84 protein-coding genes are annotated in these 95,368 nt (G+C 43.3%); 51 read left to right on the forward strand and 33 right to left on the reverse strand.

Going from position 1 to position 95,368, the window contains the following annotated elements:
* Positions 1 to 75: 75 nt before the first annotated feature.
* The 10 genes from ACHUFW_RS12780 to ACHUFW_RS12825 all read left to right on the forward strand — a co-directional run bounded on the left by ACHUFW_RS12780 (position 76) and on the right by ACHUFW_RS12825 (position 8,290).
* Positions 76 to 573, forward strand: coding sequence for a GNAT family N-acetyltransferase (locus ACHUFW_RS12780; RefSeq protein ID WP_394203591.1), 498 nt, complete (start codon positions 76 to 78; stop codon positions 571 to 573).
* A 52-nt stretch (positions 574 to 625) separates the two neighbouring features.
* Positions 626 to 1,222 (forward strand): GNAT family N-acetyltransferase, encoded by a 597-nt coding sequence (locus ACHUFW_RS12785; protein WP_394203593.1) that lies wholly within the window; start codon positions 626 to 628, stop codon positions 1,220 to 1,222.
* Between the two features lie 48 nt (positions 1,223 to 1,270).
* Entirely contained in the window at positions 1,271 to 1,726 is a 456-nt protein-coding gene (locus ACHUFW_RS12790; protein WP_394203595.1) for a GNAT family N-acetyltransferase, read from the forward strand.
* A gap of 115 nt (positions 1,727 to 1,841) precedes the next feature.
* Positions 1,842 to 2,222 (forward strand): hypothetical protein, encoded by a 381-nt coding sequence (locus tag ACHUFW_RS12795; RefSeq protein WP_394203733.1) that lies wholly within the window; start codon positions 1,842 to 1,844, stop codon positions 2,220 to 2,222.
* 128 nt (positions 2,223 to 2,350) lie between these two features.
* Complete coding sequence (locus ACHUFW_RS12800) at positions 2,351 to 2,737, forward strand: hypothetical protein (RefSeq protein WP_394203596.1); 387 nt, start codon at positions 2,351 to 2,353, stop codon at positions 2,735 to 2,737.
* Between the two features lie 264 nt (positions 2,738 to 3,001).
* Complete coding sequence (locus ACHUFW_RS12805) at positions 3,002 to 3,691, forward strand: ABC transporter ATP-binding protein (protein ID WP_394203598.1); 690 nt, start codon at positions 3,002 to 3,004, stop codon at positions 3,689 to 3,691.
* Positions 3,681 to 4,661 carry an HlyD family secretion protein gene (locus ACHUFW_RS12810; protein WP_394203600.1) on the forward strand — a complete coding sequence of 327 codons (981 nt, stop codon included), beginning with the start codon at positions 3,681 to 3,683 and terminating at the stop codon, positions 4,659 to 4,661. The genes ACHUFW_RS12805 and ACHUFW_RS12810 overlap by 11 nt, the downstream gene beginning before the upstream one ends.
* The gene (locus tag ACHUFW_RS12815; RefSeq protein ID WP_394203601.1) at positions 4,651 to 5,832 is read left to right on the forward strand and encodes an efflux RND transporter periplasmic adaptor subunit; all 1,182 of its coding nucleotides are present in this window, start codon (positions 4,651 to 4,653) and stop codon (positions 5,830 to 5,832) included. The genes ACHUFW_RS12810 and ACHUFW_RS12815 overlap by 11 nt, the downstream gene beginning before the upstream one ends.
* Positions 5,829 to 7,037: an efflux RND transporter periplasmic adaptor subunit gene (locus tag ACHUFW_RS12820; RefSeq protein ID WP_394203602.1), complete on the forward strand. Its 1,209-nt coding sequence runs from the start codon at positions 5,829 to 5,831 to the stop codon at positions 7,035 to 7,037. Before ACHUFW_RS12815 ends, ACHUFW_RS12820 begins: the two co-directional genes overlap by 4 nt.
* Complete coding sequence (locus ACHUFW_RS12825; RefSeq protein WP_394203604.1) at positions 7,034 to 8,290, forward strand: ABC transporter permease; 1,257 nt, start codon at positions 7,034 to 7,036, stop codon at positions 8,288 to 8,290. Before ACHUFW_RS12820 ends, ACHUFW_RS12825 begins: the two co-directional genes overlap by 4 nt.
* 281 nt (positions 8,291 to 8,571) lie before the next feature.
* Here ACHUFW_RS12825 and ACHUFW_RS12830 read toward each other — a convergent pair whose 3' ends face one another.
* Both ACHUFW_RS12830 and ACHUFW_RS12835 read right to left on the reverse strand, forming a co-directional pair.
* Positions 8,572 to 8,769, reverse strand: coding sequence for a hypothetical protein (locus tag ACHUFW_RS12830; protein ID WP_394203605.1), 198 nt, complete (start codon positions 8,767 to 8,769; stop codon positions 8,572 to 8,574).
* A 252-nt stretch (positions 8,770 to 9,021) separates the two neighbouring features.
* Positions 9,022 to 10,323, reverse strand: a complete 1,302-nt coding sequence (locus ACHUFW_RS12835; protein ID WP_394203607.1) for an anaerobic C4-dicarboxylate transporter — start codon at positions 10,321 to 10,323, stop codon at positions 9,022 to 9,024.
* 449 nt (positions 10,324 to 10,772) lie between these two features.
* Here ACHUFW_RS12835 and ACHUFW_RS12840 point away from each other — a divergent pair, with 449 nt between their 5' ends.
* A complete protein-coding gene (locus tag ACHUFW_RS12840; RefSeq protein ID WP_394203608.1) occupies positions 10,773 to 13,595 on the forward strand; it encodes an ExeM/NucH family extracellular endonuclease in 2,823 nt (940 codons plus the stop codon).
* A 129-nt stretch (positions 13,596 to 13,724) separates the two neighbouring features.
* On the opposite strand, the gene ACHUFW_RS12845 is transcribed toward ACHUFW_RS12840, so the two are convergent.
* A complete protein-coding gene (locus ACHUFW_RS12845) occupies positions 13,725 to 14,204 on the reverse strand; it encodes a hypothetical protein (protein WP_394203610.1) in 480 nt (159 codons plus the stop codon).
* 174 nt (positions 14,205 to 14,378) lie between these two features.
* Here ACHUFW_RS12845 and ACHUFW_RS12850 point away from each other — a divergent pair, with 174 nt between their 5' ends.
* A complete protein-coding gene (locus tag ACHUFW_RS12850) occupies positions 14,379 to 14,693 on the forward strand; it encodes a cupin domain-containing protein (protein ID WP_394203612.1) in 315 nt (104 codons plus the stop codon).
* Positions 14,694 to 14,750: 57 nt separating this feature from the next.
* Here ACHUFW_RS12850 and ACHUFW_RS12855 read toward each other — a convergent pair whose 3' ends face one another.
* The 7 genes from ACHUFW_RS12855 to ACHUFW_RS12885 form a co-directional block, all read right to left on the reverse strand.
* Entirely contained in the window at positions 14,751 to 15,350 is a 600-nt protein-coding gene (locus tag ACHUFW_RS12855; protein WP_394203614.1) for a hypothetical protein, read from the reverse strand.
* Between the two features lie 117 nt (positions 15,351 to 15,467).
* Positions 15,468 to 15,824, reverse strand: coding sequence for a hypothetical protein (locus ACHUFW_RS12860; RefSeq protein ID WP_394203616.1), 357 nt, complete (start codon positions 15,822 to 15,824; stop codon positions 15,468 to 15,470).
* Positions 15,825 to 15,883: 59 nt separating this feature from the next.
* Positions 15,884 to 16,540, reverse strand: coding sequence for a hypothetical protein (locus tag ACHUFW_RS12865; RefSeq protein WP_394203617.1), 657 nt, complete (start codon positions 16,538 to 16,540; stop codon positions 15,884 to 15,886).
* 245 nt (positions 16,541 to 16,785) lie between these two features.
* Positions 16,786 to 17,106, reverse strand: a complete 321-nt coding sequence (locus ACHUFW_RS12870) for a YdbL family probable chaperone protein (RefSeq protein ID WP_394203619.1) — start codon at positions 17,104 to 17,106, stop codon at positions 16,786 to 16,788.
* A gap of 24 nt (positions 17,107 to 17,130) precedes the next feature.
* Positions 17,131 to 17,313: a YnbE family lipoprotein gene (locus tag ACHUFW_RS12875; RefSeq protein WP_394203734.1), complete on the reverse strand. Its 183-nt coding sequence runs from the start codon at positions 17,311 to 17,313 to the stop codon at positions 17,131 to 17,133.
* A gap of 123 nt (positions 17,314 to 17,436) precedes the next feature.
* A complete protein-coding gene (locus ACHUFW_RS12880; RefSeq protein WP_394203621.1) occupies positions 17,437 to 20,892 on the reverse strand; it encodes an intermembrane phospholipid transport YdbH family protein in 3,456 nt (1,151 codons plus the stop codon).
* 151 nt (positions 20,893 to 21,043) lie between these two features.
* Positions 21,044 to 21,892: a D-hexose-6-phosphate mutarotase gene (locus tag ACHUFW_RS12885; protein ID WP_394203623.1), complete on the reverse strand. Its 849-nt coding sequence runs from the start codon at positions 21,890 to 21,892 to the stop codon at positions 21,044 to 21,046.
* A gap of 238 nt (positions 21,893 to 22,130) precedes the next feature.
* Between ACHUFW_RS12885 and ACHUFW_RS12890 the strand changes: the two genes are divergently transcribed.
* Entirely contained in the window at positions 22,131 to 23,921 is a 1,791-nt protein-coding gene (locus ACHUFW_RS12890) for an acyl-CoA dehydrogenase C-terminal domain-containing protein (protein ID WP_394203625.1), read from the forward strand.
* A 90-nt stretch (positions 23,922 to 24,011) separates the two neighbouring features.
* Entirely contained in the window at positions 24,012 to 25,970 is a 1,959-nt protein-coding gene (locus ACHUFW_RS12895; protein ID WP_394203627.1) for a methyl-accepting chemotaxis protein, read from the forward strand.
* A 10-nt stretch (positions 25,971 to 25,980) separates the two neighbouring features.
* Here the strand turns inward: ACHUFW_RS12895 and ACHUFW_RS12900 are convergent, their stop codons facing one another.
* Positions 25,981 to 26,583 (reverse strand): DUF938 domain-containing protein, encoded by a 603-nt coding sequence (locus tag ACHUFW_RS12900; RefSeq protein WP_394203629.1) that lies wholly within the window; start codon positions 26,581 to 26,583, stop codon positions 25,981 to 25,983.
* 143 nt (positions 26,584 to 26,726) lie between these two features.
* Here ACHUFW_RS12900 and ACHUFW_RS12905 point away from each other — a divergent pair, with 143 nt between their 5' ends.
* Complete coding sequence (locus ACHUFW_RS12905) at positions 26,727 to 27,200, forward strand: GNAT family N-acetyltransferase (RefSeq protein WP_394203631.1); 474 nt, start codon at positions 26,727 to 26,729, stop codon at positions 27,198 to 27,200.
* A gap of 68 nt (positions 27,201 to 27,268) precedes the next feature.
* Here ACHUFW_RS12905 and ACHUFW_RS12910 read toward each other — a convergent pair whose 3' ends face one another.
* Positions 27,269 to 29,455: a M3 family metallopeptidase gene (locus ACHUFW_RS12910; RefSeq protein WP_394203633.1), complete on the reverse strand. Its 2,187-nt coding sequence runs from the start codon at positions 29,453 to 29,455 to the stop codon at positions 27,269 to 27,271.
* 446 nt (positions 29,456 to 29,901) lie between these two features.
* Positions 29,902 to 31,632, reverse strand: coding sequence for a gamma-glutamyltransferase (gene ggt, locus ACHUFW_RS12915; protein WP_394203634.1), 1,731 nt, complete (start codon positions 31,630 to 31,632; stop codon positions 29,902 to 29,904).
* Between the two features lie 47 nt (positions 31,633 to 31,679).
* Between ggt and ACHUFW_RS12920 the strand changes: the two genes are divergently transcribed.
* Positions 31,680 to 32,906: a GNAT family N-acetyltransferase gene (locus ACHUFW_RS12920; RefSeq protein WP_394203635.1), complete on the forward strand. Its 1,227-nt coding sequence runs from the start codon at positions 31,680 to 31,682 to the stop codon at positions 32,904 to 32,906.
* Positions 32,907 to 32,922: 16 nt separating this feature from the next.
* Here the strand turns inward: ACHUFW_RS12920 and ACHUFW_RS12925 are convergent, their stop codons facing one another.
* Positions 32,923 to 33,546, reverse strand: a complete 624-nt coding sequence (locus tag ACHUFW_RS12925; protein WP_394203637.1) for a LysE family translocator — start codon at positions 33,544 to 33,546, stop codon at positions 32,923 to 32,925.
* Between the two features lie 154 nt (positions 33,547 to 33,700).
* A complete protein-coding gene (hppD, locus tag ACHUFW_RS12930; protein WP_394203639.1) occupies positions 33,701 to 34,738 on the reverse strand; it encodes a 4-hydroxyphenylpyruvate dioxygenase in 1,038 nt (345 codons plus the stop codon).
* Positions 34,739 to 34,986: 248 nt separating this feature from the next.
* Here hppD and ACHUFW_RS12935 point away from each other — a divergent pair, with 248 nt between their 5' ends.
* Together ACHUFW_RS12935 and ACHUFW_RS12940 are read left to right on the forward strand one after the other, a co-directional pair.
* A complete protein-coding gene (locus tag ACHUFW_RS12935) occupies positions 34,987 to 35,880 on the forward strand; it encodes a LysR family transcriptional regulator (RefSeq protein ID WP_394203641.1) in 894 nt (297 codons plus the stop codon).
* 329 nt (positions 35,881 to 36,209) lie between these two features.
* On the forward strand, positions 36,210 to 36,557 hold the full coding sequence (locus ACHUFW_RS12940) for a DUF6508 domain-containing protein (protein WP_394203643.1): 348 nt from the start codon (positions 36,210 to 36,212) through the stop codon (positions 36,555 to 36,557).
* A gap of 69 nt (positions 36,558 to 36,626) precedes the next feature.
* Here the strand turns inward: ACHUFW_RS12940 and ACHUFW_RS12945 are convergent, their stop codons facing one another.
* Together ACHUFW_RS12945 and ACHUFW_RS12950 are read right to left on the reverse strand one after the other, a co-directional pair.
* Positions 36,627 to 37,619 carry a cytochrome-c peroxidase gene (locus ACHUFW_RS12945; protein WP_394203645.1) on the reverse strand — a complete coding sequence of 331 codons (993 nt, stop codon included), beginning with the start codon at positions 37,617 to 37,619 and terminating at the stop codon, positions 36,627 to 36,629.
* Between the two features lie 240 nt (positions 37,620 to 37,859).
* Positions 37,860 to 38,081 carry a PGPGW domain-containing protein gene (locus tag ACHUFW_RS12950; protein ID WP_394203646.1) on the reverse strand — a complete coding sequence of 74 codons (222 nt, stop codon included), beginning with the start codon at positions 38,079 to 38,081 and terminating at the stop codon, positions 37,860 to 37,862.
* A gap of 171 nt (positions 38,082 to 38,252) precedes the next feature.
* Here ACHUFW_RS12950 and ACHUFW_RS12955 point away from each other — a divergent pair, with 171 nt between their 5' ends.
* The gene (locus ACHUFW_RS12955) at positions 38,253 to 39,008 is read left to right on the forward strand and encodes a substrate-binding periplasmic protein (RefSeq protein ID WP_394203647.1); all 756 of its coding nucleotides are present in this window, start codon (positions 38,253 to 38,255) and stop codon (positions 39,006 to 39,008) included.
* A gap of 52 nt (positions 39,009 to 39,060) precedes the next feature.
* Here ACHUFW_RS12955 and ACHUFW_RS12960 read toward each other — a convergent pair whose 3' ends face one another.
* Positions 39,061 to 39,468, reverse strand: coding sequence for a YccF domain-containing protein (locus ACHUFW_RS12960; RefSeq protein ID WP_394203649.1), 408 nt, complete (start codon positions 39,466 to 39,468; stop codon positions 39,061 to 39,063).
* Between the two features lie 242 nt (positions 39,469 to 39,710).
* Here ACHUFW_RS12960 and ACHUFW_RS12965 point away from each other — a divergent pair, with 242 nt between their 5' ends.
* On the forward strand, positions 39,711 to 40,628 hold the full coding sequence (locus tag ACHUFW_RS12965) for a pyridoxal-phosphate dependent enzyme (RefSeq protein ID WP_394203651.1): 918 nt from the start codon (positions 39,711 to 39,713) through the stop codon (positions 40,626 to 40,628).
* Between the two features lie 147 nt (positions 40,629 to 40,775).
* Here ACHUFW_RS12965 and ACHUFW_RS12970 read toward each other — a convergent pair whose 3' ends face one another.
* Positions 40,776 to 40,949 (reverse strand): hypothetical protein, encoded by a 174-nt coding sequence (locus tag ACHUFW_RS12970; RefSeq protein WP_394203653.1) that lies wholly within the window; start codon positions 40,947 to 40,949, stop codon positions 40,776 to 40,778.
* A 456-nt stretch (positions 40,950 to 41,405) separates the two neighbouring features.
* Between ACHUFW_RS12970 and ACHUFW_RS12975 the strand changes: the two genes are divergently transcribed.
* Positions 41,406 to 43,007, forward strand: coding sequence for a mechanosensitive ion channel family protein (locus tag ACHUFW_RS12975; protein WP_394203655.1), 1,602 nt, complete (start codon positions 41,406 to 41,408; stop codon positions 43,005 to 43,007).
* A 121-nt stretch (positions 43,008 to 43,128) separates the two neighbouring features.
* On the forward strand, positions 43,129 to 44,070 hold the full coding sequence (locus tag ACHUFW_RS12980) for a chemotaxis protein CheV (RefSeq protein WP_394203656.1): 942 nt from the start codon (positions 43,129 to 43,131) through the stop codon (positions 44,068 to 44,070).
* Here the strand turns inward: ACHUFW_RS12980 and ACHUFW_RS12985 are convergent.
* Together ACHUFW_RS12985 and ACHUFW_RS12990 are read right to left on the reverse strand one after the other, a co-directional pair.
* Positions 44,059 to 44,742: a hypothetical protein gene (locus ACHUFW_RS12985; protein WP_394203658.1), complete on the reverse strand. Its 684-nt coding sequence runs from the start codon at positions 44,740 to 44,742 to the stop codon at positions 44,059 to 44,061. The genes ACHUFW_RS12980 and ACHUFW_RS12985 overlap by 12 nt on opposite strands.
* A gap of 36 nt (positions 44,743 to 44,778) precedes the next feature.
* Entirely contained in the window at positions 44,779 to 45,138 is a 360-nt protein-coding gene (locus ACHUFW_RS12990; RefSeq protein WP_394203659.1) for a DUF2750 domain-containing protein, read from the reverse strand.
* A gap of 308 nt (positions 45,139 to 45,446) precedes the next feature.
* Here ACHUFW_RS12990 and ACHUFW_RS12995 point away from each other — a divergent pair, with 308 nt between their 5' ends.
* The 8 genes from ACHUFW_RS12995 (at position 45,447) to ACHUFW_RS13030 (ending at position 54,208) form a co-directional block, all read left to right on the forward strand.
* The gene (locus ACHUFW_RS12995; protein ID WP_394203736.1) at positions 45,447 to 46,589 is read left to right on the forward strand and encodes a lytic murein transglycosylase; all 1,143 of its coding nucleotides are present in this window, start codon (positions 45,447 to 45,449) and stop codon (positions 46,587 to 46,589) included.
* Positions 46,590 to 46,687: 98 nt separating this feature from the next.
* The gene (locus ACHUFW_RS13000) at positions 46,688 to 47,566 is read left to right on the forward strand and encodes a WYL domain-containing protein (protein WP_394203661.1); all 879 of its coding nucleotides are present in this window, start codon (positions 46,688 to 46,690) and stop codon (positions 47,564 to 47,566) included.
* An 85-nt stretch (positions 47,567 to 47,651) separates the two neighbouring features.
* Positions 47,652 to 48,134, forward strand: coding sequence for an FKBP-type peptidyl-prolyl cis-trans isomerase (locus ACHUFW_RS13005; protein WP_394203663.1), 483 nt, complete (start codon positions 47,652 to 47,654; stop codon positions 48,132 to 48,134).
* A 67-nt stretch (positions 48,135 to 48,201) separates the two neighbouring features.
* Positions 48,202 to 48,423 carry a DUF3389 family protein gene (locus ACHUFW_RS13010; RefSeq protein WP_394203664.1) on the forward strand — a complete coding sequence of 74 codons (222 nt, stop codon included), beginning with the start codon at positions 48,202 to 48,204 and terminating at the stop codon, positions 48,421 to 48,423.
* Positions 48,424 to 48,510: 87 nt separating this feature from the next.
* Positions 48,511 to 49,182 (forward strand): alpha/beta hydrolase, encoded by a 672-nt coding sequence (locus tag ACHUFW_RS13015; RefSeq protein WP_394203666.1) that lies wholly within the window; start codon positions 48,511 to 48,513, stop codon positions 49,180 to 49,182.
* Positions 49,183 to 49,533: 351 nt separating this feature from the next.
* Positions 49,534 to 51,258: a bifunctional UDP-sugar hydrolase/5'-nucleotidase UshA gene (gene ushA, locus ACHUFW_RS13020; RefSeq protein ID WP_394203668.1), complete on the forward strand. Its 1,725-nt coding sequence runs from the start codon at positions 49,534 to 49,536 to the stop codon at positions 51,256 to 51,258.
* Between the two features lie 484 nt (positions 51,259 to 51,742).
* Positions 51,743 to 53,446 (forward strand): bifunctional UDP-sugar hydrolase/5'-nucleotidase UshA, encoded by a 1,704-nt coding sequence (gene ushA / locus ACHUFW_RS13025; protein ID WP_394203670.1) that lies wholly within the window; start codon positions 51,743 to 51,745, stop codon positions 53,444 to 53,446.
* Between the two features lie 321 nt (positions 53,447 to 53,767).
* Positions 53,768 to 54,208, forward strand: a complete 441-nt coding sequence (locus ACHUFW_RS13030) for an Hsp20 family protein (RefSeq protein WP_394203672.1) — start codon at positions 53,768 to 53,770, stop codon at positions 54,206 to 54,208.
* 119 nt (positions 54,209 to 54,327) lie between these two features.
* On the opposite strand, the gene ilvN is transcribed toward ACHUFW_RS13030, so the two are convergent.
* The 3 genes from ilvN to ACHUFW_RS13045 all read right to left on the reverse strand — a co-directional run bounded on the left by ilvN (position 54,328) and on the right by ACHUFW_RS13045 (position 57,342).
* The gene (ilvN, locus tag ACHUFW_RS13035) at positions 54,328 to 54,822 is read right to left on the reverse strand and encodes an acetolactate synthase small subunit (protein ID WP_394203738.1); all 495 of its coding nucleotides are present in this window, start codon (positions 54,820 to 54,822) and stop codon (positions 54,328 to 54,330) included.
* A complete protein-coding gene (locus ACHUFW_RS13040; RefSeq protein ID WP_394203674.1) occupies positions 54,822 to 56,543 on the reverse strand; it encodes an acetolactate synthase 3 large subunit in 1,722 nt (573 codons plus the stop codon). The genes ilvN and ACHUFW_RS13040 overlap by 1 nt, the downstream gene beginning before the upstream one ends.
* Before the next feature lie 538 nt (positions 56,544 to 57,081).
* A complete protein-coding gene (locus ACHUFW_RS13045; protein ID WP_394203676.1) occupies positions 57,082 to 57,342 on the reverse strand; it encodes a phage integrase N-terminal SAM-like domain-containing protein in 261 nt (86 codons plus the stop codon).
* 737 nt (positions 57,343 to 58,079) lie between these two features.
* Between ACHUFW_RS13045 and ACHUFW_RS13050 the strand changes: the two genes are divergently transcribed.
* From ACHUFW_RS13050 to paeA, 15 genes are all read left to right on the forward strand, one after another.
* Entirely contained in the window at positions 58,080 to 60,461 is a 2,382-nt protein-coding gene (locus ACHUFW_RS13050) for a 3'-5' exonuclease (protein ID WP_394203678.1), read from the forward strand.
* A gap of 163 nt (positions 60,462 to 60,624) precedes the next feature.
* Positions 60,625 to 60,954 carry a hypothetical protein gene (locus ACHUFW_RS13055; RefSeq protein ID WP_394203680.1) on the forward strand — a complete coding sequence of 110 codons (330 nt, stop codon included), beginning with the start codon at positions 60,625 to 60,627 and terminating at the stop codon, positions 60,952 to 60,954.
* Positions 60,955 to 61,015: 61 nt separating this feature from the next.
* Positions 61,016 to 61,993: a transposase gene (locus ACHUFW_RS13060; RefSeq protein ID WP_394203681.1), complete on the forward strand. Its 978-nt coding sequence runs from the start codon at positions 61,016 to 61,018 to the stop codon at positions 61,991 to 61,993.
* Positions 61,994 to 63,950: 1,957 nt separating this feature from the next.
* On the forward strand, positions 63,951 to 64,682 hold the full coding sequence (locus tag ACHUFW_RS13065; protein WP_394203683.1) for a heparan-alpha-glucosaminide N-acetyltransferase: 732 nt from the start codon (positions 63,951 to 63,953) through the stop codon (positions 64,680 to 64,682).
* A 497-nt stretch (positions 64,683 to 65,179) separates the two neighbouring features.
* The gene (locus ACHUFW_RS13070) at positions 65,180 to 65,611 is read left to right on the forward strand and encodes a GFA family protein (protein ID WP_394203685.1); all 432 of its coding nucleotides are present in this window, start codon (positions 65,180 to 65,182) and stop codon (positions 65,609 to 65,611) included.
* Positions 65,612 to 65,780: 169 nt separating this feature from the next.
* Positions 65,781 to 66,242, forward strand: a complete 462-nt coding sequence (locus ACHUFW_RS13075; RefSeq protein ID WP_394203686.1) for a DUF3291 domain-containing protein — start codon at positions 65,781 to 65,783, stop codon at positions 66,240 to 66,242.
* 80 nt (positions 66,243 to 66,322) lie between these two features.
* Positions 66,323 to 66,778, forward strand: coding sequence for a GFA family protein (locus ACHUFW_RS13080; RefSeq protein WP_394203687.1), 456 nt, complete (start codon positions 66,323 to 66,325; stop codon positions 66,776 to 66,778).
* Positions 66,779 to 67,036: 258 nt separating this feature from the next.
* On the forward strand, positions 67,037 to 67,951 hold the full coding sequence (locus ACHUFW_RS13085; protein ID WP_394203689.1) for a TolB-like translocation protein: 915 nt from the start codon (positions 67,037 to 67,039) through the stop codon (positions 67,949 to 67,951).
* 93 nt (positions 67,952 to 68,044) lie between these two features.
* Complete coding sequence (locus tag ACHUFW_RS13090) at positions 68,045 to 68,473, forward strand: nucleotide triphosphate diphosphatase NUDT15 (RefSeq protein WP_394203691.1); 429 nt, start codon at positions 68,045 to 68,047, stop codon at positions 68,471 to 68,473.
* A 255-nt stretch (positions 68,474 to 68,728) separates the two neighbouring features.
* Complete coding sequence (locus ACHUFW_RS13095; protein ID WP_394203692.1) at positions 68,729 to 69,148, forward strand: GFA family protein; 420 nt, start codon at positions 68,729 to 68,731, stop codon at positions 69,146 to 69,148.
* A gap of 261 nt (positions 69,149 to 69,409) precedes the next feature.
* A complete protein-coding gene (locus tag ACHUFW_RS13100; protein ID WP_394203694.1) occupies positions 69,410 to 69,826 on the forward strand; it encodes a hypothetical protein in 417 nt (138 codons plus the stop codon).
* Between the two features lie 157 nt (positions 69,827 to 69,983).
* A complete protein-coding gene (locus tag ACHUFW_RS13105; RefSeq protein ID WP_394203696.1) occupies positions 69,984 to 70,379 on the forward strand; it encodes a DUF4019 domain-containing protein in 396 nt (131 codons plus the stop codon).
* Between the two features lie 208 nt (positions 70,380 to 70,587).
* Positions 70,588 to 70,989, forward strand: a complete 402-nt coding sequence (locus tag ACHUFW_RS13110) for a hypothetical protein (protein ID WP_394203697.1) — start codon at positions 70,588 to 70,590, stop codon at positions 70,987 to 70,989.
* A 38-nt stretch (positions 70,990 to 71,027) separates the two neighbouring features.
* Positions 71,028 to 71,492, forward strand: coding sequence for a GNAT family N-acetyltransferase (locus ACHUFW_RS13115; protein ID WP_394203699.1), 465 nt, complete (start codon positions 71,028 to 71,030; stop codon positions 71,490 to 71,492).
* A 253-nt stretch (positions 71,493 to 71,745) separates the two neighbouring features.
* Entirely contained in the window at positions 71,746 to 73,071 is a 1,326-nt protein-coding gene (gene paeA, locus ACHUFW_RS13120) for a polyamine export protein PaeA (protein WP_394203701.1), read from the forward strand.
* A gap of 131 nt (positions 73,072 to 73,202) precedes the next feature.
* Here the strand turns inward: paeA and ACHUFW_RS13125 are convergent, their stop codons facing one another.
* Entirely contained in the window at positions 73,203 to 75,131 is a 1,929-nt protein-coding gene (locus ACHUFW_RS13125) for a B12-binding domain-containing radical SAM protein (RefSeq protein ID WP_394203703.1), read from the reverse strand.
* A 286-nt stretch (positions 75,132 to 75,417) separates the two neighbouring features.
* Between ACHUFW_RS13125 and ACHUFW_RS13130 the strand changes: the two genes are divergently transcribed.
* Positions 75,418 to 75,810 carry a MerC domain-containing protein gene (locus tag ACHUFW_RS13130; RefSeq protein WP_394203704.1) on the forward strand — a complete coding sequence of 131 codons (393 nt, stop codon included), beginning with the start codon at positions 75,418 to 75,420 and terminating at the stop codon, positions 75,808 to 75,810.
* Between the two features lie 80 nt (positions 75,811 to 75,890).
* On the opposite strand, the gene ACHUFW_RS13135 is transcribed toward ACHUFW_RS13130, so the two are convergent.
* Both ACHUFW_RS13135 and ACHUFW_RS13140 read right to left on the reverse strand, forming a co-directional pair.
* Complete coding sequence (locus tag ACHUFW_RS13135; RefSeq protein ID WP_394203706.1) at positions 75,891 to 76,385, reverse strand: TlpA family protein disulfide reductase; 495 nt, start codon at positions 76,383 to 76,385, stop codon at positions 75,891 to 75,893.
* Positions 76,366 to 78,480, reverse strand: a complete 2,115-nt coding sequence (locus tag ACHUFW_RS13140; RefSeq protein WP_394203708.1) for a TonB-dependent receptor plug domain-containing protein — start codon at positions 78,478 to 78,480, stop codon at positions 76,366 to 76,368. Before ACHUFW_RS13140 ends, ACHUFW_RS13135 begins: the two co-directional genes overlap by 20 nt.
* A gap of 472 nt (positions 78,481 to 78,952) precedes the next feature.
* Between ACHUFW_RS13140 and ACHUFW_RS13145 the strand changes: the two genes are divergently transcribed.
* Positions 78,953 to 80,131 (forward strand): C45 family autoproteolytic acyltransferase/hydolase, encoded by a 1,179-nt coding sequence (locus ACHUFW_RS13145; RefSeq protein ID WP_394203709.1) that lies wholly within the window; start codon positions 78,953 to 78,955, stop codon positions 80,129 to 80,131.
* 163 nt (positions 80,132 to 80,294) lie between these two features.
* Here ACHUFW_RS13145 and ACHUFW_RS13150 read toward each other — a convergent pair whose 3' ends face one another.
* A complete protein-coding gene (locus ACHUFW_RS13150; protein WP_394203711.1) occupies positions 80,295 to 82,226 on the reverse strand; it encodes a hypothetical protein in 1,932 nt (643 codons plus the stop codon).
* Positions 82,227 to 82,660: 434 nt separating this feature from the next.
* Between ACHUFW_RS13150 and ACHUFW_RS13155 the strand changes: the two genes are divergently transcribed.
* Positions 82,661 to 84,613, forward strand: coding sequence for a BCCT family transporter (locus tag ACHUFW_RS13155; protein WP_394203713.1), 1,953 nt, complete (start codon positions 82,661 to 82,663; stop codon positions 84,611 to 84,613).
* A gap of 37 nt (positions 84,614 to 84,650) precedes the next feature.
* Here the strand turns inward: ACHUFW_RS13155 and ACHUFW_RS13160 are convergent, their stop codons facing one another.
* Together ACHUFW_RS13160 and ACHUFW_RS13165 are read right to left on the reverse strand one after the other, a co-directional pair.
* Positions 84,651 to 86,720, reverse strand: a complete 2,070-nt coding sequence (locus tag ACHUFW_RS13160; RefSeq protein WP_394203714.1) for an alkyl/aryl-sulfatase — start codon at positions 86,718 to 86,720, stop codon at positions 84,651 to 84,653.
* A gap of 100 nt (positions 86,721 to 86,820) precedes the next feature.
* Positions 86,821 to 87,846 (reverse strand): AraC family transcriptional regulator, encoded by a 1,026-nt coding sequence (locus ACHUFW_RS13165; RefSeq protein ID WP_394203715.1) that lies wholly within the window; start codon positions 87,844 to 87,846, stop codon positions 86,821 to 86,823.
* A gap of 177 nt (positions 87,847 to 88,023) precedes the next feature.
* Here ACHUFW_RS13165 and ACHUFW_RS13170 point away from each other — a divergent pair, with 177 nt between their 5' ends.
* Positions 88,024 to 88,584 carry a sugar O-acetyltransferase gene (locus ACHUFW_RS13170; protein ID WP_394203717.1) on the forward strand — a complete coding sequence of 187 codons (561 nt, stop codon included), beginning with the start codon at positions 88,024 to 88,026 and terminating at the stop codon, positions 88,582 to 88,584.
* A gap of 86 nt (positions 88,585 to 88,670) precedes the next feature.
* Here ACHUFW_RS13170 and ACHUFW_RS13175 read toward each other — a convergent pair whose 3' ends face one another.
* Both ACHUFW_RS13175 and ACHUFW_RS13180 read right to left on the reverse strand, forming a co-directional pair.
* A complete protein-coding gene (locus ACHUFW_RS13175; RefSeq protein WP_394203719.1) occupies positions 88,671 to 89,333 on the reverse strand; it encodes a 2OG-Fe(II) oxygenase in 663 nt (220 codons plus the stop codon).
* A gap of 486 nt (positions 89,334 to 89,819) precedes the next feature.
* The gene (locus ACHUFW_RS13180; protein ID WP_394203721.1) at positions 89,820 to 91,034 is read right to left on the reverse strand and encodes a multidrug effflux MFS transporter; all 1,215 of its coding nucleotides are present in this window, start codon (positions 91,032 to 91,034) and stop codon (positions 89,820 to 89,822) included.
* 290 nt (positions 91,035 to 91,324) lie between these two features.
* On the opposite strand from ACHUFW_RS13180, the gene ACHUFW_RS13185 reads away from it, so the two are divergent.
* Positions 91,325 to 93,217, forward strand: a complete 1,893-nt coding sequence (locus ACHUFW_RS13185; protein ID WP_394203723.1) for a choice-of-anchor I family protein — start codon at positions 91,325 to 91,327, stop codon at positions 93,215 to 93,217.
* A 154-nt stretch (positions 93,218 to 93,371) separates the two neighbouring features.
* Here the strand turns inward: ACHUFW_RS13185 and ACHUFW_RS13190 are convergent, their stop codons facing one another.
* Positions 93,372 to 94,040, reverse strand: coding sequence for a glutathione S-transferase (locus ACHUFW_RS13190; RefSeq protein ID WP_394203725.1), 669 nt, complete (start codon positions 94,038 to 94,040; stop codon positions 93,372 to 93,374).
* Between the two features lie 217 nt (positions 94,041 to 94,257).
* Between ACHUFW_RS13190 and trhO the strand changes: the two genes are divergently transcribed.
* Positions 94,258 to 95,235: an oxygen-dependent tRNA uridine(34) hydroxylase TrhO gene (gene trhO, locus ACHUFW_RS13195; RefSeq protein ID WP_394203727.1), complete on the forward strand. Its 978-nt coding sequence runs from the start codon at positions 94,258 to 94,260 to the stop codon at positions 95,233 to 95,235.
* Positions 95,236 to 95,368 lie beyond the last annotated feature (133 nt).

Raw genomic sequence — 95,368 nt, forward strand, 5'->3', positions numbered from 1 at the left:
CTATCTTATTGGTAACCTTGCTCGTATAGTGACAATTAATACGTGATGGTTAGGGCGTGATGATTAGGGATAGCAATGTTAGAGACGGAACGTTTTATAATACGGCGATTGACACTTGATGATGCAGAGCATGTTTTAGCGCTCGTTAATAGTCCTGGGTTTATTAAAAATATTGGTGATCGTGGCATTCGAGATCTGGCTCAAGCGACCATTTATCTACAGCAAGGGACTTTAGCCAGTTATCAGCAGCACGGTTACGGTATGTTTGCTGTAGAAGATAAGCATAATGGTGATTGGCTTGGTCAGGTTGGCTTGATAAAACGAGAGCATCTGCCGTACGCTGATTTAGGTTACGCTCTATTGCCACAATTTGTTGGTAAAGGCGTCGCGACTGAAGCAGCGAAAGCCGTTGTTGACTGGGCAAAAGCTCAAGGCATGCAACAGCTACTAGGGGTGATAACGCCAAGCAACCGCCAATCGGCTAATGTGCTAACAAAACTGGGTTTTCAGCCCGAGGGATTGATAGATTGGCCGGATGATGATCAGGTGATGCTATACAGAGCTCACTTGTGATTTCAGCAACATACGAATAATAAAAATAGTTAATAAGGTTAGGGAGCAGTGAATGGACGAGATTTCTCAAGTAGGCGGGTTAGTTGGCGAGCATGTAGTACTAGAACCGCTGAGTAAAGATCATATTCCTGCATTGAGTGTTGCAGTTAATGACGGTGAGTTATGGTCGCTGTGGTTCACCTCGGTCCCGCACCCAGATGAAATGAGCGAATATGTAGAGCTTGCTTTAGCGCAAGAGCAACGCGGTGAAGCATTAGCCTATGTGGTGAGGGATAAACATTCTGGCGGTGTTGTCGGCTGTACTCGTATTTTTAATTGGGATCAGCCAAACCGTCGATTAGAAATCGGCCATTCTTGGTATGCCAAATCCGTACAGCGAACCGCCGTTAACTCCGAGACTAAGTTGCTGATGCTCAGTTATGCGTTTGAAACGTTAGATGTTGTTGCAGTAGAGTTTCGAACTCACTGGAACAATGAACGCTCACGTCAAGCGATTGAACGCCTTGGGGCGAAACAAGATGGCGTGCTTCGAAATCATCGTATATTGAAGGATGGTACGCTTCGCGATACCGTGGTTTACTCGATAATTGATAGTGAATGGCCGGCGGTGAAACAAGGACTAAAACAAAGGATTGCAGAAAATTTATAGATTTCTACTGCGTATTCGCTAGTTCAGTAGCAGATCAGGGGGGCAAAAATGGATTTTATGATAGAGCAAGCCGGTGTAGATGATGTTCAACAGCTGGCTGAGCTATTTAATCAATATCGCCAGTTCTACCATCAAGCTGATGATATTAAAACTGCAAATGACTTCATCGCGCAACGTCTTGCACAACAGAGCGGAGCGATATTTATTGCAAGAGATCAACACAGAGTCGCAGTGGGGTTTTTGCAATTATATTGGGGGCTGTCATCAATTAGCGCCAGCCAAACCCTGATACTTAATGATTTGTTTGTTTTGCCGCAAGCACGAAAGCAAGGCGTCGCTCGTCAATTAATGCTGCGAGCGATTGAGTATGCTAAAAGTCAGCAAGTGCCCAACCTTAGTTTGGAAACTCATCGCGATAACCTCAAAGCACAGGCGTTATATCAACAACTTGGATTTACGCAACAACAAAGCTTTTTAACCTATACTCTTGATATTCAGCCATAGCTAAAGTAGAAATAGATAAAAATTAACGCATTAACATGGTTGCAACTAGGTTGGTGTAACAATGAAGGCATTCAAGGACAATAACATGATGTTGATAAGAAAAAGTGTCGTCGCGATGACGTTATCACTGGTAGCAGTCGGGGCGCACGCAAAGCAAGCATCGGATGCTGAAATAGCATTCAATAAAGAAGTGTTAGAGTGTGCGGCTTATTATGAGATAGCTTCTGATGCGATAGCTAATATGAATGCACCTCAAATGGCAGCTGTTGGGGACCGATTAAAACAGTCCTCACAGCAGGCTGTTAATTTAGCTAAACAGTATCAAGCTGATGAAGATGTACAGCAAGTGTTGGCAGCGCAAAAGCAAGCGCAGCTTGATAGTTTGCCAAATAATAAAGCCCTTGGCCGATTAATGGGTAAATATAAAGAGCCGTGTAAGACGTTGTTAGCCGAGCCTCAAAAACGTCTGGATTATTGGATTATGGCGACGATGTAATTGTTTCATTGCTGATAAACGCGCTTAGGCGCGTTTTTTATTTGCATGAAACTAAATCCTGAATTCTCAGGTCTGCTGTATAGCATTAACGTTTGTTAGTTTAGGCTCGCGCGTAAATTGAGGTCGATATGAATGTTTATTTTTTACTTGCATCAGTGGGTGCCGTTTTATTATTAGTTTGGCAGTTTACCGTGGGCCTAAAAAAAATCATTGCGCCACTTAAAGGAAGTGAGCTCGACCCTATAGCCAAAACATTGCTGCAATGTGGCTATCATTTTCAGTCTGTGATGTTGCTTTGTAGTGCCGCTGTTTTAGTGGCTTGTGGATTTGATGTGATTGCGTCTATGCAAGGCTTTGGTGTGGTTTTATTTATTGCAATGTTTTTTGGTATGTGCAGTATCTGGCAGCTTTATATTAGTTTTATTAGCGAAGTAAAGCAGCCATTTGTTAACGTCAATCATTGGCTACTATATGCCTTGATTTCGATATTCAGCCTTCTAGGCGCGCTGAATTAATATGCTAAATATTTGTTATGAAAATTAATTTTTGAATACAAATCGTCCAAAACTTATATTAAGCCTTGACTTATTCCCTCAGTTATTGAACTTTAGTACGGTTATTTTCTCCAATTCATTAAGTAGGTGAATGAGGATGATTGTGTCGCAATCATCCTTTGTTAAGTCATGCCTTCTCTTTAATGTCGTTAGCAAATAAATGGATTTTACCTCTGATTAAATCATCAGGCTTAATGGACTAATATTTTTGTAAAGCAAACTATTATGATCAATGTATCTCAGTTAACCAAAACCTATCAAATGGGTGACAATCAGGTGGCTGCCTTAACTGGCGTTGACTTTTCAATTTCCGCCAATGAATTTGTCGCGATTATGGGCCCGTCTGGCAGTGGCAAGTCAACCTTGATGAACATTATTGGTTGTTTAGACAAGCCAAGCAGCGGACAGTATCAATTGAATGGACAGGAAGTTGCCGATCTAGATGATGACGCTTTATCAGCGGTTCGCAATAAAGAGATTGGCTTTGTGTTTCAGAGTTTTCATTTATTGCCTAGATTGAGCGCCTTGCAAAATATATTGCTGCCTATGCGGTATAGCGATGCCCCGCAAAGCGCAGATGACTATGCACAATCTTTGTTAAAACGTGTTGGGTTGCATAGCCGGCAACATCATCGCCCCAACCAGTTATCAGGTGGTCAGCGTCAACGAGTAGCCATTGCCCGTTCACTCATTAACAAACCTGCTATTTTGTTGGCTGATGAGCCAACTGGTGCTTTAGACAGTAAAACCTCTGTTGAAATTATGGAGCTGTTTACCGAGCTTCATCAAGCAGGGCAAACCATTATCCTGGTTACCCATGAGGAAGAAGTCGCAGCTTACGCACAACGGGTTATTCGTATGCGTGATGGCGGCATTGTCGAAATTGAAACTCGAGGAGATAGCCATGCAGCTTAATTGGCGTACTTTGAGTTTTATGATGTTGTGCTGTTCAAATATGGTGTGGGCAGAAGCCAAACCTGAACCGTTATTGTTGACTGGTGCGATATCTTCCTCTGAATCTCAAACCTTTACGGTACCCAAAGCCGGCAATGCTTGGCGTTATCAAATTCAATGGATGTTGCCAGAGGGCGAAATTGCTGAGCAAGGACAACCTGTAGTTATTTTTGATAAAAGCCAGATAGCCAATCAAATTGAGCAACTAGAAGCCAGCTTATTAAGGGTGACAGCACAAGAGCAAAGTAACGCCATTGAGTTACGCTCAGCGGTATTGCAAGCAGAGTTTGATTTGAAGCAGCGCCGATTAGAAGTCGAGAAAGCTCAGCTTGACGCAGAAGTGCCTGCCGATTTCATCGCAGCAAAAGAGTATGCAGAAAACCAATTTAATTTGATGCAGGCAAACTCTGAATATGCCAAAGCCAAACAAGCTTTAGATGAAACGCTCGATAAGCAGCGTGCCACCGTTGCGCAATTGGCGATTGATAAAGACAAGGCGCAGCTAGAGTTAGATCAAGCGTTGGCCGGGCTAGAGCAATTGGAGCTTAAAGCTAATATCGAAGGGCCAGTGCTTTACGGCAGAGATCCATGGTCAAACAAAAAATATGGCGTGGGTGAAACTGTGCAAATAGGCCGGCAGATTGCCAGCATTCCAGCGCTACAACAATTGGAAGTGGTAGCTTGGGTCAATGAAGTTGATGTCGATAAAGTCAGCATTGAACAGGCGGTATCATTACGCTTAGATGCTCAAGCAGATCGGCAGTTTAATGGCGTGATCACCAATATTGGTCGTCAAGCTATCGCCCAACCCGCATGGGGCAAGAGCAAGTGGTTTAAGGTTGAAATAGATTTCTCATCGACTGAAGAGATCACTTTAATACCAGGGATGAGCGTAATGGTAGATACAGCGGGAGGCTTCAATGCCGAATAAACGTTATTTGCTTTCTGCCATACTGTTGACCGCACCTTTCTTTTTAGCTGGCTGTGATGGCCGTGCAGTCACCGAAGTGGAGCAGGGGATCCTTGCCCAGCAGATTGAAGTTACCGGCGAGTTAGTGTCGGCCGATACCGTTTCAATGATGCCGCCAGCTATGCGTCGTATGTGGCAGTATCAAGTAAAATATCTTGCCCCAGAGGGGAGTGAAGTCAAACAAGGCGATGTGGTTGCACGGCTTGATACTTCTGAGGTTAGCCAGCGCTTGTCGGTTAAATCTGCCAAGCTCGCGGCCACTAAGCAGGATATTGAAACCTCTAAATTGCGTAATGCTAAAAAGCTTGAAGAGTTGCGATTAGATCTCGCCGAAGCAAAGATGAACTTTGAAAAAGCGCAACGTAAGTTTGATTTGTCCGACGATACGGTTGCCGCTATTGAAAAGCAAAAGTATCAACGCGACGCTGAAATTGCAGCGGATAGAGTGAGGTTAACAGAGCAAAAGATAGAGTTAGAAATCAAAAGTGCTAAGCAAAGGCAAATGATGCTAAGTGGTGATCAGCAAAAGTTTGCCGCAGAAGTTGCCAATCTTGAACGCGGTATAGCATCATTGACCTTGAAGGCGCCACGGCCGGGAATGGTGGTGTATGGCAATGATTCGCAAGGTAATAAAATCAAAGAAGGCCAATCTGTTTATGTGGGGGATGCCGTTCTGAGCATTCCTGATTTATCGCACATGCAAGTGAATATGACGGTGCCGGAAGTGGAAGCAAAGCGCGTCAAGCTAGGTCAACGGATTAAAATCCGTCTGGATGCCAATCCAGAGCGAGTGTTCACTGGTGAAATTGTTGAACTAGGAGCCGTGTTTCGCCATAAAAATCAGGAAATTCCACTTGTCGTGTTCGATGCTGTTGCCAGTATCGACGAGCCTGATAGTGACTTAATGCGCCCTGGAATGACCGCCAAAATTGCTATCAATACTGCGAGTTCTGAAACAGTTAACCTGCTGCCGATTGAAGCAGTTCATTATGACGATGGGCGACCTTTTGTTTACACCGCAGGGTTGCTTTGGGGCCAAACTAAGCAGTCGATCACCTTAGGTGATGTGGGGATAGATCGAGTTGCCGTCTCATCTGGTCTGTCAGTTGGTGATGAGGTGTTATTACCATGATAAATAAGTTAAAAATATTGATTTTAGCTGCCGTTACTGTGTTAGTGAGCGCGTGCAGTGACAACAACTCAGACGGCGTATTGACTATGGTCGTTAACCGAGGGGATTTTAGTGTACAAATTCCTGCTCATGGCGAGCTAGAAGCGAGCAAAGCGACGGCAATTGTTGTGCCTGGTGGACTTCGTGGCCCTCAATCACTAGCGTGGATACAAGATAATTTTTCTCGGGTCAAAGCTGGTGATGTGGTCGCGCGGATGGACCCTACTCGCGAAAGTTATCGGTTACAAATGGAGCAGTTTGATTACGATCGTTTGGATCTTGATGGGTCAATGCAGACCCAAAAGGATAAAACGATCAGTAAAGAGCTATTAGCCGGTACTGAAGTGACCAGCCAAGAGCGTGATTTAGCAGAGCGGTTTTTTAGCGAAGATGAGCGGGTATATACCAAGATTGAAATCATCGAACAGATGCGTAATCAAGATTATCTTGACGCTAAATTGGACTTTTATGACTGGGGCTTAACGCAACATGGTTCTCAAGCTGCCGCGGAGTTAGAGTTGATCAAACTCAAGCAGCAAGGTTTGAATGCCAAAATTAGCCGATATCAAAACAATTTAAGTCAGATGGAAATTATCGCGCCGACTGATGGCTTGTTTGTTTACCAGGCGGGTTGGGACGGTACCTTTCCTGTGGTTGGTGACATGATGTTTTCTGGATTTACCATTGCCACACTGCCTGACACCCGACAAATGCAAGCTAAATTATTCGTATTGGAATCGGAAGCGGCAGGGTTGAGCCTCGGTAAAAAGGCAACTGTTTACTTAGATGCCTACCCGGATAAACCTTTTACTGGTGAAGTGGTACAGGTTGATGCCTTGGCTAAGCCACGGGAAAAGGATTCGCCGGTTAACTATTTTCAATTTACCGTACAGTTAGACGAAACGATAGAGTCATTGATGCAGCCAGGCAGACAAGTGAATGCGCAAGTGCATGCCTTGTCAAAGCAGGATGTGCTTACGATACCTAACCAAGCACTATTTCAAAAAGAAGGCCAGTATTGGGTCTATTTAAAAACCAGTAAAGGCTTTAGTAAACAACAAGTCACGCCAGGTAACCGCAGCCTCAATCGCACTGTTATCACACAGGGGTTAACGCAAGGTGATGTGATTGCTTTGACCACACCACCAAAAAGGAGCCGAGTATGAGCCGGCAAAACAAGTTCAATTTGTACTTTGATGGTGTAAAGCAAGCATTTGATGAAATGCGACATCATAAGTTACGTACAGCGCTAACTTTATTGGGGATGATTTTTGGTGTAGGTGCGGTAATTGCCATGCTCAGTGTGGGTGAGGGTGCTGAGCGTGAGGCCCTAAAGATGATTGAATCTATGGGGGTAAACAACCTAGTGGTGAATGCGCGCCCAGCGGATGGTGAAGTGTTAAAGTCTATTCGTGAGCACAGTGTTGGCCTCAGTTTGCGAGATGTACAAAGTGCCAACGAAACCTTGCCGTTTGTCACCAACTGGAGCGCAGAGAAGCAGGTTAATACCTTCTCGCTGTTTAGTACTGAAGGACGCAGTGATGCGGCAGTAAAAGGGGTTACGGCTAACTATTTTGCATTGAGCGCTTTCGCTTTAGATGATGGCCAAGCCTTTAGTGATGATGACAACGCCCATTTTCGCCAAGTCGCTGTGTTGGGTTCAGAAGCGGCCCGTAGTTTGTTTCCTCAAGGTAATGCTATAGGTAACACGATTAAGATCAATCATCAGTGGTTTACTGTAGTTGGGGTGTTATCGCAAGGCGAAGTCGGCAACTCAAAGATCCAAGGGGTTAAACTTGGTGGTGAACGCAATCAAGTCTTTATTCCTCTGGCGACGGCACTGAAAAAGATGAATTTCAAACCCCTAGAAGATGAGCTTGACGCATTTAAACTCGCGTTAGCTGAAGGGGTTGAACCTACATTGGCGGCTAAGAGTTTAAGGCACTTGCTGAATCGTCGACACGGTGGTGAAAAAGACTATGAAATCGTGGTGCCTGCTGATTTGCTGGCTCAACATCAAAAGACCCAGCAAATCTTTAATATTGTGATGGCGTGTGTTGCCGGCATCTCTTTATTAGTTGGGGGGATTGGTATCATGAACATTATGTTAGCCACCATTTTAGAGCGTACTGGCGAAATTGGTTTATTACGCGCATTAGGGGCAAGACGTAAAGACATTGCCAGACAGTTTCTGATAGAAAGCATCGCAATTTCTGCCACTGGTGGCCTGATTGGCATCCTAGTGGGATTATTACTGGCCGTTATCATCTCAACTGCGGCAGGTTGGCCAGTTGCATGGTCACCGTTTGCTATTGTATTAGCGCTAGCAGTTTGTATGACCATAGGGGTTGGTTTTGGTTTGTATCCTGCCAAGAAAGCTGCGCGACTTGATCCGATTGTGGCACTGCAACGGGATTAAGAGTGTAAAGCATCAGGTGTATAGCATCGGGCGTTTAGCAACACACTATACGCCCAATCTTCTTAGCCTGATATTATGCCGTAGTTGGAATAGAGTACATGGAATAGTTAGCTAGTTTTTTAGATTAAACTGGTATAAACGAAAAACCTTATCTAGCGCCAGTTTTGCTGGTTCTCGCCGCTAACTCTGCCTATCTAGCCTTAATTTATTGGCAATCTTCGATAATGCATAGGATAAGATGAATGCAAAGTAGCTGCATTTATTTCATCATCAAAAGCCACTTATTCATTTAGCAAAGCGGTTTCAATCACCACTGCTGGTAACTCATTTTGTGATTCTTGCTCGGTGTAAGTTGTTGTTTGATATGCTGACTCAACCTCTTCTGCCGGTTTTTCTTCGGCTTCAAAAAACGCGGAAACATCGGCAAAAGTTAGCCAAAAAGCGTAAGCGCAAATGGCATAGATGGTGAACCTAAACATTGTAGTGACTCTCAAAATATTAATCTGGGTAAGGCACTATATCGTGGTTTTTTCGGTTGCGATACTGCCAATATCTTGTCGAAACCCGCACTGTTAAAGGGTTTTTGACACTTAAGGCAATAGTCGTTGTTGTCAGCTAACTGCCAAATTTTTGAAAGGGTGAAAGTTGATGATGGTGCAGCCTGTTTGCTACGAAAAAGCGCCTTGAGTAGGCGCTTTTTCAATGAAGAGGTTAACTAGATTAATCGCGCTTTACAGTAGCAGTTCGCCGATAAAGAATCCTAATAAAACCGAGCTTGAGATGGTGACGATACCTGGTATGAAAAAGGGGTGATTAAATACCCAGCGGCCAATACGGGTTGAGCCAGTATCATCCATTTCAACCGCTGCTAATAGGGTTGGGTAGGTAGGGAGGACGAATAAGGCACTGACCGCCGCAAAAGAGGCAATCGCGGTTAATGGCGAAACGCCTATCGCAAGGGCGGCAGGCATTAACGCAGTGGTCGTTGCTCCTTGTGAATAGAGCAACATGGACGCGAAAAATAGCGTAACGGCTAATAGCCAAGGATATTGCGCTAATAAATCGCCACTAAACGCTTTAATTTCTTCTATGTGGTGAGAGACAAACGTATCACCTAACCATGCAACGCCCAACACGCAAACACAGGCGCTCATGCCTGAGCGAAAAGTGGCAGTATTGGTTATTTTTGAGGCATCAATCTTGGTGATGGTTACGATTAGACTTGCGGCAGCAAGCATGAATACCATGATCGCTTCATTGCGACTAAGACTTGGGTGTGCAATGAGCCCAACAGAGTCAGAAATGAGTGTTGCGTAGCCGATGACCGATAAAATGGCGGTGGCAAAGATCAGCGTGGCTGGTTTTGCGCTTGGTAAGATTTGTCTCGTTGTAGGGCCTTTAGTGGCGGTAAGTCCCTGAGACAGTCGTTGCTGATAGATGGGATCATCTTTGAGATCGCAACCGATAAAGTTAGCAACAAATGCACCTACCATACACGCGATAAAAGTTGCAGGGATACAGATAGCTAGTAAGGTTAAATAGCCGACTCCCATAGGCTCGAGCAAGCCTGAGAAAAATACTAGCGCTGCGGAAATGGGTGAAGCTGTGATGGCGACTTGAGAGGCTATCACCGCAATGCTTAATGGACGTGAAGGCCTGATGCCTTGCTCTTTTGCGACTTCAGCAATAACAGGTAGGGTGGAAAATGCTGTGTGGCCGGTACCTGCTAATAAGGTCATTAAGTAGGTCACAATAGGCGCATAGAAAGTAATACGCTTTGGATGCTTTCTTAAAAAACGTTCAGCGAGATCAACCAACCAGTCAAGTCCGCCTGCTAATTGCATTGCAGAAATTGCGGCAATCACAGACATGATGATTAGAATAACATCTACTGGAATATGTCCTGCATCAACCCCCAGTACCAAAGTCAGTACCAGCACTCCAGCACCACCAGCAAGACCAATGCCTATCCCGCCCATGCGCGCTCCTAAGTATATGAACGCTAAAACGATAAACAACTCAGCGACTAGCATGTCAGCCTCTTTACGGGTATCCCGCTAATAAATAGTTAAACAGTAGATGAAAGTGCTGCCTATTGCAGCGAACACTAATTTTACGCCTGTTTAGCGCACAATCGGCTTTGCTAATTCAGTTTTTGTGCAACTTGTGAGCTGTCGCGCATTGCTGCTAGTCGACCTGTGATCTAAAGCACGCCAGTTACCGAGCTTGAAACCTTAGTGGCACAATGATTATTAGGCCTATTTCGTGCAACTTTTGTAGGAGTTTTCTTCAAACAGGAAATCAACTAAATGACTGATGGATCAGTAAATTTAACTAGTCAAATGCACTATTTTGGATACAAGTGTAAGTAAAGTGTCACTTTGCTGGCTTATAGTCATGCTCAGCTTTGGATAGAAGCTTACGAAATTTGGGCATTTAGACCTAAATATCAAACAAAACTAGGATGTTATAAGGGGTTTCCATGTTATCTAAGTTGAGTGCTATTGCCGTCGCAATGGCGTCGATGACCCAAGCTTATGCTGGGGAGTTGTTAATTAGTGAGTATGTTGAAGGTAGCAGTAATAATAAGGCTGTCGAATTATACAATAACAGCGATCAAACACTGGATTTAAGTCAGTACCAATTAGCGTTTTACTTCAATGGTAGTGACCAAGCAGCAACAACCATTAATTTAATTGGCAATCTGGCGCCGCATGCTGTTTATGTGGTCGCTGATGATGACGCTAGTGCGGATATCAAAGCGCAAGCTGACCAACTCAGTGGTAGTAATTTCTTTAATGGCGATGATGCTATTGTGTTGTCGAAAGCGGGTACGGTTGTCGATAGCCTAGGTCAAGTTGGATTTGACCCAGGATCACAATGGGGGCAGGGAGAGCTATCGACGCGAGATAATACTTTACGTCGTCAAGTTGACCAATTAGTCGCAGATGTTAATCCTTCCGATGAAACCAACTTGTCCAATTGGCAGGGGTTTGCCCAAGATGATGTGGCAGATTTAGGCGCGTTTAATGCAGAAGAACCCACCGATCCGACAGACCCAACTGAACCCGCAGATATGGTATGTTCAACACCATTTACCGCCGTCAGTGCGATACAGGGCAGCGGCGCTTCAAGCCCGTTAGCTGGACAGCAGGTTGTTGTTGAAGGCATTGTTACTAGCAACAATGAAACCCACCTCAATGGCTTTTTTATACAAAGTGCTGACAATGAGACGGATGGTGATTCATCAACCTCAGAGGGTGTTTTTGTATATAGCCAAACGCCGTTAGCCTATCAAGTTGGTGATCGCATCAGACTGGCCACAACGGTAAAAGAATATAATGGACTGACAGAGCTTACAGATGTCACGGTACATCAACTATGTGAAGCCAATGTCACCCTACCAAGCCCTGCATCAGTGACTCTCCCTGTCGCTGAGCTTAGTGATTTTGAAGCCTTCGAAGGTATGTTGGTCAGCTTTACCCAGCCGCTTATCGTCAATGAGGTGTATAACTTAGGTCGTTATGGCGAACTATTACTGGGCAGTCAACGACATTACATCGGTACCCAAGTGGCGACACCTGGTGCAGATGCATTAGCGGTCACTGCGGCCAATGCCAAAGACAGCATCATTTTGGACGACGGATTAACTGCGCAAAATCCTGATCCTATTCGTTATCCAGCCCCAGAATTAAGTGCTAGCAATACTGTGCGCGTTGGTGATGCAGTGAGCAACTTCACCGCAGTGATGCACTATGGCTTTGATCAATATCGCTTAATGCCCATAGATACGGTCAATTTTGTACAAGCTAATCCTCGCAGTCTCACGCCTGAACTTGCTATGGGCGGCAACCTCAAAGTCGCTAGCTTCAATGTATTGAATTATTTCAACGGTGATGGGTTAGGCGGCGGCTTCCCAACCGACCGAGGCGCTGATACTGCAGCCGAGTTTGTTCGTCAACGCGACAAAATCATTAGTGCAATGGTGGCAATTGACGCTGACATTTATGGATTGATGGAAATAGAGAATGATGGATTTGACCAACTATCTGCAATCGCAGATTTAGTTAATGGGCTTAATCAAGCCTGGGGAGATAGTCGCTACAGCTTTGTTTCTGTTGATGGTAGCGGGATAGGTACAGATGCGATTGCTGTTGGGCTTATTTATCGAAGTGATAGATTGAGTGTAAATGGTGCTGCAAAGGTACTATCTAGTGCTAACTCACCAACAGATAACCTTGGCGCGCCATTGTTTAACGACAGTAAAAACCGTGCGATGTTGGCGCAGGCATTTACGCTAACCAATGAGCAGCAGGATGTAGTGGTAGCGGTTAATCACTTAAAATCTAAAGGCAGTGATTGTGATAGCTTAAATGATCCTAATTTGGGTGATGGTCAGGGTAACTGCAATGTAACCCGTACCCGCGCAGCACAAGCGATTGGTTTGTGGATGGCTGAGCACTACCCTGAGCAGGCGCAGTTAGTCTTAGGCGATCTCAATGCGTATGCGAAGGAAGATCCATTAGCTGCACTTGATAACGCAGGTTTTATTGAGCTAAATGGTTATTTGGCAAAACCTGCACCTTATAGTTATATCTTTAAAGGTGAAACGGGCCAGCTAGATTATGCTTTAGCGAATACGACCTTGCTGCCTAACGTGATTGATGTTGTGCAATGGCCAATTAACAGTGATGAGCCGAGAGTCCTTGACTATAACGAGGAATTTAAAACGCCAGCGCAGTTAACTGAGTTATATCAATCAGATGCTTACCGCTCGTCGGATCACGATCCGGTCATTGTTTCACTTCAGTTGCAAGCTCTGAATGTGCCACCTACAGCCGATTTTACCGCTGAGGTTCAAGGTTTATCGGTAACCTTGACGGCACAGGCCGATGATGTCGATGGACAAGTGGCGCAGATAACATGGCAGCTTGGTGATGGAAATACAGCGTCAGGTCAGATGGTGAACCACAGTTATTCTCAAGCCGGAAGTTATACCATTACCATGAGCGTCACCGATGATGATGGAGCGACGACGGTGACTGAACAGCTGGTGGTCGTGGAAGCGTCTACTGAACAGCCTCCAGTTGCGAGCTTCATGCACGTTAATTTCCGCTTTATGCAGTTGTTTTTGTCGACCAGTAGCGACCCTGATGGGGAAGTGGTACAGCAGTTATGGCAGCTTGATAACGGAAAAACTAGCCGTAATCGATTAATGATTAGTTACGGTCATAGTGCATCACAGGTAACATTAACGGTAACAGACAATGATGGTTTGCAAGATACGATAACCAAAGACCTGTAAGTTATCTGTTGTATTGTTAAAAAGGCCACTTAAAGTGGCCTTTTTAGTACCAATGACTAACATCTCTGCATCACCTCACCAATTGGCTATATGTAAGAGGCGACGTCAGAATTAATGGGATAGCTCAGACTAGCGCTTAGCCGTGGTTGATACAGACATTTCCGTTTCGTTTAGGTTACTTGACTGCGCTTGGCTTTGCTGTGAGTTAATATTTGCCTTGGTGAGATGTCTTACATCAATTGGGTCACCGTAAGGGTTAAAGGCAACTTCGACCGTGTCTCCTTCAGCGATGGATTCATTAATGTTAGGCAGTTTAATATTGATCACTCTGTTGTCTTCTAATCGAATCACCAATTCCGACACCATAGATAGTGTGCCTTCTTCAATGGCATCACCAATTAGACCACCAAAAATCCAGCCTGCTAACCTAACATCAGAATCAGCGGTAGCCAGGCCACTAAGATTACCGATAGCTTTACCTGTGCCAGTGTTATCGGCTTTGGTGATTTGGTTGGCTAGCACTTCACCTTTACGGTTTAAGGCTACGTCGCCGGACGCGCAGCCGACTAACGTCGTGATAGTTAATAAGACGGCAATAAAAGCTTTCATCGCTTCTCCTCAATGGTTATGTTGATGTTTTGGCTGAGGAGATTATCTATCTTATAGCTGCGATATATAAATTAAAAACTATTCGATTTTCGAATAGAATTGTTAGTTAATTGCAGGTAACAGTTTATTCAGAAAGGCCAATTATTTCAGGAAAACCGTTTTTTAAGGAAGAGGATGATGAATCTATTTGCAAATTTACCCACCGACCGAACGGTTGAACATTTTCAAGATATTGTCAGTCAAGGTAATGTCCGTATCGAGCGTATTGTCTCTTATGGTCAGCAGTCACCTGAGCAAGGTTGGTATGATCAAAGCCAACAAGAGTGGGTGATGGTGTTGCAAGGTCGGGGAATTGTAGTGTTTGACGATGGACGCGAGTTTGATTTAACTGCTGGCGATAGTCTGCTGGTGGCAGCGGGGCAGAAACACAAGGTCAGTTATACTGACCCTGCGCACGCAACTATCTGGTTAGCGGTGTTTTTTGATTGAGGCTAATTAACTTTTGATATTAAGGTTTTTAAAGGACGGCTTTGATATTTAAGTTGTTCAGTCTAGTAAAGGAGAGTTGGTCAATACAGTGTCTAAGTCATTTATTTGGGCTTCTAGCTGCACTTCATTCAGATGACCTTGTTGGTAGCTCACCTCTAATTGCAGAAGTTTAAAGGTGTTATCGAGTACTGTCAGGTACAGAGGCGCGTTGAAAGTGCGGCTTCGTTTTAGGTTAATTAAATTTTCATTAAGCTGATTCAAGCTAGTTCCAGATAAGTTTTTGCTAACAAGATTCTGCATTAAAAAAGTGTCTAGATACTCTGGATAAGGTGGCGGGTTTTTACTAAAGAAGTCAGGTCTTGCATCGTCATGTTTTGGCAGTTTATTGAAGTAGTCAATTAGTTTCTCACTGTAGTCATGACAGGTATCGATTGATGACATGGCTGATCGTAGCAGCTTGATGACATCCTGTTTTTCTTTTTGTTGCGCTTCGTAGTTGGTAATAGAGATGGCAATAAATACCCCAACAAGGGTCGCGATCAAGGTCAGGAAAAAATTAATACCAATACTATATCGCTCCATCGCTCCTTTTAATTGTGGGATAAAGGTCAAAGCGCCTACAGCACACAATGCAATAGTGATAATGGTATAGAACATGGCAATCCTTTAGCATGTTGAAAACGATGGGGCTTAAAATATTAAATTAGCTAAACCGAATTGGCAGGTAACATATCACCAACAATAAATAATTGCTCCTTTTAAGGTAACAATTGCTTATCTTTCAACCATATTGGCGTGAGGACAGCAGCGGTTGAGCTCGTTGACTAGCGGCCGAACTAGATGCGGTGAAACCCAAATATCCACCGCATTATTTGCTTGATTAAAAAGAGAGATGCAAGTTCCTCTGGCGGGGTTATTTGCAATTTGAATGCATTTGATATTGGCTGCGTTAATCGTTAGGCCGTTAAGTCGAAATAGTCGCTCAATTGTAAATCTACGTAGGGTTATTTGCGTGCCATTGACTTCTATGATTGCCTCGATATTTGATATGCGTAAAGCGATGAAACTGATAGCTGCGGGAACAACTATGCAAAGGCACAAGGTTAAACCAATAATGATAAAAACTTCCATATACAAATGTCTTTTAGTTAAATTTAGTCGCAGTTAGGACGTTGCAGTCTTGCATGTCGCTATACGGCGCTTTCGTTATCAGCTTGGGTTAAAAGAGATACCCCGAGCCAGATAAACCAAACAATTTGCGTGATACCAAAAATTTCGGTGAGGCTATCTTCAGGATATATGGTGGCAATACCTGCGAGCCCGACAATGACCCCGAGGTAATTTAGGCCTCGAGTAAACATTTTAGCTGTTAGCGCGGCTAAACTTATCAGCAGTACCCATAGGCCACCAACAAACTCATTTCCACCACCCAAGCTGTCGATAATGACAACAATCACCGTCCACATATCAAAGGCTTTTTCGGTAGACACACTCATAAGGTCAATGGCATGGGACAGTCCAATATGCGCTAACATACCACTGGCTATTACTAGCACCACCCAAACGGCACCGAAAAGGGAGCCCACTTTTACCATCGAACTATCTGTGACTTTGAGCTTTTCATATAAACCAACGACAAGAATCGCTAGCAGCACGCCAAATACGCCATACATCAGAAAGTATACAGATGAGAAAACCAGCTGATTCTCGGCTAAATAGGCCATTTTATCTGATGCTGTGCCTTCTGCGGGGTATGCCCAAAAAGCGCCAAAATACACAAAAGCGGCAATATAAATTAAGGCTTGAAAAATAGCTGAAATACCAGCACTTCTTTGAAGATTACTCATTATATCGGTTCCGATGTGTTGGAAATATCAATCCCTTGTTGGCGCAACAACCTAAGGTGCTTTATTGGGCTGATGCACTTAATTTAGCCAATGCTAACAAGCTAGCTTAAAAAGATCTTAGGTACAATAGCTTAGACAGACACTGAGACTATGGTGAGTTATCAAACCAAGTTTGATAGGTGTGTTAAGGCATACATGCAAAGCTTAGCCCCAGCAGCGCACTGGGGCACAAGTGCTAGTTTGGTTTACTTTTTAATCCACTTACCCGATGGGGTTTGAATATAGTGGCCTTTTTTCGATGCCTTGATGGCTTTTTCGGCAGCAAGCTTTGCTACATCTTGGGTTTTGATGCCGTTTTTGGTGGCGATTTTTTGGTATTGGGCTTTGCGTTTCGCATTAACACTTTTAATCAGTTGTTGTGCTTCAGGGCTCGACTTGACGATACCTAAATAACCATTGGTTTGTTCGCCAACAAAACCTTGGGTTTTGGCATCTTGTAGTGACATTGCCAATGCATTCGCACTAAACACCAAGCCAGCGATGAGTAATAAAAGGGTTCTATTCATTGCAATACTCCTATGGTGTGGTGGTTAGAATAGTTCGTCATTTGACAGTAAATCATCTAATTCTTTATCAACCTTGATTTTAATTTCATGTTCAATTTTGACGTTCAGGTTGATGACGATGGGTTTTTCAGGTGGCTCAATCTTAACTGTCGGTGTGCAGCCGCTGGATATTAACAGTGATGTTAATATGCCACCCAGTAAAGTTATTTTAGTTAGCTTATTCACAGCATTTTCCTTCTATTACGCAGTCTTGATTAGCTGCTTGCTGAGCTAGTTCGTCTCTTATATTAAGTCCAGTTTAACGATTTTAGATGACCATAAGCTGAACACTTAGTGTTGCATAGACTGTTCAATTTGAGTTTGCAGTTTATCGCCTATCTGTAAGCTTTTTAATAGTTGCAGCAGATTTTCTTGATGATGATAATTTAGATGTATAGGACGAGTTACGTCCGCAGCGCGACCTTTAACTGCTACATCCATGGTCGCATCACCGCTTGGTGCCATATCAAAACTGCTCGACAGCTCACTGTATTCTAGGTGAGTTAAGGTGGAAAACACAAAGTCCAAATAGGGTTGTGAACTGCGTAATTGCTCGACGGCCGGATTGTTGTTCAACATGATTAACCCACCTGGTGCCCGCGCAGCCAACTGTCCGCCTGTGACGGTAAACTTGCCGTCGATAATATCTACCGGCAGTACTCCATCAAAAATACCATCGGCGTAAAGCCCTGTAACGGGTTGCACCTCAAGGAGCTCTGATAACTGCAAACCTTGCAAGACCATGTAGGCATGGGAGTCTGTATTGTTATTGAGATTGAATCGAGGAATGAGTAATTGTCCACCAAGTAGCTCGCCAGAGGCCGTTAAATTAAGGCTGCTAGAACCAAGGATAGTGCGACGTTGGCCGTTATCAGTTAATAGAGGTTTATCGTTATCTAGTGGCATATTAATTAGCAAAGGGGATAAGTCAGCATCAATGTTTGCAATTAATTGCAGATCGCTTATCACGGTGCCAGGGTTAAACGCTAGGGCATTCAATTGAATGTCTTCGCAGTTTACCGTTGCGATGTTTTGTTGTTTCGCATAACGACTATTGCAGGTTAACTGCACTGACGCTTCTTCAAAGGGTAAATTAGCTAAGCTGCCATCAAGCTCTGAAAATGCCACCGTTAGCGCGGCATTGGCCTTTAATTCTGGCCCAAGTTGCAGCTGGTATTGACCATTTATGTAACTATTGCCGCTAATGATTAGTTGCGAGTCTAACTGCCACTGTGATGGTATCAGTGACATTAGCTGGGCTAACTGCGCATCATGGGACAAGGTACCTGATAGTTGCGTGCTAGTGTCTAGTTCTAGCTGGTGTTGGCTTGTAAATGCGAGAGAGTCGATTTGCCACTGCTCATAAGTGTCTATGTGCTTGGTGATAGCTTGACTATCTAGCCGCTGCGATAGATCAATCTCTTGTATATCAATTAAGGTTTGTCGTTTCGGCTTACGGGCTAGTAGGTCGGTTTTACCGACATTTAGTCCACCGACTTGGTAGTTAATTTGTTGATTGATGTGGTTGCGATCAAAATTTTTGATATCCCAACGTATTGGTTTTTCGCTGCTATTTTTAGCGTTTAGCCATTCAAGTGTTGCTTGATAGTGTACATCAGCTTGCTGCAGCTGAACCTCTGTTGCTAATACCTCAGTGTTTAACTCCCCAACAGTTAGAATCAAGGGTTCATTTTCGGTGGTTTGACTGAGACTTAAGGATTGTGAGCCAAGCATGACACGGCCGCTATTAATCGTCAGTTGGTGAGCTTGGCTGTGGGCTTGGCTTTTGTATTGGTTTTTGTACTGGATTTGGTCAGTGAGCAGCTGCGGGGCAAGTATCGATGTTTGCCACCCCTGTGGATTTGATTGCCATTTTAATTGCTCAATCAATAATTGGCTTTGCGCGCTGTTAAGCAGATTTGTGACAGCATCGACTTCTGCTTTTGCCTCAGCTTTAGCAAGTTGTGTGCTGTCAAAGGTAGCGCCGCTGATGTTAATTGATAGCGGCCCCCAAAGGGCTTGGTGATGTGGTTTGGCAATCATTGACTGCAAAACACCATAGTTTGCGCTGATTTCTTGCTCAGTGTCTGCAGCTTCAATGGACAAGGATGCCGCCTTAAAGAATGTTTGCGGTGAACGGCGCTGAGGCGACTGCATAGTTAACTGCGGCGCAGTAACAGATAATGACCAAGGCGTTTTTAGATGGGTAGTTAACTGCCTGTTTTGATGCTTATCTAATGATTTCGTGTTTGAGGTTGACGTATTCGCTTGTTGTGCTGGTTGTTTTCCTTCCTGTTGTAAATGCTTTTCTGTGTATAACAGGGGGAGATCGATTTGCGTTCTCGCGGCCATATGGCTTTTGAGCTCTGCAGCACTTAGCCACAGACTGGTGTCGTCAAACTGAGCGATTGGTAACGACGTTTGGAGACTGTTTATGCCTAATTGCCAGTCAATATCAATTTTCGTTTGGTTATCTGTGTTCGATTGCGGCGGTAATTGTGACGGTAATTGTGGCTGTAAAAATGTTTGGTTGCTTAACGGGATAACATTTGCAGTGGCTAAATGAAGCTCAATTTGGGTTTGTGGCCAAGATAAACTGGCTGACAAAGATATAGGGGCAAGCGCCATTGCATCTAATTGAAGTTTTACTGGGTCGCTATTGATTTCAAATGCAACGGTATCCGCTTTGGGCTCAGTTGTTTGTGCATGATGTGTGTCGTCTTTATGTTGACTTAATAATGCGACTATTGGTGCTCTCATTGCCTCTGGCAGGCTTGTTTTTACGTATTGCACAACCGCTTGTTTAGGAAAGTAGGCCGCAATTTGACTAGAGGGAACACTCAATGTGAGGGCGTTTAACGGTCCGTCGATGGAGAAATTCGCACTCTGCTCTGTTTGTTCAGCTTTAGCTGTTACGCGAGATTGTTTGGCTTGCACCTCAAATGGCAAAGGCTCAGCCCAAGATAGTGAAAATTGCTTAACTGAGTGATTGGATGACAAATGTGCCTTTGCCAATTCAAGCTCGGCTTGGCTAATTAAAGTGCCGTTAATATCAAAGCGTGTTTGAGTTGCAGTACGCAGTGGGTAAAGCTTTGATTGTGGGTTGCTTGCGCCAGGTAAACTCGCCAACTGTTCAATCAACATTTGGCTGGTTTGAAGGTTGATGCTTGAACGCATCTGCCAGCGTTGCTCAGCTAAAGACAGTGCCAAAGTAAATAGTGGCGACTTAGCAAATTGTGCGGCCATGCGCAGGTTTGCTTGCTCATCAAAGGTGAGGTAGTCAAAGGTCAGTGTATGTTCAGTATTGGGTAAGCTAAGGGTGATATCACCTACGGCTATTTGCGGGAGCTGGCCGATATCGAGCGCGGCAGATGGGCCTTGCTGGTCGATTTGATCGGTTTTTTGATTTAGCAGATTTTCGCTGAGCGCCACAGACAACGAGCCGATCGCGATATGATCTATCATCTTTGTTGAAACTGTCAGCCATGGGCTATGGCTTTTTCTGACGATATCAACATCATGAGCTTCGATAACTGTATCATTTACGGTAAGCGCGATGTGGTCAATATGCCAATGGTGTGGACTTGATAGCCTAAAACTAAGTTGATCAATGTGGGTATCAAAGGGGCGCAGCCAATTATTAGCCAAATCACGAGTGATGCTCTGATAATAGCGCGTCAATAAGGCTGCACTGACAACGATTAGGCTCAGCAGTATAAAAACGGCTAGGATACGGCGTTTATTCATCAATTAATTAGGTGTTTTAAGCGGTACGATGAATGATAAGTGCTTTGAGTGTAATCAACTGTAGGGATGAAAGGAAATTTAAATATTTAGGGCAAAGATTGCTAACGCTATGGTTAGGCAAATTAATGCCAACCATAGCGGGGTGAGCAGACTATTTTTGCCAAGCTATGGTTGTAATGAGTTCATGACTCTCACCTGGCGCCAGCGTGACTTTATCTTCCAATACATTAGCTGCCTCTAAGCAAACCATGGTTTTATAATCATCGGCGTTGAAACGAGATAGTCGCTGTGATTTTTCTATCCACGGGTTCCATAATACCGCGGAATGGCTGTTTTCTCTGCCAACTTCAATCACACCGTTAGGGGTGTGGAGAGTTTGCATCGGTGACAGTTGCGTATAAACACGGTCGGTTTCACGATCAAACAACACCTCATCGCTAGGCTGCGTGTATGGGCCTTGGCCAAATTCAATGTATTGCGAGTCGTTAAAACCTCTGGCTTTTAACTGCTGAATATCCGCTATGGGGAAATAAGTGTGCAGTGCTTGGGTTAAGCTCACAGGGTAGTCGGCATGGTTGGTGTTTTTTAGTGTGACTTTTAGGGTGTCACTTAGGTTAAACAGCATTTCTACCTTAGTGTCGTGAGGCCAGTAGAGCCTATCTTCATCGCTAATGGCTAGTGTGAAACGCAAGTCAACAGCGTCATTATTCATTACTACCGATTCCAATGACCACAGGCGTGTTCGAGCAAAACCATGTTGCGGCCAATCGGGTGTATCACTCATACCAAACCACGGCCAACAGACCGGAATACCGCCGCGAATACCATTACCCGCTTGATAGTCATCAGCTTCTGAAACCCAAAGTAGCGGTTGCTGACCAACGGGTTGGAAAAAATCTATCTGCGCACCTTGAAGAAAAATTCGTGCTTTACACAACGCTGTATCAATATCGACATACTCAAGCCCATTAGCGTGCTTTTTTGTCGTAACTGAACCCATGGGGTGCTCCTCATTCCTAAATACAGGCCCGAAGGCGGAATAATCATGCATCAAGCTTACTGATTTTTTCCCCAATAAATAAGGGCTTGTTGTGCTGATTTTTGGTTAACCTTGTTCTAAAAAGCAAACAAAGCAACATAATTGCTGTGTTTTTGTTCATACTTGGGTACAGTGGTCAGAGCACTGACCAAAGAAGTCAACAAATGCTGTGGCTTACATAATAACAAAGGAGTGGGGAATGCCGACTTACCAAGCACCGTTAAAAGACTATCAATTTATTCTTAATGAATTATTAACGATTTATGATAAGCCAGAATTGGCTGGGTTTGATGAAGTAGACAGTGAGTTGGTTGATGCCATATTGCAGGGCGTGGCGGATTTTACCACTGAAGTAATGCTACCTCTTAATGGTGTGGGCGATCTTCAAGGCTGCCAACTTGTCGATGGTGAAGTGATAACCCCAGAGGGCTTTAAGCAAGCCTACCAGCAATACGTTGACAATGGCTGGGCAACCTTAACGAGCGATCAAGACTATGGTGGTCAGGGATTACCTGAAGTTGTCGGCGTATTTGCCACAGAAATGAATACCTCCACTAATATGGCCTTTGCCATGTATCCAGGTTTGACTCATGGTGCTTATGCGGCAATTCATGCTCACGGTAGCGATCAGTTAAAAAATAAGTATTTAGAAAAGCTGGTGAGCGGTGAGTGGACAGGTACCATGAACCTGACAGAATCTCATGCGGGCACTGACTTAGCGCTATTGCGTGCCAAAGCACAACAGGTTGGTGATGACACTTACACCATTAGTGGTGAAAAGATATTTATCTCATCGGGCGATCATGATTTAGCAGAAAACATTATCCATTTAGTACTGGCAAGATTGCCAGATGCGCCTGCGGGTGTGAAAGGTATTTCGCTGTTTGCTGTGCCGAAATTCTTAGTTAACGATGATGGCAGCCTAGGTGCTCGCAATGGTGTGCAAACAGCAGCGCTAGAGCACAAAATGGGTATCCACGGAAACTCGACCTGTGTGATGGTTTTTGATGGCGCTATTGGAGAGCTTATCGGTGAGCCTCATCAGGGATTACGTGCCATGTTCACTATGATGAATGAAGCGCGATTAGGTGTTGCAGTTCAAGGATTGGGGGTATCAGAAATTGCATATCAGAACGCACTGACGTATGCCAAAGAACGCATTCAAGGGCGGGCATTGAGTGGCGCTCAAAACCCAGAACAAGCTGCTGATTCGATTTTAGTTCATGGTGACGTGCGCCGAATTTTGATGGCTCAAAAAACCTTAAATGAAGGCGCAAGGGCGTTACTTGGACAACAGGCATTATGGATTGATCAATCTCATCGACATCAAGATGCGGCGCAAGCATCCGCTGCGGCAAAGTTAGCAGCACTATTTACACCAGTAGTAAAAGGCTTTGTAACTGATCAAGGGTTTAAAGCGTGTGTTGATGCACAACAAGTTTTTGGTGGTCATGGCTACATTCATGAGTGGGGCATGGAGCAATTTGTTCGAGATAGCCGCATTGCGATGATCTATGAAGGCACCAATGGCGTGCAAGCGTTAGATTTGGTCGGTCGTAAATTGCTTGCTGATGGCGGTGCGGCGTTAACACTTTGGTCAGATCAGCTAAAACCTTTCTTGGCCGAGCAGATGGGAAATGATGCCATCAAGGAATATGTGGTTGCCTTAATGGATGCATCAACGGATTTAGAGAAAGCGACTCACTTTATAGTGGCCAATGCCCAGAAAAATCCCGATATTATTGGCGCGGCTTCAATGCCTTACTTGCAAATCTTTGGCATTACCGCACTGGCTTGGATGTGGTGCAGAATGGCGATGGTTGCTCAAGCCGCTATCGACAAAGGTGAGGGAGATATGCAGTTTTACAATAATAAACTGCGCGGTGCTAAGTTCTATATGCATTATTGGGCGGTGCAAACTCGAAGTTTACGTAAGCAGATTGAAGCCAGTAGCGAGCTATTAACTCAACTGAGCGAAACGGATTTCTAACCGCCAACAATTTATGTCAATTTAACGGAAATATCTATCGCAGTTATCGGGTCTATGTTATCGGAATGTAGACAAAGGATACTGCGATAGATGACCAATGCACTGCTTAAGATAGGGATATCCCTAGGAAATCGCCTTAATTTCAAACATAAATTTGTTGTACTTGCTTTAGTGACATTGACTCCCTTGTGTTTGGGAGCAATCTATTTAGTGAACCTCCAATACCAGCAGTTAATGGATGTGGATCGTGAACGCGCCGGTTTACAACGAATCATGGATATTAGTGCTATTGATGGCTGGCTTAGTAAGCAGCGCCAGCAAAGCGCGTTTCAACATCAACAGTTTCAAGCATTGATTAATCAACTTATAAGTGCTGCTGAGCAACAATACCGTGAAGAACCACAGCAATTGCGCCAATTGCAGACCCACTTTGATTTATTAAACACCGGAGCAGAAACCTTTTTCAGCGCCGATGCCGTTGCTGATCGGCTACTGGAAATCAAGGAAGATATTGGCGCCCAAAGTGGATTAACCTTAGATAAGCAAGCTGACGGTTTCTATTTGGCTCAGTTGTACGTTAAACAATACCCACAATTGCTGGATTACCAGTCTCGGTTGGCGGCTACCGCACAGGATATTTTACGAAATGGTTTTAATCCGCAAAATTATACCGACATTGTGGCGCTAAATAACCGCACCTTAGAGTTGTTGCTACTTAGCCAGAAAACTGTGCAAAGACTGCTTGATCTGCAAATTGCGACCATGCAAGCAGACCTAGACGCATTAGTGGATATGCAGCAGCGAACACAACAATTTATTGTTCAGATTGAGCAGCAGATAATCAATCCTGACAGCCCGCAAATTAGCCTTAACGCTTTTCAAGTGCAGCAGCGCACGATTAATAATATCCAACAGCAGGCGTGGCAACAGGTAGGGATACAATTGTCAGAAAATCTCACCGATCGGGTGGCTCAACAATCCCAAGTGATGGGGTTGTTACTGGTGATACTGCTATTGGTGGTGACGGCAAGTGTCTATTTTCTATTGAGTTTTTACTCTGCTATTGCCGCCCATGTGGCTAAAATCAAAGTCGCCATGGCCGCGATGGCTCAAGGTGATTTGAGTGCGTCTTTGCCGGTAGAAGGGCGCGATGAATTTGCGGTTATCGCCGACGCGTTCAATACCATGCAAACCAGTGTAAAAACCTTGATTGCTGAGGTTAAACTGTTAAGCAGTGAAGTGTTAGACGCCAGTCATGCAATGAATAATGTGACTGATGAAGTTGCAGAGACACTGAAAGCGCAGCGACTACAAACACAAGATGTCTCTATCGCAATAGAACAAGTGGTCACCTCGTTTGAACAGGTTGAGGGTAGTACCACTGATGCTACTAGTATCACCGATAATGCCCATGCAAATGTGGTTAATGGGCAGCAGGTTATTACGCAAACGGTGACCGGTATTAATCATATTGCTGATGAAGTGAGTAAAGGTGCTGAGGTCATACATCGCTTAGCCGATCATAGTTTGGAGATTGGCAAGGTGGTTGATGTGATTCGCTCGATAGCTGAGCAAACTAACCTGCTGTCACTTAATGCAGCAATTGAAGCTGCGCGTGCCGGAGAAGCGGGTCGTGGCTTTGCGGTTGTCGCTGACGAAGTAAGAACCTTAGCAAGTCGGACGCAAACCTCCACCTCAGAAATTCAGTCAATGATAGAGGCAGTTCAAGCTGGTGCTAGCGAAGCGGTGGTTGCCATGGATAACGGTGACAAGCAAGCAATACAAGGTGTTGAGCAAGCTAGTGCGGTCAGTGAGAGCATTAGCGGTTTGACCCAAAGTGTCAGTCAAATTGTCACCATCACAGAGCAGATCCGCAGTGCGGTCAGTGAACAACGCGCTGCAGCAGCGCAGATGAGTGATAAGACCCGCGCTATCGATAACGATGCACAAGCTGCACTGCAAACAGCACAAGGCGCCAGCGAGTTAGGCAGTCGCTTAGCGACCGATGCCCAGCAACTTGCGGCACAAATTGCTGGCTTTAAGCTCTAACAGAATGTGATTAGCGTGTCGCGATAAAATGCAATAAGCGATTATTCGCCGGCAGCGCAAAATCTTGCTGCAGTGTAAAACCTTGTTGCTCAGCAAGTGAGGTTATCCATTCAATATCTCTTATAGCACTTAACGGATCTCTGGCCAGCAACCATTGGTCAAAGTCGCGGTTGCTGTCACTGGTGTAACGACCTTGATAGTTAAATGGTCCGTAAATGACTAAGGATGCACCAGTTTGAGTGATACTACCTACGAGCGAGAAAAACTTTTCCACTAATGGCTTACTCATGATGTGCAAGGTATTAGCGCTGTATATTCCATCGAATTTTTGCTGAGTAATGGCGCTGTTTGGCGCCGCAACATCTAACGGCAAAGCTAACGGCAAGTTAGTTAATTTGGCCTGTTCAATACGACAATTAAGGTCGGCTAGGTACGCTGGTTGATCACTGCTTTGCCAAATTAGATGCGACAGGTTGTTAGCGAAAAAGCAGGCATGCTGACCGGTACCTGAGCCGATTTCCAAAATATGTTGTTTCTGGCTAAAAATACTAGCAAGTTGTTCATATATTGGTTGTTTATTGTTTTCACAGGCTTGAGAAAAGGGTAAATTCATAATGCGGTAGCATCCGTGATGAATGAGTGGCAATACTGTAACGTGAATGGCTAATACAAGAAAGCACTGTTACTCATTGTTCAATTAAGGTTGGCGTTAAGCCGAGAATAGCTAATGGTGAAATACAAATGGAGTTAATTAGAATGACATCGACATCTCAATATGTCGGTGTGCTTATGTCATGGATTGAAGATAAACAAGCGTTATTTCAGTGGGCGGGGCCAGGTTTTCGCTACCCCTATGATTTAGCGTCCTTCAGTGAAGACTTACAGCTTGATAAAATGGAGTCATACGGGCTGGTGGATGGTGAAAAGCTTTTGGCATTTGGGCAATGGTATTCGCGCTGGCAATGTCGGCATCTATCGAGGCTGATTGTTGCTCCTGATTATCGTGGTAAACGGATTAATCAGCAAAAGGTTAGTCATCATTTAATTAACGGGCTGATTGAACAAGCAGGGCGCTCGGATCCACAATTAGTGAAGCAACCGTCTTCTTTGTTTGTACTTGCCGATAATGGTCCTGCAGTGAGGGCATATCAACAGTTAGGTTTTAGGGCTTGCTCGCCACTTGAGCCTATTCCTATTGAAAATTGTTTATACATGCGTAGGGCGGCATAGATTCGTTTCATCATGACATAAAAAAAGCATGACTTGATGTCATGCTTTTTTGTGTCGCGAATTTATATTTACTTCGCTAGTAATCCACGGCTACGAAGTAATGGCTCGATGCCCGCTTCTTTACCACGGAATTGTTTGTAAAGTTGCATAGGATCGTCACTACCACCTTGAGATAAGATATTATTTCTAAAGGCTTCTGCAGTTTTATGGTCAAAGATACCGTTTTCTTTGAAGGCTTCAAAAGCATCAGCACCTAAGATATCAGACCATAGGTAGCTGTAGTAACCTGCAGAATATCCGCCAGAGAAGATGTGGGCGAAGTAAGTGCTACGGTAACGCGGCGCAATCTCTTCAATTAGTCCCATTTTCTTCAAGCTATCGGCTTCAAATTTTGCTGCATCTTTTGGAGTGAAATCCGTCAAGGTATGCCAATCTAAATCAAGCTTAGTGGCGGCCATGTACTCAACAGTGGCGAAACCTTGGTTAAACTTGCTGGCTGCTTGAATTTTCTCTACCAACTCCTGTGGGATCACTTCACCGGTCTTATAGTGTTTAGCAAACTGAGCTAACACTTCAGGTTGCGTCATCCAGTTTTCCATAACCTGTGATGGGAACTCTACGTAGTCACGAGGTACAGAAGTACCTGCTTGTGAGCGGTACTCAACATTTGACAACATACCGTGAAGCGCGTGACCAAACTCGTGGAATAGTGTACTTGCTTCGTCAAAAGTCAGCAGTGATGGTTCACCTTCTGCTGGGCGTGGGTAGTTTAGTACGTTAACTATGATAGGCATTGAGTCAACACCGTTCATGTTGTATTGCTGACGGTATGAGTTCATCCATGCACCGCCACGTTTGCTGTCGCGCACGTAGTAGTCACCTAGGAAAATCGCCATTAATGAACCGTCTTTGTCATATACTTCCCATGTACGGACTTCATCATTGTAAGTCGGTAGATCGGTACGCTCTTTAACGGTGATGCCGAATAAACGGTTAGCTGTGTAGAACACCCCTTTTAACGTGCTCTCTAATGAGAAGTATGGGCGAGTTTGTTGCTCATTAAAGTCATACTTAGCCACACGGATTTTATCTGAGTAGTACCACCAGTCCCAAGCCGCTAGCTTGAAATTACCGCCTTCGCTGTCGATCAGTTTTTGCATTTCAGCGACTTCTGCTTCTGCTTGACCTAACGCTGCAGGCCAAACTTTGTCGAGTAGCTTATACACATTTTCAGGTGTTTTGGCGGTGCGCTCTTCAAGCACTAGATGAGCGTGGGTTTTATAGCCAATTAGCTGTGCACGTTCTGCACGTAGGGCAGCCATTTTAGCGAGGATCTTCTTGTTGTCATTGGCGTTGTCATTATTAGCACGCTCAACATATCCTTTGTAAATAATCTCACGCAGCTTACGGTTATCAGCATAGGTTAAAAATGGCGTGATAGAAGGACGTGAAGTAGTGAATACCCATTTGCCCTCATGGCCACGTTTAGCAGCTGTTTGTGCTGCAGTGGCAATCACATCTTGAGGAAGGCCGGCAAGATCAGCTTCGTTGTCGATAACCAATTCAAAGGCATTGGTTTCAGCAAGCAAATTGTCACCAAACTCTAGGCTAAGTTTACCAATTTGCTCGTTAAGAGCGCGAAGCTTAGTTTTATCTGCATCGCTAAGGTTTGCACCACCACGAGTAAAGCCCTTGTAGGTATCTTCAAGTAGTTTGGCTTGAGAGTGGTTTAGATTGAGTGAATCTTTTTGAGCATATACAGCTTTAACGCGTTGGAACAATTTGTCATTCAAGCGAATATCGTCCGATGCCGCGCTTAGCATTGGCGATACTTCTTTAGAAATTTTCTGTAGTTCTTTATTGGTATCAGCACTGGTGAGGTTATAAAACACGCTAGCGACTTTAGTGACTAGGTCACCACTAAACTCCATTGCTTCAATGGTGTTAGCAAATGTCGGTGCATCAGGGTTGTTTACGATAGCGGCGATTTCAGCTTTTTGCTGAGCAATACCTGCTTTGAAAGCGGGTAGGTAGTGCTCAGTCTTTATTTTGGCAAAATCGGGGATACCGTATGGCGTGTCATATGGCTTGAAGAATGGATTGCTGGCGTTGTTTTCAATAATTTGCTGAGCGACAACATTAGGCGCTTGGTTACCATTATCTGTTGCTTGTTGTCCGTCAGTGTTACTGCAGGCGCCAAGGGCAAATGTCAGAGCCATAGCGGTTACGATTGGTTTGAGGGTTAATCCCTTCATTGTTTTATCCCCGAGTGATTACTTGTGAGTTAATGTGGCAATGCTGATGTCTGATCTAGTTATTGTTTAAGCACAAAATTGCGAGTCAGATCTCGTTATACGCCAGATAACTTAAACTGGCGTTAATAGCTTTGCAAGCAAAGTTAAAAACATTTATTTATCATGGCTAGAGGTGTTAAATCTATTAAAATTTACAATTGTTTGTAACAAATGTTTCGGTCGCGGGTTTTTTCAACCATAAGCGTTGAAATATGGCCAAAAGAACGCTGATTTGATTTGAGAAAGGAGCAACGTAAATTCCCAGTAGAACATTATTTCTGAGGATGAAAATGTTAAATAAATGTATTAAAGGGATAAAAGTCATCAAAAGCAGTAAAAAACCACTTAATTAAGCCATAGCTGTCACATCTGTGATTTGTGAAAGCTATGGCATTCGCGTCGAGGTACTAGTGGCCAGTGGTAAGGCTGCCAGCACGTCTTGGATCTGACGCACCATAAATGCCGTCTTCAGTGACCATAATTGACTGCGTCGATCCGATGGCATTTTTAACTTTGACTTTGTGTCCTTTTTGCTCAAGTAACGAAACAGTATCGCGGTTAAGACTGCGTTCAACGCGAATTTCATCGGGAAGCCATTGATGGTGTATCCGCGCGGCTTGGGTTGCTTCGGCAATATTTAAGTCATGATCAATGACGTTCATGATAATTTGCAAGGTGGTATTGATAATTCGAGAACCACCAGGGCTGCCAGTAATGATAAACGGTTTGTTGTTTTTCATGACTATGGTGGGGCTCATAGAACTTAATGGTCGCTTGTTGCCTTCAACCGCATTGGCATCGCCGCCAATTAATCCATAACCATTGGGGACACCGGGTTTAGCGGAAAAATCATCCATTTCGTTATTCAGTAAGATACCTGTGCCAGCAGCAACAAGGCCTGAGCCATAACTGAAGTTTAAGGTATAGGTATTGGAAACGGCATTGCCCCATTTATCAACAACGGAATAGTGGGTGGTTTGATTACTCTCGTACGGGTTAAGGTTGCCAGGTTTTATTTCACTACTTGGTGTGGCTTTGTTGATCGCGATATCAGCTGCGCGGGATTTGGCGTAGTTTTTATCAATAATTTTTTCAACTGGTACGGTGACAAAATCAGGATCGCCAAGGTATTCACTGCGGTCGGCGTAGGCACGTTTCATTGCCTCAGCCATTAAGTGCAAGGTATCGGCGGTGTTGTGGCCTAATTTATCGATGGGATAGGGCTCAAGCATATTTAGCATCTCAATGATATGTACGCCACCGGAAGAAGGGGGCGGCATAGACACCACTTGATAGCCACGGTAATTACCCACCACAGGTTGACGTTCTACCACGCGATAATTGGCGAGGTCATCCAATGTCATGTTGCCGCCAGCTTGGGCGATGGCATCAATAATTTTGTTGGCCGTTTCACCTTGATAAAACCCCTTGCTGCCATGTTCGCTGATAAGCTGCAACGAATGGGCTAAATCCGTTTGTTTTAAGGTGTCTCCAATGGCGAAATTACTGCCATCTGGGCGATAAAAAATGGCGGCTGAGCTAGGCCAGCGACCGATGCGACGTTTTAAACCAGCAAGTGATGTGGCTAAATCCGGTGTGACCGTGATGCCTTTTTCCGCGAGTTCTATTGCAGTACTGATGACTTGTTTCATCGACATGGTACCGTATTTCTCTAGGGCAAGCTCCATGCCTAATACCGTGCCGGGGACACCCACTGCTAAGCCGTGAGATCGGCTTAAATTGCTATCAACATTGCCTTTTTCATCAAGAAAAATATCTTTGTGAGCAGCGCTTGGGGCTTTTTCGCGGTAATCAATGGCGACTGTTTTTTGCTCTTTGGCAAGATGAACCAACATAAAGCCACCGCCGCCTAAGTTGCCAGCGCGAGGTAAGGTAACCGCGAGGGTGAAGCCTACCGCAACAGCAGCGTCAACCGCGTTTCCGCCTTGCTCTAAGATAGCTACACCTGCTTGTGTTGCTAAGGCTTCTTGACTTGAAACCATGCCATGTTGAGCCCATACGGGCTGAGCGGTAGCTGCATGGCTATAGATTGATGATTCTTTTGCGATACTGACATTAGTGCCAATGAGTGGCAAAGTAAGGGTTAAAATACAACATAAGGTCTTTGCTACGCGCATTATCATTCCTTTGCGTCTTTTGTTTTAGGCAAACAATGTGACGCTTAATGATGAGAAAATCAACCTTAAACAGGGAGTTTACCTATTTGGAACCGTTGAGTTTTGTCAGTGTCGAGAGTATTGAGCAGATAGGCCAGCATCACTGGCAAAGGATTGTGGGTCATTCACTGCCGTTTATGCGTTATGAGTTTTTGGCCGCGCTTGAAAGTAGTGGTGCTGTGTCGGCGACAACAGGCTGGAAAGTGCAGCACCTACTGATTAAAGCAGGTGAGCAAATTATTGCGTTAATGCCACTGTATGAGAAGTCTCACTCTTACGGTGAGTATGTGTTTGATTGGGCATGGGCAGAAGCATACGAACGTAATGGCCTTGAGTACTATCCTAAGCTACTCAATGCGATACCTTTTACGCCAGCGATAGGCAATAAACTCGCATTTGCGCAGGACATTGATAAAGATACTCAGCAAGCGGTTATTGAACAATTGATCGCTTATTTGCAAACCCGAGTGCAGGATGACGGTTATTCTGGATGGCACGGATTGTTTGTTAGTGAAGGATTAGCGAAACAATATCAAGCGACAAGTGTTACCCAAAGGCTAGGCACGCAATTTCATTGGCATAATAACCAATATCAAGACTTTGACGATTTTCTTGGCTCAATGACAAGTCGTAAACGCAAGAATATCCGCAAAGAGCGACGACAGCTCGCCAAGCACAATTTGACCTTCAGTATGGTTAATGGGCATGAGATCTCCGCAGCCGATTGGCAAGATTTTTATCACTGTTATATGCATACCTATTTGAAGCGCTCAGGCCACAGCGGTTATCTAAATCAGGCGTTCTTTACCACTATTGGCATCACGATGGCCGACAGTGTGAGGTTGTTAAAAGTCACTCAACATAAAGAGCCTGGAGAAAATGATCAGTCTGAGCCTCAGCAACAATTGATAGCCGCTGCACTGTTTTTTGAGTCTGAAACACATTTATATGGCCGTTATTGGGGAGCACTCAAAGAGATAGAAGGGCTGCATTTTGAAGCGTGTTACTATCAAGGTATCGAGTATGCCATCGCCCAGCAATTAGCGGTATTTGATGCGGGTGCACAAGGGGAGCATAAAGTACTTAGGGGCTTTACCCCTGTGCCGACCCATTCAGTGCACTTTGTTGATCACCCTCAGTTTCAGGCTGCAATTGATAACTATTGCGCGCAAGAGCAGCGAGATATGCAGTTATATATGCAGCAATTGAGTCAAGTTTTGCCCTATAAGGCATAACCGACTTTATTGTCGGTTATCCAACTGCCAGCCAAATTCCGACACCGACCATTAGGCTGCCGGCGATGCGGTTCATCCATTTAATGTTGTCGCCGCGACTGAGAAATAAACGCAGGCTTTTGCCGCCAGCAGCATATGCTAGCATGCTGACAAATTCGGTCATCATGATCACACTCAGCAGCATGATAAGCTGTGGCGCCACAGCGCGTTCAACATTGATAAACGGTGGCAGTAGCGAGATCATAAACGCCCAGCCCTTAGGATTGGCGATGGCTGTAATGAACCCTTGAGACATTAAGGTGAAATTGCTGATAGTACTATCGGTTTGTTGGCCTTCGACGATCGCCATTTTGCCTTTGGCTTGCCACATATTAATACCAATATACGCAAGGTAAGCACCGCCAATCCATTTCAGAACCTCAAAGACATTGGGGTAATTGAGCATAATGCTGGCGACACCTAATACCGCTGCAATCGCCACAATGGCTACACCAACTAGCTCACCTATCATCATCCACAATGTGCGGCGAACGCCAATGCTCATGCCTAATGTCATGGCTAAGGTCATGCACATTCCCGGAGTAATGGAGACAAAGAAGAAGGTGGGAATAAATACCATTAATATAGCGAGATCGGGCATGTGGTTCCTTAAAATAACAAGCGTTGAACAGGAATAATCTCCTGTTGGTTTATCGGCTCACTGAGCCGGCAGCTAGTGTAGATAATTTCTCGGTCACTGAAAATAAAAAACCAGCCGAAAGGCTGGTTTTTTTAATCAATAGTTAAGGGATTGCTTATAGCACGCCGCGACGTTTCTGATCTCGCTCGATTGACTGGAATAGCGCGGTAAAGTTACCTTCACCAAAACCTAGATTGTTCTTACGTTGAATGATTTCAATGAAGATTGGACCAAATAGGTTCTTAGTAAAGATTTGCAATAGATAACCGTCTTCATCCCCATCAACCAAGATTTGGTGATGTTTGATACGCTCACGGTCTTCAGTCACTTGCGGTAGCTTCTCGAAAATCGTGTCGTAATACTCAGGAATAATATCCAATGTTTGAATCGATGAACCTTCCATTGCATCTAATGACGCAACAATATCACGACTTCTAAACGCTAGATGCTGTACACCTGGACCATCGTATTCGCGTAGATATTCATCAATTTGGTTCTTATCGCTACCTTTACCTTCATTAATAGGGATGCAGAAGCTGCCGTCTGGCGAACGCAGCGCGTACGACATTAAGGCAGTTTGTTCACCTTTAATATCGAAGTAGCGTACTTCAGTGAAGCCAAAAATGTCTTTGTAGAAATTAGACCAATGCTCCATGGTGCCTTTGTAGACATTGTTGGTTAGGTGGTCAACTTCCATGAATCCTTTTTCTTCGACAATGATCTGCTCTTCAAGATCGACAAAGTCGATATCGTAGATATTGTTGTCGCCGAAGGTATCAATGAAATAGATCAGGCTATCACCGATGCCGTAGATGGCTGGGTAAGGTAGATCTTTACTTTCTTCACTCGCAGGCTTTGCTCCACGAGCAACTGCACCTTCAAATGCGAATTTGGCATCTTCTACACGCCAACCCATAGAACTGATTGCAGGGCCGTGGGTTTTAGCAAATTCAGCGGAAAAGCCTTGCTTCTTTAGGTTTAAAAGGAAGTTGATGTCGTTTTGTTTGTAGTAAACGATATCTTCGCTTTTATGTTTCTTAAGCTTAGAGAAACCAAAATCGAGAAAAACCTGATGCATAAAATCGATGTCAGGTGTGGCGAACTCGGTAAATTCGATGCCGAGTAGACCAAGTGGATTTTGTTCGCTTGCCATGAGTGAGTCCTCTTTCAATATGTAATTACCCAATGGTCACTCTGTTTGTTGGTGACTTTGACTCGTCAACCAAGGCTGACGCATGGGATTTTTGTTTGGTTACTTAGCAAACTGACATCTGCTAATTACCTTGTTTTGTGATCTAAGTATCAATTTAGTTGCTGTTATGAACAAAAAAAAGAATAATAAATAGCTTATCTCTATCTAAATTTTAGATGGTATTTAAAACTTTACAGGATGCTTGTGCGATGAGAATAGATGTAGATGCATTTAATGTGCTGCAGGTATTAGTCGAAGAAGGCAGTTTTTCCAAGGCTGCAGAGCGATTACATAAGGCTCAATCGGCGATTAGTTATCAAGTTAAAAAACTGGAGCAGCACTTAGGTGTAAAGCTATTTTGTCGAGATAGCTATCGAGCAGAATTAACTGATGAGGGCAAAGTTATCCTGGCTGAAGGCCAGCGGCTGTTGCAATACCTTGGCAATATTGAACATTTAGCGCATCGTTTTAGTCAAGGTTGGGAGCCAAAACTGGAGCTGGTGATTGATGGTTCACTGCCAATGCAGCCAATTATGCGGGCACTAAAACGTATGTCCGAATACGATATCCCTACCAAAATCCAGTTAAATATGGAGTTTCTAGGTGGCGTACAAGCAAGGTTTGAGCGTGATAATGCTGATTTGATGTTAGTTAAAGACTATCGAACTGGGCCCCATTATCGTCCGCAGGCATTGCCAGATGTAAAAAGTCGCTTGGTAGTTGCCAAAGATCATGCGTTAGCGACTCAGCAAAACATTAGTTTGTTCGATCTATTGCAACATGTTGAGCTGACCATTGAAGATTCCGCCCCAGAGCAGACGGCACGAGATGATTTGCAGTTTGGGGGAGATAAAGTCTTCTACCTATCAGGCTTCATCATGAAAAAAAATGCCTTACTCATGGGCTTAGGTTTTGGGTGGATGCCGGAATATTTGATAGTGGATGAGCTCGCTAGTGGTCAACTTGTTGAGCTGGATTTTACCGGTGGCAGTTATTATAGCTTTACACCACAGTTGGTATCGACCATGGAGCGGCCATTAGGACGAGCAGGGCAATTGTTTACCGACTTAATACTGGAAGAGTTCAATCAATTTGCATTGTGAAAATAGTGGCAGTTGCATAATGCAATTGTTACTGGAATTAGCCGGCATTTTATTGCGATACACCGACTCGTGTTCCGTGGTTAGTCAGTTCTGCTAACAGTGGACGATGAAATAACCTCTGGCTTATTTGAATGATTAATTTTTATAATTGCATATTTATTATTCAGTTTTTGGAGTTGGAAACGTTAAGCTAAAGTTCAGCTTCATTGTATTAGCATAAACCCATTAACTAGTTGGTATGGGTTATGCATCTGGCTCTATATGGGTTGGCATTAGCGTGTTAGGTCATGGATTAAGTGCTAACCACTACCAATGCAATGGAGGTCAATATGAACACTTCAATGAATTCGTCATTATATAGTCGATATGCTGATCTGTTTTTACAAGGTGATAAACTGGTTTGCATCACGCAGTTTCAACAGTTTGTTGTTGAGCTTGAGCAGAACGATATTTTACTGGATGAATTAAACTGGGATGAGTGGTATGAACATAGCCATTTTGTCGACAGGCCAGAGTATATCGCCGATGCTACTTGGTACCAATGTCTGCTATTATTGACCGCCATGGCGCGCTTAGAGAAATTTAGTCCTGGGGTGATTGATAACTACCGCCGTCAAGGGGTATTGATTGCAATCATCACTAGAATGCAGTCTTTATCGATGAGTATTGCTGTCTAAAACGGCAGCCATCAGGCTGCCGTTTTACTATGCGTGTTAAGCGATGAGTCGCTTAAGCCATCGTTATCCCTATTTACCAAAAGGAACTGGCTTTGGTGTATTGGCATTTGATGGTGGCAAAATAGGCAGTACAATTTGTGGCTGCTCACCGGTCAAGCTCTTCAAGAAGGCAACCATATCTGCTGTTTCTTGCTCGTTCAACGCTTGGCCTAACTGAATATCGGACATGGTATTGACCGCTTCTTCTAGTGTCCATGTCGCGCCATCATGGAAGTAGGGGTAGGTTAGCTCAATATTACGTAGTGTCGGTACTTTAAACACCATTCTATCATGCTCTTGACCCGTTACCGCGATACGACCTTCTGAAGGGTTGTTAGTGTGGAATGGTTTCACTAGACCCATCTTCATGTACATAGTACCGCCAACTGCGGGGCCATTATGGCAAGATGTACAGCCTCTATCCTTAAATAGTTGGTATCCGTTTTTAGCCTGTTCACTAATGGCTTTTTTGTCGCCTTTTAGGTATTGATCAAATGGACTGTTAGGTGTCACTAAGGTCTTTTCAAACTCTGCGATTGCGTCGGTAAGATTTTCTAAATTCACCGAGTCTTTACCGTAAATTGCTGCAAATCTTTGTTGATACTCAGGAATTGAGTTAATGGTTTCAACAGCCACACTGTGGGTGTGTGCCATCTCGCCAGGGTTTGCAATAGGGCCTGCTGCCTGCTCTTGCAGGTCTTTAGCGCGTCCGTCCCAGAACTGCGCTAAGTTGTACTCAGCATTGAGTACCGTAGGAGAGTTAATTGGGCCTTCTTGCCAGTTGTGACCAATTGAAGTCGGCAGGGCATCAACACCACCCATAGACAGGTTATGGCATGAGTTACAAGAGATAAACCCAGAAGCAGAAAGGCGTGGTTCAAAGAATAACATTTTACCTAGCTCTACTTTTTCTGGCTCAGTGATTTTAACAGGTTCAATCACAGAAATGGGTTCTTTGGCTATGGCTGGGCTTGCCATCATTGTCGCTAGAATAGCTAAGCTAAGCGGGGTTAGTTTGTTCATCTTCAGCACCTTAATTGGGGTTAGTAGCGAGCTGCTTTGTTTTTAATAACCCTGATATTAATGCGTGTTTTTTATTTGGTATAACTCGTTGTTTAGATTAGGACTATCGGTAAAGTGGATTATGTTTATGTGACTTATATCGTGGAAATATAGCGATGTTTTCGCTAGGGTAGCATTGGTGTTCACACTAATGGTGAAAACTGTGATTTACATCCTGGTGCTGATTGTTAACACAACGTCTTAATTGCGCATCATTCTGATCTTTTTGTCCATCCAATAGGCTGATTGCGATAGTTTTCGTTGACTGATTCGCAGGTATTTTTTTGCCCAAGGGTATTCCAAGCTCAATATGGCTAGTCCAATAGGTAACAATAACCAAGCTGGCCCCGGTAACACGATGAATAGCACGCCCAAAGCAGTAGTTAATCCGCCTATGATACTCACTAAGGTTTTTCTTAACATCACTGTACTCCAATAGCTCTACTGGGTTTAGCATGTCACTTGCTTTGCAAAGACGCTAGCTTGCTTTTGTAACAAAGCATAAATAATAAACAATATTTGTAGCGTCTATAATGAATGCTAGCTTTTGGATATTCGGCCATTGCTGATTAACTGATGATATGGAGGTTGAGCTTGCGAAGATTTTGGCGTCCTAAGGTGTTTAGCCTGTGGTTAATAGTTTGCAGTGGTTTTAGTAGCCCCTTAGCAACGGCTGACACCCTGTTTTTATCGACCTTGCATTGGCCGCCATACTGCGCCGAAAAACTGCCGCAACAAGGCGGTAGCGTCGCGGTAGCTAAAGCTGCACTTGAAGCGATGGGCCATCAACTTCATGTTGATTTTTATCCTTGGAGCCGTGCAATAAGGTTGCCTTATATGCAAGGCAGTAAGTACGTGGGTTATTTTCCTGAGTATTTGCACCCCAATGAAAAAGTGCTTTTTTCAAAAGCGAGCGGCTACAGTGAGTTAGTGATTATTGAGCGACCTTTGAATCCGGTAAGTTGGAATCATGTGCAAGATCTACAACAAGTGCGGCTCGGTACTGTGAAAGATTATATTAATACGCCAGAACTCGACAGCGCGATTGCTAACGGCAACCAAAAAGTCGAAGAGGCCATGTCAGATGAGCACAATATTAAAAAGGTAGCGACCGGGCGTATTGATGCGGCCATCATAGATCGTAATGTATTTGATTATTTAATTGCCCAGCCCCACCTACAACCACTGGCAGCAAAACTGCAGATCAATAAAAAGTCCCTAGCTCGTATCAGCTTACACGTGGCATTTAATGACACTGAGGAAGGGCGGTTGTGGCGAGATATATACAACCAAGGATTGTTGAAGATAGATGCTGATGTGGTTTTAGCTGATTACTTTTCGAAACAGTAACCCATAATAGAGCAGCCAGCTAGAAGAGCTGGCTGCATTTCAATATTGCAAGTTAGGCTTTGGCGGTAACCGTTTGACCTATTGGCGTTAAACTCAGTAGGGCTAATTTTAAGTGCTGGATACCAAAGGGAATGCCGATGATGGTCACAAAGCAAGCTAAGGCGTGGGCAATATGGCCAATGGCAAGCCAAATACCAAAGAGTAAAAACCAAATGATATTACCAATCATGCCGAGCGGACCGGTACCAAGATCTTCAACGCCAGTCAGGTGACGACGATTTTGGCTTTCCTGACCAAAGGGCCAAAATGTCATCTCACCGATAACAAAACATGCGCGGCCAAACGGAATGCCGATGATTGAAATAAAGCATAAAATACCGGCTAACCACCAAGCTAGTCCCATGACAAAGCCACCCAATACGAACCAAGCGATGTTAAATATTAACCTTAATACAGCCATCAATGTTACTCCTAACTACTGACTATGTTGTTTTCCTAATTGGATAATGCGAGTAGCGTGCCAACTTTTAAGTTGTTGTTATTTATGGCTTTAAAAGTATTGGCAAACAAAAAATTAGTCAGCTTGACTAAACTGTGGCAAGAATGGTCATTTGATCTGGATAGCGAATTTGCCGCTTAGCTAGGGCATAAACTGTTCAGTTAGTTTACACTTTCAGGCCAATTTGCTTTTTTGAGGTGTCAATGCAGCTCAGTAATACGCCTGTTGATGCGGTTACCATCGCAGGTCATCCAATTTTTGTTAAGCGTGATGACTTATTACATCCTGCATTTTCAGGAAATAAGGCGCGTAAGTTTGCTTATTTTCTTGAGCAACCTTATCAGCAAATAAATCGGCTTGTGGGTTATGGTTCCCCCCAAGCTAACTCCTTATATTCGATGGCGGTGTTAGCTCAAATGCGCGGTTGGCAACTGGATTTCTATGTTGACCACATTGCCAAGCAAATCCTTGAACACCCTGCTGGTAACTATGCAGCAGCAATCGCTCATGGTGCCAATGTCATTGATCTAAGCCAATTACCAGATAGACAAGACCTGTCCACCCGAGAATATATTGAACAGAAGCTGCTCGGTGAAAACGATATTTTGTTTATTCCTGAAGGTGGACGTTGTGAATACGCTGAGTATGGTCTGTTTCAATTAGCAAGGGAAATTGTGCATTGGAAGCAACAGCAACCTTTTAGCAATCTAAACGTATTTTTACCCTCGGGCACGGGCACCACGGCGTTGTTTTTAAACCGCAGCTTCGCTCAACTTGATAATAGTATTCGCGTGCTCACTTGTGCAGTCGTTGGCGGCGATGACTATTTAAAGTTGCAGTTCGAAGAGCTATCGAATGATTGCAATGACCATCCCCATATTGTATCAGCGCCAAAGCGATACCATTTTGGCAAGTTATACCGCGAGTTTTATCAGCATTGGCATGAGCTTAATCAATCAGGTATTGAGTTTGAATTGTTATACGATCCACTGGGTTGGATGATGTGTAAACAGTACCTACAGCAACATGGCGATGAGCCCATGTTATATCTGCATCAAGGTGGATTGCTTGGCAATGAAACAATGTTGCCGCGCTATAAAAGAAAGTTTGGTGAGATTTAAGCCATTTGGTTAGGTGTATCTGTGAAATGGATACCCCTAAACCAAATGATATCTAGTAGTTGCTAACCTTTCGTTAGTCCAACCTTGTCTGCTAGTACAGACTCAAATACAAGTGAGAGGCGCTGTATTTGCTAGTTTGTTGAGTGTTTACTTGTTGCCACTTAGCAACCATTTCATAAATTTCAGCGCTTCGGTACGCTTAGTAAATGTTTGCTTGTTTTTACCCACGCTATCTGTGAAAGCAATGGATGTTTTGTTAACTGAAATTGAGTCTACAGGAAAATTAACTGTGATCTCATGACCGTTTACATTGTACGACATTGGCCATACTCCTTCTTGATAAAACTACTTCTTAGTAGTTGAAATTTATTAATAAATAATCCTTAGCTAACTGTGTTGCGAAAGATGAGTTGTTCGATTTGAGCCTACCCAGCTTTTTATTGCTAATCAAGTGTCCCTATGCCGACTTATTGTTAGAAAATGTATCTAATCCATGGTGCACACTTGATGCACGCAGTTAAGCATAAGGTTATGACAGTAATATGACGAGAGAGTGTTGCGATGTTTACAGTGTGACGAAGGGAGTGTAGGTCAAACTAACAGAAGCACATTTCTTCAAGTGAATAGTACAAAAATCGGCGCCATTATAACCCTGCTTAACATTTAGTCAATGGAAATTATTTATCGACAGGATAAAATTTAATCGCCGCATAATCTGTTGTTTTTTGGTATAGGTGTTAGAATTTACACAAGTTTGTTAAGGGAATACAACTCATTATGCGCGTCAATCATTTGGGGTTATTGTTGGTAATTTGGCTTTGTTGTTTGGCTTTACCTACCTGGGCCAATAATCCACAAGGTTTAGTAAATACATTACAAGAAGCCGCAGAAGAGCCTGGTTTAGCCGTGCATCAGCGTTACCAATATCAGGATGAGTTACAGCGTGATACCCCCCGTGGCACCTTAGCAGGGTTTACCAATGCCGCTTATGAGCAAGATTTTAAATTGGCTGCAGAGTATTTAGATTTGCGCTATTTACCAGATGGCATGTCTAAAGAGAAAGGTCCTGAGTACGCCAAAAAGCTTCAAGCCATTATTGATCGTAACCTTTGGATAGAACTTGAGGAGGTTAATGACACCCCTCAAGGTGTTGCAAATGATAATTTACCAGCTTATCGCGATGCATTTGGGCGTATTGCGATTAGCAGCGGTCATATCACCTTACTATTACAGCGTGTGCCAGCTAAAAATGGTTCTATTTGGAAGATCTCCAACGCCACTGTGGCTAAAGTACCAAATTTATATGAGCAATTAGGCTATGGGCCAGTTGTTGAGTGGTTTGTTGATAATGTTCCGGAGGGAAGGTTATTTAAAATCAACCTGTGGGAATGGTCGTTGATCTTATGCTATCTGATTGGGGCATTTGTGGTGATTGTTCCGCTCACTTGGTTAGGTAAATGGCTTATCTTAAAAAGCCAGAATGAGTTAAAGCAAGAGATTGCCTATGTGGTGGCGGGACCGCTAAGATTTTTCCTCGCCGTGGTGCTATGCCGTGCATGGATTGCCCACAGTTCGATATCCGCTGGTGCCTTAGCGGTTATCGACAGTGGTTTTTTACTTATGCTAGCGGTGATTTGGCTGGTTTGGTCGTCACTGGGTATTTTTCAGGCCGGCCTTAAGCAACGTTGGTTACAACGGGATAACCAGCAAGGGGCGTCATTACTACGGCCGATCACCAATTTTGTACGAATCATCTTTGTTATCATTGCCGTTTTGGTGTGGCTAGAGCATTTAGGTTTTAATGCCAGCGCCATTCTTGCTGGAATGGGGATTGGCGGTGTGGCAATTGCGTTAGCGTCAAAGCAATCTATTGAGAACTTTATCGGTACCATCACCTTATATTCGGCGGCGCCGATTAAAGTTGGTAACTTGTGTCGTTTTGGCAAAATCAATGGAACCGTTGAGGAGATAGGGCTGAGGTGCACCCAAATTAGAACCTTAGATCGTACCTTGATCCATGTACCTAATGCCAAGTTAGCAGAAATGGAAATTGAAAATATCTCGGAGCGAGAAAAAATTCGTTTTAAAGCGGATATCCGCCTTGATTATGCCATCACTAATTCTCAGCAACTTAAGGCTATCACTTCAGATATTCGCAGTATGTTAGAGCAACATGAGCAGATTGAAGCCGATCCATTGAGAGTGACTTTCCAAGGCTTTGGTTTACATGGTTTACAAGTGAATGTGTTTGCGTATGTGGCAACCACCAGTTTCCCAACCTACCAAATGGTGGCTGAGGAATTGCATTTAGGTATTATGGATATAGTTAACCAACATGGTTCACGGATTATCCCAGTGGCGCCAATTGCAACGAAATAACATAAAAATCATGATGTAATTAGCGAAATTGATTTAGCTCATTGGTTAAATGTGTACCAACAAGGCTATAATGGTGTCACTAAAACTCGTGGTCGTGTGACTATTCACAAAGAGATTTATTATGGCAAAAGTACTCGAAACCGTTGATCAGCGTACCCAATTGGTGGGTGAAAACAGACTAGAACTGTTATTATTTCGCATTAACGCAACCCAGCTTTTTGCCATTAACGTTTTTAAAGTCAAAGAGGTCGTGAAGCTACCAGCGCTTAGCGAGCTTCCTGGCAGCCATTCAAGTATCAAAGGCGTGGCGAATATTCGCGGCCTATCGATACCGGTTATCGATTTACGCCAAGCCATAGGCTTTAGCGCTCAAGCCCAAGCCGAAGACGCTAACTTGATCATCACTGAATATAATCGCAGTGTGCAAGGCTTTATGGTGGGAAAAGTTGAGCATATTATCAATATGACATGGGGCGACATTCTACCGCCGCCAAAATCTACCGGTGCCAATAACTATTTGACCGCCATTACCAAAATTGAACATGAGGGCGCCACCCAATTGGTGTCCATTATTGATGTTGAGAAGGTACTTGCTGAGATCATCAGTTACGACATCAGCTTGTCTGAAGGCGTGCTCGACGAGTCATTGTCGCAGCAGATGATGGGGCGTAAAATTCTGATAGCCGATGACTCCTCAACCGCGAGAAAACAAGTAAAGGAAACCCTAGCGCCACTGGGCATTGAAGTGCTTGAAGTCTCTGACGGTCTGCAGGCTCTGCAAACATTGCAAGGGTGGTGTGATAATGGCGTCAATGTTTATGATGAAATACTGATGTTAATCACTGATGCCGAAATGCCTGAAATGGATGGCTATAAACTCACTCATGAAATTCGTAATGATAAGCGTATGAATGAGTTGTATATCACGCTTAATACCTCACTTAGCGGTAGTTTTAATAATGCCATGGTGGAAAAAGTCGGCTGTGACCGATTTATTTCTAAGTTCCAACCAGATCTATTAGTGGATGTAGTGCAAGAAAGATTACGCCAACTACTGGGCTAACTGCTCGTTTACAATATCGGCAATAACCTGTTTTTTGACTTTTGGGGTCGAGACAATGTTAATGCGGGCAATACGGACTGCGTAGCCAAACCGGTCGCGGCCCACCTTATTGACTAATGTTTGTAAGAACGCCTGATCTAACCCTAAGCTTGTGCTGTAATGACTGATGGCTTGTGATATTGATGTAAAGTTCATACCATCAAAGGCAAAGCTCACCGAATAGCTATGGTCATCTAAAGGCACGCCGTTGATACTCAGTGGCCAGCCTTGAAAATTGACCCTAGCTTTTGCAATCAAATACATTTTCCATGCACTTTGACGAAAGCCGCCAAAGATTTTGCAATCAGGATCAAATTCCGCTTGTTCTATCTCGCCTTGTGTCCAATTGACGCCTATGGCCAAATGTTTTTGATAGATGCGCATAAGCTCATCTTTTACCGCCATTTGGCAGTCCCAGATAGATGTCAATGGTTGCTTTTTGGCTAAGCGCAAACATTCCTTACAGGCGGGGACGGTCAATGAGGGATGCGGAGTATGTTGGCCAGCTTGATAGTGTAATTGGCAATGACAGGGCTCGGCGCAAAACCAGCACTGATGGCGGTATTCAAAAGGAACATCGATAGTGGCGGGGCCTGCTGGCAACATTAGACCATGCTGCCAGCGACAGTGCATAGATCGCTGACTTGGCGGCGATATAGCACTAAGTGGTTATTCTGCTTCAACATCAACTAGCGATTTGGCCACTACGATAGGGTCAAGTTCTAAGCACTCTTCATCGGCAACCCAATCAGCGCCAATTAATACGCCATCATCGTGAAGATCGGCAACCCAGTACTCCAAGAACTCTTCAAGTTGGATTGCTGCTGGCTGGTAGTTAGCCCACTCATCGCTGCAATGCACTTTAGCTTGTTCTTGGGTTGACCAAATTGGCATTACATCAGTGTCTTCATACTCTGAAGAATCACATACCACCCATCCTTCACCAGTTTCATCTTGAAGGCCCCAAACTATTTGGTGCTCTTTTACATTTTCAATAAAGCGTGCAAGCGTTGGGTGAATATCCGTCATGGTGTTTCTCTTAAATAAGTTAATTAACGCGCCTATTATACGGTAAGCGTCCACATGTCCAAGGGGCGAGCGCAATAAAAAGTGTACTAATTGGCCGATTAGATGAAATTTGGTTTAAAACTGCGATTTTTACTGCCATAGCTATAGTATAAATCTTTGCTATCGCTATGATGGCATATAGGATAAGGGAGCAACTGTAGCTAGGGTGGGAGCTGCTTGTAGCTGAAGTCTAATCATTGAATGTGACGTGGAGTGTTGTTTTGAAGAAATTGTTTCCTATTGCATCAGCAGTATTGTTTTCCACATTAATGTCGCCTGCTATGGCTGCAGAAGATTTTCAACAATGTGTCGCCAAGTTAAAAGTAACCGCGAAAGCACAAGGTTTGTCCCAAGATACCATCGACAATACATTGGCGAATGTGAAGTATGTCAGTCGTGTTATTGAGCTCGATAAAAAGCAGCCCGAATTTAGCCAAACATTCGACAACTATTTTAGTAAGCGAGTGACTGATTGGCGTGTTGCTGAGGGGCGACGGATGTTAAGTAAGCATCGTGATCTGCTCAATCAACTACATAAAGAATATGGTGTTCCGCCGCAGTATTTAATGGCATTTTGGGGACTGGAAACTAATTTTGGCTCCTACAAGGGTAAGATGCCTGTATTAGATTCTCTTGCTACCTTGGCCTGCGATCCTCGTCGTTCGACCTATTTTACCGGCGAGTTGATGCAAGCATTGAAACTCAAAGAAGCAAATGGTTTTAACGGCAGTGATATGGTTGGCTCATGGGCCGGCGCTATGGGACACACGCAGTTTATGCCTTCTGCATATGCTAAATATGCGATTGACGGCGATGGTGATGGCAAAGTTGATTTATGGAATAGCACCGAAGATGCGTTAACCTCAGCGGCCAATTTTTTACAGCACCTTGGTTGGGTACGGAATGAGCGTTGGGGCCGTGAAGTGAATTTACCCGAGGATTTTGACTATCAATTAGTTGGTCAGCCAAACAAGAAACCGCTGACAACATGGGCTGAAAGCGGTGTACTACAAGCTAATGGCAAGCCATTGTCGACCCCCGATATGCAAGCGAAACTGTATCTACCAGCGGGGCACTTAGGGCCGGCATTTTTAGGCTATGACAATTTTAACGTGATTATGCGCTGGAACCGTTCAGAGTTTTACGCCATTGCCGTTGGTCATCTTGCTGATCGTATTAACGGCGGTGTTGCACTGGTGACAGCGCCCCCTAAGCAAGACAACTTACGCCGTGCTCGAGTCAAACAACTGCAAGTTAAGCTTAACGAGCTAGGTTTTGATGTTGGTAAACCTGATGGGGTACTTGGGACTAAATCTCGTGCAGGCTTGCAAGCGTATCAATTGAGTGTCGGTATGGTACCAGATGGGTTTCCTAGTGAAGCCACCTTCAAAGCACTCGGGGTTGCTCAATAAATAAGGCTGTCGCAAAGATGTAATCATTTTGATTGCATCTTTGCGGTTTATTGGTTAAGTTAAGCTCAATTACAGCATGTTGAGGATGTACTTAACCCATGAACGCCATTGATTCGCTTAGTCACGGACAAAAACAACGTCTCGCATTTATCGACTTTAGCCTGCAGTATTTTGGTCAAGTCAGTCGCCAAGATCTGATTAAAAAATTTGCCACTGGGTTAGCCGCAGCCACCCGCGATTTTGCAAGTTACAAGCAACTTGCGCCAGATAATCTCACCTTAGTTCATCAAACCAAAAGCTATCACAGAGGCCAGCATTTTAAGGCGGTGTTTGATCACGACCCTGAAGTGATTCTTCATGGTTTAGCGAAAGGTTTTGGTGATGGTTTATCTCAGCCGTTGCGTCCTAGTGAAGTGTGTTTTGATGCGGTGCAGCTTATTCATCCAAATACGGAGATTATTGCTGCTTTAATGCGTGCTATTCAAAACAAACAAGCGATAGAAGTGAATTATGTGTCGGTTTCAAGTGGTGAAAAGCGCCGTCAGATTGTGCCGCATGCCCTTGTAAACAATGGTCAGCGCTGGCATGTGCGTGCTTATGACCGTACCCATGAAACTTTTACCGATTTTGTGGTCACACGGATAAAGCATATCCAGCACTGTGAACAAAAAACACGTGCTACAGAAACTGCCGATAAAGATAGCAATTGGCAGAATATGGTTGAACTTAAACTCATTCCTCATCCAAGTCTCGCCCACGGTGAAGCCATTGCACTGGACTATCAAATGGAAAATGGTAGCAAATTGGTGCAAACCCGCGCAGCGCTAGCAGGTTACTTGTTGCGCCAATGGAGTGTTGATTGCTCCGTTAAGCATCAAATTACCACAGGAGTGTGCCAACTGGCCTTGGCCAATCCCGAGGTGTTAGCCAATATCGAGCATTTAGCCATCGTACCAGGCGCTACAACACATCGTTAAAAGACCTTTGAGGTGAACTTATTCGCAAGCTTTGTTAAGCTGCGGCGCAATTGAACGCGATATTAGCAAAACATACGGAGAGTATATGAGCATTCAGGATAACAAGGTTGTGCAATTTATCTACACCTTGAAAGATGAGCAGGGTGAAGTGTTGGAGACCAATGAAGGATTAGATCCGATTGCTTATCTTCATGGCAATGACAACATGATGCCTGGGGTTGAAGACGCACTGACTGGGCGTGAAGAGGGCGACGAGTTCTCAGTGACCTTAGCACCAGAAACCACCTATGGCATTCGTAATGAAAATGCTGAACAGCGTGTGCCGATTAAGCATTTACAAGGTGAAAAGAAATGGAAGCCTGGTATGCGAGCCATCGTTAATACCGAGCAAGGGCAACGTCAGGTGACGGTATTAAAAGTCGGTAAATTTATGGCGACCATTGATATTAATCATCCATTGGCAGGTCGTGAATTAACATTTGATTTGAAAGTGATTGGCGTACGTGATGCAACCGATGAAGAGATTGCTCATGGGCATGCTCATGGCGTGGGCGGTCATCAGCACTAATCTCAAATAAGAATAAAAAGCGCTGCTCTTATGGATTAAGAGTGAGCGTTTTTTTATGGGAGACAACATGGTTGTTGAGTTTTCAAACGGCAAAATTATTACCTCTGCTTTTGAGATTCAAATTCGATTGAAAAGCGTCAATGTGACCTTATTTGCTATGGCAGAGGATGTGAAGGCCATTGATGATGCCTTGTTATTGATTGCAGATGCCGGTGCTGCGCGTTGGACTATTGCATTAGATAATCTAGAGCAGTTACAGCAGATCAAGCAAGCATTAGCTATTGAATAGCGTATGCCTTGGGGCTGTGACGTTTATCGCGATTAATTCAGACAACCATGTTTATTGTAATTTTAACGAGACCTCAATGGAGAGAGTATGACTGGCAGTAAATTGGAGCGTATTACCATCGAACCAGAGTCCACCGCCAAAGCCTGTGTTATATGGCTGCATGGATTAGGTGATTCGGGCGCAGGTTTTGCGCCAATCGTTCCAGCATTAACCATCCCTGAGCAGCTTGGAGTGCGGTTTATATTTCCCCATGCACCGGAGCAAGCGGTAACCATTAACCAAGGTTATATTATGCGATCTTGGTATGACATTAAGGGTATGGATATCGGCAATCGTGCTTATATGCCCGATGTACTTGAATCTGAAAAATTAGTGCGTGCACTTATCGATGAGCAAATCGCCGCCGGGATCCCCTGTAACAAAATAGTCTTGGCTGGCTTTAGCCAAGGTGGGGTGATGAGTTTATTTACAGGCTTGCGTTATGAGCAACCCCTTGCTGGTATTTTAGCCATGTCATGCTATCTAGCAACGGGAGAAGCGCTGCCTGAAAGTTTACACGCTAGCAATAAGGCTACGCCTTTATTACAGCACCATGGCGAACAAGATGATGTGGTGCCTTTTGTGGCAGGTAAAATGGCTTTTGATGCATTAAAAGCGGCAGGTTATAACACTGAGTGGCAGCAATATCCAATGGGCCATAGTGTTGTACCTGAGCAAATTCGTGACATCAGCCAATGGTTGATTAAACGTGTATCATAGTTAAAAACAATGTTAAAAAACAAATGCTTGATACAAAGTGTTGCAAAATAAATTGTTTTTAACACTGTCAAGCATTTGTCATATTGCTGCATCCCATAACACGCTGTAATTTCAATTAAAAAGCTTCAAATCAACCTTGTGTCTCTACAAATTGACGTGGCCGCGTTCTATCTAGTTTAAGGCCTGTTCTGTTTTTACCAATAAACCTGTATCTAAGATGTTAATTTTGCACCTTTTTGTGCTGTTTAGATGAACGGGTATGTCTGCTTTTGTCATAAACATTGATTATAGTCTGCGCTCCTTAAGCTCGACCTACCGAGCAGGAAACAAATAATAAAAGGGGTTGATGATATGCAGAACAAATTCATAAAAGGTGCCTTGGCGACCGCAGTGCTAGCTGTACTTGCCGGCTGTAATAGCAGTGATGATGATAAAAACTACACAGGCTGTTTAAGTGGTGCCGATAACTGTACCGGTTTTACTGTTATCCATACTAATGATAACCATGGCCGTTTTTGGGAAAACAGCAATGGCGAATATGGCATGGCGGCACGTAAGACCGTTATTGATCAGATCCGCGATGAAGTGGAGCGTGCAGGTGGCGAGACCATTTTACTGTCGGGTGGTGATATTAATACCGGCGTGCCTGAGTCTGATATGCAAGACGCCATCCCTGATTTCGTCGGGATGAACCTGCTTGGTTACGATGCGATGGCTGTGGGTAACCATGAATTTGATAACCCGTTGAGCACGCTGCATATGCAAGCGACCTTAGCTAACTTCCCAATGCTTGCGGCAAACATCTATGACAAGAATACTGAAAGCCGTTACTTTGAGCCGTACCGTGTATTTGAAGTCAATGGTATCAAGATTGCTATCATCGGCTTTACCACCGTTGATACCCCAAAAATTGTTAACCCTGAAAACGTTGAGTCACTAGAGTTTACTGACCCACAAGAAGAGTTACCAAAGGTGTTGGCTGAGATTGAAGCTAATGAAACGGTCGACATGGTCTTTGCTGTGACACATATGGGTCACTATGCTGACGGAAACCATGGCACTGAAGCGCCTGGCGATGTGATGTTAGCGCGATCTGTGGAAGAAGGACGTTTGCAAGCCATTATCGGCGGTCATTCACAAAACCCAGTGTGTATGGAAGGTGGTGACTACGCAGACTTTGCTCCAGGTGATGAGTGTAAGCCAGATCAGCAAAACGGCACCTACATTATGCAAGCTCATGAGTGGGGTAAATATGTAGGTCGTGCAGACTTTGAATATATTGATGGCGAGCTAACTTTAGCGAGTTACAAGCTCATCCCGATCAACCTTAAAGAAGAAGATGAAAATGGTGATTTAGTTTTCATCACTGAAGAGATTGAGAAGCATCAAGGCGTTTACGACATGCTGTTGCCTTATCAAGAGCGCGGTCAAGAACTGCTAGATGTGGTTATCTCTCACACCGACGGTAAGTTGGAAGGCGATCGTGAAATCGTTCGCGCCCAGCAAACTAACTTAGGTAATTTGCTAACAACCGCTTATTCTGAGTTTGTGACTGACAACTTCAATGTTACCGCTGATTTTGGGGTGATGAACTCAGGTGGTATTCGTGCATCTATTGAAGCGGGTGACATATCATACCGTGATGTGTTGACCGTGCAGCCATTTGGTAACTTTGTCTCTTACGTAACCATGACTGGTAGCGAAGTACAAGACTACCTCGCAGCGATTGCGGTTAAAACCGGTGGTGGATATCCACAACTTAACCGTGTAGAGATGGATGTTAACTGTGATGCCGGCAGCGTTGAGATTGCAAGCTTAGGTGGACGTGCTTTCGATGAGCAACAAAATTACACCTTCTCGTTAATTCATTTCAGTGCAGCAGGTGGTGATGACTATCCTATTATCAACCAACACCCTAACTATATTGACACACAATTAAGTGACGCGGCAGTGTTCAGAGAGTACTTTGTGGCTAACCCAAATATTACCGCAAGTGACTATGAGCCTGTGGCAGGTCAACTGCGCTTCTTTAAAGGTGGTGCTGAGGTGAAGAGTTGTGCTGGTGATGCACAATAGGTTGACCTAAGTGTTAAATGAAAGAAGGGCAACTTAGGTTGCCCTTCTTTATTGACATCAAACAAAGTGCTTACGCTTTAGCGGTGTGAATGTGCTCATCCTTCATGTTGTTGTCATTTTTTTTGTAAATATTATATCAGTTTTTTCTGATTGACCCCTTCACCTTGTTCGCTAATGCGGATGATCTCCCTGTAACAATGACGTTGGTTATTTAGTTATAAACCAACAAGATGAGTTTTTTGTGGTTACTAGGCCTCATACTTTCGCACTGTGCCCCTGTTAGCCCCTGTTTTAATATACAAACAAAAAGTCACGCAAGTGATTAATAAACAAAACATTAATGTCACACAAATTCATAAAAATGACACAAACGTTGGCTAATCTTTGTTAAGATGTTGGCCATGAAAACAGTGTGTTTGTTTTTGTAGATAATCAAGAGTTACCAATTAAAGATATTTTTATAAAAAATACAGGGGTTGATGTAATGACGAATAAGCTAGTTAAAGGATTACTTGCAACTGCAGTGCTTGCCGCACTGGCTGGTTGTAATAGCAGTGATGATGACAACAACACGCCAACAACATGTGCAGAAGCCGGTGAAGCTTGTACTAAGTTCACGGTATTGCATACCAATGATAACCATGGCCGTTTCTTTGAAAACAAATACGGCGAATATGGCATGGCAGCGCGTAAAACGCTGATTGACCAGATCCGCGCTGAAGTGGAGTCAGAAGGCGGTGAAAGTATTCTATTATCTGGTGGTGATATTAATACCGGTGTACCAGAGTCTGATCTGCAAGATGCTCGCCCAGATTTTGTGGGTATGAACTTAATTGGCTATGACGCGATGGCTGTCGGTAACCATGAGTTTGACAATCCACTGTCCGTTGTTGATATGCAGCGTGAGCTAGCTAATTTCCCTATGCTTGCGGCAAACATTTATAACAAAGAGACTGGCGAGCGCTATTTTGATGCTTATAAAGTGTTTAACGTCAATGGTCTGCGTATTGCTGTTGTTGGTCTAACGACAGAAGATACTGCAAAAATTGCCAACCCTGAGTATATTGGCGGCCTAGAATTTACCGATCCTAAGGAAGAGCTAAAGCAAGTTATAAAAGATATCAAAGCTGCTGATGAAGCCGACCTTATCTTTGCGACTACCCATATGGGTCACTATGCAAATGGTGCCCATGGTAATAATGCACCAGGTGATGTTGCGCTAGCCCGTGCGATGACTGAAGGCGATCTTGCTGCAGTCATTGGTGGTCACTCACAAAACCCAGTTTGTATGGAAGGTGATGAGTACGATCCAGCTTATGAAGCCGGTGGAGAGTGTAAACCTGATGTACAAAATGGTACTTACATCATGCAAGCGCATGAATGGGGCAAGTACGTTGGTCAGGCCGACTTTGAGTACTTTAACGGTGCACTTCACCTAGCAAGTTATCAGCTTATTCCTGTTAACTTGAAGAAGAAAAATGAAGATGGTGAGCGTGTCCTGATTGGCGAAGCCATTACTCCTGATGCAACAGTGCTTGAGATCATGCAGCAATACCAAGACAAAGGTCAGGAAGAACTTGGTGAAGTGATTGGTAGCACTGATGGCAAGTTAGAAGGTGATCGCGAAGTTGTACGTAATCAACAAACTAACTTAGGTCAGCTAATTGCGCAGGCGCAGCGTACTAAAGTCGACGCAGATTTTGCTGTGATGAACTCTGGTGGTGTTCGCGACTCGATTGAGACTGGTGACATTACCTATAAAGATGTACTAACCGTGCAGCCATTTGGCAACTCAATCACACTTAGCACATTAACTGGTGCAGATATTGTTGAGTACATGAATGTGGTCGCAACGGTTGATGTAGGTGAAACCGGTTCTGGCGCATACCCGCAACTTGCGGGCATCAAAATGGATGTAGACTGTGAAGCTAAGACGGTCACCATTAATGACATTAACGGTAAAGGTTTTGATGCTAGCGCTACTTACACCTTCACTGTACCAAGTTATAACGCAGCAGGTGGTGATGGCTACCCTGTATTAGATCCCGTGATGACTGGTTATGTTGATGCAGAAGTTATGTACACCTTTATTAAAGATCGTGGTGCAATTAACACCGCTGATTTTGAGCCTGTAACGGGTGATATTCAGTTCTTAAACAGTAATAGCAGCTCAGCGTGTAAACTATAATTTAGTGATTATTGTATGAAAAAAGGCAGCCGTTATTGGCTGCCTTTTTTGTTCTTTGAAATAACAATCTCATATCCTTTAAAAATTAAATTAATTAATTTCAATATCTTAAAAATATTTTTGCAATTATTTTTAATTTATCCTTGAAAACAAATTCCACCGTCTACATATAGTGATTATGAAGCGCTCAATGAGGCTTCATGGCAAACAAAATGTTAGGTGCCTGCGGGGCTTAACTGTTTGTAATGTTAACGGCGCAAAACGATGCACTGACATCAATTTGGCCAACTCAATATATTGCTTAATTGTGAGGATATACCTATGCGTAATTATGATCTAACTCCACTATACCGTAGCGCCATTGGATTTGACCGTTTGGCTCAACTTGCTGAACATGCCGCGTCAAATAAAGGCAACTCAGGCTACCCACCTTATAACATCGAACTGCTTAGCGAAAACCGCTACCGTATTACTATGGCTGTGGCAGGCTTTACGATGGACGAATTAGATATCACCAGCGAAGGCGAAAGGTTGGTGGTAAAAGGCACTAAGGCTGAACAAGACAAAGAGCGTAAATACCTATACCAAGGTATTGCAGAGCGCGGATTTGAGCGTACTTTCCAGCTCGCTGACTATGTCACTGTTATTGGTGCAAGCCTTGAAAACGGCTTACTTGATATCGATTTACAGCGTGAGATCCCCGAAGCATTAAAACCACGCAAAATTGAAATCGGCACTTCACGTGTGCTAGAAGCTAATTAAATTAGCCAGATTGACGGTAGTGATCCCTGGACCTATTACTGACCATCAACTGATTAACGTACTAAAGTGAAAAGTAAAAAGGGAGCCTAGGCTCCCTTTTTTAGATCTTGTAACAGCGATTATGCGCGCATTGATTTTTCACCGCGGCATAAACCCACAACCCCTGAGCGTGACACTTCAATGACTTTAGTCATCTCTGCTAGCGCCGCGATACAGGCATCAAGCTTGTCTGTGGTCCCAGTAAGCTGAATGGTATAGAGCTCGCTGGTGACATCAACAATTTGGCCACGGAAAATATCGGTTGTGCGTTTAACTTCTTCCCGGGCAGCACCTTTTGCTTTGACTTTAACCAACGCAATTTCACGTTCTATGTGACTTGATTCAGTAATGTTAGCCACTTTGAGAATATCAATTAGCTTATGAAGCTGCTTTTCAATTTGCTCAAGTACCGCTTCATCAGCCTCAAGGGTGATGTTTAATCGCGATAAAGTCGCATCATCAGTGGGCGCTACGGTCAGGCTTTCAATGTTGTAGCCACGCTGAGAAAAAAGACCGACAACGCGCGATAGGGCACCAGGCTGGTTTTCAAGTAATACAGATAAAATACGACGCATTAGCTTTTCTCCGTTTTGCTTAGCCACATTTCGTTCATTGCTCCGCCGCGGATCTGCATTGGGTAAACGTGCTCAGTTTCATCAACACTAATATCAACAAACACCAGTTTGTCTTTCATTGATAAGGCTTTTTCAAGGCCAGCTTCCAGTTCTGCTGGATCGCTAATGGTCATACCTACATGGCCGTAAGCTTCTGCAATTTTGGCAAAATTAGGTACAGAGTCCATGTAGGAGTGGGAATGGCGGCCAGAATAGATCATATCTTGCCACTGTTTCACCATCCCTAAGAAGCGGTTGTTCAAATTGATGATTTTAACCGGCGTATCATATTGCAGCGCGGTAGATAGCTCTTGAATATTCATCTGAATAGAGCCGTCACCGGTGACACACACGACGGTCTCATCGGGCATAGCCATTTTCACGCCCATGGCTGCAGGGAGGCCAAATCCCATGGTGCCTAGGCCACCAGAGTTAATCCAACGGCGTGGCTTATTAAAGGGATAGTAAAGTGCTGCAAACATTTGATGTTGGCCCACATCTGATGACACATAGGCATCACCATTGGTCAATTTATGTAATGTTTCAATCACTTGTTGTGGTTTAATTCTGTCACCACTGGTGTCATAAGCTAGGCTCTTACGGGCACGCCACTGATTGATTTCGCTCCACCAATATTCATTGGCAGCCACATCATTGGTAAGGCTGTCGTCGCCATCAAGAATGGCGAGCATACTGTCAAGAATATTTTCTGCAGAGCCAACAATGGGGATATCAACCTTGATAGTTTTTGAAATCGACGATGGGTCGATATCAATATGCAAAATTTTAGCGTTAGGGCAATATTTCTCGACGTTGTTGGTGGTGCGGTCATCAAATCGTACCCCAATACCGAAAATGAGATCGGCATTGTGCATCGACATGTTTGCTTCGTAACAGCCATGCATACCTAGCATGCCAACGCTATTGGCGTGGGTACCAGGAAAGGCACCTAATCCCATTAAGGTACTCACCACCGGAATCCCCAGTCTTTCTGACAGGGTTAAAATTTGTTTATCGCAGCCAGAAATCACCGCGCCGCCACCAACATACAATACAGGCTTCTTGGCGTTTAATAGCGCTTGAAGGCCGCGGCGGATTTGGCCTTTATGACCCGTGGTAGTCGGGTTATAAGAGCGCATCTGAATATCTTCTGGGTATTGATAATCATGCAATATTTGCGGGTTCAAACAATCTTTTGGAATATCGACCACCACTGGACCTGGGCGGCCACTGGCAGCGATATAAAACGCCTTTTTAATAATGGCTGGAATATCTTTGGCATCGGTCACTAAAAAGCTGTGTTTGACCACAGGACGAGAGATACCAATCATGTCACATTCTTGGAAGGCATCATTACCAATGAGATTACTGGGGACTTGGCCTGATAACACCACCATAGGAATAGAATCCATATAGGCAGTGGCAATCCCGGTAATGGCATTGGTTGCACCAGGACCGGAAGTGACGAGTACGACACCCACATCGCCTGTGGCGCGGGCGTAGCCATCTGCCATGTGCACTGCGGCTTGTTCGTGACGAACTAGAATATGTTCGATATCTGACTTTTCATGTAGTGCATCATAGATATCTAGGACAGAGCCACCTGGGTAGCCGAAAATATGTTTTACGCCTTCATCGATTAATGATCGAACGATCATGCTGGCGCCGGATAACTGCTCCATTTTTCATCCCTCAATAAGTTACCGCTACGGTATGCAGTATCTTGCTACAGCGACGGTAATCGCTATTAAAAATTTCGCTTGAACGGTAATTCAAGCACGTAGAACTCATCACATCGCATTTATCGCCCTGTAAGGCGGAGTTCATCTGAAGATGTTCAGAATTTCATCATATTTAAATCACTTATGATTTCAACCCTTTTATGGCAAAAACTGCACAAAATGAGAAAAACTCATTGTTTTACCCATGAAACGCATGAATTTGGTGCAAAAGTAGTCAGAATAATGGTGGTTACGCCTGTCGACTGGCATTGGGACCTGAGAACTGGGACCTGAGAACTGAGAAAGGAGAGCAGAAAACAGAGAACAATAAACAGGGAACAGGGAATAGGGAATGAGAGCTAAAACGTACAGAGCTATACTGCTATGTTGAATAGAAAACATAAGATGCTACTGCGCCTATCAGCAATTGGGTACAGCTTATTATGGCTAAGCATTGCCACTCAGCTATCGTTCTATTGGGCTAGGATAATTCGGTAATTTATTGATTAATGACATAGCGATAAACACGGATAAAAGCACAAAGCGCCTGGTTTTGTGTTGCTGCACTGACTTGTCTATTCACTGCCAAATGATTTAAAAAGCGTTCAATTTCAATATTGCCCATTGACTGGGGGTGTCGTTTGTCATTGAAGTAGATAAACGCTTTAATCCAATAGAGATAGGATTTTTCTGTCTGCAGGCTGTAGCGACGTGTTCGTAATTCTGCTCGTATTGATTCGATAAAAGGTGATTTTCCCATGTTAACTCCAGATTTTAGTTTTAGACATAATTAACAAGCTATAGCTGTATATATATACAGTTATGGTGAGGAGCATAGATTTTGGCAAGTTTGCTTCCCGTTATGTCATTTGCAAAAACGCTCGGTTTCATAGGTGAAACTATCGATTATTTATAATAATCAGTGCTTTGAGTTTATGGTGGGTTTGCATAACGAGAAGGGTTGATGTGCAAATAGGTAAAGTCTCGTTTATATCCACACGAAAGGGTGATTGCGGTAGGTAACCATCTCTGTTAAGTTGCTAATATTATTAAAATAAACTAAGCGTGAACGACGGTTCGAGGTGATGTCCGGTTTGGATGTTACGAGGAATTCGCGGTAATACGCTGTTCTTGACCTGCGGTAGACGATTTTAGGCAAAATAGAAGTGATAATTTAGTCTAGCCTAAGGAATAGATAGAGCCAAACGCGATGGAAGAAACGCCTTTTCTATGGTAGCTTGAAGGCACTTGCCAAGGCTCGTAAAGCGAAGCTTTTAAAGAGACCTGCAATTGACTTCAAGTAAAGAGGCGATGCTTCCCTCACGCCGCAGGGTGGCCTCATTTAAGCCCTAAGGGCATGGAAAAATACTCATGGATAGAGTTGCTTCAACCTTCTCTCTCCGAATTAAAGAACAAGCTGCTACACGAGACCTACGGCTCGTGAGCTAGGTCGTTATGCGCCATCATCATAAATTTAACCATTTAAGGATCCCCTAAATGTATAAGGTAGTACAAACTAAAGCCCTTAATAAATGTTTTAGAAAATTATTAAAACATGGAAAAAAAGGCAAAGATGCAACCGTTAAAGTAAGAGCAGCTCAAAGTGAAGCGGCTACAGAAGGCGCAATAACTTCGATTAATAGAACCAAGAACGGTGAAACAAGATTAGATAATGTTGAAAAATATGATCTTGGTGGTGGGTATCGATTAGTTGTACAGCTTGTAGAAGAAAACTTGAAAACGCGAGCTTTTCTTTTTGCTGGTGATCATGATGATACTCAAGAGTGGCTTGATAATCATAAAGACTATAAATGGATAAAAAACAATAAAGACCAATCATTAGATTATGTCCAAATATCAGAAAAGGATCCTGAAAAAACAAAAATTGTAAATCCAGAAGTTGATTCAGCTGAATCTCTCAGAGACTTGCCTTTATTGAGACATTTAACGATAAAAGACTGGGATTTGTTAGGTATTGCTGAAGACCTAAAAACATATGCTATGTCAATAAACGCAGAGTCTTGGGAATGTGATCCAAATAGCATTCTAGAGCATATTGAAGGTATTTCAGATACAGATTCCGCTATTTTGTTTGATGACTTATTTACGCATTCCCATCAATCTGAGCTAAAAGAATTATCTAATAGGGTTCTATTTGAGATTGGTATTGCTAGTGTAACTCAAGGTGAGGAATTATCTTTAATTATTGATCAACCTCAAAATAGTGAAGTCTTTGTAACTTGGGATGAAGTCAGTAAACTTCCAGAAAATGCGACTTGGGCTGATTGGTTGTTATTTCTACATCCAGAACAAAAAGAAATAGCAATAAAAGACTTTAAAGGCCCTGCTAGACTGCGAGGAGTATCTGGTAGTGGAAAAACCTGCGTTATGCTACATCGTGCTAGGTATCTTGCTAAAAAATACAGAAAACCCATTTTATTAGTAACATTAACTGAAAGCATGAGAAAGTTACTGGACTCTTTAATAAAAGAGCTATGCGGAGTAGAAGGCTCCCTAATTGAAACTTCAACAATACAAAGCCTTGCCCAAACAATAACTAAAGAACTACACCCCAAAGGTGAATCAGCTTACCGTCAACTGAATAGTGGTGATTTAATTCATGAAATTGACTTAAAAGTATTGGATTTTGTAAAAACTCACCAAAATTTTAAGTCTGCAAGACTAGGAAAATTAGACCATCAGGCACTAAAAAAGTTTGTAGAAGAAGAAGTCTACTTTATCAGAAGTAGACTTCAATATTCAGAGTTCAATGAGTATTTAGATGTCAAATCTTTTAAAAGGCATGGACGAAAAATACGTTTAAGTGCAGAAGGAAGAAACGTATTTCTAGATGCTGCGAAATACAAAGTATCCCAGCTAAAAGAGATTTTTAAAATTGATTATGAGGGTACAGTAGCTGCAGCAAACTCATTAATCAAGGGATGCAAAGAGTCTTTAGATAGTTTCGGCTGGGCAAGTGTAGATTTAGAAAAGTTGGAGTCAAAACGAGTGAACTATGCCCCTTATAGGTGCATTCTTGTTGATGAAGTACAAGATTTATCTCAACTTGAAGTTTCAATGATAGGAGGGTTAAGGGAGTCCTCTGAAAATACGATTTCAAGTATAAATGATGGCTTATTCCTTGTTGGTGATGGAGCACAAACTATTTACAATAAAGGATTTGTCCTAAAAAACTGTGGAGTTAATGTTTCTAATAGAAGTTTTGTTCTGAAGAAAAACTACCGAAACTCTAAAGAAATCATGTCTGCATCATATGCATTAATTGAAAAATATGAATTTGCTGATGTTGATGAGGATAATATTGCTAAGCCAACTAAACCAGACTTTCCTACAAAAGTTAGTGAGAAGCCCTTTATCATTAAATGTAAAAATATTGAAGATGAAATAAATTTTGCTTGTAATAAGGTAAATGAATTAATTAGAGAGTTTCAGGACATTGAAAGTACCGAATTATATCCTGAAATCTGTGTTATTGGGTTAAATCGAAAAGTAAGAGACGGGATCGCTAAAAAATTAAAAGAAGACTCAATCAAAAGCAATGAGCTTAAGCAGACGGTTAGTATTGATTATACTGATAGTGTTGCTATTAGTACGATTGAGTCGGCTAAAGGTCACGAATTTCAGCACGTATTTATAGTTGGTGTAGTCGAAGGGGTTATGCCTCATAAGTATTCACAAGATTATGATATAGCAAGAGATGCATCTAGACTTTATGTGGCAATGACAAGAGCACAGGAGAGTCTATTCATTTCTTATAATAAAGAAAGGGGCAGTAATGCAAGTCGTTTTTTAATCGATATTCAAGAGCATTGTAATGAGTTTGATTGGAAAAACATGCAGTTAGAAATGATTGCGTAGAGAGCGCATAACAAGTTGCTTAAACGGAATAAAAACAGTTGGCCATCGCTACGCGATTTTAGCCAACCATTTTTATCCGCTTAGCAAGGCGTTATAACACTAAATTAGTGTGGCAATGTTTTAATATATTTTCACAAGAATCAGAAAGGAGTAGTTACTTTAAATGAACTTAATAAATGAACTACTTTTAAACCATGAAGCAATTCGGAATATAGGCTTGATTTTAATTGCTGCAGTAGGCTTTCCGTTCATAGTCTGGCGAACTAAGATTGCCAATAAGCAAGTTCAAACTGCTAACATTCAAATCAAAATATCTGAAGCAAATCACGTCTCGGATTTATACATGAAGTGCATTGAGCTACTTGGAGCTATTGAAAATGGAAATCATAGTATCGAAAGACGAATTGGTGCTATCTATGGATTGGAAAAAATAGCAAATAACAACCAAGATGAATATTACCATCAGGTTATTAAAACATATAGACACCCATAGTTAATGGCGTAAATGATAACCTCCGACTATGCTTGATTTGCGCATATAACAAGGAGGTTGCATGCCAAGGCCTAGACGAACCCTCATTAGTCTCGAAGACACTGCTTACTATCATTGCTGTAGTCGCGTTGTAAGACGCGCCTTCTTATGTGGTGATGATAAATACACTGGCAACAATTATGACCACCGCCGTGGTTGGGTAGAGGCTCAAATCTTAAAACTTACCGAAGTGTTTGCCATTGATGTGGCGGCTTATTCAGTGATGAGCAACCATCTTCATGTCGTCCTACATATTGATGTTGAACAGGTTAATGCTTGGTCAGATAGAGATGTGGTACTGCAATGGCATAAACTGTTTAAAGGAACTGGATTAACACAAAAATTTGCCAAAGGTGAAGTGATTGAAGAGTACGCAGTTGCTCAGCTTAAACACTTGATAGCGACGTATCGCTCGCGCCTTTGCGATATAAGCTGGTTTATGCGTTGCTTAAACGAGCCTATTGCAAGACAAGCTAATCTAGAAGACAACTGCACAGGGCACTTCTGGGAAGGGCGGTTTAAATCACAAGCATTGCTTGATGAAGCTGCGGTGTTGGCCTGTATGGCCTATGTAGAGCTTAATCCTATACGCGCTAAAATAGCGAGTACGCCAGAAAAGTCGGACTTTACGAGTATCAAACTCAGAGTAAAAGCAGCGCTCACGGGAGAGCAGCCTAAACCTCTTTTACCCTTTATTGGTAATGAGCGCACTAACCAACCCAAAGGTATCGCTTTCTCACTGCAAGACTATCTTGTACTGATCGATGAAACAGGCAGGGTGATTCGAGACGATAAACGTGGCGCAATTGATTCACAGGCTTGTGACATACTGAGCAGGTTAAATATACCCTCAGCTAATTGGATTAAAATCGTCACAGATTTTGGACAACTTTTTCATGGCGCTGTAGGCACATTAGAAGAGTTTAGCCATTACTGTGAACATCTAGACAAGCGAAGGCGGCATTTCTCAAGTAGTTGCCAGTTTATGCCTGCAAACTAAATTCAAACGTTCATATCTTTTCTAATTCCTCAGCTTCTTTAGCAGAGTTAATATCCCTTGTGCTGAAAACAGCCATTAGTGCCTATTTCTTCATTTTTGGCTGAATTCTCGTATGAATTTCTGCTAAGGGCTGCAATTGAAAGTATAAATCAAGTTAGCCCTTGAGAAGTGCGCGTTAATCCTGCTATGTTTTTGATTAATAATGGCTGGCAACTGTCTTGTAATTCCTCAGCTTCTTTAGGATTAATAATGGCTGGCAACTGTCTTGTAATTCCTCAGCTTCTTTAGCAGAGCTCACATCCCTTGTGCTAAAAACAGCCATTAATGCTCAATTTCCTCATATTTGGCTGAATTCTAGTATGAATTTCTGCTGAGGACTGCAATTGAAAGTATAAACCAAGCTAGTCCTTGAGTAGTGCGCGGTAATCCTGCTATGTTGTTGATTAATAATGGATGGCTAGTTGATTACTGAACCGAGTTCGTACAGCCAAAAACAAAAACTAGACAACATAGGGTTAGGTTGAGGGGTAAAAAAATGGAGAAGACCAATTTAGTCTCTAGGTTTCTTTTTAGAAGGAAATTAAGAAAATTACTTCACACCTGATATTAACAAACCTCGTGTTATAACAAACTGTTAAACAAGGACAAAATACAGTTGGCTTTTGCTCCTTCGTCGCTAATTTTAGCCAACTATATTTTGCCCATTAACAGGGTTACATGGACTCCCCTTTGTCAAGCAATAGTAATCCCACAACAACAGTGGATCTGACAGCAGCTCTACATTCGGCGTTTGATTAGCTTGCTGCCTAAACAGCTTTTGGCCATCGCCCTGATGATTTTCGCTTGAGCAAAGTTCTCATTCGTTAAACAGTGCCAAACAATTGGACAGCCATAGTTAATGCCAGTTTATGCCTGCAAACTAAATTCAAACATTCATATCTTTTCTAATTCCTCAGCTTCTTTAGCAGAGCTCACATCCCTTGTGCTAAAAACAGCCATTAATGCTCAATTTCCTCATATTTGGCTGAATTCTAGTATGAATTTCTGCTGAGGACTGCAATTGAAAGTATAAACCAAGCTAGTCCTTGAGTAGTGCGCGGTAATCCTGCTATGTTGTTGATTAATAATGGATGGCTAGTTGATTACTCGAATGGCCAACAATCGTTCTCGTGCCATGTATTAATAGCTTTCGTAGATAATTATCGCCGCGCTTGGTTATCCAATAAAGTTTGTTTTTGTATACCAAGGTAATAGCGGCATTGAAAATCCGTTTTTTTCAATAATGGTAACAACAAGTATGTAGACCTACCCCTATATAAAACATAACAATTCAGATAAGCCGCGACCGCGATGCGCGACGCTCCATTTACTATATTACCAAAAATAGAGTCTATTTTTTAGATATCTATATAGATATAGATGAAATGAGCAGAAAACACGAAACTCGTTAAAAAAGACCATTGTCCGAGATTTGAAACTAAGGAGAAGCTCATGGCGCAATATATGACTCAACAGATGAGTTCGCCAAAAACGATACCAATTACGTACTATCGAAGACAATCCCGAGCTCATGTGACTCACGAGGAGTCTGGGGCTTTTACTCAAGCAGCACAAGCAAATTATGCACAGTTTAATCATATTGCTGTAGCTACTGTCATATCTGGCACTTATCGGAGTGGGCAAGGGGTTCCAACTGGAGGAAAAACATTTGAGATATAGAATGCTTAATTGAATCAGTTGATAAGAGATTATGGCGTCATTAACTAATTTTAGCTTTTTGCGCTTCATTGGTTTCCTAAATGATTAATAATGGCTAGAAATTGATTAGCTTTTATTCACTTTGATAGGCGTTTGGATGATATCTCAGTTATCTACCTAAAATTAGTTAGCACAGAATTCTGAATGACCTTTGGTTACAGGTATTGACCAATTTTCACTATTTATGGCTATTTAATCTATGCAAGCTATATCAGTAATTCGTTCTCGTGGAAGAAATGTCACAATAGACATAATGCGTGCAAGTGCAGTTGTTCTTATGATCATTTTTCATTTCTGCTATGACTTGAAGTTTCTTGGTGTTATGGAGCTAAACATCCCTAGCGGTCTATATTGGGAGCAGTTTAGGTGGGTTATTCTTATATTATTTTTTTTGTGTATTGGCATTAGTTTAAGGATAGTGCATGGAGTTAGGATAAATTGGGCTGTATGGTCAAGTGGAGTACTAAAAATTTTCTCGGGAGCAATATTTATCAGTATTGTGACGTATGTCTTAATTCCTGAAAATTGGATATTTTTTGGTGTATTACACTTTATAACTTTAGCGTACTTTTTCGCCTTACCCTTGGTTCGGTTTCCAAAGTTTTCTTTAGCTATTGGAGCTGCGATAGTTTTGTTGGGGGCACTGGAGGTTTTCCATAGTCGGTGGCCAATGCATCTGATTTTCGAAAGTTTACCTCTTTATACAAATGATTTTGTTCGAATATTTCCTTGGATGGGGGTGGTTCTGATAGGCATCTATTTAGCAGATTGTCAGTTTTTAAAAGATGACTCGCTAGGAAAATTTTTTAAAGGGGATCTAAGCTGCAAGATTGCGCTGGTAAGTAAGAATAGTCTTTTAATTTATTTGTTACATCAACCGATTCTTTTAGGTGGGATATATTTTGTTATCCTGATAAGTAGACAATATTAATGATCTTCTCTCTAAATATCTAAAATCAGAATGCCAGCGGGGCTTATCAAAGGAACTAAAAAAAGATATAGACACCCATAGTTAATGGCATAAATGACAACCTCGGACTATGCTTGATTTTCGCATATAACAAGGAGGTTGCATGCCAAGGCCTAGACGAACCCTCATTAATATTAGATAGACAGGCATTGTTAATAAGCAAACTTCCATACCGATGATACAGGGCGGGATAGATGCAATTTTAACTAATAGCTTGTTTCTTTTAACTGTTTGATTTATTCTGGTTTTGCCGTATTCATCAACACCATGAATGCTAAAAACTAGTTTGGCCTTCTTATAGAAAAAGCGGGGTGCCAATTGCTTTAATTAAGAACATATGGACTCTCCTTGATTGAATGTTTGCACTTTCAATATGTCACATATTGGCCATTTGCTATGGCGAGTCCATTTCATTCGTTATGTGTATTAAAGATACCTGTGTTTAATCGAAGGGATATATGCAAGGTTCATGTAATTGTGGGAAAGTGAGTTTTGCAGTTTCAGACGGTGTATCAAGCTTGTACCAATGCCATTGTAAGCTATGTCAAAAACAATCAGGCTCAACGTCTAATACAGCGACAATCGTAAATGAATCAGATTTTAAATGGATTAAGGGAGCTGACTCAATCAGTCAATGGAAAAAAGACTCTGGATTTACCTCTCATTTTTGTAAGCATTGTGGATCTCCTGTTCCAAATAAGCTAGGAGAATATGGTTTTTATTGGGTGCCTATGGGACTGGTGGAAGGCTTTGAGGCTAGAATTTCCACACACTTATTTTGTAATTCAAAAGCTAATTGGGATGTTATTCCTGATGGTGGTGTCAAGCACACAGGAATGCCACCGGATCTTGATGCTTTTATAAAAAGCCTTCAAAAGAGTCAGGTGTAATATACACATAACAAGGCAATTAATTGCGGGACTGTATTGCGTTGCTCACGTTTTAACAGAGCGTTATATGTGATTAATCGTGACTGGCTATAACTAAGCTTAACTGGCTATAACTAAGCTTATTTAATGGCGAGGTTTTATCCTCGCTTTTTACCAAGGAAGGAGTGGCATGAAACTAGCGCAGCTGAATATTGCATTGGCGAAATATCCATTGGACTCATCTGAACTTAAAGATTTTATGGATAATTTGGAGCTAGTAAACGGTATTGCTGAGCAAAGTGAGGGTTTTGTTTGGCGGCTAAAAGACGAAGCCGGAGATGCGACTAATATTAAACTGTTTGATGATCCTAACATGATTATTAACATGTCAGTGTGGGATTCAGTCGATGCTTTAAAAGACTTTATGTTCAGAACCTTGCATAGAGAATTTATGCGAAGGAAAGGCGAGTGGTTTCATCGTTTGCCGACCGACAGCTATGTGCTTTGGTGGATAGAAGATGATCATACGCCCACTGCCGAAGAAGCGTTAGCTCGCCTTAATCATCTCAGAGAAAAGGGCGATAGTCCTCAAGCTTTTACTTTCAAAACCAATTATACCGCTGAAGAGGCACATGCAAATCAGCCAGTTTAACCAATTCAGTCGGTTTGATTTCATTATAAATGGCGAATTTTAATTTAGTTTATTTAAGTCGTAAGCAGTAGGGAGTAAGTGTGCAAGGAAGTTGTTTATGCGGCGCAGTGAGTTTTGTATTGGCTGGAAGTTTACCGCCTATTTATCAATGTCACTGCTCTTTATGTCGTCAGGTCTCCGGGTCTTCATCTAATTCGGCGCTTATCATTGAACGAGAAAACTTCACATGGTTTAGCGGCGAGCAGCATATAAAATCCTATATGACTCAAACTGGTTTTAAGTCTGATTTTTGCGTTGAATGTGGCAGCCCTGTGCCTAATTTGAGTGCAGATGAAACAAGGTATTGGGTACCTGCAGGCTTGTTGTCAGAGCCAGTCAATAGCGAAGTGATGGCCCATGTTTATGTCGATTCACGCGCAAACTGGGATAAGGGCTTGTTGACCGATAGCATTGCCAAGTTCGCAAAGATGCCAAGCGATGAAGAGTGGTCAACGCTATGCAAGCACTTTCACTCTCACAAAAACAAGACCAAATAACCTGATTGAACATTAAGACTCGTTACGGGCTAACGGCCTATAGATGCTGAGACGTGAGTATGTTCTTATTAGGGGTATTACATAACCTAATAACATGTCTTTGTGCTTTCAGAGCAAGTTTAGCGCCCGATAAGTGATAAATCAGCGACAAATCAGCTTGATGTCAGGCTTTTTGAAATGGATTTATCTAGGCTGATGACTTCGAACATTTTAGCGCTCAACGGATAAGTTGAGCCACAACAGTGGCAGAGGTTGTTTATGAAGGTAAATCTAATTCTAATGGTGCTTGGCTTATTTTGTTTGCCGGTGTTTAGTGCAAAAGCAAATCAGCAACAATTATTACCAGCCGCAGAGGGATCATATTTTGGTCAAACTACGCCGGGAATGACGCCTAAAGTATTTGCTGCAGATATTGTGTCAATTGAGGGGCGTTATGAATATGGCGTGGCATTTTCCCCTACCATGGATGAGATCTATTTTTCGGCGCAGTGGCCAGATGCCACCGCAGATATTTATTATTCAACTGTGGAAAGCAAGCACTGGCAGCCGATAAATATCGCCAACTTTACCAAAGGGCAAAAAGCCGGCGAGATGGAACCGTTTGTCAGCTATGACGGGCAACAAATCTACTTTACCGCTTATAACGCCGATTTTACTGACACTAAAATATGGATTGTTAATCGTGAAGCAACGGGCTGGGGCAAGGCGCATAAATTGATCTCACCGATTAACGACAGAGAAGTGTTTAATGCAACGCTGGCGCGTAATGGCGATCTTTTTTATACCGATATCTTTAAATCTGTTACCTCAGTTGCTCGGCGAGAAAAAGGTCAGTATGTCGACCCAAATAACGTCAATATCGCATTTGGTATTCACGGGTTTATATCACCAAACCAAGACTATTTGCTGGTTGATGCCCAACATAATGACGATGATGATAGAAAAGATAGCGACATTTATGTGTACTTTAAACAGGCAAATGGTGATTGGTCGGAGCCTATTAGCTTGGGCCCAGTGGTTAATTCTAGTTATAGCGAAACTGTTCCTACTGTTACCCCTGATGGCAAATACCTGTTTTTTAGTCGCTATGATGAACAAGGTGGGATCTCAAATTTGTACTGGGTAAGTAGTCAAGTGATAGAGTTAGTCAGACCAATAACCAGCGAATACTAACAGAGAATACTAACAGAGATAGTGTTATGTTGGTTTGATAACTAGGTTAAGATCTTCTTGTTGTTTCCAAAGCTGTGATTTAGGGAGTTGTCTGTGAGTGATCAAGTACGTGTAGGGGTGGCGGCAGTGATTTTGCGCCAAGGTAAAGTGCTGTTAGGTGAGCGTATTGGCTCTCATGGTGCGCATACTTGGGCAACACCAGGCGGGCATTTAGAATTAGGCGAAACTGTAGAAGCTTGCGCCAAGCGCGAAACGTTTGAAGAAACGGGACTAGTAGTCGACTCGTTTAAGAAGTTTACGTTTACCAATGACGTTTTTACAAAAGAGAAAAAACACTATGTCACTTTATATGTTGTAGGGTCATCAACCAAGGGGGAACCCTCAGTCACCGAGCCTGAAAAGTGCTTACAATGGCGCTGGTGTTCGTTTGACGATTTACCTGAGCCACTCTTTCTGCCTTTAACCAACTTAATAAAAGAAAACCAAGAGCTGATTGACGCTTTGCAGCATAAAAGGATTTAGACCCTATTGAAAACTGACGTTTCTGACGTTTTGATCGGAGTAATTATCCGCTAGCGGGTTTAACGTTAACTTTACTGAGCTTTATGGCTTGAGATTTTCTCATCATGGTTGTTATCAATAAGATTAATGCGATACATTTAATTTTGTTACTTGATATATTTCATCAGTGTTTTGGCAATTAAAAGGCTTTGATAAAAAGCTTTTTGATAAACAGGTTTTGATTAATAAGTTGCGCTGTAATTTCGAGAGGTTTATATGTCAAAGGAGCCAAGTGCATTAGGGTCGTGTAATTGCGGCGCTGTAAAGTTTGCAGTGTTTAGCGAATTGGCCGATGTGTATGTTTGTCACTGCTCAATCTGTAGAAAGTCGACAGGGAGTGGTGGAATCGCGGTTTCTGTGGTGGCTAATACTGCCTTCGAGTTTACCGAAGGTGTTGATTATATTAGTCGCTGGGATAAACCAAATCATGATTGGATGAAACATTTTTGCCGAGTATGTGGATCACCACTTCCAGGTGAGAATGACCAGCAGACCACGTTTATACCAGTGAGTTTACTTGATAGTGGTGATAAAAACTTAACAGTTAAACACCACATTTTTGTCGATTCTAAGGCCTGTTGGGAACAAATTCCCCGTGATGGAAAACATCACAATTCAGCATTTGAAGGTGAATGATTCGTTTATCTCAAATTATGCTTTGTCGCGCTATTGTTCAACAATATAAGAAGGTTATTCATGGATGAATTATACCAATCGGCATAAGAAAGTGTTCTACTCAGAGCTATTTTTGGCCAACTAGTTCGAGACGAATAACTTAAGTAATAGTGGTTCTATTGGGAAGTTATTCAACGAAGAAGTAGGCAGCCAAAAAAGCTCCCAAAGGGCGAGTTTTAGCGCTTCTGATACAGCGTAAACGAACTTGAACGTAGAGTCACTATGCCCTTCATTCGTTACCTTGTCTCAAAAGCGCTAAACTCTCGCAGAGCGATCACATCTTTATGCCGATTGGTATTAAACCAGCATTTACTCGGTTTAGGTTATGATGCCGAGCTTAAACAGGGGAAGTTAACTGTCAAGCTGCCAGGGTTTAGTCACCGGATCACGATTGAATATGATATTGCTCACGCTCGTTATGACGTAAACACCCATGATTTTGGCCATGTCATAAGCTATACACTGCTGTTTATTTTAGCGCTGAATGGGTTAATCACCTCCTCAATGGGATTTTTATCTGTGTTTACGATGGGCGGATCGTTGGCGGGCTATGTCACTGTGATATTAACTGAGCTTAAGGTGAAGCATTTGCGCCAAGTCATTCAAGCAGTTAATGATACTCATAAAGCCACGATATAGGGTTTTGCGGTGGTTAGTGAATCTGTTCTGGTGTGATGATAGTTAGCGCCAAAGAGGGTGAATGGCTTGTGCTATTCATGATGACTTGATAATTTATTCTATGTAGGCCACTCATGTTTAGTGGTTTTCTAACCTATTTACACTAAAAGGAATTAGTATGAAGAATATAGTGTTAGTTGTGTTAATCCTTATTGCTCCTTGGGCATTTGCAGATCAAAGCTCCAGTATGCAATCAGCCACTCAGTGGTTAAATTTGGTTGATAATGGCAAATATGATGCCAGTTGGCAGCATGCAGATACGCTGTTTCAGTCACAGTTATCCATGAGCAAGTGGAATGATGCACTAAAGGGCAGCCGAACGCCCCTAGGGCAGGTCGTAGAGCGCACAATCATCAGCCGTAATGCTTTTCAATCATTGCCAGGTGTGCCTGACGGTGAATACCTCATCTTGCAGTTTTCTACCCAGTTTGCCCACAAACAGTCTGCGGTTGAAACCTTAACCTTAAGTAAAGACAGTGGTCAGTGGCTACCTGTTGGCTACTTTATCAATTGAGCATCTTTAAACGTGAGCGATCGCGCGATTTATTGGGCTAGCTATTTAGCTAGCCCAATAAATAGCTAGCGCACAAGTAGGTAGCACAGTATGAATATAAGCGTGCTCGAGATGGCTAAGGAGCCCAACTATCGAATTTGCCCCTGAGTATTCTACGCGGCAAAAGCTTACTCGGCTTGTGTTAGCGCTATTGTGTGGCGTATTTATTGTGATCATTCACAAAAAATGGCTATTTCCCTATATTGGTTGGCATGCAGAAACAGTACATTGTCATCAGTTATTTAACTATTCAGGTGCGTCAGTCCTGTGGTTTAGTTTGTTGGTGATTCTGCCGTTATTTTGCAGCATCATACTTGCTTTAGTATTACTGCCAATTGGTATAAAAGGTCTGCGCTATCAACAGTTTCCACCACCTGGCGTGAAAGTCTATCGCCCGACTAGAATCGTTAACGGCCATTTGGCCAAACTCAAATCGCTATGCTACATACTGGCACCACTGGTATTTGTGCTGATGGCGATATGGGGATATTTTCAACTTGAACATATGCCTACTGATGTGCCGGAAGATTATGATTTTAGTGTATGTGAACAGCCGATAGCGTTTGAATAATTTAGCGACACCACGCGTTGTTCGTGAAAGGTTCCAAGATGAATATAGTTGAAGTTGATAATTGTAATATCCATGTATATGCCAATCTGTATCAAGGCTATGGTGCCGAGTTTTCCAAGATTATTGCTGAAAAACCCAGTGTTGATGGTTTGTTTGAAATCTACCCTAAGCTTGAAGGTAACGTGACAGGGTACTTGCTCTATATTGATGGGGTTCCGGCAGCACTGACGGCAATTGAGACAAAAAGTCCTGCTGAATATGAAATTTGTGATTTCTATGTAGTGCCTTACTTTCGTCAAAATCAACTTGGCAAACAATTTATCACTCAATTATTTAAACGTTTGCGTGGCAGTTGGGAGATAAAGCAAGTTGCTGGGGCAGACCACGCTGTGAATTTTTGGCGTCGCGTGGTGAGTGAATATACCGACGGACACTATATCGAAGATCAATACCAAGATAAAAAATGGGGATTGGTGACGCGTCAACGCTTTAATCATGTGTAAATTGATTTAGCTAAGTCTATTAAAACTTTAAATAAATAGGTTATCGAACAAAAATAAACCGATATCGCCATCACATTGCTAAACAACTCAGATGGTGGAAGTTAATACTTGTAGCTATACTCCGCGATCTGACCTCCAGCCACAATTCTGGTTGTCATCATTTCGCGTCATAATGGCATTTTAAGTGAGAACGATCCGGCCAAAGGCGCAAATGCCAAAGTCTATTAGATCGTTCAGGTATGATAGGTGCCTTATGAGCTTCCTTGATAATCTTCTGATTATTATGCTCCTTATTGGAGTCAGTTGTTTCTTTTCTATGTCTGAAATTGCCTTAGCTGCAGCCAGAAAAATACGGTTACGGCAGTTGAGTGCAGAAGGGGATGTTCGCGCTGATAAAGTGCTTTCGTTGCAAGAGCAGCCGGGCAATTTCTTTACGGTGGTGCAAATCGGCCTTAATGCAGTGGCCATTATGGGCGGCATAGTCGGTGAGTCCGCATTTACACCACATATTCATAGCGTGTTGTCGACTTGGCTATCCGGCCCTTGGCTGGATAAAACCAGCTTTTTCTTGTCATTTTTATTAGTGACCAGCCTGTTTATTTTAATTGCTGATTTAATGCCAAAACGTCTGGCCATGGCTTTCCCTGAGAAAGTGGCCATGACTTTCGTTGGCCCTATGATGGTATGTATCGTTGTTTTAAAACCGTTTGTTTGGTCCTTTAATAGCTTAGCTAATTTTGTCTTTAAGGTGTTTCGGGTTCAAACCGCGCGTAATGATGCGGTGACATCTGATGACATTTATGCCGTCATGGACGCCGGAGCAGAAGCGGGGGTGCTAGACAAAGGCGATCAGCTGATGATGGAAAAAGTGTTTGAGATGCAAACGATTCCCGTCACCGCCGCCATGACTGCAAGAGAAAGCTTAGCGTATTTTTTGTTGCAAGATAGCGAGCAAGAAATTCGAGACAAAATTGCCGCGCAGCCCCATTCCAACTTTTTGGTTTGCGATGAGCAGTTAGATACTGTGGTAGGGATAGTTAATGCTAAAAAACTGCTGATTTATCTGATTAATGGTGAAAAAATTAGTCTAAAAGACAAAACCTTAGTCAGCAATTGCTTTTTTATTCCTGACACGTTAAGTCTATCGGAATCGATGGATTATTTTAAAAATAGCCGCGCGGATTTTGCGGTGGTTATGAATGAATATTCATTAGTTGTAGGGGTGGTAACTGCCAAAGATCTGCAAGATGCAGTAATGGGTGCTTGGTCGCTGCCTGAAAGTGAAGAGCAAATTATTGCCCGTGATGATAACTCATGGTTGGTGGATGGCGTGACGCCAATAATTGATGTGATGCGAGCACTGGATATTGAATCATTTCCACAAAGCCACAACTACGAGACGGTAGCTGGGTTTATGATGTTTATGCTGCGTAAAATCCCTAAGTGTACTGACTCAGTGAACCATGGCGGTTATAAGTTTGAAGTGGTTGATGTTGATAGCTACAAGGTCGATCAACTGCTAGTGACTAAGCTCGCCGCGGAACACATTGATGTCAAAGACTCAGCTAACCTTAGTTGATATCAACTGCCGATTTAAGATTAGCTGTGCCCAAATAAAGGCTACTATTTGTGATGGACTCGGTTTACTAAGCTGACTGTTTTAAGGCCAATGGGTAACACCGATTGGCCTTTTTATTTATCGACTTGCGGTTATTGGCTTTCGATGAAGTTGCTAATAGAGCGAGAAATTAAATCTTTCGCGACAGTTGGGCTAGCAACGGGTTGGTTGAACCAAAAACTCATGGGTTGATCAAATCCAATCCCATGCATGAAGTTGTATATGGCTTTGCGTAATCCTTCGCCCAACATGTCATGATCTGTGCCGGTGGGGTCGTGAAAATCAACATCATTTTCGGCAAAAGTGATATTGGGCCGTGGTTGTAAAGTAATGCCAAACTGCTCGGGGTTTAAGCCAATTGGACTATGGACGGTGGCAACGAACCGATGCCAATAGGCGGATTGAAAACAGCCTTGCTGCATCATCTGGCGCACCATCTCTAACGAATCAACGGTCTCTTGCTCAGTTTGAGTTGGAAAACCATACATCAAATAAGCGTGAACCATGATACCCGCATCGCTAAATGCTTTAGTTACCTGAGCTACACGCTCAACACTGACACCCTTTTTCATTAACTTTAATAGTCTATCTGAGGCGACCTCTAAGCCACCGCTGACAGCAATACAGCCTGAATCGGCGAGTAGTTGACAGCGGGCAGGGCTGAAGGTGCGCTCAAAACGAATGTTACCCCACCAACTAATGACCACTTGGCGTTCAATTAAACGCTTTGCCACGGCATAGAGTAGTTTGGGCGGCAGGGCTTCATCGACAAAGTGAAAGCCGGTTTGACCGGTTTCTTCAATAAGCTGTTCTATGCGATCGACCAAGGTGTCTGCACTAGCAGCATCATAGCGATCAATATAATCAAGGCTGACATCGCAAAAGCTGCACTTTCGCCAGTAGCAGCCATGGGCAATGGTGAGTTTGTTCCAGCGACCGTCGCTCCAGATCCTATGCATCGGATTGAGCATTTCACATAAAGAAAGGTACTCATCTAACGGAAGACCATCATAGATGGGGGCGCCGACATCAGTTTGCGGAATATCGTGTAATGCTTGATTCTCATTAAAGTGAACATAGGCTTGTCCATGTTCATCTTCGGCAAGAAAATAGGTTCTAACCAGCTCCTCCACTTCGCGCTCACCTTGAAAGTACTCCAATAGCGTCATGAGTGGGCGCTCGCCATCATCTAGGCAAATGAAATCGACAAACTCAAACACGCGTGGGTCTTTAAGTGCTCTAAGTTCAGTGTTGATGAAGCCACCGCCCATCACTACCGGAATATGTGGAGCAATAGATTTACAGGTTTGTGCGATACGCAACGCGCCCAACATGTTGCCTGGAAATGGTACTGTCAGCGCTACAACACTGGGCTGGGTTTCTTCAAGATATTGCTCTACGAGCTGTTCTAATATCTCAGCGGTAAAGCTCGGCTCATCGGTTAGTGTGTTGTATAGGTCATCAAAGCTGGGGTTAGCAGCTGCCAGTTGCTCACCATAACGGCTGACTTCAAAATAGGGGTCAACACCTTGGGTTATGACAGCCGTTAAGTCATTAATAAACAGGGTGGCTAAATATTTGGCTTTATCTTGCACGCCCAGTTGCCCGAATGCGGCTTGCAGGACATCGCCTGACACCGCTTCCATTTGTGCAATAGCGTCAAAGGCGGGACCTTCGGGTAAAAAACGCCGAGAATTAATTCTCAATGCCAAACTAGGATCTTTGCCCTGCAAAAATCGTATCGCACTTTCTACTGTGAGCTGATAACGGTCAAACTCAGCTAAAAATCGATAAATAGCGGGAGGTAAGTCTGCATCTTCAAACTGTTCGTAATTGTGCTCAACGATTTGACGAATTGCATCTAAAGCGGGTGCTGTCATCATTTCTAAAAACAGTTCTATGGCTGGATCTCGTTGGGCGGCTTCATAGCCTCTCGCGCGCAAAAATCCCGTTAAATACGCCGTTGCTGGGTAGGGCGTATTAAGCTGAGTCATAGGGGGGGTCATTAAAAGAACGGTCATAGCCTGCCTTGTTTCAAATCGATTTTGCCACCAGTATTACACTGAGGGTCGCAGTATATACCGCTGACACAAAATAACCATGTATTCTGCGCTTTCATTGATGAACTTGGTGTGACTTTTTTAGTTTATATAACACTTGAGAGGGAGGCTTACTTTAATTGTTAGGGCCGTGGTTGGTCTGCTTGGCTGTATTGCGATTAGTTATCACTTTCATTTAATGCTAAATTAGGGTTAAATAATCGACTTTAGTCATCAAGGATGGCAATCAGTTGATCTAGGAAGAGCAATGTTTAACCAAACCCAATCTGTTTTAGACCGTTTTGCGATAGCCGTTTCAGCGCTGTGCGCTTTACATTGTATTGCTACACCACTCTTGTTGGCATTATTACCCTCAATTTCAGTGTTGCCGTTGTCAGATCATATTTATCATGAAGTGATGGTATGGTTGGTGTTACCAACAAGTTCGATTGCCATATTGTTGGGGTGTAAGCGTCATAAAGACAGTAAAGTGTTACTGCTGGCAGTGGTTGGCCTGCTTACTTTAGCGCTTTCTGCGACAATTGGTCATGATGTTTTAGGTGAAGTGGGCGAGAAAGTGGCAACTTTGGTTGGTGCGTTTGTCGTCGCTTTAGCGCATCTTCGTAATTTTAAGCTATGTCGCCAGCAAGATTGCTGCTAAGCGAAAATGGTAAATGCTGGTATCTGGCATTTAAGTGAAAGATGGCGATAAGGCGGTGGTATGTGACCAAACCCGATGGGTTATTGGCCACAGGTTCCACCGCTGAGTTCGCTGGCTAGTTGATAAAGCAGCTCTTTACCTACCATTCCACGCTTTTTAGCAACAATGTTACCTTGGTTATCTATGACTAACGTTGTTGGGTAACCGATTATTCCGCCGCTGCTTCTGGCAAACTTTTTCGAGCTTTGCTTAGCCGTCATTTGATCGTCGAAATGGCGCAACTCACGTTTAAGCTGTGTTCTCGATCCTTTGTCACCCACTAGAGTAAAACCGATATGTTTCTCACATTGATGTTGTAACTCAGCCATCACTTTAGCTTGCTTTTTACACCAAGGGCAGTCAGGTTGAAAGAACATTAATATGGTCGATTTATCGCTATGATAACTGACAGATGAATGGGAAGAGCGCAGATCTTTGAGCTTGATCTGCGCAACCGAATGATTTTGAGCCATGGTAATGTTACTGGTAGCGAGTGCTACCAGTAACCCAAGGCATTTAAAGTTTGGCTTCAACACCTAGATAAAACTCCCGGCCATGTAATGGGCCCCAAATATAGGCAACATCGTAACCACCATCAGCATCATAGAATAGCGGCGATTCACCTTCACCAATCTGGGTGTAATCAAAGATATTTGATAGACCACCATAAAGCTTGATGTTTTCATTTAAGCTGTATTGAATTTTAACATCCGATACCGTAAATGATGGTGCATCTAGCTGTTTAAGTGAACTTGGGTCGCCTTTGATATTATAGCCTTCGTAGCCGTAATCACGTAGGTCGCGACTACCAAACCAAACTGTGTTCCAAAATACGGTTAAGTCATCCGTTTTCCACTCAATTTCAATGCCTGCGCGGGTTTCAACAGGTGCAATTGAATAGGAAGAGCGGAACACGTCGTTATAATCAAAGTATTCGGCACTGGCATTAATGGTGAGGTTGTCATTGATGCTGTAGCCACCGACTAAGTCGATAGTTGTTACTGAAGCTTCCTCATCGAGTTGTGTCAAAATGGGAACACCGTCGGCAGTTTCTTGCAGTGCGGCGAGATTTTTCACATTAGAGTGGGCAATAGAGAAGGTACTGGTGAGTACTTCACCTTCATAGCTTAGGGCGTAGTTAGCTGAAATAGAGTCTTCTAATGAGTCGACATCAATCAGGTAACCTTTTTCTGAGTCTAAGATACCGTGGTCAGTTTCAAAAAATGATAGTGGCGCACGATAGCCGCGGCCTGCTGAAAAGCGCGATGTGAACTCATCATTGTGGAAATAGCGCATATCAAACCTTGGTGCGACGAAGGTTTCATCGATTTCTGTTCCTGGCTTTTTAGGATCGATAAAATCGGCAGTAACTTGGTCGACGCGAATGGCCATCGCAATTTCGATGCTGTCATTAGGGGTCCAAGTGTCTTGGATGAACACACCTTTAACATCATAATCAAAAGAGTCGCTCACATAAGCAGGTACATCTTTTAATGCATTGGTGTGTGAACGCATCTCTTCGGTACGCATATCTGCACCGTAACTGATGAAGTGCTCATCATTTAGCTCAGTATCAAACTTAGCACGGAAATACATCATGGTATCTTTGGCGCGGTAATCGATACCTTCATAGAACGAGTCTTGATTGTGTTTGGCATAACTCACAGCAAGCTCTGAAGTGGTGTAATCTGACCATTCACTTAACCATTTTAGATAAGCCTCATCACGGTTAGTTTCAATCCACTCGGTGGTCTCCCAAGGCTTACCTATGTATTTGTTACGTACATCGTCATTTTCAAACAGGTGATCAGATTCGATACCGTCATAGCTGGCAATGGCTTCTTGGATAGAACCGACTTGCTCACCAATCATTGGGCCGCCGAAGATTTCGCTGCGGACTTTGGCTACTCTGAAATGCAAGTTGTTGTAGTCATTTAAATCGTGACTTAATAGAGCGCTTAAGGTTTGGTTTTCTTGAAGTGGTGCTTCACTGACGCCGTTATCATCATGGTCTTCTTGATTTTGCTTGTCATACTGACCAATTAGCGTGATACCGGTTTTGCCATTATCAGAGATCCCCGTCGCCATGCCTTTAAAGGTGGTGTAGTCGTGTGAGCCTTTAGCTACATCAACAGAGACTTGATTATCATAAGCTTCTTTGGTCACGATATTGACGGTACCGCCAATCGCTTCTGGTGCAATCAGTGATGCACCCGCACCACGAGCAATTTCAATGCGATCAACACCAGTGGTTGAAATGGCATCTACCGCATAGAATCCAGAGATCAAGGTATGGGTTGGCAGGCCATCGACCAAAATAGTGGTATGCTCGCCTTTCATGCCGTTGAGCATAATACGTTTAACACCACACATAGAGCACTCGTTCGAGACGTTTACCCCTGGTTCATTATTGATGGCATCGGTAAGGTTTAATGCGTTTTTATTGATAATCGATAGTTCGTCAAGAACTTCGGTCTTTTGAATGACATCTTTTAAACGCCCATCTTGTTGTAGCTTTTGGCGTACACCGCGCACTTCAATGCGCTCTACATTTTCTAAATCTGAGTTCTCTGCATAACTAGGAAAGCTGAGTGCGCTCACTACCGCTGCCGCTAAAATGGAGTATTTCATACTAATCAATATCCCTTCTTACTGATTAAGGTGTTGTTACGATGTTGCTAATGTAAAGAATGTAAAATCTGTGCAAAGGATATTCGGGCATCATGTTGACTGCAAATAATAACGATTTTCATTTGCGTTAATTGCGGGGTAAGCCACATTAATTGAACCTTAAAAAACAAAACTGGAAAAATTTGAGGTAGGTCAAAGAATTTATGGGTTGGCATGTATCAACATGGTGTTCATGTTTGCCATTTATAAGTTACCTCCATCGTCGCTTGGCCATGGCGAACGCTTGCTGTGTTAATTGAGTTAGGTACCCAGCCCGCAGGTATCAGGTGCGAGGTTAGCTTGATGAGTGCAGGTAGATTTAGTGAGGGTTTAGTCCTACATAGTGAATTGTGAGATGTGAATTTATCGTCCTATTATTTTCGCAACTTAACCACAGAGACGATTAGAGGTCACTATGCAGCAAGAGGTAACAATGCAAAACTCAACACTTACTTTGAAAAAACAACATGACGGCGGCAAGCTATTTGAAACCAATGAAGAGATGCTATTTGTACTTCAGCTAAGCGGTAGTTGGTATGAAATGGGCAAGCAATATGGGGTGCTTTCACAAGCCCATATGCAAGCGATGTATGACAGAATTGTGCAGCCAGAATTCGATAAAGGGCTTATCAGTCAAGCACAAGCGTTTGAATTATTTGGTTCAAGGGTCTATGCGTCATTATCGTTGCGACGTAAACAGTACTTTCAAGGTGTTGCAGATGGTTTGGGGTGGCCGCTAGAAAAAGTGATTGTGCTAGATCAAAGTGGCCCTATGGCTATTTACCTGGGCAAACTGCATTCTTTTTCAGGTTGTTCTTCTTTAGCAACTCGAGGTGAAAACACGGTCGATGGCCATACGTTAGTCGGTCGTAATATGGACTGGAGTGAACTGTTTCTCGATTTTCCTATTTATACCACAGTTTATAACCCCACTGACGGCTCCAACAGTGTGGTGAATGTCAGCTGGCCAGGTTGGCAGTGGATGGTAACCGGCTTTAACGATAAAGGCGTCTATACCGACCTTCATGATGGCACCTCGATGGGGGGGAATATCGTTTCGATTGAAAAACCTTCTTTCTTAAACTCGGTGTTTGATTATATGACTGAGTCAGACTCGGTTAGCGCGTTGAGTGCTCGTTTTCAAGCTGCTCGCACCGATATTGCCGCGATTTGGATGTTGGCTGACAATCGCAGCCAAGCTTGTGCTTATGAAAATACCATTCAAGAAAACAGGCAACGGGTGGCAGATAACAATGCAGACTCTTTCGTTACGGTAAATACTTTCCTAAATCCAGATTGGGGGCTTGGAAAACGTGAAACCCAGAGTTTTTCATTGAAGCGTTTTGATAATCTAACCGAGCGTCACGCTGAGCATGCGGGTCAAATAGATGCAAAAGTGATGCGCGATATATTTGATTTACCCTTATATAACTCAGATGGCAGCTTTAAAGCGCAGGGCGGCGTGACCAAACCAACCAATCAAGATGTCGACTTAACCAATTATCAGATTGTTGCAGACCTTGATACATTGCAGCTTTGGGTTAAATTACCTGCCTTAGGCGAGCATACCGATTGGGCTCATATTGATGTACAAAGTCTATTTAACGTCTAGTTTTAGCGTTGTGTGATAGGTATTAGCACTATGGTATTTACCATAGTGCTAACTGCGTCGTTTAGTTGCGTTTAGCGTAGCAGCTAGGTGCTAGGTGCCAAGTGTTTAATGTTAGTTGTTATGCGTTTAGCGTCTAAGTCACTTAGGGTTGTTATCATCTTAACTACTCGGGTAATAGGCTATCTAGCATGTCTATTTGTTTAGCAAAAGCGGTACGCAACACATAATCTTTAACCATACCTGCGGCAACTCGTCGCTGCTCCGCCATGGCTTTGGCGTTAACGTGTTTTACCAGTGTGCCTTTAAATGGTGATAGTAGCGGGCTTTCCCCAGGGGTTGCTGAACTAAAGGTAAACGCAAGCTTAACTTGGCCTATCTGATTGTAGACACAAATCGTTGATGCATAGGATAGTCGCGTTAGTTGCTGCTCATTATGCATTCGATACTGGATCCTATCAGGGGGAATATCTGCACCAGGGCGCATTAATTCGTCGATGACAAGTTCACGACACAGTTCAATGGCATCTTTGTTGGTAACCGGAATGTAGAACATCGCCGCTACGCCGCTCAATGGCATCTGGGTTAAATCAAATAAGCCTGACTCTGCCAAACTTTGATGCAGCATGATATCTCCCGAAAAGGCCGCTTCTTGTATGTTGATGTTAGTTATATTTCTTGCCTGCAATCGGGTATGCAAGTTTTCTAATACTTGGCGAGCAATGCCCTCGTAGTGCTGCAGTTGTTGCTGGGTTACTGGGGTGGCTTGAGTGGAACGAAAATGGACATTATCCATAAACATTAAGGCAATAATATAGGCGTTTTCAGTCGGTGTTAGCCCCTCATTCTGGCCAATGACAAAATGACCATTTGTTAATTGATTGATAAGCGGGGTAATGGTCTGTCTATCTTGGGCATCGATGTCTTGAAAAGCTTGTTGTAACCAGACGGGATCTTGAATCACATATTGGTGAATATTGCTGACACCCATCATAGGTTGAATAACCTGTTGTAGCATGCGTGTTTGTTGCTGCTCATCTAGAGAGGCCCAAAGCGTGCCAAAGCGTTTGAACCGTTTCATCTTTTTATCTGCGTGTTTTGATGAACCATCCGCGACTTCACCTAGCATGGTGAGCTGTTCGGCGCAGTGATAATCTTTATTGGGAAATGGCAAGGAGACTTGAGTTAAATAGCCTAGTGCATCATCGGTGACAGCAGGGTTTATTGTGAGGGTATCGAGCGTAATTTCAGACTGAATTTCCTCCCAAAGGGCCACGGCTTCAATGGTGTTTTTTCTCGGGATAGTGACATCGATAATCTCCATCAATATCGGGCTTGATACTAACGGGAAACGGTCGGTTGGGACAACATTGTCCTGAAGTTTCGTAGTCCATATATAGCCTAACCGGTATAGCACAAAGGGAGGGATTGCATCGTTAAATACCATGCCAGGACCTGATTTATTACCCGAAGTTTTGCCCATCATAGGCCGATTGTCATAGTCCCAAAGGCCAGTTTTGTCGTGGGCAAATACCCGTTTTATGGATTGCTGCGGTGGATAATTAAGTTGGTAGATGGCCGGCAATAGTGTGGTGTCCTGTGGATTGACTTTGACATCGCTGGCTAACCAAAATGTTTTAATCACATCACTAAGACTATTGCCAGCCCCCTGCATGATAAGCTCAGATGCAGTCCCTATTTGTTCGCTACAATAATAAAACTCATCTAATACCGCATCTTCGATTTGCGCATAGAGATAATTGATTAACGGCGTTGGCAACCAAGGGTTGATAATAATTTGCGTATCCCAGTCTGATTTACCTTGTTGGTTTTCTACGGTAAATCGAAACGCATTGCCGCCTTTAATATAAAATCGTGATAATGCTAAGCCATCTTGTAGGCTAAATTTCTGCTGCGCTGCGCGGTTGATCTCATGCAAGCGCAAGTTTATGCGCTCTAAACTGGTTAGTACAATTGAGCGAACTTGGGCTTTGAACGTCTCCAGTTCTGGGTATTGGGTGCCTCCTAGCTCATTTAACTTCTCCGTTAGCCAACTGCTGATCACTCGTTTTATTTCTCGCTGTCTATCGTTGGCCATTGGCTGTCCCTGCTTGTTCGATTGTGTAGAGGTCTCTTAGACTGGCGATTTTATTGCTTGTTTACTTGGTAAAAGCGATTAAATTTTAGGTTGTTATAACTTGGATAAACTTGCGCTCTAAATCTGCTTTGACATCAACACCCTCTGAGGTGATCGCAGGATGGGTGAGGCGGGTTAGCGGTGTGTGATCGCAATCTCAAAATCGATTCGATAACAAAATTATTTTGTCGACTTTATCGCCATTTAGCTCTATTTTGTCGCCGGCTCACAAATCGGTATTGTGAGTGGCTTTCAGGATTACTGCACGACCAATACGCTCATCACATCGCTTTTTGCTTTACTCGCTAATTACGCCCAAATAGTCTCTATTTTGGTGCGTGGCACTGTGGTGCGCTTTTACTTAAATTTGCTGTTGTTGTTTTGGAATTGGAAAAATGAACAAATCATTTGAGCTAATAGATAAGCCAACTTTTTTTGGCGCATTAGCTTTGTTGTTTGCTGTTGTGACGCCGTTATTGTTGTTTCCCGAGCAAGGTGCTGATTGGATCGCCGTTGCTAAAACAATTATGACTGACAAGCTGGGTTTTGCTTATCTAGCCCTTGGTTTGGCAGCCTTTGTGTTTATGATTTACATTGTTTTTTCTGACATCGGCCAAATTAAATTGGGTGATGCCGATGAAAAACCTGAGTTTGCGTTAGCCTCTTGGGCTGCAATGTTATTTTGTGGTGGTATAGGCGCCAGTATCTTGTACTGGGGAACGATTGAGTGGGCCTACTATTACCAAAACCCGCCTTTTCAACTAGCACCGGGAAGTGAGGAAGCGATTCGCTGGGCGGCCACATACGGGTTATTTCATTGGGGACCCATTGCATGGTGTATTTATATGATCCCCGCCATTCCAATTGCTTACTTTTACTATGTGCGTAAACAACCTGTACTTAAGGTATCGGCTGCGTTAATGCCTGTGATAGGTGAAGCAAATAGTGCGGGTAAATTGGGTAAGGCGATCGATATTCTGTTTATTTTTGGCTTATTGGGTGGTGCGGCGACGACATTGGGTTTGGCCGCGCCATTGATCAATGAGGGGATCAGTTATTTGTTTGACATTCCCACTACCACCAGCAGTCAGGTGGGGGTGTTGATGTTGTGTACCGCTATTTTCGCGTATTCAGCCTATAAGGGCATGGACAAAGGCATTAAGATCCTAAGTAATATTAACTTCTGGGGCGCCTTGGTATTACTGATTTTTGTACTGGTTTGTGGCCCAACTATTTTCATGTTGGAAACAGGCTTAGATTCAGTAGGCAGAATGCTTTCAAACTTCTTTGTGATGGCGACATGGGCTGAGCCATTTGGTGGTTTAGCAACCTTTGAAGATACTCACTTTCCCCAGGACTGGACCATTTTCTACTGGGCTTGGTGGTTAGTATTTGCGCCAAGTATGGGCCTTTTTGTCGCGCGGATCTCTCGTGGTCGCACCATCAAGCAAATGATCTCTGGCGCGGTGTTCTTTGGCTCATTAGGTTGTGCGATGTATTTTGTTATTTTGGGCAACTATGGATTGTCTTTGCAACTTTCTGGTCAACTCGATGTGGTCAGTATTTTAAACGAGCAAGGTGCGACACGGGCTATCTTTGCCATACTTGAACAGCTGCCACTAAGTACGGTGGTGATCGCGCTGTTCACGGTATTGTGTATTATTTTTACTGCAACCACTTTTGATTCTATTTCTTATATTCTGGCCTCGGTGGTTCAAAATAATGTTACCGAAGATCCGCTGCGCTGGAATCGATTGTTCTGGGCGTTTACTTTGTCGCTAATGCCTTCTGCACTGATGTTTATGGGTGGACTTGCTACCTTGCAAACCGCTGCTATTGTGGGTGGCTTACCATTACTGGTGATAGCGGTATTACTCATGATATCAGGAGTAAAAGCCGCGGTATTAGACCTTACTCATCAAGATGACTATGTCGACCCTGTGATCAATATTTCCGATCTACCAGATGTTGACCCTTGGAGTAAAGAAGGCCAAGCATTAGGAAGATTTGAAGTGGCAAGAGATAATGCGATAGCGGCTGCAAATGTTGAGCGTGAGATTAATGACAGCATTTGGCAACTCAAAAAGCAGCTACGTAAAGAAGCCCTGTCGCGCGGCGAAAGCGGCAGTGATATGGGTGAAGCGCCTTGTGAATTACTTGAACAATTGCAGCAGCTTAGCGATGAGGCAATCAAAGCCAAGCAAGCGAAATTAGTCGCCTCTGAGCAGGCGCAGCAAGCTAGAGTTGCCTTTGATTTGATGATGCGAAGCAAAGAGCAAGAGGAGCTGTTACTCGCACAAGAGCAAGCCAAGTTAGCGATTCAAGCGAGATTGAATGGTTCAAATTAATTAAAAAGCCGCATTTAGCGGCTTTTCTTTTTTAGGCTTACGGGGTAACTATTGGGAATGTTCCTTTCGGTTTGTCCAGTAGTGTAAGAAAGCTGATTAAATCGAGCTGACTGCCGCTGATACTCAGTTCATCTGAAAACAGTAAATCACTGATATCAGCGTTGCCGATGACGATGTCGACGAATAGTTCATGGCTAATGTCTAATGTTGCATTGGCGCTAGCAGACTTTGGTGCGGCGCGATGATGTAGTACGGCATTGTCGAGGCTCAACACGTAGTTTTGTTCTAAGTCGGTAAAATTAAGGTTGATGATTAACTGTTTGCCGAATGCATCTGGGCCGATTATTCGTGTAGCCATTGATTGTAAAAAGTTCTCTACGGGAGAGTGAAGCAAAATATGTTTCATAGAGCTTAAATCGATACCCACTTCAGGACTTCCGTTGCGAAGCTCATAGGCGCCAGTCAGATACACATCTCGCCAAGGGGCTGATTCTGCTTGATAGCCAAGTTGGTCGTAAGTATTGGCAAGCAATGACTTTGCTTGTTGATTATTGGTATCGGCAAATACCAAGCGATTAAGCAGCTCTGCTGCCCAGCGATACTCACCTTGCTGATATGCGGTTGTCGCCGCTTGTAATACCTTATCTGTACCACCCATCAATGTAATGTATTTAGCTGCTGATTGACTTTGGGGCAGAGGGTCAAGATGACTAGGGTTGGCGTCATACCAGCCTAAATAGGCTTGATAAACGGCTTTGGCGTTATGCTTTACCGTGCCGTAGTAACCACGACTTGAAAAAGTTTGTGATAAGCTCGGTGGCATCTCCATAGCTTCGGCAATTTCTGCCGGGGTAAAGCCGGCATTAAGCATGCGCACGGACTGATCATGAATATACTTATAGGTATCACGTTGAGTTGTTAAAAATTGGGCGATATTGTCAGCGCCCCATATTGGCCAATGGTGGCTGCCAAAATAAACTTTCGCGTTTGCTTGTGCATCAATGGCGTCATCAATAGCATGACTCCATGCTAATGCGTCGCGCACCTTGGCGCCGCGTAATGTATAAAGGTTATGCATGTTTTTAGAAACGAGTTCTGCGCCGCAATAAGCTTGATATTGGGGCAAGTAAAATGTCATCTCTGCCGGGGCTTCTGTGCCAGAGACAATCTGAAATTCAAACTCAACGCCATCAATACGCATCTTACTATCTTCATTGATGGTTGCTGTCGGTGGCAAGATGCCGAATTGGCCAAATGCTGGTTCTTTACCAAGCCCCGAGTCGATATGTCCACGCGCTGAACGAGGAAGCTGCTTACCATACATAAACATGGCACGGCGACTCATTGCGGTACCTGCCATAATGTTCTCGCTGGTGGCCTCGTGCATAAAGCCCTCCGGGGCAACCACTTGAACTTGTGCTTGGTTGTTGTCATCAATCAGTGCTAATGCACCGCCGAAATGATCCATATGGCTGTGGGTAAATATCATGGCGCTGATTGGCCGCTGTCCGAGCTGTTGATTAACAAACTCCATAGCGGCAGCTGCGGTTTCAGTTGTGGTGAGCGGATCGACAATGATCCAGCCGCTATTGCCGTTAATAATGGTCATGTTGGCCAAATCAAAACCACGAATTTGATAGATGTCCTCTGTGACTTCAAATAAACCATCAAGATTATTTAACCTGGCTTGACGCCATAAGCTAGGGTTAACACTCGCGGGGGCTGCTTGGTCGATGAAGTCATAATCACTGCGTTTCCAAATCGTTTTGCCCTGCTGATCCTGTACGTGTAACTCGGGTAGCCTGCCGATAAAGCCACGTTTAGCATCTTCAAAGTCTTGCTGATTATCGAAAGGCAGTTGTTGTAAAACGGCTTGATTGGCTTTGATGGTGTGCTCGCTGGCCGCACTGAAGCCATGTTCATCAACTTCGGTGTCGAGCACCAGTGTTTTAGGAGACTGTTGGCCGCAGGCGGTGATACCAAAAAGTGCCAAACTGACAATTAGCGGAATACGAGTATATTTAACCTTTTTATTTAATAGGGTTTTGTTTAGCCAGTAGATTGAGCAGGTGTGTTGTTGGTTTTTATTGAACTGAGTTGTAAACATAATCCGAGTCCATCAATTAACAATGCACCCCAAGTTATTACATTTTTGCAACCTGACTTTTATCATTTTTCGCCAAAATACATTACGTGGAGTTTTGAGATTATTGGTCGTAATGTTTGCGATAGGCGGCTGGACTTTGTCCGCTCCAACGCTGAAACGAGCGACTAAAGTTGCTGACACTGGTATAGCCCAAGGTCTCGGATAATGTATTGATTTCTATATTGGTATTAGCAAGATAGTGATGTGCAAGTTCATGGCGTTTTTGGTTCAGCAGTTGCCTGAAATTGCACTGCTCAGCTTGCAAATGTCGGCTTAATGTTCGCTCACTGATATTGAACATTTGTGCGACTTTAGCGGCAGTTGGTTGTTGATTGACTAATAAAGTATGGATGCCCTGACTGGTTTTTTCGCGCCAGCTTAATGCTTGCATTTTGGTTAAATACTGCCGCACAGATTGCTCTTTTGCGATGGCGGTATGTTGGCTGCGGTTAGCGACTGGGTGCTCTAATAAACTGCGGTCCATCCACATACAGTTTTGCGGTTGTTCAAAGCAAACTGGAGATTGAAAAAAACGCTCCCAGTGCGTGGGGTGATTGGCTTTTGGTCGCTGCAGGTCAATTTTACGCACAAACGGCAATTGACCAATCATCTGCTTACCATGGAGCATTAAGCTTGAAAAAAAAGCGTCAATGGCTAAGTGGCTAATGTCGACACCGTTCAAGGGCGTGATAGTAAAGCCAATTAATGTGGGAGTGCGCTGCAGGCTTATGGCGGCAGAGTTACTCACTAAGCTCGCGTAATCAGGTAGCACCTCAAATGCTGCTCTCAGGGTTGCACAATTTACCAGTAGAGAACCCAATTCGCTAAAGTGTATGGGATAGGCATATTGACCTACCGTTAAGCCAAATGCTTCGTTGTCGGTGGCTTGCTCTGATAGCAACCAAAGCTGGGTCATATGCTCAATGGCAATACGAGATTTAGGTTGATTTTCTAGCTTAGTTAAATCTAATCCAGACTCATTAAATACTGTATCTGGCGGAACACCTGCAGCCGCTAACGCCCGAGCGATAGCGAGGGACCATGCGGCAATAGTACTGTATGTTTTGTGCGAAGCCGTGTGCGTCAATTGATAATATTATTAGTCAGTTAGGGGACTATCATATACGGCAAGTTTGCTATGCAGCAAGTGTTGGACTTAAAGCCGTCTGCCTTAGTCTTGATGATCACAAATACCGCTTAGTAAACTCGTCACGGCCAGTCAATGTGTTATTAATAGTAAAAACAATAGACTTAAGGTGTATTGATGTCTGAATTTCAAAAAATGATCTCACAAGAGATGTACGATCCCAGTGATGATGAGCTTTGTGCATTACGCAACAAAGCACGGCAGTTGGTAGCGCGCTTTAATGCAAACGATAGTACGCAAACGGTCCGGTCATCGTTGCTGGAGCAACTTTTTGGTGACTGTGGCGATGGCGCATTTATTGAACCTCACTTTAATTGTGACTATGGCTGCAATATCACCGTGGGTAAAAATTTCTATATGAATTTTGCTGGGGTGATCCTCGATTGTGCCCCAGTTACCATAGGTGACAATTGTTTTATTGGGCCACAGGTTGGCATCTATACGGCTTGTCACCCAATAGACCCTGTTGAACGCAATAAAGGGGTGGAATACGCAAAACCTATCACCATAGGTGACAATTGCTGGATTGGCGGTCATGTGACGATAATGCCCGGTGTCAGCTTAGGGAACAATATTGTGGTGGGCGCAGGTGCGGTGGTGACTAAAAACTTTGCTGACAATGTTATTATTGCTGGCAACCCTGCTAAGGTGATCGGCCAAGTCCCATGTGATAATTAAAAGTTCTATGTGATAATTAAAAGTCCCAGCTGACAATTAAATGCATTGCGGTGAGTGAGGCGCTCACCGCGTAATGTTATAGCGGGTTATCTTGGTGGGTCGATCTGATTGCCAACACTGTTATTGATGCGATACCAACCAGCAATTGAGTACCTATCGCGTTTTGCGGGCAGTACTTGATGAGGAAACTCCTCACTTAAAAATACCACTACTGTGCCAAATTCTGGCGTCACCTTGATAGATTGACTGGCTTGTTCGCCGTCGGTGTATATGACAAGCTCACCACCATCATCTTGATGCCAATCTTGGTTCAGGTAAACCACAACCGTTAACACCCGATTGCTTTGTCCCTTGAAGGCATCTAAATGGGTTTTATAGAAATCCCCAGGTTTATAATGGGCAAAATGACTTTCAAAGGAGAATAGACCTAAATAAAGTTGCTGATTCATATAGTCTTTTAAAGAGTCAGACCATTGTAGCCAAGCTAAGCCCGCCGGCGTTTCACCATTAATCCAACTAATTTCATCAGTGCGGACAAAATCATTCACGTTAAGTTGCTCTTCTCGGCCTATACCCGCACGTTTAAATTTAGCATCAGACATCTGTTGCACATGCTCGCTTAATGCTAATGCTAGAGGATAGGGCAAAGCAGCAGGTCGAATACTGAAGCCTTTGTGTTGAATATCTTGGGCGATATCGGCAAATAGCGATAACCCCGTTTTTGATTGGTTCACTCTTTGAGTGAGCATGGTTTTACTACCTATTAGTACAGCGCTGTTAAAAACGGAGCGCGATATTAGCAGGAAAATTAAACTGAGCAAGTGAAATTTGATTAGGGTATGTTGATTGTTTTGAGCTGATTTTTTTGCAACATTTTGTTGGTTTTTCATACAAAATAGAGGTTTCGTTATAAGCAGAGCTTTTGATATAAGACAGGGGTTTTGATAGGCAGTCGCGCTACTTGATAGGCCGATAATCTAGTAAAAAGGATCCACAAATACTGCCCTCAGAGGTCAGCGAAAAGTGTTTTACTCTTTGTTGAGTGGTATTTTGCTTAGCGTGCTAGGCAAACAACTAACCGTCCACCACTCGTTGCGATTAAAATGCTTTTAACTGGGCGTCCCTATCCGAACGTAATTTAACCGCGAAAATTCGAAACGTCCTACGATCAACGAAATATAATCTTATTCCAATCCAGGCCGAAGTGAGGATTGAGCAGCGCAGATTTCTCGCGGTTAGTTGCTAGTTTTACGGCTCGCAAATTGGCAGATACCGACAAGGATGACTGCGCCAAGCATAAGGGCAGAAAAGGGCACAGCCGTACCAGTATAAAATAACGCCAATAATGGACCTGCAAGGGCACCAAAGCCAAATCTCAAGGTACCGATAACCGCAGTTGCCGTTCCCGTTTCCTGTTGAAACTTCATTAGAACTATCGCGTCAGCATTGACCGACATAATGCCAAGAAAACCCATAAAAGGAATTAATGCAGCCACAGTATAGTGGTAGCTTAGCCCCAGCAGATTAACACTCAATAGGGCGCAGCCTGCAAATGTGGCAAGTATCGTCGCGGCCCTCAACATCCGCCGTGAACCATACTTCCCAACAATCCTAGTGTTGATGATATTGGCAAGCATTAGTGCACCAACGTTTGTGCTAAAGAGTAATGCAAACAGTGATTTATCTAGGCCAAACACCTCCATGTACACAAATGGAGAGGCTGTTAGATAACAGAAGAACGCGAATGAAGTTAACACGCCACTGGTAATGTGCAGTTTCACGCCGGGTTTGGTAAATACCACGGCGTAAGCGCCAAAGAAAGATTTTTGGCTACGCAGCGCGTGGTTGGCATCGCTTGGCATTTTGAGTTTGATAAACACCAAAGCCAGTAGCGCAAATGCATAGAAACTTAAAATAAAGAAGATCAGGTGCCACTCACCGAACTCTAGGATCAGGCTACCGATGCTGGGCGCTATTAGCGGTGCCAGCATCATGATTAAACTGACATAAGACATGCCTTTCGCGGTATTTTCGCCATAAACTTCTTTGATATAGCCCGGCACCACAACGGTCGCTGCTGCGCCGATAAAGGCTTGAACAAATCGCAATGTTAGGAATAACTCAATATTGTTGACGAAGGCCAATACTAAGCTGGTTAGAGCAAAACCAGTTAGGCCTAATATCACTAGCGGACGTCGCCCAAAGCGGTCTGCTAAGGGGCCAAAGGTCAACATACCCACTGCGTATCCCGCTAAATAGATACTGAGAGATTGCTGCACCATCGTAATATCGGTGTGAAAACTACTGGCGATGGTTGCCATAGCAGGAAGGTATAGATCGATGGCAAGCGGGGTAATAGCCACGATCGCTGACAGCATAGGAATAAGTAATGCTAGGTTGATGTTGATTTCAGGTGTTGATGGAGTTTTGGAGATCGGATCGCTGTTCACTCATACCTCTTGTGAATTATCGATGAAAGTAAAAGATGAATTACTGGAGAGCAGTAACTTCTGAGAGGTCGTTAAGTCTACGCCTATGATGATGAATTAGCCATCGGTGTTGCGTATATTTGTCTGGTTATTTTGTAACAAAAGGCTTGATGGTTTCTACCTGTGCAACGCTTGTTAAATCCCTGTATTAAAAGTGTCACCTTTGTTTCATTTTACTTTCTTACTAAGGCTCTACATTGAGCGAATTTATCGGGCCAATTGGCAAATCAAGAAACCTTAGGGAAATAAAAATGAAAACGACCAAAACCATATTGTCTATTATTGTTGCATCAACATTACTGACCGCTTGTGACGGCGATGATGGTGCCGCTGGCGCCAATGGTATTGATGGTACTAACGGCGTAGACGGTAGCAATGGGTTAAACAGTTTAGTGACTGTCACTGAGCTTGCTGTTGGCAGCGAGCAATGTGCATTTGGTGGCCAGTTAATTGAAACAGGCTTGGATGTAAATGCGAATGACATTTTAGATGCCGATGAAGTTGATAGCAGTCAAACACAAGCCGTCTGCCATGGTGCAGCAGGCCAGCTTTCGGCTCAGTTAATAGGCCGATATGAATCAGGTGTATTTGGACAAAGCGCCGCTGAGATTGTTGATTTTCATAAAGCTTCACAGCATATTTTCGTGATTAATGCGCAAAGTGGTCAAGTGGATATCATTGATGGCCGCGGTTTGATCGCTGATACAGTAGCACCCGAGCAGCAATATACATTGAACAACCTTGCTAAAGTGGCACAAATTGATGTTGCAACTGACTTGGGGTTAGCGCATTTAGGTGGAGTAAATAGCTTAGCTATTTATGACGATTTATTAGCCGTGGCTATCGAGCGAGGCGACGGCCAAGGTAATAGTAAGCAAGCAAACGGGTTTGTTGCGTTTTATCAGTTAGATAGTCAAGCACAACCTAGCCTAGTTAAATCCGTTGAAGTGGGCGTGTTACCAGACAATGTGGTGTTTAGCCATGATGGTAGCAAGGTGATCGTTGCCAATGAAGGTGAGCCAAATGATGCCTATACGCTAGATCCACAAGGCAGTGTGTCGGTCATTGCCGTAACAAATGGTGTGCCTGCTGATGTCGCAAGTTCAATAGGTTTTAGCGATTTTAATCAAGGCCAAGCTAGGCATGACGAGCTAAGTGACAAGATTAAGATCAATGGGCCTGATGCAACCATAGCGCAAGATCTAGAGCCTGAGTACATTGCTGTTGCTCAAGATAATCGTCAAGCCTATGTGAGTTTACAAGAAAACAATGCTATTGCGGTGATTGACCTTGAGCAGCTCACTGTTGTGTCAATTTTACCGCTTGGTTTAAAAGATTTTGGTTTACTAGAAAACGCGATTGATGCCAGTGACAAAGATGATGCCATCAACATTCAGGCATATACGGGCGTTTTTGGTATGTATCAGCCTGATACTATCGCCAGTTACCAATGGAATGGTGCGAATTTCATTGTCTCTGCAAACGAAGGTGATGCTCGAGATTACAGTGGCTTTTCTGAAGAGGTGCGTGCTGATGATCTTATCTTAGATCCTAATCATCCGCAGTTTGCTGCAGCCCAAGATAAGACCCAATTGGGTAGATTGAAAGTGACCACTTCGATGGGGGATACCGACGGTGACGGCGACTATGACCAAATTGTTGCTTATGGCGGCCGCTCTTTCTCTATTTGGGATACCTCAGGCAACTTAGTGTTTGATAGTGGTAATCAAATTACTCGTATTACTGCCGCTGTGCTGGGTAAAAACTTTAACAATCACAATGAAGAAAGCAAGGGCGACAGCCGCAGTGATGATAAAGGTGCAGAGCCTGAAGCATTAGCCATTGGTGAGATTGGCGGTAAGCACTATGCATTTGTTGGCTTAGAGCGTACATCGGGCTTTATGATATTTGATATCAGTAACCCATTTGCGGTGCAATTTATTGATTATGTGGTTAATCGTGACTTCTCCGTCGAGTTTGAAATTGATGGTGAAGATATCTCTGGTACACCTGAGCTCGCCGGTGACTTAGGCCCTGAAGGAATGAAGTTTATTGCGGCAAAAGATAGCCCAACAGATTCACCACTACTGGTTATTGGTAATGAAGTTAGCGGCACAACAGCGGTTTATCAGCTAACGCTTTAACTTCAATCTAAAGCGTCAGTCTATAACGTAAAGAGCATCGAGGTAGTCTAGCTCATTGGTATTATTGACAACCAGAATGCGAACTAAAAAGCCCAGTGTCGTTTTATACTGATTGGTATTAGACACTGGTTTTTTTGTTTAAGTAAGGCAAAAGCTAGCCAAAAGTGATAACACTTGGGTCATCTAGCCATTGCGGGTATTTTTGCATTGCCTGAGTAAATATTTCGCTGTTGATGTGCGCAGTTAACCAGCGTTGCACATTGGGGTAGTCGGCGGCAAAGAACCAGTTACGATCGACATGAGCAAATTGGCGGATAAACGGAAATATCGCAAAATCGGCAATGCTGGCCGAGCTTCCTAATAGATTATCTTGTTTGCGCAATAGTGATTCGAGTTGGGCAATAAAGCTTTCACCTTGTTGACGATAATAGCTTTCGTCATGCTCTGGATGACGGTCTGCATATTTGTATTTATCTAACCAAGGCTTAAATTGGTTGTCATTGGTTGCGATTAGCGCTTGAGCCAATTCCTGTTTAGGTGTACCTGCTAATAGTAAATTATCGGGATCATGCTGCTGTAGGCTCCAAAGCATGATATCAAGGCTTTCGTCGATAACTTCGCCACTGTTAAGTATCAAAACTGGTACCGTGCCTTTGGGAGAGGCATCGAGCATAGCTTGTGGTTTGTATTTAAGAATGATTTCTCTTAGTTGTACCTGCTGTTTTCCTAGTAATAGCCCAAGGCGTGCCCGCATAGCATATGGACATCGCCTAAATGAATATAAAATGGGCTGTTGAGCTGCATGACTTGTTTGGCTTGGCACCGGCTATTCCTTGCTTAATCTAAAATAATTGCGTCAAATGGTAGCTTATTTTTGCGTGATTCCCCCTATCTGCTCAAGCATGAAGTTAGATTAATTTTAATAACCTTACTTTTTATCTCTGTTTTTGACGCTGTGATCTAGTTAGAATTTGCGCCTTAATTTGTGATCTATGTGTCAATGCACTGGGGATTAAGCCTCAGCCAGCAAAGAGGGTGTTATGTCAAAAGTTGTCGTTTGTGCGTTATATAAGTTTGTTAGTCTCAAAGATCATGAGCAGCTTCAAGCGCCGTTATTAACTAAGATGGAAAGTCTTGATATCAAGGGTACGCTGTTATTAGCCAAAGAAGGCATTAATGGCACTGTTGCTGGAAGCCAAACGGCAATAGACCAGTTGTTGCAATGGCTGGACTCTCAACCCGGTTTAGCAAATATTGTTTATAAACTGTCTTTTGACGATAACATGCCGTTTTATCGCACCAAAGTTAAACTGAAAAAAGAGATTGTGACAATGGGGGTAGAAGGTATTGATCCCCGTAAAGTGGTTGGGACTTATGTCAAACCAAAAGATTGGAATCAGTTGATTTCAGATCCCGATGTTTTGTTAATTGATACGCGCAATGATTACGAAGTCGATATCGGTACCTTTAAGCATGCCGTTGATCCTAAAACTAAAACCTTTAGAGAATTTCCGGATTACGTTAAAAACAACCTTGATCCGCAAAAACATAAGAAAGTGGCCATGTTCTGCACTGGCGGCATTCGTTGTGAAAAGTCTACTGCTTATCTAAAAGAGCAGGGCTTTGATGAGGTCTACCATCTTGAAGGTGGTGTGCTTAAATACCTGGAAGAGGTAGAGCAAAAAGATAGCTTGTGGCAGGGGGAGTGTTTTGTATTTGATAACCGCGTGTCTGTTAACCATGGTTTAGAAAAAGGTGAGTATGACCAATGCAATGCTTGCCGTTTACCCATCAGTGAGCAAGATAAGCAGAGTGAACATTACGTAAAAGGCATTAGCTGTCCACACTGTATTGACCAGATATCTGACAAGCAGAAACAACGATTTGCAGAAAGAGAAAAGCAGGTGCAACTAGCAGCAAAACGCGGCGAAAGCCATATCGGTAGTGATGTCAATTACGTGATTAAAAAGCGCCGCGGCGAAAAAATAAAGCTTAAACAAAATCGGCAAAAAGGTTAGTCTTTAGTTGATAAACCAATTTTAAAAAGCCGCAATCGCGGCTTTTATTTTTTACTTTGACCCGTCCTAAATAACGTTGACACTTTTCAAACCTTTTTTGGAGAGTGTTATGAAATCAATAGTTAAGCGAACT

The organism is Shewanella waksmanii (genome assembly GCF_043643685.1).
GTDB lineage: Bacteria > Pseudomonadota > Gammaproteobacteria > Enterobacterales > Shewanellaceae > Shewanella > Shewanella waksmanii_A.

What these genes read in the sequence shown, in the direction of transcription:
- ACHUFW_RS12780 (WP_394203591.1), top strand. Translation starts at nt 76, where the DNA reads ATGTTAGAGACGGAACGTTTTATAATACGGCGATTGACACTTGATGAT.
- ACHUFW_RS12785 (WP_394203593.1), top strand. Translation starts at nt 626, where the DNA reads ATGGACGAGATTTCTCAAGTAGGCGGGTTAGTTGGCGAGCATGTAGTA.
- ACHUFW_RS12790 (WP_394203595.1), top strand. Translation starts at nt 1,271, where the DNA reads ATGGATTTTATGATAGAGCAAGCCGGTGTAGATGATGTTCAACAGCTG.
- ACHUFW_RS12795 (WP_394203733.1), top strand. Translation starts at nt 1,842, where the DNA reads ATGACGTTATCACTGGTAGCAGTCGGGGCGCACGCAAAGCAAGCATCG.
- ACHUFW_RS12800 (WP_394203596.1), top strand. Translation starts at nt 2,351, where the DNA reads ATGAATGTTTATTTTTTACTTGCATCAGTGGGTGCCGTTTTATTATTA.
- ACHUFW_RS12805 (WP_394203598.1), top strand. Translation starts at nt 3,002, where the DNA reads ATGATCAATGTATCTCAGTTAACCAAAACCTATCAAATGGGTGACAAT.
- ACHUFW_RS12810 (WP_394203600.1), top strand. Translation starts at nt 3,681, where the DNA reads ATGCAGCTTAATTGGCGTACTTTGAGTTTTATGATGTTGTGCTGTTCA.
- ACHUFW_RS12815 (WP_394203601.1), top strand. Translation starts at nt 4,651, where the DNA reads ATGCCGAATAAACGTTATTTGCTTTCTGCCATACTGTTGACCGCACCT.
- ACHUFW_RS12820 (WP_394203602.1), top strand. Translation starts at nt 5,829, where the DNA reads ATGATAAATAAGTTAAAAATATTGATTTTAGCTGCCGTTACTGTGTTA.
- ACHUFW_RS12825 (WP_394203604.1), top strand. Translation starts at nt 7,034, where the DNA reads ATGAGCCGGCAAAACAAGTTCAATTTGTACTTTGATGGTGTAAAGCAA.
- ACHUFW_RS12830 (WP_394203605.1), bottom strand. Translation starts at nt 8,769, where the DNA reads ATGTTTAGGTTCACCATCTATGCCATTTGCGCTTACGCTTTTTGGCTA.
- ACHUFW_RS12835 (WP_394203607.1), bottom strand. Translation starts at nt 10,323, where the DNA reads ATGCTAGTCGCTGAGTTGTTTATCGTTTTAGCGTTCATATACTTAGGA.
- ACHUFW_RS12840 (WP_394203608.1), top strand. Translation starts at nt 10,773, where the DNA reads ATGTTATCTAAGTTGAGTGCTATTGCCGTCGCAATGGCGTCGATGACC.
- ACHUFW_RS12845 (WP_394203610.1), bottom strand. Translation starts at nt 14,204, where the DNA reads ATGAAAGCTTTTATTGCCGTCTTATTAACTATCACGACGTTAGTCGGC.
- ACHUFW_RS12850 (WP_394203612.1), top strand. Translation starts at nt 14,379, where the DNA reads ATGATGAATCTATTTGCAAATTTACCCACCGACCGAACGGTTGAACAT.
- ACHUFW_RS12855 (WP_394203614.1), bottom strand. Translation starts at nt 15,350, where the DNA reads ATGTTCTATACCATTATCACTATTGCATTGTGTGCTGTAGGCGCTTTG.
- ACHUFW_RS12860 (WP_394203616.1), bottom strand. Translation starts at nt 15,824, where the DNA reads ATGGAAGTTTTTATCATTATTGGTTTAACCTTGTGCCTTTGCATAGTT.
- ACHUFW_RS12865 (WP_394203617.1), bottom strand. Translation starts at nt 16,540, where the DNA reads ATGAGTAATCTTCAAAGAAGTGCTGGTATTTCAGCTATTTTTCAAGCC.
- ACHUFW_RS12870 (WP_394203619.1), bottom strand. Translation starts at nt 17,106, where the DNA reads ATGAATAGAACCCTTTTATTACTCATCGCTGGCTTGGTGTTTAGTGCG.
- ACHUFW_RS12880 (WP_394203621.1), bottom strand. Translation starts at nt 20,892, where the DNA reads ATGAATAAACGCCGTATCCTAGCCGTTTTTATACTGCTGAGCCTAATC.
- ACHUFW_RS12885 (WP_394203623.1), bottom strand. Translation starts at nt 21,892, where the DNA reads ATGGGTTCAGTTACGACAAAAAAGCACGCTAATGGGCTTGAGTATGTC.
- ACHUFW_RS12890 (WP_394203625.1), top strand. Translation starts at nt 22,131, where the DNA reads ATGCCGACTTACCAAGCACCGTTAAAAGACTATCAATTTATTCTTAAT.
- ACHUFW_RS12895 (WP_394203627.1), top strand. Translation starts at nt 24,012, where the DNA reads ATGACCAATGCACTGCTTAAGATAGGGATATCCCTAGGAAATCGCCTT.
- ACHUFW_RS12900 (WP_394203629.1), bottom strand. Translation starts at nt 26,583, where the DNA reads ATGAATTTACCCTTTTCTCAAGCCTGTGAAAACAATAAACAACCAATA.
- ACHUFW_RS12905 (WP_394203631.1), top strand. Translation starts at nt 26,727, where the DNA reads ATGACATCGACATCTCAATATGTCGGTGTGCTTATGTCATGGATTGAA.
- ACHUFW_RS12910 (WP_394203633.1), bottom strand. Translation starts at nt 29,455, where the DNA reads ATGAAGGGATTAACCCTCAAACCAATCGTAACCGCTATGGCTCTGACA.
- ggt (WP_394203634.1), bottom strand. Translation starts at nt 31,632, where the DNA reads ATGCGCGTAGCAAAGACCTTATGTTGTATTTTAACCCTTACTTTGCCA.
- ACHUFW_RS12920 (WP_394203635.1), top strand. Translation starts at nt 31,680, where the DNA reads ATGATGAGAAAATCAACCTTAAACAGGGAGTTTACCTATTTGGAACCG.
- ACHUFW_RS12925 (WP_394203637.1), bottom strand. Translation starts at nt 33,546, where the DNA reads ATGCCCGATCTCGCTATATTAATGGTATTTATTCCCACCTTCTTCTTT.
- hppD (WP_394203639.1), bottom strand. Translation starts at nt 34,738, where the DNA reads ATGGCAAGCGAACAAAATCCACTTGGTCTACTCGGCATCGAATTTACC.
- ACHUFW_RS12935 (WP_394203641.1), top strand. Translation starts at nt 34,987, where the DNA reads ATGAGAATAGATGTAGATGCATTTAATGTGCTGCAGGTATTAGTCGAA.
- ACHUFW_RS12940 (WP_394203643.1), top strand. Translation starts at nt 36,210, where the DNA reads ATGAACACTTCAATGAATTCGTCATTATATAGTCGATATGCTGATCTG.
- ACHUFW_RS12945 (WP_394203645.1), bottom strand. Translation starts at nt 37,619, where the DNA reads ATGAACAAACTAACCCCGCTTAGCTTAGCTATTCTAGCGACAATGATG.
- ACHUFW_RS12950 (WP_394203646.1), bottom strand. Translation starts at nt 38,081, where the DNA reads ATGTTAAGAAAAACCTTAGTGAGTATCATAGGCGGATTAACTACTGCT.
- ACHUFW_RS12960 (WP_394203649.1), bottom strand. Translation starts at nt 39,468, where the DNA reads ATGGCTGTATTAAGGTTAATATTTAACATCGCTTGGTTCGTATTGGGT.
- ACHUFW_RS12965 (WP_394203651.1), top strand. Translation starts at nt 39,711, where the DNA reads ATGCAGCTCAGTAATACGCCTGTTGATGCGGTTACCATCGCAGGTCAT.
- ACHUFW_RS12970 (WP_394203653.1), bottom strand. Translation starts at nt 40,949, where the DNA reads ATGTCGTACAATGTAAACGGTCATGAGATCACAGTTAATTTTCCTGTA.
- ACHUFW_RS12975 (WP_394203655.1), top strand. Translation starts at nt 41,406, where the DNA reads ATGCGCGTCAATCATTTGGGGTTATTGTTGGTAATTTGGCTTTGTTGT.
- ACHUFW_RS12980 (WP_394203656.1), top strand. Translation starts at nt 43,129, where the DNA reads ATGGCAAAAGTACTCGAAACCGTTGATCAGCGTACCCAATTGGTGGGT.
- ACHUFW_RS12985 (WP_394203658.1), bottom strand. Translation starts at nt 44,742, where the DNA reads ATGCACTGTCGCTGGCAGCATGGTCTAATGTTGCCAGCAGGCCCCGCC.
- ACHUFW_RS12990 (WP_394203659.1), bottom strand. Translation starts at nt 45,138, where the DNA reads ATGACGGATATTCACCCAACGCTTGCACGCTTTATTGAAAATGTAAAA.
- ACHUFW_RS12995 (WP_394203736.1), top strand. Translation starts at nt 45,447, where the DNA reads ATGTCGCCTGCTATGGCTGCAGAAGATTTTCAACAATGTGTCGCCAAG.
- ACHUFW_RS13000 (WP_394203661.1), top strand. Translation starts at nt 46,688, where the DNA reads ATGAACGCCATTGATTCGCTTAGTCACGGACAAAAACAACGTCTCGCA.
- ACHUFW_RS13005 (WP_394203663.1), top strand. Translation starts at nt 47,652, where the DNA reads ATGAGCATTCAGGATAACAAGGTTGTGCAATTTATCTACACCTTGAAA.
- ACHUFW_RS13010 (WP_394203664.1), top strand. Translation starts at nt 48,202, where the DNA reads ATGGTTGTTGAGTTTTCAAACGGCAAAATTATTACCTCTGCTTTTGAG.
- ACHUFW_RS13015 (WP_394203666.1), top strand. Translation starts at nt 48,511, where the DNA reads ATGACTGGCAGTAAATTGGAGCGTATTACCATCGAACCAGAGTCCACC.
- ushA (WP_394203668.1), top strand. Translation starts at nt 49,534, where the DNA reads ATGCAGAACAAATTCATAAAAGGTGCCTTGGCGACCGCAGTGCTAGCT.
- ushA (WP_394203670.1), top strand. Translation starts at nt 51,743, where the DNA reads ATGACGAATAAGCTAGTTAAAGGATTACTTGCAACTGCAGTGCTTGCC.
- ACHUFW_RS13030 (WP_394203672.1), top strand. Translation starts at nt 53,768, where the DNA reads ATGCGTAATTATGATCTAACTCCACTATACCGTAGCGCCATTGGATTT.
- ilvN (WP_394203738.1), bottom strand. Translation starts at nt 54,822, where the DNA reads ATGCGTCGTATTTTATCTGTATTACTTGAAAACCAGCCTGGTGCCCTA.
- ACHUFW_RS13040 (WP_394203674.1), bottom strand. Translation starts at nt 56,543, where the DNA reads ATGGAGCAGTTATCCGGCGCCAGCATGATCGTTCGATCATTAATCGAT.
- ACHUFW_RS13045 (WP_394203676.1), bottom strand. Translation starts at nt 57,342, where the DNA reads ATGGGAAAATCACCTTTTATCGAATCAATACGAGCAGAATTACGAACA.
- ACHUFW_RS13050 (WP_394203678.1), top strand. Translation starts at nt 58,080, where the DNA reads ATGTATAAGGTAGTACAAACTAAAGCCCTTAATAAATGTTTTAGAAAA.
- ACHUFW_RS13055 (WP_394203680.1), top strand. Translation starts at nt 60,625, where the DNA reads ATGAACTTAATAAATGAACTACTTTTAAACCATGAAGCAATTCGGAAT.
- ACHUFW_RS13060 (WP_394203681.1), top strand. Translation starts at nt 61,016, where the DNA reads ATGCCAAGGCCTAGACGAACCCTCATTAGTCTCGAAGACACTGCTTAC.
- ACHUFW_RS13065 (WP_394203683.1), top strand. Translation starts at nt 63,951, where the DNA reads ATGCAAGCTATATCAGTAATTCGTTCTCGTGGAAGAAATGTCACAATA.
- ACHUFW_RS13070 (WP_394203685.1), top strand. Translation starts at nt 65,180, where the DNA reads ATGCAAGGTTCATGTAATTGTGGGAAAGTGAGTTTTGCAGTTTCAGAC.
- ACHUFW_RS13075 (WP_394203686.1), top strand. Translation starts at nt 65,781, where the DNA reads ATGAAACTAGCGCAGCTGAATATTGCATTGGCGAAATATCCATTGGAC.
- ACHUFW_RS13085 (WP_394203689.1), top strand. Translation starts at nt 67,037, where the DNA reads ATGAAGGTAAATCTAATTCTAATGGTGCTTGGCTTATTTTGTTTGCCG.
- ACHUFW_RS13095 (WP_394203692.1), top strand. Translation starts at nt 68,729, where the DNA reads ATGTCAAAGGAGCCAAGTGCATTAGGGTCGTGTAATTGCGGCGCTGTA.
- ACHUFW_RS13100 (WP_394203694.1), top strand. Translation starts at nt 69,410, where the DNA reads ATGCCCTTCATTCGTTACCTTGTCTCAAAAGCGCTAAACTCTCGCAGA.
- ACHUFW_RS13105 (WP_394203696.1), top strand. Translation starts at nt 69,984, where the DNA reads ATGAAGAATATAGTGTTAGTTGTGTTAATCCTTATTGCTCCTTGGGCA.
- ACHUFW_RS13115 (WP_394203699.1), top strand. Translation starts at nt 71,028, where the DNA reads ATGAATATAGTTGAAGTTGATAATTGTAATATCCATGTATATGCCAAT.
- paeA (WP_394203701.1), top strand. Translation starts at nt 71,746, where the DNA reads ATGAGCTTCCTTGATAATCTTCTGATTATTATGCTCCTTATTGGAGTC.
- ACHUFW_RS13125 (WP_394203703.1), bottom strand. Translation starts at nt 75,131, where the DNA reads ATGACCGTTCTTTTAATGACCCCCCCTATGACTCAGCTTAATACGCCC.
- ACHUFW_RS13130 (WP_394203704.1), top strand. Translation starts at nt 75,418, where the DNA reads ATGTTTAACCAAACCCAATCTGTTTTAGACCGTTTTGCGATAGCCGTT.
- ACHUFW_RS13140 (WP_394203708.1), bottom strand. Translation starts at nt 78,480, where the DNA reads ATGAAATACTCCATTTTAGCGGCAGCGGTAGTGAGCGCACTCAGCTTT.
- ACHUFW_RS13145 (WP_394203709.1), top strand. Translation starts at nt 78,953, where the DNA reads ATGCAAAACTCAACACTTACTTTGAAAAAACAACATGACGGCGGCAAG.
- ACHUFW_RS13150 (WP_394203711.1), bottom strand. Translation starts at nt 82,226, where the DNA reads ATGGCCAACGATAGACAGCGAGAAATAAAACGAGTGATCAGCAGTTGG.
- ACHUFW_RS13155 (WP_394203713.1), top strand. Translation starts at nt 82,661, where the DNA reads ATGAACAAATCATTTGAGCTAATAGATAAGCCAACTTTTTTTGGCGCA.
- ACHUFW_RS13160 (WP_394203714.1), bottom strand. Translation starts at nt 86,720, where the DNA reads ATGTTTACAACTCAGTTCAATAAAAACCAACAACACACCTGCTCAATC.
- ACHUFW_RS13170 (WP_394203717.1), top strand. Translation starts at nt 88,024, where the DNA reads ATGTCTGAATTTCAAAAAATGATCTCACAAGAGATGTACGATCCCAGT.
- ACHUFW_RS13175 (WP_394203719.1), bottom strand. Translation starts at nt 89,333, where the DNA reads ATGCTCACTCAAAGAGTGAACCAATCAAAAACGGGGTTATCGCTATTT.
- ACHUFW_RS13185 (WP_394203723.1), top strand. Translation starts at nt 91,325, where the DNA reads ATGAAAACGACCAAAACCATATTGTCTATTATTGTTGCATCAACATTA.
- trhO (WP_394203727.1), top strand. Translation starts at nt 94,258, where the DNA reads ATGTCAAAAGTTGTCGTTTGTGCGTTATATAAGTTTGTTAGTCTCAAA.